Here is a 115,343-nt window from a genome sequence, read left to right on the forward strand (position 1 = left end):
GGATAAAGATCATCTCGCGGGTCACGTTGCCGGTCAGGCCGCCGATGGCCAGGGACAAGGCAATCAGCGCCTGTAACGTCTGGCAAATGGCGGCGACCCTGCGTCGCTCATAGCGATCGGCTACATGCCCGGTGTGCAGCATGAACAGCACGCGCGGTACGAATTCCACCAGGCCAACCAGCCCCAGGTCCAGCACGTTGCCGGTCAGTTGGTAGAGGTTCCAGCCGATCGCCACGGTGAGCATCTGGAAACCGCTGGCGGTAAAGATCCGCGCCAGCCAGAACGCGATGAAAGGGCGGTGGTGACGTAACAGCAACGCGGGTTCACTGGGCATCGGCAATCAGGTCGGCAACGGGGGAATGGCGAGATTAGCATCAAGCTGTAACAAATAGTTGCAAGAACAGGGCTGAGGCAAGCTGTCACGCGGCAAAAGACCACACAGTCCTACAGCAAAAATGGGACTACTCTTTCAACGATGCTTGATCCAGATCAAAACCTGCCCCGGAATTGCTCTGGCGGCCGCAAGGCCAGAATCCCCACGAGATGGGTAAAAAAAGAAACGAATTGAAATTCGCCACACTCCATATCCGTGGGGGCAGTGGGTGCAGGCTCCCAGCCAGCAGCCGGTATTACCTGACAGAGGAAGACTTATGTTCGGTTTGGAGGCGCTAGATCTCGCCCGAATTCAATTCGCGTTCACCATCTCGTTTCACATCCTGTTCCCGGCGATCACCATCGGCCTGGCCAGTTACCTTGCGGTGCTGGAGGGCTTGTGGCTCAAGACTCATAACGATACCTACCGTGACCTCTACCATTTCTGGTCGAAGATCTTTGCCGTCAACTTCGGCATGGGTGTGGTCTCCGGCTTGGTCATGGCCTATCAGTTCGGCACCAACTGGAGCCGTTTCTCCGACTTCGCCGGTGCTGTCACCGGGCCATTGCTGACGTACGAAGTGCTCACGGCCTTCTTCCTTGAGGCCGGTTTCCTCGGTGTGATGCTGTTCGGCTGGAACAAGGTGGGGCGCAAGCTGCACTTTTTCTCCACGGTGATGGTGGCCGTGGGGACGTTGATCTCCACGTTCTGGATTCTTGCCTCCAACAGCTGGATGCAAACGCCACAGGGCTTTGAAATCATTGATGGCCGGGTGATTCCCACCGATTGGCTGGCGGTGATCTTCAACCCTTCGTTCCCCTATCGCCTGATGCACATGGCCACGGCTGCATTTGTTGCCACGGCATTCTTCGTCGGCTCGTCGGCGGCCTGGCATTTGCTGCGCGGCAAGGACAACCCGGCGATCCGCAAAATGCTCTCCATGGCGATGTGGATGGCGCTGATTGTCGCGCCCATCCAGGCGGTGATCGGTGACTTCCATGGCCTCAATACCCTCAAGCATCAACCGGCAAAAATCGCCGCGATTGAAGGCCACTGGGAAAACATCGGCAACGAGCCGACGCCGTTGATCCTGTTCGGCTGGCCGGACATGAAAGCCGAGAAGACCAAATACGCGGTCGAGATCCCGTACCTGGGCAGTCTGATCCTGACCCACTCCCTGGACAAGCAGGTGCCGGCCCTCAAGGAGTTCCCGCCTGAGGACCGCCCCAACTCGACCATCGTGTTCTGGTCGTTCCGGGTCATGGTTGGCTTGGGTTTCCTGATGATCTTCACCGGTCTGTTCAGCCTGTGGCTGCGCCGTGGCGACAAGATGTACACATCCAAGCCGTTCCTGTACCTGGCGCTGTGGATGGGCCCGTCGGGCTTGATTGCGATTCTTGCTGGTTGGTTCACCACTGAAATCGGCCGCCAGCCTTGGGTGGTCTACGGGCTGATGCGCACCGCAGATGCCTCGTCCGGGCATAGCCTGGCGCAGATGACCATTACCCTGGTGTTGTTCGTGGTGGTGTACTTCGCGCTGTTCGGTGCCGGTTTGGGTTACATGATGCGCCTGGTGCGCAAGGGCCCTGTGACTCACGACAGTACCGAACCGGCCCATGGTGGCCCTGGTCAGAAACGCACCCCGGCGCGTCCGTTGTCTGCCGCCGACGATGGCAGCGATAACGACCACGACCACATCCAGCACAAGGGGAATTGAGATGGGTATTGATCTTCCGCTGATCTGGGCCGTGATTATCATCTTCGGCATCATGATGTATGTGGTCATGGACGGCTTCGACCTGGGTATCGGCATCCTCTTTCCGTTTATCCCCGGCAAAGTCGACCGTGACGTGATGATGAACACCGTGGCCCCTGTATGGGACGGCAACGAAACCTGGCTGGTACTCGGCGGCGCGGCGTTGTTTGGCGCGTTCCCGCTGGCGTATTCGGTGGTGTTGTCGGCGTTGTATCTGCCGCTGATCCTGATGCTGATCGGGCTGATCTTCCGCGGCGTGGCCTTTGAGTTCCGTTTCAAGGCCAAGGACCACAAGCGTCACCTGTGGGACAAGGCGTTTATCGGTGGCTCGCTGGCAGCAACCTTCTTCCAGGGCGTGGCGTTGGGCGCCTTTATCGATGGCATCCCGGTGGTGGACCGCCAGTTTGCCGGTGGTTCACTGGACTGGCTCACACCGTTCACGATGTTCTGCGGCGTGGCGCTGATCGTGGCCTATGCCTTGCTCGGCTGCACCTGGCTGATCATGAAAACCGAGGGCAAGTTGCAGGAGCAGATGCATAACCTGGCGCGGCCGTTGGCTTTCGTGGTGTTGGCGGTGATCGGTATCGTCAGTATCTGGACGCCGCTGACCCACCCGGAAATCGCTTCGCGCTGGTTCACCTTGCCGAACCTGTTCTGGTTCCTGCCGGTGCCGGTTCTGGTATTGGTCACGATGTACGGACTGTTCCGCGCCGTGGCCCGTCATGCGCACTACACGCCGTTCCTGCTGACGCTGGTGTTGATTTTCCTTGGCTACAGCGGCCTGGGCATCAGCCTGTGGCCCAATATCATCCCGCCGTCCGTGTCGATCTGGGACGCTGCGGCACCGCCGCAAAGCCAGGGCTTCATGCTGGTGGGCACGTTGTTCATCATCCCGTTCATCCTGGGTTATACCTTCTGGAGCTACTACGTGTTCCGCGGCAAGGTCACCCACGAAGACGGCTACCACTAGGAGGGTTGAAACATGTCCGGTAAACCTTCACTGCACGAGATTGAACAGGCCGAGAAGCAGCCATTGTGGCGGCGCCTGGGATGGCTGGCGGGGATCTGGGTGGGCAGCGTGCTGGCCCTGTTCGTGGTGGCCAGCCTGATGCGCATGTTCATGAATGCGGCGGGCCTGACCACGCACTGACATACCGAACCGGCCTGCCAGCGTGAGAGGCAAGCCCTGCTCTTCTATTGGAAGGGCAGGGCTTTTTTATTTGCGCGCTTTGAGGATGACGAACTTTGGTGTGGCCGCCACTTGTTCGACGCCACGGAACAATCGCGCCAACTTGCTGTGGTAGCCCAGGTGGCGATTACCCACGATATACAACGCGCCGCCCACTACCAGGGCTTCGCGTGCCTGCTGGAACATGCGCCAGGCGAGGAAGTCACCCACCACTTGTTGTTGATGAAACGGTGGGTTGCACAGCACCACGTCCAACGATTGCGCCTCCTGACCGGCCAGGCCGTCATCGGCACGTACAATAACGTCGCGATTGCCCAGAGCGGCTTGCCAGTTTTCAGCCGCCGATTGCACGGCCATATAGGACTCATCCACCAACGTGTACTGCGCGTCGGGGTTTTGCAGAGCGCTGGCAATCGCCAATACGCCATTGCCGCAGCCCAGGTCTGCCACGCGGGCGCTGCCAAGGTTTTTCGGCAGGTGCGGCAGGAAGGCGCGGGTGCCGATGTCCAGGCCCTCGCGGCAGAAAACGTTGGCGTGGTTGAGCAACTCGATCGCTGGCGCGTCCAGCCTGTAGCGGGTGGGATAGGGCGAGACGGCGACAGGACGATCTGCCACGGTGGCGATCAGCAATCGCGCCTTTTTGACCGCAAGCGTCGCGTGCATCGGCCCGATGTAACGCTCCAGCAGTTCACCGGCGGCGCGGGGCAAGTGCTTGACCATCGCCCCGGCGATCACCTCGGCGCCCGGCGCCAATTGCCCTTGCAGGCGGATCAACTGTTCTTCCAGCAGCGCCAGGGTTTTTGGCACACGGATCAGCACCCGATCGAAGGGCCCCACCGGCGCGGTACTGGCGGGTACGAATGGCACGGCATCAAACGCCTTGCCGTTGCGCACCAGGTTTTTCTCCAGGGCTTGGGCGGCGAGGAACGAGTCGCCGCTGGAGGTCACCAACATCTGGCCCGCAAGGCTGGCCGCGAGGGCACCGAAGCTGTCATTGAGTACCAGCACGCGGGTCAGCGCATTGGGTTGCTGTGCGCCAAGGTGGTTGAGCAGGTACTCGTCGGCGGCATCGAAGGCTTGCAGCGGATCATTGTGTTGCTCTGGCTGACGAATCAGATCGAGCTGGGCGAAGGGGCTGTCAAGCAGGGGCATGGGGGAAGAATGCTCTGGGTAATCGACGGAACCGTCTGAGTGAACGGCGACGCGACCCACTGAAGGGGGCGGCATCAACACTCAGAGTTGGCCGTAAATGTTACGTTTTTTTTTACGCAATGACATGGGGTGTTTAATTGACGATTACAGCATTCCGGCTTTGGCGAGGCAGAGCACAGCTTGGATCTTACTGGTGACCTTCAATTTGCTGAGTACTCTGCCGACATGAAAACCCACCGTGCGCTCGGACAGGCACAGAATGCGAGCGATCTCCGCGGCAGTCTTGCCCATGGCGCACCATCTGAGAATCTCCGTTTCGCGGGCCGTTAACTTGAATGGCGCCTCGTCGATGGGCTCGCCGGTGTATTGAAGCGCGACGACCGCATGCATCGCATGGCAGAGCCACAATACTTGACCGGCTTTTTCGTAAAGCTCTTCAGGGCTGACCTCACCCTTGTCACGCACCAGGGTCAGCATACTGAATACACCCTTGAAATCATGCACCGCCTGGGACCAGCCCCTATGCACCCCAAATGACTGAGCCAAGTCCCACAATTCAGGTGCGTTACTGAAGGCTTGCTTCTCCCAGAGGATGGGCAGTACAGAGTGCTTGCAGTGAACTACAGCCGGATCTTTGTCGAAGAAACCTGCTTGTTGATAGATTTTGTTCCATTCATTTGGGTAGTTGTTGCAGTTGAAAGGCTTTGCTTGGGTATTTTCGGATTGAGTACTCATTGTGAACGAGCAATATTTGAACCCCATTTCCTGAGTGCGGTTGATCACCATTTCATACACGGTGGTGATTTCGCTCTCGCCTTCCAGCTTGGGCAGCCGTGAATTGTGCCAATTGACCATCGGTAACTCTCCATGGGTTTCTTTGTGACTTGGGTACTTCCTGATCCCCAATCCAACACGAAAACAAGTGTAGGACACGTCGTACAAGCTAGTCTGAAAAAAAATTCATCAAGTGGTTGGTCTTCGGGTTTCAGATATGTACAAGCGTTATTGGTTTGTATGAAAAAACCGATGGGACATTTTTTTTGCACTGGTTTTAATGACTTGCAGGTGATATCAAAATGACGTCTTCGGACGGCGTAGTTTCATCTTGTGGCGCATTCCGGTTGGGTTAATAGCCAAATGATTAGTATGAGTGTGCGGCGCGTTGTTTGCTGCGGATTGCGGGTGAACCGCTGGCTCACTTGCGTCACTGACAGGCGGTGCGCGATGGGTAAATGCAATGCCAGTACAAATCAACGGTGTTTGCGTCATCTGCTTTGAGAGACACTAGCGGCCTGTGCAAAACGGAGCCTCCCATGACGGCCAGTGCTGAGAAATTTACCCGCCAGACCTTGCTCGACGTGCAATCGCTGACCCCCAGCCTCTTCACCCTGCGCACCACTCGCGACCCAGGCTTTCGCTTTACCGCCGGCCAGTTCGTGCGCCTGGGTGTGACCAAGGCCGATGGCAGCACCGTGTGGCGTGCCTATTCTGTGGTGTCATCGCCTTTTGATGAGCATCTCGACTTTTTTTCCATCGTTGTCCCTGGCGGGGAGTTCACCAGCGAACTCAGCCGGCTGCGGGTTGGCGACACCTTGTTGGTAGAGCGCCAGGCCACCGGCTTCCTGACCCTTAATCGCTTTGTCGACGGGCGCGACCTGTGGCTGCTGGGCACCGGCACAGGGGTTGCGCCGTTCCTGTCGATCCTGCAGGACTTTGAGGTCTGGGAAAAATTCGAACGCATCATTCTGGTGTACAGCGCGCGGGAAGCGAAAGAGCTGGCTTACCAGGCGCTGATCAAGGAACTGGGGGAGCGCGAGTACTTGTCCGAGTACGCGCATAAACTCACCTACATCCCCATCGTCACTCGCGAGCAATATCCGGGTGCGCTCAACGGGCGCATTACCACGCTGATAGAAAATGGCGAACTGGAGCGTGCGGCCGGCCTTGAGTTAACGCCGGAACACTCCCGCGTATTGATTTGCGGTAATCCGCAGATGGTCGATGACACCCGCCAGCTACTCAAGCAACGGGACATGCAACTGAGCCTGAGTCGACGCCCTGGTCAGGTTGCAGTAGAAAATTACTGGTAGAAAAAAGGCGCCTCACGAGGCGCCTTTTTGCAACCGCTGATTAAAGCGGTTTGTTGTTATTTTGAGCCTTGAGCAGATCGCGGATCTCGCCCAGCAGCACTTCTTCCTTGGTCGGCGTCGGTGGCAAGCTAGGGGCTACGGCCTCTTCTCGCTTCAGGCGGTTGATGGCCTTCACACCCATGAAGATCGCAAAAGCAACGATCACGAAGTCGATGATGCTCTGGATGAACTTGCCATAAGCCAGCACCACCGCCGGTACGTCACCCTGCGCGGCCTTGAGCGTTATCGCCAGGTCGGCAAAGTCCACACCCCCGATCAGCAGACCGATAGGCGGCATAATCACGTCGCCTACAAACGAGGAAACAATTTTGCCGAAGGCGGCGCCGATGATGATACCGACGGCCATGTCGACCACATTACCTTTGACCGCGAAGGCCTTGAACTCACTGATCACGCCCATAGGTTATTCCTTGTTACAGTTGAGAAGGGTGGAGGTCAGTGTAATTCAGTCGTACAAGGCTTGCTCGACACAACTGTTAACACTGTCGATTTTTATCGACACATTAAAACGCAAATAGTTTGCAAAGTGCCACCAGTCGCGCGCGAATTACCCGTCATTTCAGCCAGTTACCAGATTATTTTATTAATCGGGCCTGTGGCGTTTTTCTATTTATCTTCTGACTCGCAGGTCTCTAGCCTCTGACAAGCACAACAGAATGTGCGCTAAAAAAACCAGAGGAAACCTCGATGAACACTCCAATCCGCCGCAGGCCCGTGTCCGCGCGTCACGCGTTGGCACTGGTGACCGCCAGCCTGCTGTCCCTCTCCGTGCAAGCCGCCAACCTGACCCGCGATAACGGGGCCAACGTCGGTGATAACCAGAACTCGCAAACGGCCGGAGCGAACGGCCCGGTATTGTTGCAGGACGTTCAGCTGATCCAGAAGTTGCAGCGCTTTGACCGCGAACGCATCCCCGAGCGTGTGGTACATGCCCGCGGTACTGGCGCCCATGGCACCTTCACGGTGACCGACAACCTCAGCGACCTGACCAAGGCCAAGGTGTTCGCCGCCGGTGAAACCACGCCAGTGTTCGTACGCTTTTCGGCGGTCGTCCACGGTAACCATTCCCCTGAAACCCTGCGTGACCCAAGGGGTTTTGCCACCAAGTTCTACACCGCCGAAGGTAACTGGGACCTGGTTGGCAATAACTTCCCGACCTTCTTTATCCGCGATGCCATCAAGTTCCCGGATATGGTCCATGCCTTTAAACCCGACCCACGCACTAACCTGGATGACGACTCGCGCCGTTTCGACTTCTTCTCCCATGTTCCCGAAGCCACGCGTACTTTGACCGAGTTGTACTCGGACTCCGGTACCCCGGCCAGTTACCGCGAGATGGACGGTAATGGCGTACATGCCTACAAGTTGATCAACGCCAAGGGCGAAGTGCACTACGTCAAGTTCCACTGGAAGAGCCTGCAAGGCATCAAGAACCTGGATCCCAAGCAAGTCACCGAAGTACAGGGTCGTGACTACAGTCATATGACCAACGACTTGGTCACCCATATCAACAAGGGCGACTTCCCCAAGTGGGACTTGTATGTGCAAGTGCTCAAGCCCGAGGACTTGGCCAAGTTTGATTTCGACCCCCTGGATGCCACCAAGATCTGGCCGGATGTACCGGAGCGTAAAGTCGGGCAGATGGTGCTCAATCGCAACCCGGCCAATGTCTTCCAGGAAACCGAGCAAGTAGCGATGGCGCCTGCCAACCTGGTGCCGGGCATCGAGCCGTCGGAAGACCGTCTGCTGCAAGGCCGGGTGTTCTCCTATGCCGATACGCAAATGTACCGCCTGGGTGCGAACGCCCTGCAACTGCCGATCAACGCTCCACGGGTCACCGTCAACAACGGTAACCAGGACGGTGCGATGAACTTCGGCAAGACCACCACCGGCGTGAACTACCAGCCAAGCCGGCTGTTGCCACGCGAAGAGCCGCAAACCGCGCGCTACAGCCAGTCGCCGCTGTCGGGCAGCACCCAGCAGGCGAAGATCCAGCGCGAGCAGAACTTCAAACAGGCCGGTGACCTGTACCGCTCCTACACCAAGAAAGAGCGTCAGGACTTGATCGACAATTTCGGCGGCTCGCTGGCCACCACCGATGACGAGAGCAAGCACATCATCCTGTCGTTCCTTTACAAGGCTGATCCGGAATACGGCACCGGCGTGACCAAGGTGGCCAAAGGTGATCTGGCTCGCGTGAAGGCGCTGGCGGAAAAACTGACTGACTGATTCGTTGGTTGCGGTCGGCGCCTCTACGGGCGTCGACCTTTGGCAGGAGAAGCCCCTATGCGTATCTCTATCGGTTTACTGATGGCCATGCTGGCCTTTGTCGCCCATGCGAAGTCTCCCGACCCAGTGGCGCTCAAGGCCCAGTTGCAGGATTACTACTTCGACGCCGCTCGCCGTGGCGACCTCGACATGCTCAATACCTTTATCGACTCCGGCTACAGCCTCAACATCCAGGATGACAAAGGCTACACGGCACTGATTCTCGCCGCTTATCACGGCCAGGGCTCGTACGTGGAGCGTCTGCTCGACGCGGGTGCCAACGCCTGCGTACAGGACAAACGCGGCAACACGGCGCTGATGGGCGCGATCTTCAAGGGTGAGCTGAAAATCGCCCAGCGCCTGCTGGCCACCGACTGCAACCCGGACCAACGCAATGGCGCGGGACAGACTGCCGCCATGTACGCCGGGCTGTTCAAACGCGTCGAGTTGCTGGGTGAACTGCAAGCCAAAGGCGCAGACCTGAACGCCGAGGACCCCGTCGGTAACAGTGCTTCACGTTTGGCCAGTGGCGAAATCCGGACCCCGGCGTCGCGCTGAGCTATCATCGCGGTTTTTCGGTTGGAGGTTCTCACATGGCAAAGGCCAAGCGCATGTACGGCTGCACGGAGTGCGGCGCGACCTTTCCCAAATGGGCGGGCCAGTGCTCCGAATGCGGTGCGTGGAACACCCTGACTGAAACCATGATTGAAAGCGGTGGTGCCGCAGCCCCTACCGGCCGCGCCGGCTGGACCGGGCAACAGGCACAGATCAAGACACTGGCCGAGGTCAGCGTCGAAGAGATCCCGCGTTTCTCCACCGCGTCCGGCGAACTGGACCGCGTACTTGGCGGTGGCCTGGTCGATGGTTCGGTGGTGCTGATCGGCGGTGACCCGGGCATCGGCAAGTCGACCATCCTCTTGCAAACCCTGTGCAGCATCGCCAGCCGTATGCCGGCGCTGTACGTCACCGGTGAAGAATCCCAACAGCAAGTGGCCATGCGCGCCCGCCGTTTGGGCCTGCCCCAGGACCAGCTGCGGGTCATGACTGAAACCTGCATCGAAAGCATCATCGCCACGGCGCGGATTGAAAAGCCCAAGGTCATGGTGATTGACTCGATCCAGACGATTTTCACCGAGCAACTGCAATCGGCGCCGGGCGGCGTGTCCCAGGTGCGCGAAAGTGCGGCGCTGTTGGTGCGCTACGCCAAGCAGAGCGGCACGGCGATCTTCCTGGTCGGCCACGTGACCAAGGAAGGCGCGCTGGCCGGGCCACGGGTGTTGGAGCACATGGTGGATACCGTGCTGTATTTCGAAGGTGAGTCCGATGGCCGCCTGCGTTTGCTGCGGGCGGTAAAAAACCGCTTTGGCGCCGTGAACGAGCTGGGTGTGTTCGCCATGACTGACCGTGGGCTGAAAGAAGTCTCCAACCCCTCGGCGATTTTTCTCACTCGCGCCCAGGAAGAAGTCCCGGGCAGTGTGGTGATGGCGACGTGGGAGGGTACCCGGCCCATGCTGGTGGAAGTCCAGGCGCTGGTGGATGACAGCCATTTGGCCAACCCGCGGCGGGTCACGCTTGGCCTGGACCAGAACCGTCTGGCGATGTTGCTGGCGGTATTGCACCGTCACGGCGGCATTCCGACCCATGACCAGGATGTTTTCCTTAACGTAGTGGGCGGCGTCAAGGTGCTGGAGACCGCCTCCGACCTGGCTCTGATGGCGGCGGTGATGTCCAGCCTGCGCAATCGGCCGCTGCCCCATGATCTGCTGGTGTTTGGTGAGGTCGGCCTGTCGGGTGAAGTCCGCCCGGTGCCCAGTGGGCAGGAGCGGTTGAAGGAGGCGGCCAAGCATGGGTTCAAGCGGGCGATCGTGCCCAAGGGCAATGCGCCGAAGGAAATGCCGGCAGGTTTGCAGGTGATTGGGGTGACACGCCTGGAGCAGGCGCTGGATGCACTGTTCGAATAATCACCAGCATTGCAAATCCAATGTGGGAGGGGGCTTGCTCCCGATTGCGGTGAATCAGTAACAGATAGGCTGACTGACCCACCGCAATCGGGAGCAAGTCGAATCGTCGCACCGCCCCTCCCACATTTGAGTTGTGTTGGCTTCTAGATTTCCAGCAATGCCGCCAGCTCTCTGTGTAGCTCTTCCTCATCCCCCAGGTTCAACTCAATCAGTCGCCGCAAATGGCTGATCGAATCCAGATCGATATGTTGGCACACGAAGCCCAACTGCTCCTGATCCTCGTGGCTCAGCTTCACTTGCATCTTTATATGCGCTTTCGGATCCAGGCGTATGTCTACGTCGAACGGCAGCGCCTTGTTCCCCTTCCAGTCTTCGGGGCGCTCGACCAGTAGACCCTTTAGCGAGAGATCCACCAGTTTCACCGGAAAATCCCATCCGTTTTGCCGAATTTCGGTTTTGGCATCAAAAGCAATCCGGCGAAAACGGCGGCGATCAGACGGTTGCTCAGTCATGGTGAAGCCCTCGGTGGATAGGAGGATTGTAGCCTTGCGCCATCATTTGGCATTTATTTCGTTTTTTTGCCGCATAGAAGGCTCTAGACCAACGTAGGGGGCTGGTCTTTGAGGCCAACAGCGCTAAACTCGGGCTGGCTGTCCTTTCTGTCCACCCTGGCTGGAATACAAAAATGAAAAATAATAATAGCCTGCTACGCCACCTACCCTGGCTGGTGCTGGCAATCGTAGGAGCGTGCGCCCTGGGCGTAGTGGCCTTGCGCCGCGGCGAGGCGATCAACGCCTTGTGGATTGTGGTCGCTGCTGTGGCCATCTATCTGGTTGCGTACCGTTACTACAGTCTGTTCATCGCCAATAACGTGATGCAACTCGACCCTCGGCGGGCCACCCCCGCAGTGGTCAATAACGACGGTCTGGACTACGTGCCGACCAACAAACATATCCTTTTCGGTCACCACTTTGCGGCGATTGCCGGTGCAGGCCCGTTGGTCGGTCCGGTGCTGGCGGCGCAGATGGGCTACCTGCCCGGCACCCTGTGGCTGATTGCCGGTGTGGTGCTGGCGGGTGCGGTGCAGGACTTCATGATCCTGTTCCTGTCCACTCGTCGCAACGGGCGTTCCCTGGGTGACATGGTTCGCGAAGAGATGGGCCGCATTCCCGGGACCATTGCGCTGTTCGGCTGCTTTTTGATCATGATCATCATCCTCGCGGTGCTGGCACTGATCGTGGTCAAGGCCCTGGCCGAGAGCCCGTGGGGCATCTTTACGGTGATGGCGACCATCCCGATTGCGATGTTCATGGGCATCTACATGCGCTACATCCGCCCGGGCCGCATTGGTGAAATTTCGATCATCGGCGTGCTGTTGCTGCTGGGTTCGATCTGGCTGGGCGGGCAGATTGCCGCTGACCCGGTCTGGGCCAAAGCCTTCACCTTCACCGGGATCCAGATCACCTGGATGCTGATCGGCTACGGCTTCGTTGCCGCTGTTCTGCCGGTATGGCTGATCCTGGCGCCGCGTGACTACCTGTCGACGTTCCTGAAAATCGGCACCATCATCGCTCTGGCGATCGGCATCCTGGTCACCATGCCTGACCTGAAAATGCCGGCACTGACCCAGTTCATCGACGGCACTGGCCCGGTATGGAAGGGCGGCCTGTTCCCGTTCCTGTTCATCACCATTGCCTGTGGCGCGGTCTCGGGCTTCCACGCGCTGATCTCTTCGGGCACCACGCCCAAGTTGCTCGCCAGTGAAAGCCACGCCCGTTACATCGGATACGGCGGCATGTTGATGGAGTCGTTTGTGGCCATCATGGCAATGGTTGCCGCTTCGGTGATCGAGCCAGGCGTGTACTTCGCCATGAACAGCCCGGCGGCGATTGTCGGTACTGACGTGGTCACCGTGGCGCAAACCGTCAGCAGCTGGGGTTTTGCAATTACCCCTGAAGCGCTGTCGGCTGTTGCCCACGATATCGGTGAAACCACCATCCTGGCGCGTGCCGGCGGTGCGCCGACGCTGGCGGTCGGTATCGCACAGATCCTGCACAGTGTGCTGCCAGGTGAAAACACCATGGCGTTCTGGTACCACTTTGCAATCCTGTTCGAAGCGTTGTTCATCCTCACGGCGGTCGATGCCGGTACCCGTGCCGGTCGCTTCATGCTGCAGGACCTGCTGGGTTCGTTCGTGCCTGCGCTCAAACGCACCGAGTCCTGGACCGCCAACCTGATCGCGACGGCCGGTTGCGTGGCGATGTGGGGTTACCTGTTGTACCAGGGCGTGATCGACCCACTGGGAGGCATCAACACCTTGTGGCCGCTGTTCGGTATCTCCAACCAGATGCTGGCGGGTATCGCGCTGATGCTGGCGACCGTTGTGCTGATCAAGATGAAGCGCCAGCGCTACATCTGGGTGACCATGTTGCCGGCCGTCTGGCTGCTGATCTGCACCACCACCGCAGGCTTCATCAAGCTGTTCGACGCCAACCCGGCGATCGGCTTCCTGTCGCTGGCCAAGAAATACAGCGATGCCCTGGCCAACGGTCAGATCCTCGCCCCGGCCAAGAGCATCGACCAGATGCAGCATGTGATCTGGAACGCCTACACCAACGCAACGCTGACGGCGCTGTTCCTGTTCGTGGTATTCAGCATCCTGTTCTATGCGCTCAAAGTCGGCGTAGCCGCCTGGGGTAACAAAGAGCGTACGGATAAAGAAGCGCCATTCCAGGCCGTACCGGACGCATAAGCGAGGATTGCCACTATGTTCAATGACATCAGTCGCCTCGGTAAATACCTCGGTCAGGCCGCGCGCCTGATGGTCGGCATGCCCGACTACGACACCTACGTCGAGCATATGCAAACCAAACACCCGGACAAGCCGGTGATGGACTACAAGGCGTTCTTCCGCGAACGCCAGGAGGCCCGTTACGGCGGCAAGGGTGGGCCCAAGTGCTGTTGACCCGGTAACGCGGGCCAATGCGATACCCCTGTGGGAGCAGGGCTTTCTGTGGGAGCTGGCTTGCCTGCGATAGCATCACCTCGGTCTGACTGAAGCACCGAGTTGTCTGCATCGCAGGCAAGCCAGCTCCCACAGGGGCCTTTGCTCCCACATTTGTTTTGTGTTTATTCAGTTATCAGGAGAATAGTTTTGTCCTCTCCCATCCCCGTCACCATCCTCAGCGGCTTCCTCGGTGCCGGCAAGACCACCTTGCTGCGCCATCTGCTCAAGGCCGAGCACGGCTTGAAAATCGCCGTGATCGAAAACGAATTCAGTGACGCCGGCATCGACACCCAGCTCTTGGGCGACGAGCCGGTACAAGTCATGACCCTGTCCAACGGCTGCGTGTGCTGCACCATCCACACCGACCTGACCAAGGCCCTGTACCTGCTGCTTGAGCGTCTGGACAGTGGCGAAATCGCCTTCGACCGCCTGGTGATCGAATGCACCGGCCTTGCCGACCCGGCACCAGTGGCCCAGACTTTTTTCATCGACGAAGAACTGCGCGAGCGCTACATCCTCGACGGCATCATTACCCTGGTGGACGCCGCCCACGCCGAGCATCACCTGACCCAGACCATCGCCCAGGCCCAGATCGGCTTTGCCGACCGCCTGCTGGTGAGCAAGCGCGACCTGGTGGACAACGCCACCTTCGACGCCCTCAGTCAGCGCCTGACCCGTATCAACCGGCGTGCGCCGATCCGTGTGGTGGATCACGGCAAGATCGACTTGGCTGAGTTGCTGGATGTGCGCGGCTTCAACCTCAATGCCGGCATGAGCCTGCGCCCGGTCAGCGCTGCGCCATCGGTCGACCGTATTTCCAGCCTGGTGCTGCGCACCGACCAGCCGCTGGATATCGACCGCCTCAGTGAGTTCATGAACGAACTGCTGGAAGATCACGGCAAGCAGCTGCTGCGCTACAAGGGCGTGCTGAATATTGCCGGGGAGGATCGACGCATGGTGTTCCAGGGCGTACTGAAACTCTATGGTTTTGACTGGGACACCGAATGGGCCGAGGACGAGGCGCGCGAAAGTGTAATCGTGTTTATTGCCGATGAGTTGCCGGAGGACAAGATCCGCGAAGGTTTTGCCAAGGTCTACCAATCCTGACTTGAAATGCGATCAACTGTGGGAGGGGGCTTGCTCCCGATTGCGGTGGGTCAGTAAACATATAAGTGACTGACACACTGCTATCGGGAGCAAGCCCCCTCCCACAATTGAATGCATTTCAAATTGAAATAAAAAAGCCCGGCTCAAGAGCCGGGCTTTTCATTCAAGCAACTGCAATCAAGCGCCGTAAACCGGCAGCTTCTTGCAGATGGCCTTGACCTTCTCACGTACCGCGTCGATCACGGCTTCGTTGTTCAGGTCAGCCAGGATGTCGCAGATCCAGCCGGCCAGTTCCTTGCACTCTGCTTCCTTGAAGCCACGGGTGGTCACAGCCGGGGTGCCGAAGCGCAGGCCGGAGGTGACGAACGGCGAACGTGGATCGTTCGGCACGGAGTTCTTGTTCACGGTGATGAAGGCTTTGCCCAGGGCGGCGTCAGCGTCTTTACCGGAAATGTCCTGTTTGATCAGCGACAGCAGGAACAGGTGGTTTTCAGTACCGCCGGACACCACGTCAAAACCGCGCTCGATGAACACAGATGCCATGGCCTGGGCGTTCTTCACCACTTGTTGCTGGTAGGTCTTGAACTCAGGCTGCAGTGCTTCCTTGAAGCAGATCGCCTTGGCGGCAATCACGTGCTCCAGCGGGCCACCCTGGGCGCCCGGGAATACCGCGGAGTTGAGCTTCTTCTCGATCTCGGCGTTGGCGCGAGCCAGGATCAGGCCGCCACGTGGACCGCGCAGGGTCTTGTGGGTAGTGGTGGTCACCACGTCAGCGTAAGGCACTGGGTTCGGGTACACGCCCGCTGCCACCAGACCGGCCACGTGGGCCATGTCGACGAACAGGTAGGCACCGACCTTGTCGGCGATTTCACGGAAGCGTGGGAAATCCAGGATCTGCGAGTAGGCAGAGAACCCAGCCACGATCATTTTTGGCTTGTGCTCGACCGCCAGGCGCTCGACTTCGTCGTAGTCGATCAGGCCGTTGGCATCGATACCGTACTGGACGGCGTTGTACAGCTTGCCGGAGGAAGAAACGCTGGCGCCGTGGGTCAGGTGACCGCCGTGGGCCAGGCTCATGCCCAGGATAGTGTCGCCGCCTTGCAGCAGGGCCAGGTACACGGCGCTGTTGGCCTGGGAGCCGGCGTGTGGCTGGACGTTGGCGTAATCGGCGCCGAACAGCTCCTTGGCACGGTCGATGGCCAACTGCTCAACCACGTCGACGTACTCGCAACCACCGTAGTAGCGCTTGCCCGGGTAGCCTTCGGCGTACTTGTTGGTCAAAACCGAACCTTGAGCCTCCATCACCGCAGGGCTGGTGTAGTTTTCCGAAGCGATCAGCTCAATGTGCTCTTCCTGGCGCACGGCTTCTTGCTCCATGGCGGCGAAGAGATCGGCGTCGTACTTGGCAATAGTCAAATCACGGCTGAACATGGCGGTCCTCAAGGATCGGGGGCAGAAAAGGAGGGCATTCTAACCCAATGGGTTTTAGATGGCATATGAAAGGACATCATGTCGCGGACAAGTGGGGCTCATCTGGGGATGGGCGGTGTCGGCACTGGCCCCATCGCAGGCAAGCCAGCTCCCACACTTGATCGGGCTCACACAGTCAAATGTGGGAGCTGGCTTGCCTGCGATGAGGCCATAAGCTCCACTGCAGCACTTCAGTCGAACATGAAGAGGGCATCATTGCTGAACTGCGCCTCGAACCGATTCGCCGGCATCGGCCGCCCGAACAGGTAACCCTGGACCTCATCACAGCCATGCTCGCGCAAAAAGTCCAATTGCTCGTGGGTTTCCACCCCTTCGGCAATCACCGCCAGGTTCAGGCTGTGGGCCATGGCAATGATCGCCCGGGCGATCTGTGCGTCCTGCTCACCGGAGGGCAGGCCATCGACGAAGGTGCGGTCGATCTTCAACACGTCGATGGGGAATTGCTTGAGGTAGTTGAGCGATGAATAGCCAGTGCCAAAGTCGTCTACCGCGATGCTCAGGCCCAGGTTCTTCAAGCTGGCGAGGATTTGCAGCGCTTCGTTGACTTCGCGCATCAGGATACTTTCGGTCAGTTCCAGCTCCAGGCACGCTGGCGGCAGGCCAGTGTCCTTGAGGATGGTGGCGATGCGCGTGCCCAGCTGGCCGTCGGAGAACTGTCGCGCCGAGATGTTCACCGAGACTTTGGGCACCCGCACCTTGTTCTGGTGCCAGGTCTTGAGCTGGCGACAGGCTTCGCTGATCACCCAATCGCCCACGTCCACCACCAGCCCGAGTTCTTCCAATACCGGAATGAAATCCCCCGGCGGCACCAGCCCGCGACGCGGGTGGCGCCAGCGCAGCAGGGCCTCGGCACCGGTCAGGCGTTTGCCGTCGCCGCTGAATTGCGGTTGGTAATACAGCACGAATTCGTTCTGGTCCAGGGCGTGGCGCAGGTCGCTCTCCAACTCCAGACGCTCCAGGGCGCTGGCGTTCATGTCGGCCTGGTAGAACTGGAAGTTGTTCTTGCCGCGTTCTTTGGCGTGGTACATCGCCGTATCCGCGTTTTTCATCAGTTGGCTCAGCTCGTTGCCGTCTTGGGGGCTGAGGGCGATGCCGATACTGGCGGTCACGAAAAACTCGCGGCCTTCGAGCACGAATGGCTTCACCAGGCTGGCCAGAATCTGCTCGGCCACATGAATCGCGCGGTTCAGCGCCATTTCGCGGCTGACCCGTGGTTGCAACAGCAGGGTGAACTCGTCGCCGCCCATGCGCGCCACGGTGTCGTCTTCGGCCACGCAACCGAGCAGGCGCGTCGCCATTTCCTTGAGCATACGGTCGCCGGCGGCGTGGCCGAGGGAGTCGTTGATCGGCTTGAAGCGGTCGAGGTCGAGGAACATCAACACCACCCACGACTTCTGCCGTTCTGCCGATTGCAACGCCGTGTGCAGACGGTCCTGGAACAGCGTGCGGTTGGGCAGGTGGGTCAGGGCGTCGTAGTAGGCCAGGCGGTGGATGCGCTGTTCGCTGGCCTTGCGCTCGCTGATATCGCTGAAGAAGCACACATAGCTGGCCAGGTCGCCTTCATCGTCGAACACCGCCGTAATGCCGACCCAGGCCGGGTAATGCTCGCCGTTGCGGCGCTTGAGCCACACTTCGCCTTCCCAGGTACTGTGCTGGTGCAGTTGCTTGAGCACATAACGCAGGTGGGCTTCCTGCTGCTCGTCGACGGTGAGCATGTTCGGCAATTGGTCGAGCACGTCCGCCACTTCATACCCGCTGACCCGGCTGAACGCCTCGTTGGCTTGCACGATATAGCCGGCCGGATCGGTGATCAGGATCGCCGAGGTGGAGTGCTCGAAGACCGTGGCCGCCATGCGCAGGTCTTTTTCGGCGCGGCGTTGCTGGCTGATATCGCGGCCCACGCCGAGGATGCCCTCAAAGGCGCCATGTTCATCCCACACCAGCACCAGGCGCAGTTCGATCGGTACTTTGCGCCCGTCAGCGCGCAGGCAGTCGAACAGAAACAGTTGGGTCTGGACTTCATCGCGCAAGGTGTTCAACGCCTCGGGGTTGCCGAGGGCGCGACTGACCTGTTCCATCAGGCTATAAATGCCGGTCAACTGTTGCGGGTTGGCAACGATCGACTGCCAGCCATGCTTGAACACCCAATCCACGTCATAGCCCAGCACGGTGTTGACCGATGGGCTGATGTAATTCAGAGCCAGTTGGCTGTCGGTAGAGCAGATCACGTCGCTGATGCTTTCAGCCAACATGCGGTAGCGCTGCTCGCTGTCGCGCAGGGATTCGCTGGCTTCGATCTGGTCGGTAATGTCCTTGGCCACACCGATGATCCGAGTGACCACCGTGGACGTATCCCGGGCCAGGGCCTGTTCGCGAATATCGAAGCGGCGCCATTGGTTATTGCGGTGGCGAAAGCGCAGTTGGCAGTGCAACTGGGTCGTGTAAGCGGCCTGGCGTTGCTGCTCACGCGAGTCGTGGTAGTGCTCGGCGTCTTCGGGGTGCAGCAGGATTTCCCAGAAGTACTCACCCATTTGCTGCAGTTCGGCTTTGTTGTAGCCCAGGGTGTGGCCCAGATGATGGTTGCTGAAAATCATGCGCTGGCTGATCACGTCCTGCACATACAGGTGATCGGGCACCGTACGCACCACATCCGACCAGAAGCTCTCGCGCTCCACCAGCGACAACTCGATCAGCTTGCGGCTGGTGATGTCGCTGATGCTGAGGATTACGGCCTTGACGTCATCCTGCTGCTCCGGCAAACGCATCACCAGCCACAGGTACTGTTCGTTGCCGGCCACGTCGTTGAGCTGGATTTCCAGCTCCAGCTGTTTTTGCCGGGTCAGTACAGCTTCCAGCACCTGATAGCCGATGGACGTGGCATTGCTCGGGCAATCATCGATCAGGCGTTCCCATGCCTGCTCGCAGGACGCGACGTTGAGCAGGCGCACGGCCATCTGGTTGACCTCGGTGACGCGCAACTCCTTGAGCAGTTGCTTGCGCTCGGCGGGGTTGGCCTGCAACCAGGCGTGCAACTGTTCGCGGCTTTGTACCTGGGTCTTGTTGCAAAACGCCTTGAGCCCCGCCAGGTCAAGCACGCACAAGGCCACGCCTGTGCCTTCGAAGATGTCCTGATAGCGTCGCCGGCCTTCATGCACCTGGCGTTGGCGGCGGCGCATGTTGAGCAGCACGATCACCGGGACAAGCGAAAATGCCAGGCCCAGCAGGCACTTGCCGATAAAGGCAGGCAGCAGTTGTTCCAGCACCGCGCTGCGGTCAAACAGGCCGCGCAGTTGCCAGTCGCTTTTGCTCAAGGGCGTGACCAGCACACTGCGGTTCAATTCTTCCGGCGTCAGGGCGCTGGGCCACTGCGCGGGCATCCCGCTGTCACGGCTGACCACACGATGGTTCAGGCTGTTCTCGATCGCCCACATCGGGCGCTGGCCCTGAATGTCCTGCCGTGTGAGGTTGGCCAGGTAATTGGGGGCCAGGCGCAAGGCCCAGTACACCTTGGAGCCACCGCTGGGTTGGTGCAGCAACAGATAGATGACCGTGCCGTCATTGTCGTTGCTCAGGTAGTAAGACTGGGCGTGACTGCGCTTGACCAGGTCTTCGAGCAGGGCATTGTCTTGGCTGCCTTCGGCAGTGTCGCTGATCAGTGCGCCGTTGGGGGTGAGCAGGGCGAAGCTGCGTAGGTCCGGCAACGAGCGCTGCAACGTGCGCATCAAGGCCTGCTGCTGTTCGGCATTGCGCGGCGGCTCGACAATGGGCAGCAGGTTCAGGGCGATCTGCGCGCTCAGTGCCATGCTCTGGCTGATCTGCTCGGCCAAGTCAGCACTGTAGTCGATGGTGTATTGCTGCTGGTTTTTCTGGTTTTGCTGCAACTGGTCAAGCAGTTGCCAGAACAATAACGCGAGCAACATCAGCACAAGCGTCGCCAATGCGCCCTTCAAGGTACCGTGCAGGGGCGCTCCCGGCGCAATATGAGCGGCGCGCAAGGGAGTGGGCGGCGTGACTTTGGACAAGCTGTGATCCTGCGGTTGGCTGGACTGGCGCGCGACGTGCACTATAAGCCGGACGCCCGGAGGGCGGCTAGCATGCCTTGAGTTGTGGCAAAGTGCCAGTCCTCCCTGGCTGGACTGCCCCAGCGCATTCAGGTAGCTTTGCCGGTTACGCGGGGGCGTTCCAGCCCCAGACATTCAGGCTTTTTCCCCACGCAGGCATTGATGATAGTCAAAGGCCCGCGCGGCGCATGGCCTGGCACGGGCTTCGTCCGCTTAATTCATCAGTCACTGACGCTAGGTTCACCATGGCTCAATACGTCTTCACCATGCATCGGCTGGGAAAAGTTGTTCCGCCGAAGCGGGAAATCCTGAAAAACATATCGTTGTCCTTCTTCCCAGGCGCCAAGATCGGCGTGCTCGGCCTCAACGGCTCGGGTAAATCCACGCTGCTGAAAATCATGGCCGGCGTCGATACCGAGTTCGAAGGCGAAGCCCGCCCGATGCCGGACCTGAATATCGGTTACCTGCCGCAAGAGCCGATCCTGGATCCGACCAAGACCGTGCGCGAAGTGGTTGAAGAGGCCGTCAGCGTGATCAAGGACGCCCAAGCGCGCCTCGACGAGGTGTATGCCGCCTACGCCGAACCGGATGCCGACTTCGACAAGCTGGCCGCCGAGCAGGCCAAGCTCGAAGCCATCCTGCAGGCTGGCGACGGTCACAATCTGGAGCGCCAACTGGAAGTCGCCGCCGATGCGCTGCGCCTGCCGGCGTGGGACGCCAAGGTCGAGCACCTGTCTGGTGGTGAAAAACGTCGTGTGGCCCTGTGCCGCCTGCTGCTGTCGGCTCCCGATATGCTGCTGCTCGACGAACCGACCAACCACCTGGACGCCGATTCCGTCGCCTGGCTGGAGCACTTCCTGCACGATTTCCCGGGCACCGTGGTTGCGATCACGCACGACCGGTATTTCCTGGACAACGTTGCCGGCTGGATCCTCGAGCTCGACCGCGGCGCCGGTATCCCTTACGAGGGCAACTACTCCGGTTGGCTGGAAGCCAAGTCCGACCGTCTGGCCGCCGAATCCAAGCAGCAATCGGCCCACGAAAAAGCCATGAAGGAAGAGCTGGAGTGGGTGCGCAAAGGCGCCAAGGCCCGCCAGTCCAAATCCAAGGCCCGTCTGCAACGCTTTGAAGAAATGCAGTCGCAGGAATTCCAGAAGCGCAGCGAAACCAACGAGATCTACATCCCGGCCGGTCCGCGCCTGGGTGACAAGGTCATCGAGTTCAAGAACGTATCCAAGGGCTATGGCGACCGCGTGCTGATCGACAACCTGTCGTTCTCCATGCCAAAAGGCGCGATCGTCGGCGTCATTGGTGGTAACGGTGCGGGTAAGTCCACGCTGTTCCGCATGTTGATGGGCAAGGAAACTCCGGATTCCGGCAGCATCGAGATCGGCGACACCGTGCAACTGGCCTGTGTAGACCAGAGCCGCGACGACCTCGACGGCAGCAAGACCGTGTTCCAGCAGATCTCCGACGGCTCCGACCAGATCCGCATCGGCAACTATGAAATCCCGTCGCGCACCTATGTCGGCCGTTTCAACTTCAAGGGCGGCGATCAGCAGAAGTTCGTCAAGGACCTGTCCGGCGGTGAGCGTGGTCGCTTGCACCTGGCCCTGACCTTGAAAGAGGGCGGCAACGTGTTGCTGCTCGACGAACCGTCCAACGACCTCGACGTTGAAACCCTGCGTTCCCTGGAAGAAGCCCTGCTGGACTTCCCGGGCGCCGCCATTGTGATCTCTCACGATCGGTGGTTCCTTGACCGCGTCGCGACCCACATCCTGGCGTACGAAGATGACTCCCAGGCGGTGTTCTTCGAAGGTAACTACACCGAGTACGAAGCAGACCGTAAAAAGCGCTTGGGCGAAGCAGCTGCCCAGCCGCACCGTGTGCGTCACAAAAAACTGGCCTGATTCGGGCTGGTTTGAAAAAAGCGGAGCCTTCGGGCTCCGTTTTTTTTGGGGCGCTGTTCAGGTGGACCGAGGCGACTTCATCGCAGGCAAGCCAGCTCCCACATTAGATCGAGTACCTCTGCTACGACACGGTCCAATGTGGGAGCTGGCTTGCCTGCGATAGCGGTTTAACTATTGGTGCATATCTCGCGTTGAAATCCCTGTTAGAGGGCAAAAATCCTGATTATTTATATCCAATGCACCATTTAAATTCACAAAAGCGACATTTTGCCCTGTCACGGTGCGAAATGAATTGATAAAGTCCGGCTCATTCTCTGTTTAACAACAATCAATTTGCCGAGACTTTTCATGATCGAATCCGTCGAATCCTTCCTGGCCCGCCTCAAGAAACGCGACCCCGACCAGCCGGAATTCCACCAGGCTGTAGAAGAAGTCCTGCGCAGCCTGTGGCCCTTTCTTGAAGCCAACCCCCACTACCTGACCTCGGGCATTCTGGAGCGCATTTGCGAACCGGAACGCGCCATCACCTTCCGGGTATCGTGGGTGGATGATCACGGCAAGGTTCAGGTCAATCGCGGTTTCCGTATCCAGATGAACAGCGCCATCGGCCCGTACAAAGGTGGCTTGCGCTTTCACCCTTCGGTCAACCTGGGCGTGCTGAAATTCCTCGCCTTCGAGCAGACCTTCAAAAACTCCCTGACCTCGCTGCCCATGGGCGGCGGTAAAGGCGGCTCGGACTTCGACCCCAAGGGCAAGAGCGATGCCGAAGTGATGCGCTTCTGCCAGGCGTTCATGAGCGAGTTGTACCGCCACATCGGTGCGGACGTCGACGTGCCGGCCGGCGATATCGGTGTGGGCGCACGGGAAATCGGCTTTCTGTTCGGCCAGTACAAGCGCCTGAGCAATCAATTCACTTCAGTGCTGACCGGCAAAGGCATGACTTATGGCGGCAGCCTGATTCGTCCGGAAGCCACCGGTTTCGGCTGTGTGTATTTCGCCGAGGAAATGCTCAAGCGCCAAGGTCAGCGGGTCGAAGGCAAGCGGGTGGCGGTGTCCGGCTCCGGCAACGTGGCGCAATACGCGGCGCGCAAGGTCATGGACTTGGGGGGCAAGGTGGTTTCCCTGTCGGACTCCGAAGGCACCCTGTACGCCGAAAGTGGTTTGACCGAAGAACAATGGTCGGCCCTGCTGGAGCTGAAAAACGTACAACGCGGGCGTATCAGTGAATTGGCTGAACGTTTCGGCCTGGAATTCCGCAAAGGCCAAACCCCTTGGGAGCTGGCGTGCGATATCGCGCTGCCATGCGCCACCCAGAACGAACTCGACGCCCAAGCCGCACGCACGCTGTTGCGCAACGGCTGCATCTGCGTGGCCGAAGGCGCCAACATGCCGACCACCCTGGAGGCTGTGGATATCTTCATCGACGCGGGCATCCTGTTTGCGCCTGGCAAGGCGTCCAACGCCGGCGGTGTGGCAGTGAGCGGCCTGGAAATGTCGCAGAACGCCATGCGCCTGCTGTGGACCGCCGGGGAAGTGGACAGCAAACTGCACAACATCATGCAGTCGATCCACCATGCCTGCGTGCATTACGGTGAGGAAAACGGCCGGGTCAACTACGTCAAGGGCGCCAACATCGCAGGCTTCGTGAAAGTGGCTGACGCGATGCTGGCCCAGGGCATCGTCTAAACCTCGGGTTCGATGCTCAGCACTTCGATCAACTGATCGCCGACGGGGCGCTTCCACAGCACCTCGTCGCCCACCTGGGCCCCCAACAAGGCGCGGCCCAGAGGCGAGCCCCAGTTGATCAAACCGGCGTTGGCGTCGGCTTGATCCTCACCTACCAATTGAATGCGCTGTTGCTCGTCCTGCTCATTGGCGAACGTGACCCAGCTGCCGATCTGCACCTTGTCGGTGGCTGTCGCCGGCGCGACCACCTGAGCGCTTTGCACCCGCTGGTTGAAGTAACGCAGGTCCCGCTCAAGATCCGCCTGGCGCTGCTTATCGGCCTGCTCACCTTTGGCGGACTCGGCGCTGTACTCAAGCTGCAATTGCGCCACCTTGGCTTGCAACTGCGCCAACCCTTGCGCGGTCAGGCGGTTGGGCTGTTCGCTGACCTGACGCTCCACCGGCTGGTCGGCCTGGGCGGCGGCGTTGTCTTCATTTACAAAAGCTCGGCTCATGGTGTTCTCCCTCTATGGCATTTGGGCCATGTTCGCCGTGCTTTAGTTTCGATGGATGTCTGCAAACGACCTATTGCGAGCGATACGCCTTGGCCGCATCGCGGTCTTTTTCCTGCTGCCACTCGCGCTCGCGGTCGTTGTTGCGGTTTTCCTGGTAGTCGCGCAGCTCTTCGTTCTCACGCATGGCTTTGCACTGGCGAAACCCGTCTTCCCAGCCTTCGGCGTATTGCCGGTCTTTCAAATAGCGTGGAACGTTCTTGCGAAACTCCCCGGTAATCACCCCAGCGGCCTGGCGACCGCTGCTGCAACCGTCGTCAAAGCCATCGGCAAAGGCGGGTGGATAACCCTTGGCCAGCAACTCTTGGTGAGTGGATTGGCAGCCTGACAAACACACCATTGCACACAGCATTACCGCATACCGCCACATGGCGTACTCCCTGGCCGATTCACGGCTGATAAGGGGAGTCTAGTCAGTGATTTGTGGGGGCGGTGTGAAAGGGCGGTGAGAAATGTGTTGGGTTAAAAGGCCTCGTTGACCGTCAGAGCGGCATGTTCAGCCAACTCCTGCTGGATAAACGCCGCAATCATCGCGCGATACACCTGCTCAGTTACCTCTGGGTTAGCGCCTACTACCTCGGACAACCCCCGCACCTTGGCGATCACCTGTTCAACTCGTTGCGGCGCCTTGACGCTATCCGAATCTTTTTTGAAGCGCGCTGCTTGAGATACGTAGTGGCCTCGCTCGGCGAGCAGGGTGACGATTTGTTGGTCAAGGTGGTCGATGTTTTCGCGGACTTCTTCGAGGGTGGTGCAATTAACGGCCATGTTGATAGAGCTCCTATTGGACAGGCAACGCGATGGTTTTGAAAGCATGCGGTCAAGTGTGGGAGCGGGCTTGCCCGCGATAGCGTTGTTTCAGCCTCGTATTCGGTGACTGACACTCTGCCATCGGGAGCAAGCCCCCTCCCACATTTTGATCTTCGCCAGGCCTATGTCAGTAGTGGTACCACTTCACTTCAAGCATCACTTCATTCACGGGCGTGGATAAGTGGCTGTATTCACGCTGCGCACTCAGGCGCAGGCCCAGGTTGCGCGACAGTTCCCACTGCTGGTTGAGGCTGATGCTGCGCCGCACTTCACCATTGGTAAAGAAATCCCCCTTGGCTTCCAGGCTCAGGTTGCCCAGTGGGTTTTTCCACAGCACGCCGGTGTTGAAGCCGGCGGCGGGCGAGATGGCTTCGCTGAAATCGTTGTTGTGTTCCACGCGCACGGTGCCAAGGGCGAAGCCGAGCATGTCGTCGCTCAGTTGCCAGGTGCCGCCGGCGCCGCCGTTGACGTGGGCGACCAGGGTTTCGTCGTCGTGCTTGCCCGATACCCGTTCCAGGCCGCCAGTCACTTGCCATGACCAGGGTTGCAGCAGCGCGTTACGCGGCGTCAGCGAGCGGATGGTGGCCAGGTCCAGTTGCTGCAACTGCCAGTGATTGCCTTCGTACTGGCGCAGTTTCATTTGCAGGATTTCGATTTGGGCGCCGAGGGGGAAGCCTTCGGCGTTGTCGTTAAGGTCGTGATAGGCCATGCGCAGGCCATATTCACCAAAGGCTTTGTCGCCACGGGTGCCGATGCCGGCTTGCCAGGTGCGTGACTGGTGGCCGTTTTCCGGCAAACCAGGCGGCGTGATCTTGAGGTCTGGCGCAGGGTTCTGGTTGATCGCCCGCAGCAGTTCGAAGCTACGTTGGGAGCGTGCGGTGTCACGCTCCAGGCCGTTGGCGCGGTAGCGGCCAAGGCGGTAGGCAGCGTCGATGATCAGCGCCTGGCGCTCGCGAGGCAGGGCCTTGAATGCGGGCTCTTGCAGTTGCTTCTGGTCATCGCTGACTTTCAACACCCACTGTTGCTCATCGCTGTCCAGCGGCTTGGCGCGTTCGAGCAGTTCGCGTTCACGCGAGGGGCGATAGTCGATCTTCTCCACCAAGCCCGCTTCCTTGACGGCCTTGACCGTGTCGGTAGGGATCGCAGTGAGGGGGAATTGCTCGGTCAGGCGCAGGCCGGGGCGGGCCACTTGCAGCAGTTCCAGCAGGCGATAGGAGCAGTTTTCGTCGAAGAAGAAATAGTCGAACTGGATCTGCTTGAGCTCCCACACGTGCTCGACCATGCGCTTGGTCTCGACCTCGGTGAGGTTCAGGCGGTATTCCCATAGGTCGCGGTTTTCCAGGCTGCGGTATTCGGAGAGTTTCTCCTGATAGGGCACCAGGGCGAACAGGCCGGGGTAGCCGCCCATCAGGCCCTTCCAGGCATACAGGATGCTGTTGTCGGAGCCTTCGATATAGGCGCCGAAGTTGATCGCGTAGCTGAGCAGCGCAGTGTTGTTGCTTTGCACATCTGCCTGGTCGATCCGCAGCAAAGTGTGGCCGAACATCGACGACGGGCTGTTGAGATAGGCCGCGGGGAAGATCATCACCGCGCTATGGGGCGCGACGTCCTTGAACCATTGGGTGAATTCCTTGCAGTCCAGGGCGGGCAGGTCAGTCAGGTGCAACTGATCCTTGAGCCAGCGGGTACGTGCGGGGTACACACACTGGGCGTGCTTCTCACCCAGGCTGGCCGGTGCATACAGCGCTTGCACGGTGGCCTTGAGTTCGGCGTCCGGGTGATGGGCGCCGTCGGCGGCGAGGAAGAATTTCTTGTCGCTGACATAGCTGCGCCAGCCACTGATCTTGCCGGCTTCGTAATGCCCCAGCGACAGCCAGAACGGATCATTGGCCAGTTGCTGCAAACGTTGATCGTCGAGGTGCGGTGCCGCATGCAGCGGGGCGCAGGCGAAGAGAGCCAGGCAAGCGAGGCGTTTGAGCATGGGGGCTACTTAAGTCGGACTGAAAAAAAGACCCAAGGGGGGCAGGTCGAAAAAATAAAACCCGCGCCTCGAAAGACGCGGGCGGGTCGAGCTTAAGCCTGGGTAGCGTATTTCGCCAGACGGGCATCGCTTTTCAGTACAGCAATGGTGTTGTTGTGCACGTCGTCAGCGGTCACGTCAGCCTTGCTGAAGATCTGCTGGAAGTGCTCGTGGGTCACGGCCGCGAAGTGATCGCGATCTTCCGGGGCAACACCCAGTACCACGGCATAGGTGGTCAGTGCTTCGCCGTTGCCTTTGGCCATGTCTTCGGACAGCTCGTTCATCATGCCATTCATGGCAATCCAGGACTTGCCGCCGTAGGTCAGGGCGCTGTTGGTGCTGCAACCGTTGGTGCCCGAGGTCATGCCGAAGGTGGCGTTACCCGAGGTGCCGTTGGTGGTGGAAGCGAGGAAGTGAGCCGGAGTACCGCGCTGGCCTTCGAACAACATGTTGCCCCAACCGCAGTTCGGGCCACCTGGTGCTTCTGCCATTGCATTGAGGGAGACGACGGTGAAGAGAGTACCAAGAAGGATCCGTTTCATAGCTTTGTTCTCTTTGTGTGCAAACCAATGGACAAGGGTTCAGGTGCTTCTCAGCACCCTAGGGGCCAGTTATTAGTCCAACCCGCGCAGTTTGGAGTTTAGGCACGTTCCTAGGGTTCCGTGTTTTTTTATAAACATTAAGTCTCAGGCGATTTTTTTGTAGGACGCGTGCGGTGGCTATGCTTTCCCGAAAGCGCGCCTTGCCAGAGCGCTCAACCCGGAGCCAGAATGCCCCCATCTGCCCCGCCTGATGTAAGGAAGCCCGATGCCTGATCCTGTTGCTGCCAGCTTGCGTCTAGCGCCCGAAGCGCTGACTCGCCCTTTCTCCGCTGAACAGTTCAGCTTCTCGACCACCAATGATTTGGAGCCCTTTCGCGGTGTGCTTGGCCAGGAACGTGCGGTTGAAGCCTTGCAGTTCGGCGTGGCCATGCCACGCCCCGGTTACAACGTGTTTGTGATGGGCGAGCCCGGCACCGGCCGCTTTTCGTTCGTCAAACGCTACCTCAAAGCCGAAGGCAAACGCCTGCAGACCCCGGCGGACTGGGTCTATGTGAATAATTTCGATGAGCCACGCGAGCCCCGCGCCCTGGAATTGCCGGGGGGCGGCGCCGCGGCGTTTATCGCCGATATCAACGGGTTGGTTGACAACCTGGTGGCCACCTTCCCGGCAGTGTTTGAACACCCCACTTATCAACAGCGCAAAAGCGCCATCGACCGGGCCTTCAACCAGCGCTACGACAAGGCGCTGGATGTGATCGAACGCCTGGCGCTGGAAAAAGACGTGGCGCTGTACCGCGACAGCTCCAACATCGCCTTTACGCCGATGCTCGACGGCAAGGCGCTGGACGAAGCCGAGTTTTCGCAATTGCCGGAAGCCGATCGCGAGCGTTTCCATAACGATATTTCCGAGCTGGAAGAGCGCCTCAACGAAGAGTTGGCCAGCCTGCCGCAGTGGAAGCGCGAGTCCAACAACCAGCTGCGCCAGTTCAACGAAGAAACCATCACCCTGGCCCTGCAGCCGTTGCTGGCACCGTTGTCGGAAAAGTATGCAGAAAACGCCGGCGTTTGCGGCTATCTGCAAGCGATGCAGGTGTACCTGCTTAAAACCGTGGTCGAGCAACTGGTGGACGACGCCAAGACCGACGCCCAGGCGCGCAAGCTGCTTGAAGAGCAGTACTGCCCGAGCCTGGTGGTGGGGCACCCGGTCAACGGTGGTGCGCCAGTGGTGTTTGAACCGCACCCGACCTACGACAACCTGTTCGGCCGTATCGAATACAGCACCGACCAGGGCGCGCTTTACACCACCTATCGTCAGCTGCGTCCCGGCGCCTTGCACCGCGCCAATGGCGGGTTTTTGATTCTGGAAGCCGAAAAAATGCTCAGCGAGCCGTTTGTATGGGATGCGCTCAAGCGTTCCCTGCAATCGCGCAAGCTGAAGATGGAGTCGCCCCTGGGCGAACTGGGCCGCCTGGCCACCGTGACCCTCAACCCGCAAATGATCCCCTTGCAGGTGAAGGTGATCATCATCGGCTCGCGCCAGTTGTATTACGCGCTGCAAGACGCCGACCCGGACTTCCAGGAGATGTTCCGCGTACTGGTGGACTTCGACGAAGACATCCCGATGGTCGACGAGAGCCTGGAGCAGTTCGCCCAGTTGCTCAAAACTCGTACTTCGGAAGAAGGCATGGCGCCGCTGACCTCGGATGCGGTCGCGCGCCTGGCGACTTACAGCGCACGCCTGGCCGAACATCAGGGCCGCTTGTCGGCGCGTATTGGCGACCTGTTCCAGTTGGTCAGCGAGGCGGACTTCATTCGCCACCTGGCCGGCGACGAAATGACCGATGCCGGGCATATCGAGCGCGCCCTCAAGGCCAAAGCCACACGCACCGGTCGCGTGTCGGCGCGGATTCTCGACGACATGCTTGCCGGCGTCATCCTGATCGACACCGCCGGCGCCGCTGTGGGCAAGTGCAACGGGTTGACGGTGCTGGAGGTCGGCGACTCGGCATTCGGCGTACCGGCGCGGATTTCCGCCACGGTGTACCCAGGGGGCAGCGGCATTGTCGACATCGAGCGTGAAGTCAACCTCGGCCAGCCGATTCACTCCAAGGGCGTGATGATCCTCACCGGTTACCTGGGCAGCCGTTATGCCCAGGAATTCCCGCTGGCGATCTCCGCAAGTATCGCCCTGGAGCAGTCCTACGGTTATGTGGACGGCGACAGTGCGTCCCTGGGCGAGGCGTGCACCTTGATTTCGGCCTTGTCGAAGACGCCACTCAAGCAGTGCTTTGCCATCACCGGCTCGATCAACCAGTTTGGTGAAGTGCAGGCGGTGGGCGGGGTCAACGAGAAGATCGAAGGCTTCTTCCGCCTCTGCGAAGCACGCGGGCTGACCGGTGAGCAGGGTGCGATCATCCCTCAGGCCAACGTTGCTACGTTGATGCTCGACGAGAAGGTGCTGCAGGCCGTGCGCGCCGGGCAATTCCACATCTATGCGGTACGCCAGGCCGATGAGGCGCTGAGCCTGTTGGTGGGCGAGGACGCCGGTGAACCGGACGCCGAGGGGCAATTTCCGGAAGGCACCGTGAATGCGCGGGTGGTGGAGCGTTTGCGGGCGATTGCCGAGATGATCAGCGAAGAAGATCTGAAGGAGGCGGAGAAAGAGCTGGCGCAGCAGGCGTTGGCAGAAGCCAAGCCAAGCTGATTGCTGTCATCACTCGGTTAAGGTGGGAGCTGGCTTGCCTGCGATAGCGGTGTATCAGCCAACTGGGAGGTTGGCTATGAGTCCGTCATCGCAGGCAAGCCAGCTCCCACACTGGTCCGTGATGTCTTTAGGGACGTTTAGCGTGCCACAAAATTGACTCCATTCTCGGGGACCGACGTCCGTTGGTCCCTACAACCTTGGTTTGTGGTGTTTTTCTTCTATTCTCAGAGTCAGGGATATCCACAGGAGTCGCAGGATAGAAACAGCCTCGCCTTGCGCTGGGGCTGAACACCGATCTACCGAGGGGCGCCGCCATGTCGCGCAACCTTTGCCTTACCCGCCAGTGCCTGGGCCTGGTCACCCGTATTGAATGCTCCATTCGCCCCCTCGCCGGGGATAACGGCATGTGGACGCTATTGTTTGCCGCCGGGATGTCGGGCGAGCAGCCTTCCACCATCAAATCCCAAGGGCCGTTCCATGGTCCCTTCGTGGCCGAAAGAATGCTGGGCACCATCGTTGATAGCCTGACCTTGCATGGCTACGAGCAAATGGACGAGCCGCAGATCTGGTGCCTGCACCTGCAAGCCCATCTGCGCCAACTCAATGGCGGCCAGGAGCAGTTGGCCCTTTAGCGCCGGCTATTTGCTCTCTGGTTTGTCCAGCTTGACCTCGAAGCCGTACTGCACGGTGCTCAGGTCGGTGCGCTGGTAACTCTCCAGCGTAGTCGGCTGGCCGTAGAAGTAATGCACGTCGAACAGCGCGGTGCCGTACTCCTCGGCGCGGTGGCTGACATTGAGGATTTCCTTGAGGTAATTGCCGCTGGCGTCCTTGGCGTAGAAGCGCCAGCTGTCGGAGGGGAAGTCCTTTTGATCGACGATCAGCGCGTTGTCCTTCAGCGACAGGCCCTTGGGCAGCTTGGCGACATCAATCACGGCTTTCTCGATAGTTGCCAGGAACAGCGGCACCGAGCCCACCACAAACGCCGGGGTCTCCGGGAACAGATTAAGGTCGTAAGTCAGTGTGCCGTTTACTGCGTTCAGCTCGAAAGCCTCGGTCGGCAGCTCGATGGGCTCGCCGCGCTCGCCCTTGTCATCGGCGGTGAAGAAGGTGATAGGCGCATCACTGTTGTTACGCTCGGCGCCGACCAGGTCGTCGTTGAAGGTGAAAGGGTGGTCAAAGATGATTTTCGCGGCGCTGGCGTCTTCGGTCGATTGGCTGATGGTCACGCTGCTTTTGAGTTGGTCCTCGGTCATCGAGGCATCTTTGAGCCAGCTGGCGGCGTCGTCGTCATACACCGTGACCGGCATCGGCAGGGCCTGCACCGTGGTTTGCAGGCTGTTCCTGTCGAAGCGTAATACCGGCAGATCCAGGTCTTTGTGGGTAACCGTGGCCTGGGAGAAATCCAGGACATTGACCTGCAGGTTGTCGATCAGCCCGTTGAAATACACCTTGGCGTAATGGCTGGTTTGCTTGTGTTCGAAGGCTTTTTGCTCATCGGTGAGCTGTTTCTCGAAGGCGTCGGACCAGGCTTTTTGCTTGTGCATTTCAGCCAGTTGCTTCTCGTAGAACGCCACTTGCGCGGCACTCTCGTTGATCGAGCCCGAGCGGGTCAGAAATTGCCCGGTAGTGTCCCGCGCTTGCACCAGCAAAGGGTTCGGTGATTCGTCGCCCACGTCTGCGGCCAGGGGGGCGCTGTTGGTCAGTTCGATCTCGGCGTAGTTCTTTTCCAGCGTCAGCAGGTTGAGGGTGATGTTGCCGTCGGTGCGTTTATGGCCCACGTCTTGTTTCGTCAGGTTGAAGGTCAGCACCTTGCCCGGTGTGATCACTTCAACTGCGCCCTTGAGGCTGACGGGCTGCGGCTGGCTCTTGTTTTCGGTCTCGATGCCTTCGATAAACGGGTAGGTCACCGTCAGGTCATCGGGGTTGGTGAGGTTGGAGCTGCTGGGGCTCAATTGGATGCCCGGGTCGGTTTCCGACCATTCCGGCTGGAAGGGAATGACTTTGTTGTTGCTCAGGGTCACCGACTGCCATTCCAGGCCATGGGGGAAGGGGAACTGGTCAGGGGCGTTGAAATTGAACGGGAAGACCGGCTGCAAATCCGTCAGGTAGTCCGAATGAGAGCTTTTGCGCAGCACGAACAGGCCATTGATATAGGTGTCCACCAAGGCCTGGGGCGTGGGGTAGTGCTTGAGCAAGGCCAGGGTGTCTTCGCCGTACTCGGCCTCGATGGGCTTGGTGGCGAGCTTGAGGCGCGCACGTTCCAGTAACAGCAGCGAGCCGCCCAGATCCGCGATGGCATCGCGCAGCTTGGGGTCCTGGATGGTGTCCAGGGACTGTTCGAACTTCGCGGTTTTCTCTTCGAGGGTCGCCTGCTTCTGCTCTTCTTTGGGGGAGCAGCCGCTGGCCATCAGCAACGCCGCACACAGGCCGAGAGTGGCCAAAGGGGATCGCACATCCATCATCTGAGTTTTCCTGTCCGACATCATCGAGCCGAGTTAATGGCCTCGACACTAGCAGAAAAATTCTCTTACAGATGCCACTTGGGTCAGTTTTCTCGCGGTGACAGGGGCCGGGTGGCGGCTGGTATACTCGGCGCCATTTTTAGCCAAGCTGTGTGAGATTCAATGGAACGCTTTATCGAAAATACGATGTACGCCTCGCGTTGGCTGCTGGCGCCGATCTATCTGGGGCTGTCCCTGGGCTTGCTGATCCTGGCGCTGAAGTTCTTCCAGGAAATCATTCACGTGATTCCCAACATCTTCACCATGTTGGAAGCTGAAGTGATCCTGTTGCTGCTGTCGTTGATCGACATGGCCCTGGTCGGCGGCTTGCTGGTGATGGTGATGATTTCCGGCTACGAGAACTTCGTCTCGCAACTGGATATCGATGAAAACAAGGAAAAGCTCAACTGGCTGGGCACCATGGACTCTTCGTCGCTGAAGATGAAAGTGGCGGCTTCCATCGTGGCGATTTCCTCCATCCACCTGCTGCGCATCTTCATGGACGCCAAGAACGTCGATCCGCAACACCTGATGTGGTACGTGATCATCCACATGACCTTCGTGGTCTCGGCGTTTGCCATGGGCTACCTGGACAAGCTCACCAAGCACTGATGCCCCGCGCCGGCCTTACTGCTCGACGAAGTAGTAAGGCTGGCGGTTGATCGCCATTTGCTTGATCACCGTGACCGGCTCTTTCAGTCGGTCGGTGTGGTCCGTCAGCGCAACGTTACCGGGCTTGGCGGTGAGGAAGGCGCGCAACTCGGGTTCGGTCTTGAGGATCGGCAGGTAGGCTTGCAGGTAGAACACGCTGGCGCCGGCGATCCGCTCGTTGGGCTGAAACATCGCCACCGTTCGGCCTTCGTCTTGCAGGGTCTGGACCTGGCTGATCACCGGCACGAATGATTGGCGCACATCGGCTTTTGGTGCAAACCAGAACGCTGCGCTCAGGTAGCAGGCGATGGCCAGGGTGAAAACCCCGCCGATGATCTGGCGGTGGTAGCGGTACAGCGCCGGCTTGCGGTCTTTGGCCCACTCCAGCAGCACCCGCGCATATTCGGCGGCCAACACCGCCGCGGCTGGCGTCAGCGCCATCAAATACACCGTGCGTTTGCTGGAAGCCAGGGTCAGCAGGGTGAACTGCGCCACCAGCCACACGCTGAAAAACAGGCGGTAGCGGTTGCGCACCAGGCTTTTGCGGAAATGCCACAGGCCCAGGTACACCAGGATATTCCAGGGCAGGAAGGCCTCGGGCAGTTTCGCGAGGTAATAGTAGAACGGTTCGTAATGCCCGGCTTCGACAAACGAACCGCTGAAGCGCCCGACGCTATTGGTCCACAACACCTCGCCCACCGCCTGCATCCCACCGCGCTGAAACAGAAACCCCAGCCAGATCAGCAACGGCACCAAGGCCAGCAGCGTGAACAGTGCCGGCTTGAGCCAGTCGCCGATGCGCAGGCGTTTATCCATCAGACTGGTACTGAGCAGGTACACAAAGATCACGATCCCCGGCAGCGCCAGGCCCAACACCCCCTTGCTCAGCGTGGCGATGACCATGCCAGCGGTAAACAACGCCCACGCCCACACACTGGAGCCATCGCGCTCGGGCCGCACAGCCTGGTAGAACCCCAGCAATGCCATGGTCACACCAAGGCTGAGCAACGAATCCTCACCCACCCCCCGCACATTGCCCCAGTAACTGGCCATGGTCGCCAGAATCAGTGCGGCACTGAACGCCAGCGTCTGCGGCCGCCCGAAGCGACGCAGCATCCCGTACAACAGCATCACGCTGAACAACCCGGCAAACGCCGACGCCAGACGCACCGCCCCGGTGCTGGCGCCGAACAAACGAATCGCACCGGCATCCAGCCACAGGCTCAGGGGCGGTTTCTCCAGGAAGGGCTCGCGAAACAGGCGCGGCACCACCCAGTCATTGTCCAAGTGCATTGCCATGGCGATCCCGGACACCCGGGCCTCGGTGGAGCCTTGCAGCTCGTGGTTGCCAAGGGCGAAGAAGAACAACAGACCAGCAAGCAGGAGCAGCAGGGGAGCGGGACGCGTCATGGAATCTGGCTACCGGGGCATGAGACCGATCGGACGATCGGTCATGGGTAGTCAGGGAGTATACGAGCGCGATTCTTAACCTTTGGTGAACGGCCGTGGGGTTTTTCTCCGGCGGATCAAGGCAGTTTCAAGCTGGGCACTGCCGCTTTGCCTTGTGCGGTCAGCACCGGCTCCAACTGCTCCCAGGTAAAGCTCAAGTCGTTGTCGCAGCCGTCACCATTGGCAGGTGTCGAGAGTTGCAGGCCCTGGGTGTTGAAGCTGAGGTGAAAGTTGGAGTAATCGGTGATCGCGGGGCAGCCCTCGTCGGTGGTGGTTTGCTTGGCCAGCCAGGTACTGAAGGCGGCCGGCAGCTTCAAGTGGCCGGAATAGGCGTCATACCATTGCTGATGGCCGCCGAGCCAGGTCCATGGGTCAACCGATTCACCGGTTTGCAGGTTCCAGGAGTGCAGGCCCCAACTGATGCCCATGGCGCCTTGGCCTGCGGCCCAGCGGTAGAACCGCACGGTGAGAAATTGCGATGACCAATAGGCGGGCTCAACCTCGATCTCACTGGTATAGACCGAGCCGTTTCGACCCAGGTATTCACGCCGTTCATAAAAATAGTCGGTTAGATCTTCGTCATTGACGGCCAGAGCGGCGAGTTGCTGGTTGATCTTCTGCACCGCCGGGCTGTCTCCCTCCAGCTTGAGCGTGACGCGGGGGCCTTGGGTCTTGAGTTGGTAGGTGTGGTTGTGGAAAGTCTTCTTCTCGGTCTTGATCGGCAGCGGCGCGGCTTCCATGGGCGCGTTATAGGCATCGCTGCCGCAGCCGTCCGTGCCAATGCGGCGTAAAGCCAGTGGCAGCGGCGTGCCGCCATCGGTTTTGCTCCAGGCACCCGAAAGGGTATCGGCCTGAGGTTTTTGCAGGGCCCAGAAACCGGTGTTTCCTTCCTCTACCCAAGGCGCGTTGTCGTTGGCCTGGGTCAACTGAATCGGGGTACGGATGCGCTGGTAGTAATAACTGCCATGCTCCCCGTCGGCGCCGTTGAAACAGACGGTGATAGCGGACTTGCCCAAGGTGCCTTGCCAGACCCCATCCAGCTCGGCAGCGGTGGCGAATGAAGGGATGAAGGCGAGGGCGATGACGGCGAAAGGCTTGAGCACGGGTATCTGACTTCCGATTGTCTGATAAAGGCCGTCAGGGTAATGGGAAGTATGAGGGGATGCCAGCGGGCGAGGTGGGCGTTGAGGCTTCTCGCCCTTTTTATAGGGTGGCGACCGTACGCGGGTTAGCAGACCAGGAATCAAGGAGCCCGGCGCACCCGAAAGTGCCCCACGCACAGCCGCCATGATACGAACCAGCGGATGCTGAAAGCATCGCTCGAACGGATGGTGGCTTTGCAGGCCTTGATATCAACCGAGCTGCTAAACCCGGTCGCTGATTTTGCAGCGACAGGGGAAGGCTAGGCTTGTTGGTTGGGGGGCGCCAGTTCACCGACAGCGCGGCATCTTGCAGGAAAGTTCCGAAGCCCGGCCCTGTTGACCTCCCCGTCGTCAGGCTCTGTTAAAAGCTCCAGTCCTCAGCCTGAACCAACTGGCAGAACGGCCCATTGAGCGTGGCATTGTGATGAGCCACGATGGCCTCGGCTTTCATCAAGGGCGTATCAGAACAGGTATGACCGTCGGCGATAAGCACCGCATCGAAGCCAAGATCACGCGCGGCACGGCAGGTGCTGTCGACGCAGTATTGCGTTTTCATCCCAGTGACTACCACGCCGGTGGCGCCGCTGGAGCGCAGATGGTCAGCCAGGTCAGTCATTGCAAAAGCGTTAGGCCGGCGCTTTTCGAACACCACTTCTTCACCCTGCAACTTCAGTTCCTCTGCAATAAGCGTAAGCGGGCTGCCTGGTTCGATTGGCGAGCCAACGGGGCCGATGTGGCGAGCGAGAAAAATCGGTGCGCCTGCGCTGCGAGCCTTGTCCATCAGGGCATTCAGCGTCTCCAACAGATCGTCGCAGCGCCAGGGTTTTTCCGGGCCGTGGATGAGTCCGACTTGGATATCCAGTATCAACAGGGCGTACATAGGTGCATCTCCTTGCGTTTGAACCAGCGACACAAGGGCATAAAAAAAGGCCCTGTCCATCGCTGGCGGGCCTTTGAAGTTCGTTGGCTATTGGCTCACGACACCTCGCACGCTCCGCTTGAAGCGGTCGTGGTGGTGGTTGTCGAGGTGAGGCAAGAGGCAGTCATGCATCGACACTAGCAATATCGCCGCGGGCTGACAAGGCAGAAACCTGGGCGGGGCGCCGGGGTAATCTGAATAGGCACAGCCGTGTGCGATCAGGCACCTCGCGGCGGTTCGTCATGACTTTCGCTCAATCAACATCCTTTCCAGCGTGTTGTCCTTCATCCAATAGTGATGGAACAGCCCCGCTGCCGCATGCAAACCAATCAACCAATAGCCCGTAGTGCCTATCAGCTCATGCCAATACTTGAGCTGTTTGGCGAAGTCCGGGTCGACGGCTACCGGTGCCGGCACGTGAAAGCCGAAGTACGGGAACGGTTTGTCGCCAGCGGCGAGCATCAGCCAGGCGAGAATAGGCGTGGCAATCATCAGCCCGTAGAGCGCAAGGTGTGTCAGATGCGCGAGAGCGGTCTGCCAGGCCGGTGGTTTTGGGGTGATCGGTGGCCGTGGGCTCAGGCGCCCGAGCAGGCGAACCCAGACCAGGGCGAAAATGCTTGTACCAAACAAGCCGTGAAACCCCATAAGCAAACCCCGCGCTTCGCTGCCTTTGGGCAGATAACCCTTGATTTCGACACAGGCATAAACGCCGATGAACAGCGCCAGCATCAGCCAGTGCAGGGTTATTGAAAGCTTTCCATATCGGGTGACGACGGTGTCGCGGGTCATAAAAAGCGCCTCTTGATTATTGTGATGGACGGTCGATCCGGTTGCCTTGAACCGGCCACGTCACCCTGCTCGTGCTGTCTTAAGAGAGTCTGAAGATCGACTCTCAGGTTGACCTTCTTTCACCTTCAGACTTCGTTAAGAAATGGCTTGGATACTTCGCTCAAACCCATTGAGGGAGGCGTTCGGCCCATGCCCGATTTTGACTGGAACATACCCCTGCCGTTGCATTTCGGCCAAGCTGAAACGCCGCCGTTGACCCTGACGGGTGCGTTGCCGGACGACGCTTTGCGAGCGAAGTTCGAAGCCTTTATCCAGCAGCGTTTCCGCAAGGCCCACGGCGCCGACATCCGCCACTTCATGCCCGAGCTGTTCGGTATGCATAACGGTGAAGGCCAGTTGTGCGCAGTGGCCGGCGTGCGTCGCGCGCACCTTGAGCCGCTGTTTCTGGAGCGGTATCTGGACGAACCGATCGAGCCATTGATCAGCGCGGCGGCTGATCACGCGGTAGACCGAAATGCCATTGTCGAGGTTGGCAACCTGGCGGCCAGCGATACCGGCAGCGCGCGCCTGAGCATCATCGCCATCACCTATCTACTGGCCATGGGTGGCCTGGAATGGGTGACGTTCACCGGCAACATCGGGCTGGTCAACAGCTTCCGTCGTCTCGGCCTGAAACCGGTGACATTGTGCGCCGCTGATCCGGATCGACTGGGTGACGAGCGTCAACATTGGGGCAGTTATTACGAGAGCAAACCCTGGGTGCACGTCGGCGACATCCGCGCCGGGTTCGTCCACCTGCGCAATATCGGCCTGTTCAGCCGCCTGGGTTTGCCGATCCCGATTGAAGGAGCCAGCCATGTCGCTTGAACTGCAACGCTTTCAGGAAACCTTGCGCGAACATGCCCGGCGCAATGACAACGCGACCGCGCTGTGGGGCGATACGCTGAAACTCGATTACGCCACCCTGTATGCAGAAGTGCTGTATCGCCAGGAGCGCCTGCGCGATGAGCAGGTGCAAGTCGTCGCCCTGGCGCTGGACAACGGCGTCGACGCAATGCTCTGGGATCTGGCGGTATTGTTCGAAGGGTTGACCTGCGTAACGCTGCCGCCGTTTTTCAGCGCGGCACAACGCGCCCATTGTCTGGAGCAGAGTCAGGCCGAACGCGTGATTGCCGAACCGGAGCTGGAGCCCGAACTGCGCGCTGCCGGCTATGAGCAACGCGGCGAGTTCTGGTGCCGCGCCTTCAGTGGCCAAAGACGCATACCGATGGGCACCGCCAAGCTGACCTTCACGTCTGGCACCACCGGCACGCCGAAAGGTGTTTGCCTGAGTGCCGACAGCCTGTTACGGGTCGCACGTGAGTTGGATCAGGCGAGCGAAACCAGCAGCCCGCAACATCACCTGGCACTGCTGCCATTGGCCATTCTATTGGAGAACCTGGGCTGTTATGCCGCGCTGTATGCCGGTGCAATGCTCAGTTTGCCGAGCCAGAAAACCCTCGGCATCCAGGGCGCCAGTGGCGTCGATGTCCCGCACCTGCTGGGTTATCTCGCCGAGCGTGCACCGCAGAGCCTTATTCTGGTGCCACAGCTGTTATTGATGCTGGTCAGCGCCGCCGAACAGCAAGCCTTTGCCCCGCAAACCCTGCGTTTTGCGGCGGTCGGTGGTGCACGTGTGTCCGAAGACTTGCTGCACCGTGCACAACAGGTCGGCTTACCGGTTTTTGAAGGTTACGGTTTGTCTGAATGCGCCTCGGTGGTGTGCCTCAATCGCCCCGGCGCGCACCGCCCCGGCAGCGTCGGTCGGCCACTGCCCCATGTCGAAGTGCGGTTGGCAGAGGACGGTGAAGTGCTGATCAAGGGCTCGATGCTGCTCGGTTATCTAGGGGAAGCACCGTACGCCGATGAGTGGTGGCCGAGCGGCGACCTGGGCGAGTTCGACCCGCAGGGTTTTCTTTATCTCAAGGGCCGCAAGAAGCATCAGTTCGTCACCAGTTACGGGCGCAACGTCAACCCGGAATGGGTCGAGTCCGAGCTGACCCAGCGCCGCCACATCGCCCAGGCGTTCGTTTACGGCGAGTCTATGCCGCGCAATCACGCCTTGCTCTGGCCGCATCGCCCGGATTGCACCGATGCCGAACTAGCCGCTGCCGTCGCCGAAGCCAACGAGGCGTTGCCCGATTACGCCCAGGTGCATCAGTGGACGCGCCTGCCGCACCCCTTCACCGCAGCCAATGGCTTTCTAACCGCCAATGGCCGCCCACGCCGCGACGCCATCGTCGCGCAGTACCACGCCCAATTGACCGAATCCGTTGTCCGGGAGGAATCCGCATCATGAGTTTTTTCGACACCCTGCAAGAAGCCACACAGCATGAACGCCACGAGCTGTTTAACCTGCCGATCATCCTCGATGCGCTGCACGGTAAGGTCAGCCTCGACAGCTATCGGGCTTTTCTCGCACAGGCCTACTATCACGTGCGCCACACCGTGCCGTTGATGATGGCGTGCGGCGCACGTTTACCGACACGTCTGGAATGGCTGCGCAAAGCGGTGTGCGAGTACATCGAAGACGAATACGGCCATGAACAGTGGGTGCTCAACGACATTGCAGCCTGCGGAGGTGATCGCAAGGCCGTGCATGATGGCCAACCTTCGCTGCCGATTGAGCTGATGGTGAGCTACCTTTATGACTTGATCGCCCGAGGCAACCCGGTGGGGCTGTTCGGCATGGTCAATGTGCTCGAAGGCACCAGCATTGCCCTGGCCACACACGCGGCAGGGAGCATTCGGGAGCATCTGTCGTTGCCGGAAACCGCCTTCAGTTACCTGAGTTCTCACGGTTCGCTCGACATCGAACACATGCAAACCTACCGCCGCCTGATGAACCAGTTGGACGATCCTCTGGATCAAGCGGCAGTGATTCATGCATCAAAAGTCGTGTACCGACTGTACACCGACATGTTTCGTGGCCTGCCGCGTGGCGCGGAGGCTGAACATGCAGCTGCGTAACGCGCGCGTGGTGTTGACCGGTGCCAGTGGCGGTATCGGCATGGCTATCGCTGAAGCCCTGTGCGCCGCGGGTGCGCGAGTATTGGCCGTGGCGCGGCATCAGGAAGCCTTGGCTGCGCTGCTCAAACTCTACCCCGACACCCTGTGCTGGGTCGCGGCTGACCTGACGTTTCTCAGCGACCGACGCAAAGTACTCGCTGCCGCCGAAGCGGTTGGCGGAGTCAATCTGTTGATCAACGCCGCCGGGGTGAATCACTTCGCCATGCTCGAACAGCTCGACGACAGTGACGTCAATACGATGCTCGCAGTGAACATCAGCGCGCCGATCTGCCTGACCAAGCTATTGCTGCCGCTACTCAAGCAGGCCGACAGCGCCATGGTAGTCAACGTTGGCTCGACCTACGGCTCGATCGGTTATGCCGGTTACGCCAGCTATTGCGCGACCAAGTTTGCCCTGCGCGGGTTTTCCGAAGTGTTGCGCCGAGAGCTGGCCGACACCCGGGTCAGCGTGCTCTACGTCGCACCGCGGGCCACCCGCACGTCGATGAACAGCGCGGCGGCGCAAGCCCTCAACGATGCGCTCAAGGCCAACGTCGATGATCCGCAAACCGTGGCCGCGGCGGTGATGCACGCAATTGCCGGCGACCGCCGCGACCTGTATCTGGGCTGGCCCGAACGCTTCTTTGTGCGCCTCAACCATCTACTGCCGCATCTGGTCGATCGAGGTTTGCGAAAGCAGTTGCCCCTGATCCGGCGCCTTAGCGAAAAAACTGACAACGAGACCCTCAAGCCATGAAAAAAATCTTCGCGTGCCTGTTGATCGCCACCCTCAGCCAAAGCGTCTGGGCGCTGGAGGCCGCTGACCAGCAACGCCTGAGCAGCATTCAACAAAGCTGGGCGCATATCCAATATGAAGTGGCGGAAAAACAGCGCGCCGCCGCGTTCGAGCAGTTGTCCAGCGAAACCCAGTCGTTCACTGCGCAGCGTCCATTGGTGGCCGAAGCCTGGATCTGGAAAGGCATTGTCACCAGCAGTTGGGCCGGTGCCCAAGGAGGGCTCGGAGCGCTGGGCAAAGCCAAGGAAGCCAAGGCCGACCTGGAGAAGTCCCTGACCCTCGACCCCAAGGCTCTGCAAGGCTCGGCCTATACCAGCCTGGCGGCGCTGTATGATCGTGTGCCCGGCTGGCCCATCGGTTTCGGCGACAGCGACAAAGCTGAACAACTGCTCAAGCAGGCGCTGCAACTCAACCCCGATGGCATTGACAGCCTGTACTTCTGGGGCGATCACCTCTACCGTCAGAAACACTACGCTGAAGCTAAGGCAGCGCTGCAAAAAGCCCTGCAAGCGGCGCCGCGTCCCGGCCGTGAAACGGCAGATGCGGGACGTCGCAAAGAGATCGCCACTCTGCTGGTGGACGTCAACAAGAAACTCGACTGACAGGAGTCCGCGTGCGTTTATTACTGATTGAGGATGATGTGGCGCTAGGTGAAGGCATTCATCAAGCGCTGGGGCGCGAAGGCTACACCGTCGATTGGCTCAAGGACGGCAGCAGCGCGCTGCATGCCCTGCTCAGCGAAACGTTCGATGTTGCTGTGCTGGATCTCGGTTTGCCACGCATGGACGGTCTCGAAGTACTGCGGCGCCTGCGCGACAGCGGCTCGAACCTGCCGGTGTTGATTCTCACCGCCCGCGATGCAACCGAAGATCGCATCGCGGGCCTGGATGCCGGTGCCGACGACTACCTGATCAAACCGTTCGACCTGGCCGAACTCAAGGCGCGATTGCGAGCGTTATTGCGGCGCAGTGCCGGACGCGCGCAAGCGCTGATCGAACATGCCGGCATCATCCTCAACCCCGGCACCCAGCAGGTCAGCTACCAGGGCCATCCCGTAGCACTGACGCCCAAGGAGTATCAGTTGCTGCATGAACTGCTCTCACCTCCGGGCCGGGTGATGACTCGAGACCAACTGATTCAACTGCTCTATGGCTGGAATGAAGAAGCGGAAAGTAACACTCTGGAAGTGCACATCTACCACCTGCGCAAAAAGTTCTCTACTGAGCTGATCCGTACCATTCGAGGTGTGGGCTATCTGGTGGAGGAGCGCTGATGACTTCGATCCGCCGCCGTACATTAACGCTGATCATTGGTTTGCTGCTGGCCGGTCTGGCGGTGCTGAGCGTCTTTAACCTGCACGATAGCAATCATGAAATCGCCGAGGTTTACGATGCTCAACTGGCGCAGAACGCGCGCTTATTGCAAGGCGTGATGCGCATGCCAATGGCGAGCAAGCAGCACGCCGAACTGTACCGGGCCTTCAATACCGCACTGGGCGAAGCGGTGCCGCGCGGCGATGGTCATCCATACGAACGAAAAATTGCTTTTCAGGTGTGGAGCCCCGGCGGGGAGGTGTTGGTGCACACCGCCAGCGCACCCGCCTTCAGTTCACCGCCGACGCAACCGGGTTTCAGTGATGTGGTGGATTTGAACCATCGACATTGGCGCGCCTTCCTCCTTGAGGACCCACAAAACGGCATGCGCATCTGGGTTGGCGAGCGCGATGATGTGCGCGCAGATCTGGTCGACCGCATCGTGCGTCATACGCTCTGGCCGAACATCGTCGGCAGTTTACTGCTCGCGGCGATGGTCTGGCTCGCTATAGGCTGGGGCTTAAAGCCCTTGGCAAACATGGCCGAGACCCTGCGTGCCCGCCACAGCGGTTCACTGGAGCCATTGCAACTGGCACCGTTGCCCAGCGAACTTGAGCCCATGCAAGCGGCGCTCAACCGCATGCTCGCGCAGATTCAAGAAGTGCTTGGCCGCGAACGACGCTTCATCGCCGACGCAGCCCACGAAATGCGTACACCACTCGCCGTGCTGCGAGTACACGCGCAAAACCTGCTGGAGGCAGGCACAGAACAGGAGCGTCGAGAATCGCTGGAATTCCTTATCTCAGGCGTTGATCGCACCAGCCGACTGGTCAACCAGTTACTGACCATGGCGCGACTGGAACCCAAATCCAATCCGCCACCGCTACAGCGCATCGACCTCAGCGAAACCGTGCGCAACAGCCTCGTGCAACTGTCACCGTGGTTATTGAGCAAAAACCTTGAACTGATATTCGACGTCAGCGACCAGCCCTTTCACGTATTCGCCAACCCCGCCGCCATCGACATAGCGCTGAACAACCTGATCACCAACGCAGCCAATTTCTCTCCCGAACACGGCGCAATCACTGTGCAACTGAGCCAGGCGGATGGCTTCTGTCATTTGACCGTCGACGACCAAGGGCCGGGAATTGACGAGTCATCTAGAGAGCGATTGTTTGAGCGTTTCTACAGCCGTGGCACGGCGCAGGGAGCCGGGTTAGGACTAACCATCGTCAACACCATCGCCACGCGTTTGAATGGACGTATCGAACTGGCAAACCGGGCAGAAGGGGGGTTGAGGGCGACGTTATCAATTCCAGCTACGGAATAATTGCAAAGCATCCAGCCGATTATTTTTGTTTTGTATAGGCGGTGAAACATGTTGCGGGGCGGGGGGGGCAGGTTGGGGTGGCGCTTGGGATAACGACGCGGCTGGGATGCGGGACGGTTTCAAAGTTTATCGTAGCTGTGAAATTCTTTTGGGGACTGGGTTTTAGGGATGGAAAAAGACGTCTGGGGACGTCTTTTTTGTTGAGTTGGTGGGCCGGGGGAAGTTGAATTGAGTTTGTAAGTTTCTGATTTGTGTGGCTAAAGGCGATTTTTGTTTTTTCGTGGAATACCGATTGGAATACAACATTCCAAGTGATCACTTGTTTGCATTCAATCTGAACAGAGCGCTTTGTAATCTTTGTTGGCAGTGAAGTCGCCTATGGCTAGCTTTCAGCACTGGCAAAACCGCTCAAAAGTGGGCCATGGGTCGGCGGCAGTCACAACCTAACCCGCACGCTCCGGATGGGCACACTCAGGTGTTAGACTTGCGTTTTTTGCCTGTACTCCAAGGAGTTATTGCGTGAACACGGAAAATCATTCCCAGACGGCCGCGTTTCTATGGTCCATTGCCGATCTGCTGCGCGGTGACTTTAAGCAATCGCAATATGGCCGCATCATTCTGCCGTTCACCCTGTTGCGGCGCATGGAGTGTGTTCTGGCGCCAAACAAAGACGCTGTGGTTCGCGAGTTCTATGCTCAAGAAGGCCGCCCGGACACCGTGCGTGATATGTATATGATGCGGGCCGCAGGTGGACAGCAGTTCTTCAACGCTTCGCCACTAACCCTCGCCACTCTGTCAGCCACACAGACAGCCGATGATCTGATACGCTACATACAGGCGTTCAGCAAAGACGCTCGTGAGATATTCGAGCACTTCCACTTCGAGGATTTTGTTCAGCAGTTGGAAACCGCCAACCTGCTATATCAGGTGGTGCAGCGTTTCGCCGCCACGGATCTGAGCCCCGAGTACATCAGCAATTTTGGCATGGGTATCATTTTCGAAGAGCTGATTCGCAAGTTTGCAGAAAGCTCCAACGAAACCGCCGGTGAGCACTTCACCCCGCGCGATATCGTGCACCTCACCACATCCTTGCTGATTACCAATCAGCACCACAAGCTCGCGCCCAACAGCATCGTCACCATCTATGACCCAACCGCTGGCACGGGCGGTTTTCTGTCGGAGGGTGATGAGTACATCCAGTCCATCAGCGAAAAGGTCAGCGTGTCGCTGCACGGCCAGGAGCTCAACCCCGAGTCCTACGCCATCTGCAAGGCGGACATGCTGATTAAAGGGCAGAAGGTCGAGAACATTAAACTCGGCAACACCCTGTCCAACGATCAACTGGCCGGCCCAGAACATCACTTCGACTTTATGCTCAGCAACCCGCCGTTCGGCGTGGAATGGAAGAAGGTGCAAAAGCAGATCACCGACGAACACAGCCACAAGGGCTTCGACGGTCGCTTCGGCCCGGGCCTGCCGCGTGTGTCCGACGGCTCGCTGCTGTTCCTCTTGCACCTGGTCAGCAAGATGCGTGACCCACGCGACGGTGGCTCGCGCATTGGCATCATCCTTAATGGCTCGCCGCTGTTTACCGGCGGAGCGGGTTCGGGTGAGTCGGAGATTCGCCGCTACCTGCTGCAGAACGATCTGGTCGAAGCTATCGTCGCGTTGCCGACCGATATGTTCTACAACACCGGCATCGCCACCTATGTGTGGATACTTAGTAACCACAAGGCTGTTGCGCGCCAAGGCAAAGTGCAGTTGATCGATGGCAGCCAGTACTACGCCAAAATGCGCAAGTCGCTGGGCAGCAAACGCCAGTTCATCACCGAGGATCAAATCAGTGAGCTGGTGCGCCTGTATGGCAGCTTCGAGCAAACCGCGCATAGCAAAATCTTCCCCATCGACGCCTTTGGCTACCGGCGTATCACCGTCGAGCGCCCGCTGCGCCTGAACTTCCAAACCAGCGCCGAGCGCATCGCTAAAGTGCTGGAAGAAAAAGCCCTGCAGAAGCTCGACAGCGCCGCCCAGCAACAGTTGCTGGCTGCCCTGCAATCCATCGATGCCAGCCAACTGCACCGCAACCGCGAGCAGTTCAGCAAACTGCTGAAAAAAGCCCTCACCGCGCACAGCGTCAGCCTTAGCACGCCGGAGCTAAAAGCCCTGATGAGCGCCCTAAGCGAGCGCGACCCCGAGGCGGATATCTGCACCAGCAAAGGCCAGCCGGAAGCGGACGCCGGCCTGCGCGATAACGAGAACGTTCCGCTGGGCGAATCGGTGTACGAGTACTTTGCGCGCGAAGTCATCCCCCATGTGCCGGATGCCTGGATCGACGAAAGCAAGACCGATGCCCAGGACGGCGAGGTTGGCATCGTCGGCTTCGAGATTCCCTTTAACCGCCACTTCTACGTGTTCCAGCCGCCGCGCCCACTGGCCGAGATCGATAGCGACCTGAAAGCCTGCACCGACCGCATCAAACAGATGATCGAGGGGCTGTCGGCATGAGCTTGCTTGCATATCAGCAGATGAAGCCGTCAGGTATCGAGTATTCAGACGAAATCCCAAGTGACTGGTCATTAAAACGACTTGGCGATCTTGTTGCTTTTGCTCAGGGCAAGGCGCACGAGCCATATATTGATGATGATGGCGACTATATCTGCGTTAACTCTAGGTTCGTTTCTACCTCGGGGAAAACCATTAAGAGGTGCAGTGTCAATCTAACACCTGCTTCGTTAAACGACATATTGATGGTGATGAGCGACCTTCCCAACGGACGAGCACTTGCTCGAGCGTATTACGTTGATGATCACGGCAAGTACGCTGTGAATCAACGAGTGTGTCGAATCACGGCCGAAAAGGCGCATTCTCGCTTCTTGTTTTACTTATTAGATCGTCACCCTGGGCTTATGCAGAATGACGATGGCGTGCATCAAACTCATCTTTCAAATTCTGACTTTCAAAAGCTTAAACTCTATCTGCCATCAGTTTCAGAACAAAACCAGATCGCCCGCTTCCTTGATCACGAAACTGCCCGCATCGACGCGCTGATCGAAGAGCAGCAACGCCTGATCGAACTACTCAAGGAAAAGCGCCAGGCCGTGATCTCCCACGCCGTCACCAAAGGCCTCGACCCCACCGCGCCGATGAAAGACTCCGGCGTGGAGTGGTTAGGCGAGGTGCCGGCGCATTGGGGGTTTGGGAAGATTCGGTATTTTGCAAAGATTGAGTCTGGGCATACGCCTAGCCGGAGCAAGCCGGAGTACTGGGAAAACTGCACAATTCCTTGGTTTTCACTGGCTGACGTATGGCAAATCAGAAGAGGTGAGGTGATTGAGCTCTTTGAAACAAAAGAACTGGTTAGTGAATTTGGTCTTGCTAATTCGTCTGCTCGGCTATTACCTAAAGGTACGGTAGTTCTTTCGCGAACAGCCTCTGTGGGTTACTCGGCAATTATGGGTTGTGATATGGCTACGACTCAGGACTTTGCTAACTGGGTATGTGGTAGCAAACTGGATAATACGTATTTGCTTTTTTGTTTTCGGGCAATGAAGTCGGAATTTGACCGGCTGATGGTGGGCTCTACTCATAAAACTATTTATATGCCGGATATTGCTGGGCTTGTGTGTTCAGTTCCCCCGCGGGATGAGCAAGGAGAAATTGCGGCGCACATTAAAATAAGTAACTCAAAATTCGGAGATATGATCGATGAGGCTGAGCGAATGAAGAAATTATTAAGCGAGCGCCGCTCCGCCCTAATTTCCGCCGCCGTCACCGGCAAAATCGACGTGCGCGGCTGGAAGCCACCGGCCAGCCTGCCATCCCCCGAATTAGTACAAGAGGCCATGTAATGACGGACAGCAAGGAAGCGCAATTTCAACAGGATATTATCGACGCCCTGGCCGCTCAGGGCTGGCTGGTCGGCACCGCCAGCGGCTACGACCGCCGCACGGCGCTGTATACCGAGGATGTGCTGGGTTACTTCAAAGACGCCTGGCCGGAGCGTTGGGACAAGTTCGCCAGGGCCAACCCGAATAACCCGAATGATGTGCTGGTGCAGAAGCTCGTGCGCGAGCTGGAGCAGAGCGGCACCCTCGATGTGCTGCGCCATGGCTTTAAACTGCCGGCGGTGAAGGTGGAGTTGTGCAGCTTCCAGCCCGACCACGGCATGAACCCGGATACCTTAAAGCGCTACCAGTGCAACCGACTGCGCGTGGTGCCTGAGGTGTCCTATTCGCCGCATGCGCGTGAGGCTGGCAGCGGTGGACAGAGCTACAACCCACGGTTGGACTTGGTGCTGTTCGTCAACGGCATCCCCACCGCCACACTAGAGCTGAAAAGCGAGTTCAAGCAGTCGGTGGAAAACGCCAAGCGCCAGTACCGCAATGACCGCCCAGTAAAAGACCCGCTAACGCGCAAACCTGAGCCGCTGCTGACCTTCAAACGCGGTGCGCTAGTGCACTTTGCTGTTGGCCAGAACGAAGTGGCGATGACCACCAAACTTGCGGGTAAAGATACCTTCTTCCTGCCGTTTAACCTCGGCAGCGCGGAAGGTGGTGCGGGTAACCCGATGCCTGAGGACGATAGTCAATACGCCACGAGCTACCTCTGGCAACGCCTGTTGCAGCCAGATGCGTGGCTCAAAGTGCTGGGGCGCTTTCTGCACTTGGACAAGAAAACCAGTGAAGGCTTCGACAGCACGCTGGTGACCAAGGAGACGATGATCTTCCCGCGTTTCCACCAATGGGAAGTGGTCAATAAGCTGATCGATACCACCCGCACCGAAGGGCCGGGCAAGCGATATTTGATTCAGCACAGCGCAGGCTCGGGCAAGTCCAACTCCATCGCCTGGACTGCACATCAATTGGCTTCGCTGTACGACGAAGCCGGTCAGCGCCTTTTCAATTCGGTGATCGTGGTCACCGACCGCACGGTGCTCGACAGTCAGTTGCAAAACACCATTTATCAGTTCGAGCACGCCCAGGGAGTCGTCAAACCGATCAGCCGGGATATCGGAAACCAAAGTAAGTCCGAGCAACTGGCCGAGGCGCTGGCTGAGCAGACGCGCATCATCATCGTCACCATCCAGACCTTCCCGGCGCTGTTTGATGCGCTGGATAAGTACCCCAAACTTGCCAGCGGGCGTTATGCAGTGATCGCCGACGAGGCGCATTCCTCGCAAACCGGCTCTTCGGCCAGCAAGCTGAAACAGATTCTAGGCAGCGATGTTCTGGAGGCGGAGGAAGTGAGCGCCGAAGAACTGCTGGATGCTGCCGTACAAGCTCGCCAACCTAATGAACGCATCAGCTACTACGCTTTTACCGCTACCCCAAAAGCTAAAACCCTGGAGTTGTTCGGTCGTCCGGCCGATCCCACGCTGCCAGCGAGCACCAGCAATAAGCCTGAGGCGTTTCACCTGTATTCCATGCGTCAGGCCATCGAGGAAGGTTTTATCCTCGACGTGCTGCGCAACTACACCACCTACAGTACCGCCTGGAAGATCGCCCACCCGGACGGCGAAGACGATGAGGTGGACAGCAAAAAGGCGCGCATCAAGCTGGCACGCTGGGTGCGGTTGCACCCGTATAACATCAGTCAGAAGGTCGAGGTAATCGTCGAGCATTTCCGCGCCAATATCCGCAGTCTGCTCAATGGTCAAGCCAAGGCCATGGTAGTGACCAGTAGTCGTCAAGAAGCTGTTCGTTATCAGTTGGCATTAAAAGCTTATGTGCAGCAGATGGGTTACAGCGATGTGCATCCGCTGGTGGCGTTCTCCGGCAGCGTATTACCGGACGAGGAAATCCCCGAAGAGGTGACGGAAAATAGCCGCCTGCTCAACGCGGGCCTGAATGGTCGCGACCTGGCGGATGCTTTCGACACCCAAGACTTCAACGTGATGATCGCCGCCAATAAGTATCAGACGGGCTTCGATCAGCCCAAATTGTGCGCCATGTACGTGGACAAGAAACTGCAAGGTGTGGACTGTGTGCAGACCTTATCGCGATTGAACCGCACCTTTGGTGACAACAAGCAAACCTTTATCCTCGACTTCTTTAACGAGCCGCAGGATATTCTCGACGCCTTCTTACCGTATTACACCAAGGCCGAGCTGACCGACGTGACAGACCCGCAGATCATCTATGACCTGCAGAAGAAGCTAGATGCCGAGGGCATTTATCACTGGCAAGAGGTCGAAGCATTTGCCTTGGCCTTCTTCGACCCCAAGGCGCAAGCCAGCAAACTCAGCTATTACTGTGCGCCAGCCAAGGAGCGTTTTGCTAAGCGTTATGCCTTCTCGCTGGAATCGCGCCAGCAGGCACTGGATTACAAACGCACTGCTGAAGCCAATGGCGACAGCGCCGGTCTGAAAAAAGCCGAGCACGCATTGAAAGAAGCTGGCGAGCAGGTTGATCAGCTCGACCTGTTCCGCAAGAATCTGCAAAGCTTTGTGCGCCTATACGAGTTTCTATCACAGATCGTGCCTTACGAGGATCATGAACTAGAGCAGCTGTGCGTGTACGCGAAGCATCTGCACCCGCTGCTGCGCGTAGATCGCCTGCTAGAAGACGACGTGGATGTGGGTGAGCTGCAACTGAGCCACTACCGCTTAAGTAAGCGCGCTGAACACGTGCTGCGTCTGAACGAGGAAACGGGCAAATACACCGTCAAACCCGGCAGTGACGTGGGGAGCGGTAAGCCGCATGATCCCGAGAAGAAGCGCTTATCCGAAATCATTGAGGCGCTGAACGATATCTTTGGCGCCGAAGTGAGCGACGATGACCAACTCCAGTTTCTAACCGGCATCGCCCAGCGCATCAGCCGTCAGGAAGATGTGATGGCCCAGGTGAACAGTCATTCGGTTGATCAAGTGATGCACGGCCTGTTTCCCAAGCGCGTCCTCGACACCGTTCTGGATGCCATGACCGACCACGAAAAGCTGTCACTGGAAGTGCTGGATAATGAAACGAAGAGCCGCGCGTTTGCGCTGGTGATTTTGAAGATGCTCAAGACTGCGGCTTCCTTCGATGAGACCCGCGTCGGCGGCGCCTAAAGCAGCCGGTAAGATTAAGGAGTAATAGTGGCAATTCCGGACTTTCAAAGTGTGATGCGCCCGGTGCTGAGCACCGTGCAGAACGGTGCGCCGCTGCCGCTAAATGAGTTGCGCGAGCGGGTGACCGATCAGTTTCAACTGACCGAGGATGAACGCAAAGAGCGCCTACCTTCTGGTCATCAGACGGTGATCAACAATCGAGTGGGCTGGGCTCGCACCTATTTGAATAAGGCTGGCCTGCTGTGCATTCCAACCAAGGGCATGGTGCAAATTACCCCGCGTGGCCTCGATGCTTTGAGCAATGGTCCGCAGCGCATCACGGTGAGCTGGTTGAAGCAGTTCCCCGAGTTTGCAGACTTCCACACGGCCAAACCGCAACCAGTTGACGCTCCCTCCCTACTGAACGTTGGTATTGCTGAAACCACGCCAGACGAGCAGTTGGCCGATGCCCATCAAGCCCTGATGCAGTCCCTGGCAGATGAGCTGCTGACGCAAGTCCGGCTAGGTACTCCCAGCTTCTTTGAGCAGTTGGTAGTCGATCTCATGATTGCTATGGGTTACGGCGGCTCGCGTAAAGAGGCTGGTAAGGCGACCCAAGCGACCAATGATGACGGTATCGACGGCATCATCAAAGAAGACAAGCTCGGCCTCGACGTGATCTATCTACAGGCCAAGCGCTGGGCCAATACGGTACATCGTCCAGAGATCGACAAGTTCATCGGCGCACTGACTCGCCAGCGTGCACGTAAGGGTGTGTTTATCACAACCTCAGAGTTCTCCGAGGGTGCCCGCACTGCAGCGCTGGGGTTGGATATCAAAGTGGTATTGATCGACGGTGTTGAGCTAGCGCGATTGATGGTAGAGCACAACCTGGGCGTGAGCGTTAAGCAGGTTTATGAGGTGAAGCAAATCGATAGTGATTACTTCGCCGGCGAGTGACTTGCACTAGTCTGGCAAGGTGAGTAGGGGTCAGGTTGTTGAAGTGCGGGCAGTTGAGCCTATTGATCTCACTGAATTTCAGACACAAAAAAAGACGTCCAAAGACGTCTTTTTTCGTTCATTTGGTGGAGCCGGGGGGATTTGAACCCCCGTCCGCCAGTACTCCGCTGTCGGTACTACATGCGTAGCCGTTTCTATTAAGTTAACCCTCAGCGACCCGAAGGGCAGGGTGCTTTGGGCGAGTTGTGTAAGTTTTAGCCGCTTCGTCCACAACGTACTGCACGGCGATTCTGTTCTATATGACAATCACTTTGGGTTTACAGACATCCCCTGGTGATTGCTGGACCCGAAGGTACCAGAAGCTCAGGGCTAAGGCTGCTTACGCAGCGAGAGCGAATTCCTGGCCGTAGTTTTCGTCATTGGCAACTATAAGAAGTTGCAACAGTGGATTTACGAGTTCTGTTACCAACTCGGCATGCACCTAAAGTTTCGCGACCGGCGTCGAATCCTAAACGGCCCCGTGCTTGTAACTCGTTGTTTCTTAGTGAGTGACAAGCCTGTGCAGTGTACGCCAAAAGCTCAGCGAAGGCCAACCCGAAGGTTGGCCCTATCGCTTACTGACCGCCTTTCTCGCTGTTCTGCAGGTCTTGCAGGGCCTTGGAGGTGATTTCGATGCACTTCTTCTCATCACCTGCGTCGTGGGCGGCCTTGGCCTGGGAGACGGCGGTGTCTATTTCGCCACTTTTGCCACTGGTATCGGTGGACAGCAGGGCTTTGCCGTTGTTGATTTTGTCCAGGTTGATCTGGCACAGGTCTTTGTCACCGGCAGCGAAAGCGGGAGAGGCGAGCATCGCAGCGGTCATGAACAAGCCAGCAAGAGCGGAACGCTTCATAGGGTGTCTCCTTGCGCAAAAGGGCTCGACGCTGCTGGCGTGCAACCGCTGCCAGCGACATCACTGATGGGCCTCGTTTGTCGAGGCCTATGCAGATGACTGCGCTGGTGCGCCAGGGTTCGGTTTTTTTGCGGGGTCAGTGGGCGCGGGCGCGGGTGACGCGGTCCACCAGGTAGACCAGGCCGTGATAGTCGATGCCGCCATGCTGGCTCAGGCCGATCTCGCAGGTGCGGCTGGTGGAGATGCCTTCGCTGCAATGTCGCACGGCGTCCTTGAGCGAGCGCAGGGCGTGGGCGTTGAGTTGCGGGGTGGTGAAGCCTTTGTCGCCGGCAAATCCACAGCAGTGAATGCCTTCGGGGATGACGACGGTTTTTGCACAGCGCCGGGCCAGTTCGATCAGGGCCTGGCTTTCGCCCAAGTGCTGGGTGCTGCACGTGACGTGTACGGCGATGGGGGCTTCCTGCGGCGTGAAGTCGAGGCGGTCCATTAGGTGGGTGCGGATAAAGCGTACCGGGTCGTAGAGGTCCAGGCGGGTTTCGCCGAGGTCTTGTACCAGGCGCAGGGTGCAGGGGCTGGTGTCGCAATAGATCGGGTCGAGGCCGCCTCGGCTGGCGTGGAGCAGGGCGCCGATCAGTTCCTGGCGCTTGTGTTCGGCCTGCTCGGCATAGCCTTTGGAGGCGAAGGGCTGGCCGCAGCACAGGTTGTCTTGATTGTCGGGGAATACGACTTGGTAACCGGCTTTTTCCAGGAGGTTGCGGGTTTTGTCGTACAGCGACATCTGTTCTTTATCGCCGGCTGCCGGGCCCATGGCGCGTGAGACACAGGCGGCCAGGTAGACCACCCGCGGGCGCTCATCCATTACAGGCGGGCTGAAGCGAATGGCTTTTTCCGGTTGTGGCACGGCATTGGTCCACTGCGGGATTTGCCCTTTGGACAGTCTGTTCACGGTGGCTGACCACTTCTTCAGGCGCGGGGCACCCAATAACATGCGTGCACCATTGGCGACGTGCAGGGTGAAGCGCGCACCTTGCAGTGCGGTGGCGAAATGGCTGGCGAGCCATTCGGCGGTTTTCGTACGGTCTGCTTCGCGGCTGCGCAGCTTTTTCACCAGGTCGCCGGTATTGATGCCTACAGGGCAGCGTTGGGCGCATAGCCCGGTGGCGGCGCAGGTGTCGATGCCTTGATATTGGTAGGCCGCTTCCAGTTCGGTGGTGTCTACGCCTGCGCGGCGTTTGGCCTGGATGTCGCGCCAGATCACAATGCGCTGGCGCGGGCTCAGAGTCAGGCCTTTTGAGGGGCACACGGGTTCACAGAAGCCACACTCGATGCACTTGTCCACAAGCTCATCGGCGGCGGGCAGGGGCTTGAGGTGTTTGAGGTGGATTTGTGGGTCTTCGCTGAGCACCACATCCGGGTTGAGGATGCCGTTGGGGTCGAGCAGGCGCTTGAGTTGCCACATCAATTGATAGGCGTCGCTGCCCCATTCCAGTTCAACGAACGGCGCCATATTGCGACCGGTGCCGTGTTCGGCCTTCAGCGAGCCACCGAACTCCACCGCCACCAGTTGTGCGACGTCGTCCATGAACGCTTGATAGCGTGTGACTTCTTCGCTGCTGTTGAAGCCTTGGGTGAATACAAAGTGCAGATTGCCTTCCAGGGCGTGTCCGAAAAGGATGGCTTCGTCGTAGTGATGTTTGTCGAACAGTTCGATCAGGCGGTTTACGCCGATCGCCAGTTGTTCGACGGGGAAGGTGACGTCTTCGATGATCACGGTGGTGCCGGTTTTGCGTACGGCGCCTACGGCGGGGAAGGTGTCTTTGCGGATTGCCCACAGGCGGGCGTTTTCCACGGGGTCTTCGGTGAAGTCGACCTGTTTTTCTACGGGAAACGCCGCCAGAGAGGCCATGATCAGCGTTAGTTGTTCGTGCAGTAATGACGGCGAGGCCGCGCGGGATTCGATCAGCAGTGCGCAGGCATTTTCCGATAAGTGTTGTACGAATGCGGGCATACCCGGTTTGTCTTGCACCGAGCGCATACTGCGTCGGTCCAGCAGTTCAACGGCGGAAACCGGCTGGGTTTTCAGCACCGTTACTGCGTTGCAGCATGTCTCGACATCCGGGAACACGATCAGCGCCGAGGCTTTGTTCGGGTGATCGATTACCGTGTCGTAGGTGACCGCACTGATAAACCCCAGGGTGCCCTCGGAGCCGACCAGCAGGTGGCTGAGGATATCCAGCGGGTCGTCGAAATCCACCAAGGCGTTGAGTGACAGGCCGGTGGTGTTTTTCAGACGGTATTTGTGGCGAATCTTCGCAGCCAGTTCAGCGTTTGCGCGTGTCTCGCGGCCCAACGTGGCCAGGCGCTCAAGCAGTGCACTGTGGGTTTGGCGGAAGGCTTGCACGCTGGCGGCATCTTCGGTGTCCAGGCGGCTGCCATCGGCCAGTACCAGACGAATGCCCGCCAGGGTGTGATAGGTGTTTTGTGCCGTACCGCAGCACATGCCGCTGGCATTGTTGGCAACGATGCCGCCAATTTTGCAGGCGTTGATCGACGCCGGGTCCGGGCCGATCTTGCGCCCGAACGGCGCGAGCCAGGCGTTGGCCTGGGCGCCGATGACGCCGGGTTGCAGGCGGATCTGTGTGCCTTGCCCACGAATTTCGCGGTGGTTCCAATTGTCGCCGAGCACGATCAGCACCGAGTCGCTGATCGCCTGCCCGGACAGGCTGGTGCCCGCGGCCCGGAAGGTCACCGGCACGTGATCGCGCTGGGCCAGTTGCAGCAGTGCGACGACTTCGTCTTCTGACTCCACGCGGATCACCAGCTGTGGGATCAATCGGTAGAAGCTGGCGTCGGTGCCGAAGGCGAGGGTGGAAAGTGGGTCGTCGAAGCGGCGATCTTGCGGGATCAGTTGTGCGACGTCGCTGAGAAAAGCAGCAGGCAGGCTCATCGGTCCTCCAGAAATAGCAGACGCCGGCATCGTTGTCCGGCGTCGATTCTTACCCTATTACGTGCAGGTCTCAGTGCACCAGCATACCGGTGAACCAGTACGCCTGCGCCAGGGTGATCAGCCCGACGATGGTGGCAAAGAACAGACTGTGCTTGAGGGTAAAGCGGAACAGATCGGACTCCTTGCCCACCAGGCCCGTGGCTGCGCAGGCCACGGCGATCGATTGCGGCGAGATCATTTTGCCGGTCACGCCGCCGCTGGTGTTGGCGGCTACCAGCAAGGTGTCGTTGACGCCAATCTGGTGGGCGGTGGTGGCTTGCAGCGAGCTGAACAGGGCGTTGGATGAGGTGTCCGAGCCGGTCAGGAAAACCCCCAGCCAGCCGAGGAAGGGCGAGAAGAACGGGAAGGCGGCGCCGGTGCCAGCCAGTACCAGGGCCATGGTCGAGGACATGCCGGAGTAGTTGGTGACGAAGGCGAACGCCAGCACCATGCCGATGGACAGGATCGGCCAGCGCAGCTCAAAGAAGGTCTCTTTTAAAGTGGTAAGACCAGTCTTGATATCAATTTTCAGCACCAGCATCGAGACCAGTGCGGAGAAGAAGATCGCGGTGCCGGTGGCCGAAATCGGGTCCAGCTTGAAGACGGCGGGGATGGCGGTGGGGTTGGTGACGATGGGTGCGACTTTGATCACCAGTTGGTCCAGGTGGGGGATCGCGAAGTTGAACACCCAGCTGTACATCGAACCTCCGGCCGCGAACATGGCCTTGAAGGGTTTGAGGGTCCAGATGGTGACCAGTACGGTCAGGATCAGAAACGGCGACCAGGCCTTGAAAATTTGCCCCAGGCTGTAGGGTGAAACCACTGTGCTGCGTGGCAAACCGAAACCGCCGGCGCTGGAGGTGACCGCTACGCTGGAGGTGGCACCGGCAATCTGCGCGCCTGCGGTGCGCTTGGGTTGCCAGATTTTCAGGAACAGTGTCAGGGAGATCAGGCTGGCGAGGGCCGAGGTGATGTCCGGCAGTTCCGGGCCAATGAAGTTGGAGGTGAAGTACTGGGTGACGGCAAAGCTCAAGCCGGCCACCAATGCCGCCGGCCAGGTTTCACGCACGCCGCGCAGGCCGTCCATCATGAACACCAGCCAGAAGGGCACGAACAGCGACAGCAGCGGCAGTTGGCGGCCGGTCATGGCGCCGATCTTGAACGCATCAATGCCAGTGACCTGGCCTGCGACGATGATCGGAATGCCCAGTGCGCCGAACGCCACCGGCGCGGTATTGGCAATCAGGCACAGGCCCGCGGCGTACAGGGGGTTGAAGCCCAAGCCCACCAGCAACGCGGCGGTGATTGCCACGGGTGCGCCGAACCCGGCCGCGCCTTCCAGGAAGGCGCCAAAGCAGAAGCCGATCAGCAGCACCTGCAAGCGCTGGTCATCGGTGATCGACAAGACGGAGCTGCGGATGATCTCGAACTGCCCGCTCTTGACCGTCAGCTTGTAGAGGAACACCGCCGCCACGATGATCCAGGCGATCGGCCACAAGCCATAGGCAAAACCGTAACCGGCCGCTGCCAGGGCCATGTCGACCGGCATCTGGAAGGCGAAGATGGCGACCAGGATCGACAGCGCCAGGGTGATGCTGCCGGCCACATGGCCTTTGAGGCGGAATACGGCCAGGGCCAGGAAGAAGAACACGATTGGAATAACGGCGGCCAGTGCGGACAGGCCGAGGCTGCCGAGAGGGCTGTAGAGCTGTTGCCAGGTTTGCATATGGGGTGGCCCCTGATTGTTGTTGTTTGGTCAGCTTGGATAATTGGTAATACCAATTTACAATCGCTGTGGGCTAGATTAAGAGCTTGGCAGGGGTGTGTCAATTTGCCGCTCGTCAAACTTTGGTCTGAGAGTGGCTGTCGAGTGTTCTGATCGGGTAAATCGAAGGTGTTCTGATAGGTGCTGCCAGCGCGGCGATAGGCCAGAATAGGGGCCCCGGCGAGTGGTCGGGATGGTGGAGAGTGAGTTATGGGGTTTGATCAGGTGCGTCAGCGCCGTTTGTCTGACGATATTGTCGAGCAGCTTGAGGGCATGATCCTTGAGGGCACGTTGAAGTCGGGCGAGCGCTTGCCGGCCGAACGCGCTTTGGCTGAACAATTTGGTGTGTCACGCCCTTCATTGCGTGAGGCGATCCAGAAATTGGCGGCCAAGGGGTTGCTGGTCAGTCGGCAGGGCGGCGGCAACTATGTGGTGGATTCCCTGGGTTCGACCTTCAGTGATCCGCTGCTGCATCTGCTGGAAAACAATCCCGAGGCGCAGCGCGACCTTCTGGAGTTTCGTCAGACTCTGGAGGCTTCGTGTGCTTATTACGCGGCATTGCGTGCTACCGAGGTCGACCGTGAGCGACTGACGGCGGCGTTCGAAGCGCTGCAGGACTGCTATGCGCGAGCCGACGAGGTGAGCCGAGTGGAGGAGGGCGCTGCGGATGCAAGGTTTCACTTGGCGATCGCCGAGGCCAGTCATAACGCAGTGCTGCTGCACACCATTCGCGGGTTGTTCGACCTGCTCAAGCGTAACGTGGTGACCAATATTGGCGGTATGTATCAGCAGCGCACCGAGACCCGCGACATGCTGATCAGTCAGCACCGGGACTTGTACCTGGCGATTATCGAGGGGCGGGCCGAGCAGGCGCGCGACGTTTCAACACGTCACCTGTTGTACGTGCAGGAAGTGTTGGAGGAAGTGCGGCAGGAGGTTCAGCGAGTAGCGCGGGCGGAGCGACGTAAGGGCATGTAGCCACGGGGGTTGCCCGCGGCTACATCATTACAAGGGTTAGTCTTCCTTGCCCTTGTTGCGCACGGCGCGATGCAGTTCGCGATTGGAGTCGCGCTCGCGTTCGGTGTCGCGCTTGTCGTATTCCTTCTTGCCCTTGCCCAGTGCGATTTCGCACTTGACCAGGTGCTTGCTCCAGTACCACGACAGGCAGACGCACGCGTAGCCTTTTTGCTGCACGGCCGCGGCGAGCTTTTCGAGTTCGCGGGCATTGAGCAACAACTTGCGCGTGCGCACCGGGTCGGCAATCACGTGGGTGCTCGCGGTGGTCAGCGGGGTAATATGACTGCCGAGCAGCCACGCCTCGCCATCCTTGAGCAGCACATAGCTGTCGACCAGCTGCAGTTTGCTGGCACGCAGACTTTTTACTTCCCAGCCGGCCAGGACCAGACCAGCCTCGAACCGATGTTCGATGAAGTAATCGTGTCGCGCCTTTTTATTTTGCGCGATGGTCCCTGTGGGGTGTTTCTTTTGTTTAGCCATAGGGGCGGCATTATAGGGAGTTGCGAGCGTGTCGGCTACGGTCAACCTGCGTGCTTGAGCGTGTTGGACGAATCCCGGACAATACGGGCAGTTCTTTGGTTTTTTTCTCTCGCGGATCGGGCTGTACTTTCGCGACGTTTGCCTTAAGCAGTGGAAGTAACGCTCACATGACGACGCATATTCAACGTTCGGCCCTGCTGCCCTATCCGGCACAGGCGCTCTATGACCTGGTCAACGACGTGGCGCGTTACCCGGAATTCCTGCCTTGGTGCTCGACTGCCGAGGTTTTGGAGAGCAGTGATGAGCACATGGTCGCCAGTGTTGGTGTGGCCAAGGGCGGCCTCAGCCAGCATTTTGTTACGCGCAATGTGCTGGTGCCGGGCAAATCCATTGAAATGAATTTGCAGGAAGGGCCGTTCACCCAGCTGCACGGCGTGTGGGTGTTCAAGGCGCTGACAGATAAGGCCTGCAAGATCAGTCTGGATCTTTCATTTGATTACGCCGGCCCCATTGTGCGGGCGACTTTGGGGCCACTGTTCAATCAGGCGGCAAATACTTTGGTGGACGCTTTCTGTCAGCGAGCCAAGCAATTGCATGGTTGATATTGAAGTGGTGTATGCCGACGTGGATCGCCAGGTTCTGCTGGCGGTGGCGATACCGGTGGGCACAAGCCTGAGGGCGGCAGTGCTGGCGTCGGGCATTGCAGAGCATTTTCCGCAGTTGGCGTTGGCGGACTGCCCGTTGGGTATCTTCGGTAAGGTGGTGCCGGACGCTGATGTGCGTGCCGTGCAGGCGGGAGATCGGATCGAGATCTACCGGCCATTGCTGGCAGACCCCAAGGAAATACGCAGGCTGCGTGCGGCCAAGGCGGCGATGCTCAAGCGACAGAACGCCTAGGCTTGCCAACCGGCAGGCAACAAAAAGCCCGGCATGCCGGGCTTTTTATCGAGCGTCGCAAAATTATTGCGGGCTGGTGTCCAGAGGCTGTGGTGTCGGGACGGGTACAGTTTCGACACCGTCGACGTCTTTCTGGATCTGGTCCAGCAAGGAGCCTGGCTTGGCCGGCACCTCGGATTTCGGCTTTTCGGCTTCCTGCGCAGGTGCGGTCACGTTGGTGCCGCTGTCCTTGCCCAGCAAGGCTTCATCGCGGCTTACGCCGGGCATGAAGTCACCGGACAGGCTCACGAGCTGGTCATTGCCATTGAAGATGACACTGACGCGCTCCTGTTGGCGTTCACCGCCACCAGGCTGCAGGCTGTAGAGATAATCCCAGCGATCGGCATGGAATGTGTCGGTCAGCAGGGGGTTACCCATGATAAACCGTACTTGCCGTCGGGTCATTCCCGGGCGTAACTGGTCTATCATGTCCTGCGTGACGACATTGCCCTGCTGGATGTCGATTTTGTAAACCCCGGGGAATGAACAACCGGCGAGTGCGAGCAGTCCCACAAAGGTGAAACTGGTTAGCAAGAGCTTGGTGTTTTGCATCGGTGGGCGACTTCCACTATCTTGGCTGGGACAACGTAAACGCCGATCATACCCGTATTAAGAGAAGCTGCGAAGCAGCATCCGCGAGAAAGCTAACCATGGTTGAAAATAGCGAACTACGCAAAGCCGGTCTCAAAGTGACTCTGCCACGAGTCAAGATTCTACAAATGCTCGATTCTGCTGAGCAACGCCACATGAGTGCCGAGGATGTTTACAAGGCGCTGATGGAGTCTAACGAGGACGTCGGCCTGGCCACGGTTTACCGTGTACTGACCCAGTTTGAAGCCGCAGGGCTGGTGGTTCGCCATAATTTCGACGGCGGTCATGCAGTATTCGAACTGGCTGACGGTGGTCACCATGACCACATGGTTGATCTGGATACCAATGAGGTTATCGAGTTCACCAGCCCTGAAATCGAAGCGCTGCAGCATAAGATTGCTGAGGAGCACGGTTTCGATTTGGTTGACCATAATCTGGTGCTGTACATCCGTAAGAAAAAGTAAAAATCGACGCAGTTTTGCTCTGCGAAACGATTGAAGGCGACCCTAGGGTCGCCTTCGTGCTTTCTATAAAGAGGAAAAGTACCCGTTCAAGCCTTCGCGGCCACGACCATTTTTTTCGCGTGAGCCAGCGACTCCTTGGTCAGGTCGATACCGCCGAGCATCCGCGCAACTTCTTCTACCCGTTCGGACTTGTTCAGCTTGGAGACGGCCGTGTGCGTCGCGTCGCTGCCGCGCACCTTGTGCACAAATAGATGTTGATGGCCCTGAGCGGCCACTTGCGGCAAGTGAGTCACCGTGAGTACCTGGCCGCGATCTCCCAGGCGACGCAACAACTGGCCAACAATCTCTGCGGTTGGCCCGCCGATGCCAACGTCTACTTCATCGAATACCAGCGTTGGTACCCGCGAGGTCTGGGCGGTGATCACCTGGATCGCCAGGCTGATCCGCGACAGCTCGCCGCCTGAGGCCACTTTGGCCAGGGCCTTGAGTGGCTGACCCGGGTTGGCGCTGACCAGCAGTTCTACCTGCTCCAGCCCATGGGGCTGCAGTTCGTGGCTGGCGTTGGCGCGCAGTTCGATGGTGAAGCGCCCGCCCGGCATACCCAGGCGCTGGATTTCCTGCTCGACGGCGCTGGCCAGGCTGGTGGCGGCCTGTTGGCGCAGGTCGCTCAGCTCCTGGGCCTTTTCCTGATAATGGCGGGCAAACGAAGCGAGTTCCTCGCCCAGTCGCTCGATGGACTCGTCGTTGGCGTTCAGTGTGTCGATTTCATCCAGCAGCTTCTGTTGCATGGCAGCCAGTTCAGTGGGCTGGATTCGATGCTTGCGCGCCAGGGTATAGATGGTGTCCAGGCGCTCTTCTATTTCCTGCAGGCGTGCCGGATCGGCATCGAAGTGGTCCAGGAAGCGGTTGAGTTCACCGACGGCTTCTTCAACCTGGATCTGTGCGCTGGTGAGCAGGGTAGTGGCCTCATTCAACGAGCCGGAAGCATTGTTCACGCTGGACAGGCGATTGAGGCTGGCTGTCAGTGCGTTGAGCACATTGCCCGAGTCGCTCTCGCTGCATTGCTCGACGACCTGGCGGCAGATACCCAGCAAGGTCTCTGCATTGGTCAGGTTCTTGTGTTCCTGCTCAAGCTGCTCCAGTTCGGTCTCGCCCAGGCCCAGGCTTTCAAGCTCTTCGAGTTGATAGCTGAGCAGTTGGTGGCGGGCGCGTTGTTCATCGCCGGAGTTGGAGAGGCGCTCCAGTTCCTGGCGTGTCTGGCGCCAGCGTTGGGCGGCCAGTTGAACCTGGCGGGCAAGGTCGGTGGCGCCGGCGTATTCGTCGAGCAGTCGGCGGTGAGTATCGGTTTTGAGCAGGGACTGGTGTTCATGCTGGCTGTGGATATCGATCAGCAGCTCACCCAGGGCTTTCAAGTCGCCAAGTGGGCACGGCGTGCCGTTGATATAGCCGCGGGAGCGACCTTCGGCAGTGATCACCCGGCGCAGAATGCACGGGCCTTCATTGTTCAGGTCGCGCTCGACCAGCCATGCTTCGGCCTCGGGAATGTCGGCCAGGTCAAAGGTGGCCAGGATATCGGCTTTGTCGGAGCCTGGGCGTACCACGCCACTGTCGGCGCGGTCGCCGAGGGTCAGGCCGAGGGCGTCGAGCATGATCGACTTGCCGGCGCCGGTTTCGCCTGTGATTACGCTCATCCCGCGATCCAGTTCGAGATCCAGATGTTCAACGATTGCGTAGTTATGTACAGACAGGTGCACGAGCATGACGGCCGCTCCCAGGCTTGAGGTATGGTTATTTATACAGTGTTTTGTTTGTGGCTGACAATCCTGGCGCTTAGCTCGATTTGCTTGATCAATAGCTTTTTTTAGCGCGATGAGGAATGTAGGGGCAGGAAATGATCCGAGTCATGCGAAAGACTTTTGGTAACGCCCGCGCCCTTGAACCTGGAAATTGTGGCCCCATATACAGGAACAGAAGCGCGAGTCGAGATCGCGCATGATTTTGAAAGGAGAAATCTATGGCTGACGAACAGACGCAGGATACGCAAACTCCAGACGCCAATGCGGCTGCCGGTGATGAGCTGGCCACCCGCGTGCAAGTGCTCGAAGAGCAATTGTCCGCTGCGCAGGATCAATCGTTGCGTGTTGCCGCCGATCTGCAGAACGTCCGCCGCCGTGCCGAGCAGGACGTAGAAAAGGCTCACAAATTCGCGCTGGAAAAATTCGCTGGCGATCTGCTGCCGATCATCGACAGTCTTGAACGTGGTCTTGAGTTGTCTGACCCGGCCGACGAAAACATCCGCCCAATGCGTGAAGGTATCGAGCTGACGCTGAAAATGTTCCAGGACACCCTGAAGCGTTATCAGCTGGAAGCGATCGATCCGCAAGGCGGCGAGCCGTTCAATGCTGAGCATCACCAGGCCATGGCCATGCAGGAAAGCCACGATCTGGAGCCTAACAGCGTGATGAAGGTGTTCCAGAAGGGTTACCAGCTCAATGGTCGCTTGATGCGCCCGGCAATGGTGGTGGTGAGCAAGGCTCCTGCACCCGCTGCGCCTTCTATTGATGAGCAGGCTTGAAATCCGCCGCAAGGCCCCCATCTATAAGTCAAGCGTTTAAGTGCTACCGCAGTTAGCCACAACTGCTGCGGCAACCAAATTCAAAGTTCGGGAGAGTAAATCATGGGCAAAATTATCGGTATTGACCTGGGGACCACCAACTCCTGCGTCTCCGTGCTGGAAAACGGCGTTGCAAAAGTTATCGAAAACGCCGAAGGCGCACGTACCACTCCGTCGATCATCGCTTACGCCAACGACGGTGAAATCCTCGTCGGTCAGTCGGCCAAGCGTCAGGCTGTGACCAACCCGCATAACACCCTGTATGCGGTAAAGCGTTTGATCGGTCGTAAGTTCGACGAAGAAGTCGTACAGAAAGACATCAAGATGGTCCCTTACAAAATCGCCAAGGCCGACAACGGTGACGCCTGGGTTGAAGTAAACGGCCAGAAAATGTCGCCGCCGCAAATTTCGGCTGAAATCTTGAAAAAGATGAAGAAAACCGCCGAAGACTACCTCGGTGAAGCAGTGACTGAAGCGGTGATCACCGTTCCGGCCTACTTCAACGACAGCCAGCGCCAGGCAACCAAAGACGCCGGCCGCATCGCGGGTCTGGACGTAAAACGTATCATCAACGAGCCAACCGCAGCCGCTCTGGCTTACGGCATGGACAAGGCCAAGGGCGACCACACTGTGATCGTCTACGACCTGGGTGGCGGTACTTTTGACGTGTCCGTGATCGAGATCGCAGAAGTTGACGGCGAGCACCAGTTCGAAGTGTTGGCCACCAACGGCGACACCTTCCTGGGTGGTGAAGACTTTGACATCCGTCTGATCGACTACCTGGTAGACGAATTCAAGAAAGAAAGCGGCATGAACCTCAAGGGTGACCCGCTGGCCATGCAGCGCCTGAAAGAAGCCGCTGAAAAAGCCAAGATCGAGCTGTCTTCCGCTCAGTCGACCGACGTCAACCTGCCGTACATCACTGCAGACGCTACCGGTCCTAAGCACTTGAACGTGAAAATCTCGCGCTCCAAGCTCGAAGCTCTGGTTGAAGACCTGGTTCAGCGCACCATCGAGCCTTGCCGTATCGCACTGAAAGACTCCGGTATCGACGTTGGCTCGATCAACGACGTGATCCTGGTCGGCGGTCAGACCCGTATGCCGCTGGTGCAGAAGCTGGTAACCGAGTTCTTCGGCAAAGAAGCACGTAAAGACGTGAACCCGGACGAAGCTGTTGCCATGGGTGCTGCCATCCAGGGTGCGGTATTGGCCGGTGACGTAAAAGACGTATTGCTGCTGGACGTGAGCCCGCTGACCCTGGGTATCGAAACCATGGGTGGCGTGATGACTGCGCTGATCGAGAAAAACACCACGATTCCTACCAAGAAATCCCAGGTGTTCTCGACTGCCGATGACAACCAGGGCGCCGTGACCATTCACGTGCTGCAAGGTGAGCGCAAGCAAGCCGCGCAGAACAAGTCCCTGGGCAAGTTCGACCTGGCTGAGATTCCACCAGCACCACGTGGCGTGCCACAAATCGAAGTGACCTTCGACATCGACGCCAACGGCATCCTGCACGTCGGCGCGAAAGACAAGGCAACCGGCAAAGAGCAGAAGATCACCATCAAGGCCAACTCCGGTCTGTCTGATGAAGAAATTCAACAGATGATTCGTGATGCAGAAGCCAACGCTGATGCGGATGCCAAGTTTGCTGAACTGGCTGGCGCCCGTAACCAGGGTGATGCGCTGGTTCACTCGACTCGCAAGATGATCGCTGATGCTGGCGACAAAGTGACCGAAGAAGAGAAAACCGCAATCGAAGCGGCCTTGGTTGCCCTGGAAGCCGCCATCAAAGGTGACGACAAGGCTGCCATCGAAGCCAAGATCGAGGAGCTGTCGAAAGTCTCCGCACCGGTCGCTCAGAAAATGTACGCCGAACAAGGCCAGCCGGCTGACGGTGCTGCGCAGCAGGCAGAGCCAGAAGCCAAGCACGACGATGTTGTCGATGCCGAGTTCGAAGAAGTCAAAGAAGACCAGAAGAAGTAACTTGGTCGCCCGGTTGACCGCTCACAAGCGGTGACTGGTAGGATGTCGCCGCGCGGGAGCTTGCTCCCGCGTTGGCGTGTCTGGGGTATGCGAATTTTTACAGCATGCGACAACGCTCGGATGCTGGCGGTGTGATCGGGAATGCTCCTGCTTTCCGAATGGCATTCACCGCGTTTTTGGCCGGGGGCCTGGCTGAAAGCAGTAATGACCAGGATCGTTGAATTGACGTGAGTTGGGTCCGGGCCTGTATTGGGGCTCAACGAGTTTGGCAGGGTTCAGGAGGGCCAGGCCGAACGTCCTTAAGAGTGCAAAGACTTATGGCAAAGCGTGACTATTACGAAGTATTGGGTGTGGAGCGCGGGGCCAGCGAGGCGGACCTGAAGAAGGCCTACCGTCGCTTGGCGATGAAGCACCACCCCGACCGTAATCCGGATAACAAAGAATCCGAAGAGATGTTCAAAGAGGCCAATGAGGCCTACGAATGCCTGTGTGATCCCAATAAGCGTGCTGCCTACGACCAGTACGGTCATGCCGGCGTCGACCCGAGCATGGGTGGCGGCGGCGCCGGTTTCGGCGGTCAGAACTTCTCCGATATTTTCGGCGACGTGTTCAGCGATTTCTTCGGCGGTGGCCGTGGCGGTCAACGTGGCGGCGCGCAGCGTGGCAGTGACTTGCGCTACACGCTGGAGTTGAATCTGGAAGAAGCCGTGCGCGGCACCAGCGTCAATATTCGCGTGCCGACGCTGGTCAACTGCAAGCCGTGCGATGGTTCAGGTGCCAAGAAAGGCTCCTCGCCGATCACGTGCCCGACCTGTGGTGGCATTGGTCAGGTGCGCATGCAGCAGGGCTTCTTCTCGGTGCAGCAAACCTGCCCGCGTTGCCATGGCCAGGGCAAGATCATTTCCGACCCGTGCGATTCCTGCCACGGCGAAGGTCGTGTTGAAGAGTACAAGACCCTCTCGGTGAAAGTGCCGGCGGGTGTGGATACCGGTGATCGTATCCGCTTGTCGGGCGAAGGCGAGGCGGGGACCCAGGGCGGTCCGACTGGCGACCTGTACGTGGTGATCAATGTGCGTGAGCACTCGATCTTCCAGCGCGATGGCAAACACCTGTTCTGCGAAGTGCCGATCAGCTTTGTCGATGCGGCCCTGGGCGGTGAGTTGGAGATTCCGACCCTTGATGGTCGAGTCAAACTCAAGATTCCCGAGGGGACACAGACTGGCAAGCAGTTCCGCATCCGTGGCAAAGGCGTTGCGCCGGTGCGCGGTGGCGGTGCGGGTGACCTGATGTGTCGTGTGGCGGTGGAAACCCCGGTCAACCTGGGCCGTCGTCAGCGCGAACTGCTCGAAGAGTTCCGCAGCTCGCTGGAAGGCGATGACTCCCATTCGCCGAAAACCACTGGCTTCTTCGATGGCGTGAAACGCTTCTTCGGCGACCTGTAAGGACGTGAATATGCGACGTATAGCCGTAATGGGCGCTGCCGGGCGCATGGGCAAGACGCTGGTCGAGGCGGTGCAGCAACGCTCGCCGGCCTCCGGGCTGACAGCGGCGATTGTTCGCCCGGGCAGCACGTTGATCGGTGCGGATGCCGGTGAGTTGGCGTCGTTGGGCCGCATCGGTGTCTCGTTGACGGGCAGCCTTGAGCAGGTGGCTGACGAGTTTGACGTGCTCATCGATTTCACCTTGCCTGACGTGATGCTGAAAAACCTGGCCTTCTGCCGCAAGGCAGGCAAGGCCATGGTGATCGGTACGACTGGTTTGAGTGCTGAGCAGAAGCAGTTGCTGGTGGAGGCGGGCAAGGATATTCCGATCGTCTTTGCTGCGAACTTCAGCGTTGGCGTGAACCTGTCGCTGAAATTGTTGGATCTGGCAGCGCGTGTGCTGGGTGACGAAGCCGATATCGAGATTATCGAGACTCATCACCGCCACAAGATCGATGCGCCGTCGGGCACTGCGTTGCGCATGGGTGAAGCTATCGCTGATGCGCTGGGCCGCGATCTATCGAAAGTGGCGGTATACGGGCGTGAAGGCCATACCGGTGAGCGCGCGCGCGACACCATCGGCTTTGCAACCGTGCGCGGTGGTGATGTGGTTGGCGATCACACGGTGCTGTTCGCCACCGAAGGCGAGCGCCTGGAGATCACGCACAAGGCTTCAAGCCGCATGACGTTCGCCAAGGGTGCAGTGCGAGCTGCGCTCTGGTTGGAAGGCCGCGAGCCGGGCCTGTATGACATGCGCGACGTGTTGGATCTGCACTAATCAGTAGCTTAAATGGGGCCTCGGGATTATCCTGAGGCCCCGTTTTTACCCGCTAAGCGACGTCCTGTCGCATTCTCCTGCCTTTAAGGCTCATTAGCGGTGGACCCAAAAAGCCTTTTTCTGTAAGCTACAGCTTTAGTGTGTCCACTAAAAGCGCGCAGAATAATTCGATGAAGAAGCGGGGTGACGTGTCCATACGTCACTCCGCTTTTTTACAACCTGCGATCGCCCTTTCAGGCTTTATTTACGGGAGGTCTTCTTGACTAAGCCAGCCATACTCGCCCTTGCTGATGGCAGCATTTTTCGCGGCGAAGCCATTGGAGCCGACGGTCAAACCGTTGGAGAGGTGGTGTTCAACACCGCCATGACCGGCTATCAGGAAATCCTTACCGATCCTTCCTACGCCCAACAGATCGTTACCCTGACCTATCCGCACATCGGCAACACCGGCACTACACCGGAAGATGTCGAGTCTGATCGTGTCTGGTCGGCCGGTCTGGTGATTCGTGACCTGCCACTGGTTGCGAGCAACTGGCGTAACACGATGTCGCTGTCCGATTACCTGAAAGCCAACAATGTTGTGGCGATCGCCGGTATCGATACGCGCCGCCTCACGCGCATCCTGCGTGAAAAAGGCTCGCAGAATGGCTGCATCATGGTCGGTGACAATATTTCCGACGAGGCGGCGATTGCCGCAGCACAAGGCTTCCCTGGCCTGAAAGGCATGGACCTGGCGAAAGTCGTCAGCGTCAAAGAGAAGTACGAGTGGCGTTCCACTGTGTGGGATCTGAAGACCGACAGCCACGCGACTATCGAGGCTGCCGATCTGCCTTACCACGTGGTCGCCTATGACTACGGCGTCAAGTACAACATCCTGCGCATGTTGGTCGAGCGTGGCTGCCGCGTGACCGTGGTGCCCGCGCAAACACCTGCCAGCGATGTGCTCGCGATGCAGCCGGACGGCGTGTTCCTGTCCAACGGCCCGGGTGACCCCGAGCCATGCGACTACGCTATCCAGGCCATCAAGGACGTGCTGGAAACCGACATTCCGGTGTTCGGTATCTGCCTTGGTCACCAGTTGCTGGCTTTGGCCTCCGGCGCCAAGACCCTGAAAATGGGCCACGGCCACCACGGTGCCAACCACCCGGTACAAGACCTGGACACCGGCGTTGTGATGATCACCAGCCAGAACCACGGTTTTGCGGTGGATGAAGCCAGCTTGCCGAGTAATGTGCGCGCCATTCACAAGTCGCTGTTTGACGGTTCCCTGCAGGGCATCGAGCGCACCGACAAGAGCGCGTTCAGCTTCCAGGGCCACCCTGAAGCCAGCCCGGGCCCGAACGACGTAGCGCCGCTGTTCGACCGTTTCATCAATGAGATGGCCAAGCGACGCTGACTGAGTGCTCTGCGGGCGGCCCCGAACCACGGTGGCCCCCGCAGGCTCTTCAAGGATTGTTCTAGACGGCTTGCCGACTGACCTGCGGATTTGAGTGACAAACCCATGCCAAAACGTACAGACATAAAAAGCATCCTGATTCTCGGCGCTGGCCCGATCGTGATCGGCCAGGCCTGCGAATTCGACTACTCCGGCGCCCAGGCCTGTAAGGCCCTGCGTGAGGAGGGCTACCGCGTCATCCTGGTGAACTCCAACCCGGCCACCATCATGACCGACCCGGCCATGGCCGACGCGACGTACATCGAGCCGATCAAATGGCAGACCGTTGCCAAGATCATCGAGAAAGAGCGTCCGGACGCGCTGCTGCCAACTATGGGCGGCCAGACTGCATTGAACTGCGCCCTGGACCTGGAGCGCGAAGGCGTCCTGGAAAAGTTCGGCGTAGAGATGATCGGCGCCAATGCCGACACCATCGACAAGGCTGAAGACCGTTCGCGTTTCGACAAGGCCATGAAGTCCATCGGCCTGGCGTGCCCGCGTTCCGGTATCGCCCACAGCATGGAAGAAGCCAATGCGGTCCTTGAGACCCTGGGCTTCCCGTGCATTATCCGTCCGTCCTTCACTATGGGTGGCACCGGTGGCGGCATTGCCTACAACCGTGAAGAGTTCGAAGAAATCTGCGCGCGTGGCCTGGACCTGTCGCCGACCAAAGAGCTGCTGATCGACGAATCGCTGATCGGTTGGAAAGAATACGAGATGGAGGTGGTCCGCGATAAAAAGGACAACTGCATCATCGTCTGCTCCATCGAAAACTTCGATCCGATGGGCGTGCACACTGGTGACTCGATCACCGTGGCTCCGGCGCAGACCCTGACCGACAAGGAATACCAGATCCTGCGTAACGCCTCCCTGGCGGTACTGCGCGAGATCGGCGTTGAAACCGGCGGTTCCAACGTTCAGTTCGGTATCTGCCCGGACACCGGCCGCATGGTCGTGATCGAGATGAACCCACGTGTATCGCGTTCTTCGGCGCTGGCCTCGAAAGCTACCGGCTTCCCGATTGCGCGTATCGCTGCCAAGTTGGCTATCGGCTACACCTTGGACGAACTGCAAAACGAAATCACCGGCGGCGCTATGCCGGCGTCTTTCGAGCCGTCTATCGACTACGTTGTGACCAAGCTGCCACGCTTTGCCTTCGAGAAGTTCGCCAAGGCTGATGCACGCCTGACCACCCAGATGAAGTCGGTCGGCGAAGTCATGGCGATCGGCCGCACGTTCCAGGAATCCCTGCAGAAAGCCCTGCGCGGCCTGGAAGTCGGTGTTTGCGGCCTGGACGAGAAGCTCGACCTGAGCAATCCGGAAAGCATGAGCATCCTCAAGCGCGAGCTGACCGTGCCGGGTGCCGAGCGTATCTGGTACGTGGCTGACGCCTTCCGTGCCGGCCTGAGCGTCGAAGATATCTTCGGCATGAACATGATCGATCCGTGGTTCCTGGTGCAGATCGAAGATCTGATCAAGGAAGAAGAGAAGGTCAAGACTCTGGGCCTGTCGTCTATCGACCGCGACCTGATGTTCCGCCTCAAGCGCAAAGGCTTCTCCGACCAGCGTCTGGCCAAGCTGCTGGGTGTGACCGAGAAGAACCTGCGTACTCATCGCCACAAGTTGGATATCTTTCCGGTCTACAAGCGCGTTGACACCTGTGCCGCAGAGTTCGCCACCGACACTGCCTACATGTACTCCACCTATGAGGAAGAGTGCGAAGCCGCGCCGTCGGATCGCGACAAGATCATCATCCTGGGCGGCGGTCCGAACCGTATCGGCCAGGGTATCGAGTTCGACTATTGCTGCGTACACGCCGCCCTCGCCCTGCGCGAAGACGGGTACGAGACCATCATGGTCAACTGCAACCCGGAAACCGTTTCCACCGACTACGACACTTCCGACCGTCTGTACTTCGAGCCGGTAACGCTGGAAGATGTATTGGAAATCTGCCGCGTCGAGAAGCCTAAGGGCGTGATCGTCCAATACGGCGGCCAGACCCCGCTGAAACTGGCGCGTGCCCTGGAAGCTGCCGGCGTGCCGATCATCGGTACCAGCCCGGACGCTATCGACCGTGCCGAAGACCGTGAGCGCTTCCAGCAGATGGTTGAGCGCCTGAACCTGCGTCAGCCGCCAAACGCTACCGTGCGCAGCGAAGACGAAGCCATCCGTGCAGCCAGCAAGATCGGCTACCCGCTGGTGGTGCGCCCGTCCTACGTACTGGGCGGTCGCGCGATGGAAATCGTCTACGAAGAAGACGAACTCAAGCGCTACCTGCGTGATGCGGTGAAAGTGTCCAACGACAGCCCGGTGCTGCTGGACCACTTCCTCAACTGCGCCATCGAAATGGACGTGGATGCGGTATGCGACGGTACTGACGTAGTGATCGGCGCGATCATGCAGCACATCGAGCAGGCCGGCGTTCACTCCGGTGACTCCGCGTGCTCGCTGCCGCCGTACTCGCTGCCGGCGCACATCCAGGACGAGATGCGCGAACAGGTCAAGAAAATGGCCCTGGAACTGGGTGTGGTCGGCCTGATGAACGTTCAGTTGGCGCTGCAAGGCGAAGACATTTACGTCATTGAAGTCAACCCGCGTGCCTCGCGTACCGTGCCGTTTGTATCCAAGTGCATCGGTGTGTCCCTGGCCATGATCGCTGCCCGTGTGATGGCCGGTAAGACCTTGAAGGAAATCGGCTTTACCAAGGAAATCATTCCCAACTTCTACAGCGTGAAAGAGGCGGTGTTCCCATTCGCCAAATTCCCTGGTGTGGACCCGATCCTGGGCCCAGAGATGAAGTCCACCGGTGAAGTGATGGGCGTGGGCGATACTTTCGGTGAAGCGTTCGCCAAGGCCCAGATGGGTGCCAGCGAAGTGTTGCCGACCGGCGGTACTGCGTTTATCAGCGTGCGTGATGACGACAAGCCACTGGTTGCGGGCGTGGCCCGTGATCTGATCAACTTGGGCTTTGAAGTTGTCGCGACTGCCGGGACCGCCAAGCTGATCGAGGCTGCGGGCCTGAAAGTACGTCGCGTGAACAAGGTGACGGAAGGCCGTCCGCATGTGGTCGACATGATCAAGAATGACGAAGTCACGCTGATCATCAACACCACCGAAGGTCGTCAGTCGATCGCGGATTCCTACTCCATTCGTCGTAATGCCTTGCAGCACAAGATCTACTGCACCACCACCATTGCTGCTGGCGAAGCTATCTGCGAAGCGCTCAAGTTCGGTCCGGAAAAGACCGTGCGTCGCTTGCAGGATCTACACGCAGGATTGAAGGCATGATCAAATACCCAATGACCGTCCAGGGCGCCAAGGCCCTGGAAGAGGAGCACGCCCATCTGACCAAGGTTGTACGTCCGAAGCTGAGCCAGGACATCGGTACGGCCCGCGAGCTGGGTGACTTGAAGGAAAACGCCGAATACCACGCTGCTCGCGAGCAGCAGGGTATGGTCGAGGCGCGGATTCGTGATATCGAGGGCCGTATGCAGAATGCGGTGATTATTGATGTCACGACCATCCCGCATACCGGCAAGGTGATTTTCGGCACGACCGTGGAAATCGCCAACGTCGAGACTGACGAAAGCGTGACTTACCAGATCGTGGGTGAGGATGAGGCTGATTTCAAGCAAGGCAAGATCTCTGTCGGCTCGCCGATCGCTCGCGCCTTGATTGCCAAGGAAGAGGGTGACGTCGTTGCCGTGAAAACGCCGAGCGGCGTCATTGAGTACGAGATTGTCGAAGTCCGCCACATCTGAAAGACGGCGTCCGCTACGTGTGGGCGCCATGCTTTGGCAGCTCTCTCAGATGCTTTGGGTGGGCGGCCTGTGGCTGTTGCATATGGGTGTATTACCGGTGCTGGGCCTTATTGGTCTGGCACCGTTACTGATCGATGAGATCGACAAATTGCTGAGCGCGCTGCTGGTGGGTTTTGCGGCGGCGTGTGTGTTGCTCCAGGCGTTAGTGCTGGTCAAGGCTGAGGGCTTTGAGAGTTTGTGGCGGGACATTCGCGGGCAACTGCTGTTGATGGCGCTGTATGCGTGCGCGATGTTTTGCGTGGTGTATATTTGGCTGCCGCAAGCGTTGCGCTGGCAGTTATTCAGCTATCTTGTGCTAGGGTTTTCCGGTTTGGTGCTGGTCATGCAGCCGGCGCCGGGGTGGAGTGGCAGGGCGCGCGAAGCACGCCCGTGACCCTTTTCATCATTTGAAGCGATGAACGTTCGACAGTTGCTTGTTGACGCTGAAGTTCTTGCGATACAGCAGCGCCATCTTGCCGATGACCTGAACCAGGTCCGCTTTGCCCACCTTGCACAGTTCTGCAACGGCGGCCAAACGCGCTTCGCGATCAAGGATATTGACCTTGATCTTGATCAGTTCGTGATCGTTCAGTGCGCGTTCAAATTCGGCTAAAACACCTTCAGTCAACCCGTTGTCTGCCACAATCAGAACTGGTTTCAGATGGTGGCCAATGGATTTGTACTGTTTCTTCTGCTCTTGAGTGAGCGGCATAATCTGACCCCTGCGTCTGATCTTGTAAAAAGCGGCGGCCAGTTTACCCGAGCGAGTCCGGGACCGCCCAGTTAATCACGACCCGTTTTATTTTTCGAGGTGGCCCGTGGCCCGTTCCAAAACCAGCCTTAAGTGGCTACAAGAACATTTCAATGATCCTTACGTCAAAAAGGCGCAAAAGGACGGCTACCGTTCCCGGGCCAGCTACAAGCTGCTGGAGATCCAGGACAAGGATAAACTGATCCGTCCGGGCATGAGCGTTATCGATCTCGGCGCGGCCCCCGGTGGCTGGTCCCAGGTGACCAGTCGTCTGATTGGTGGGCAAGGCCGATTGATCGCCTCCGACATCCTCGAGATGGACAGCATCCCGGACGTGACCTTTGTTCACGGCGACTTTACCGAAGACAAGGTATTGGCCGAGATCCTGGAGGCTGTGGGAAATTCGCAGGTAGACCTTGTGATTTCCGACATGGCCCCCAATATGAGTGGATTACCGGCTGTTGATATGCCGCGTGCCATGTTCCTGTGTGAGCTGGCGCTGGATTTGGCAGGTCGGGTATTGCGTCCGGGTGGCGATTTCCTGGTGAAGGTCTTCCAGGGCGAAGGTTTCGACGAGTACCACAAGAACATTCGCAAGTTGTTCGACAAGGTGCAGACCCGTAAACCGGACTCTTCCCGTGACCGGTCCAGGGAGCAGTATCTGCTGTGCCGTGGCTACCGCGGTGTGGAAGGCGCAGCGAGCGAAGAGCGTTTTTGAGAAATTCGAGGAGGGCGATAGGTTTTTTTATATCGCTTTCGTCACGAAGCTTTACGAATATTGTGTAGTCAAAGTTTCACAAAGGGTTACAGACGGCGCCTGCCAGAGTTGTAGGTAATGTAGTAAGTTAGGCCGGTGAATATCATGCGAAGCGCGCGCCAGTAGCGGAGCTTGCTTCAGAGGGTAGTTAATTGAACGATATGGCAAAGAATCTGATCCTGTGGTTGATCATCGCGGCTGTCCTGGTGACGGTGATGAACAACTTCTCCAGCCCTAACGAGCCGCAGACCCTCAACTATTCCGACTTCATCCAGCAAGTTAAGGATGGCAAGGTCGAGCGCGTAGCGGTTGATGGCTACGTGATTACCGGTAAGCGCAACGACGGCGACAGCTTCAAGACCATTCGTCCGGCAATCCAGGACAACGGTCTGATCGGTGACCTGGTGGATAACCACGTGGTTGTCGAAGGCAAGCAGCCTGAACAGCAAAGCATCTGGACTCAGCTCCTGGTGGCAAGCTTCCCGATCCTGGTGATTATCGCCGTGTTCATGTTCTTCATGCGCCAGATGCAAGGTGGTGCGGGAGGCAAGGGCGGGCCGATGAGCTTTGGCAAGAGCAAGGCACGTCTGCTCTCCGAGGACCAGGTCAAGACTACCTTGGCTGACGTTGCAGGTTGCGACGAAGCCAAGGAAGAAGTGGGTGAGTTGGTCGAGTTCCTGCGTGATCCGGGCAAGTTCCAGCGCCTGGGTGGTCGTATTCCTCGCGGCGTGTTGATGGTAGGTCCACCAGGTACCGGTAAAACCTTGCTGGCCAAGGCGATTGCCGGCGAAGCCAAGGTGCCTTTCTTCACTATTTCCGGTTCTGACTTCGTCGAGATGTTCGTCGGTGTGGGCGCCAGCCGTGTTCGCGATATGTTCGAACAGGCCAAGAAGCATGCGCCGTGCATCATCTTCATCGATGAGATCGATGCCGTTGGTCGCCATCGTGGCGCTGGCATGGGTGGTGGTCATGATGAACGTGAGCAGACCCTCAACCAGTTGCTGGTAGAGATGGATGGTTTCGAGATGAATGACGGCATTATCGTCATCGCCGCGACCAACCGTCCGGACGTACTGGACCCGGCGTTGCTGCGCCCGGGCCGTTTCGACCGTCAGGTCGTGGTTGGCCTGCCGGATATCCGCGGTCGTGAACAGATTTTGAAAGTACACATGCGCAAGGTGCCAATGGGTGACGACGTGGCTCCGGCTGTGATTGCCCGTGGTACGCCTGGCTTCTCCGGTGCCGACCTGGCCAACCTGGTCAACGAGGCTTCGTTGTTTGCTGCCCGTACCGGCAAGCGCATTGTTGAAATGAAAGAGTTCGAATTGGCAAAAGACAAGATCATGATGGGCGCTGAACGCAAATCCATGGTCATGTCCGAGAAAGAGAAGCAGAACACGGCTTATCACGAAGCCGGTCACGCCATTGTTGGTCGCGTTGTGCCTGAGCATGACCCGGTCTACAAGGTGTCGATCATTCCTCGTGGCCGTGCGCTGGGTGTGACGATGTTCCTGCCGGAAGAGGATCGCTACAGCCTCTCCAAGCGTGCATTGATCAGCCAGATCTGTTCGCTGTATGGCGGGCGGATTGCCGAGGAGATGACCCTGGGCTTCGATGGCGTCACCACAGGTGCTTCCAATGACATCATGCGTGCCAGCCAGATTGCACGAAATATGGTGACCAAGTGGGGCTTGTCGGAAAAACTCGGTCCTTTGATGTATGCAGAGGAAGAGGGTGAGGTGTTCCTCGGTCGTGGTGGTGGCGGTCAAAGTGCCAGCTTCTCCGGTGAGACTGCCAAGCTGATCGACTCCGAAGTTCGCAGCATCATTGACCAGTGTTATGGCACGGCCAAGCAGATCCTCACCGATAACCGCGACAAGCTTGATGCCATGGCTGATGCGCTGATGAAGTACGAGACCATTGATGCCGATCAGATCGATGACATCATGGCTGGTCGTACACCGCGTGAGCCTCGCGATTGGGAAGGTGGTTCAGGTACTTCGGGTACCCCACCCGTCGTTCAGAACGAACGCCCTGAGACCCCGATCGGCGGCCCGGCAGCTGACCACTAAGGTTTGAAATGACTTCTGCTTTGTCCTCTACCCGGTTGCCTTGCGGCAACCGGGTTCTTGATTTGGCCCATACGCATGTCATGGGTATTCTCAATGTAACTCCTGATTCCTTTTCCGATGGTGGCCGTTTCAGCCAGCTGGATGCCGCGTTGCGTCATGCCGAGGCGATGGTGGCTGCCGGCGCGACCTTGATTGATGTGGGCGGCGAGTCCACTCGGCCTGGGGCTCGTGTGGTATCCCCGTTGGAAGAGCTTGAGCGGGTAGCGCCAATTGTCGAGCGTATCGCCCGTGAGCTGGATGTGATCATTTCTGTGGACACTTCAACTCCCGCGGTAATGCGTGAAACCGCGCGTCTGGGGGCGGGGCTCATCAATGATGTGCGTTCGTTGCGGCGTGACGGTGCTCTCGATGCAGCTGCAGCGACCGGCCTGCCGGTGTGCCTGATGCACATGCTGGGTGAGCCCGGTAACATGCAGGACAGTCCTCACTACGACAACCTGGTCGGTGAGGTCACTGGGTTCCTGGCAGACAGGATCGCTCAGTGTGTCGAGGTGGGCATCGCGTGCGAAAAGATCATCCTTGACCCGGGGTTTGGCTTCGCCAAGACCCTGCAACATAATTTAAGCCTGTTCAAGCATATGGAGGCGCTGCATGCCCTTGGTCGGCCGCTGCTGGTCGGTGTGTCGCGCAAGAGCATGATAGGGCTGGCCTTGAATCGCCCGGTGGGTGAGCGCTTGTACGGCGGCCTCGCCCTTGCAGCGCTTGCCGTGACCAAGGGCGCTCGTATTTTGCGTGTGCATGATGTCGCCGAGACGGTGGATGTGGTGCGCATGATTGCCGCTGTAGAATCAGCCGAATAAGAATGATGGAGCACTTATGACTAAAAAATACTTTGGCACCGACGGCATCCGTGGTCGGGTCGGCGAGTTTCCGATTACCCCTGATTTCATGCTCAAGTTGGGTTGGGCGGCAGGCATGGCGTTCCGCAGCATGGGGGCGTGCCGGATCCTGGTTGGCAAGGACACCCGTATTTCGGGTTATATGTTTGAATCCGCGCTTGAGGCAGGCTTATCTGCTGCCGGCGCCGACGTAATGCTGTTGGGGCCCATGCCGACGCCAGCGATCGCTTACCTGACGCGTACCTTTCACGCTGAAGCCGGTATTGTGATCAGTGCGTCGCACAACCCGCATGACGACAATGGCATCAAGTTCTTCTCGGGGCAGGGCACCAAGTTGCCTGACGAGATCGAGTTGATGATCGAAGAGCTGCTGGATGCGCCGATGACGGTGGTCGAATCCAGCAAGCTGGGCAAGGTGTCGCGTATCAATGATGCGTCCGGCCGTTATATCGAATTCTGCAAAAGCAGCGTGCCGAGCAGTACCAATTTTGCCGGGCTGAAGATCGTTGTCGATTGTGCCCATGGTGCGACCTACAAGGTAGCGCCAAGTGTTTTCAAGGAGCTGGGAGCGCAGGTCACTGTACTATCGGCTCAGCCTAACGGCTTGAACATCAACGACAACTGCGGCTCCACGCATATGGAGCAACTGCAGGCGGCGGTTCTGGCCGAACATGCGGACCTGGGTATCGCGTTCGATGGCGACGGCGATCGTGTGCTGATGGTGGATCACACCGGCATGATTGTGGATGGTGATGATTTGCTGTTCATCATTGCCCGTGATCTGCATGAGCGTAACAAGCTGCAGGGCGGCGTCGTGGGTACCCTCATGAGCAACCTGGGGCTTGAGTTGGCATTGGCGGAGTTGGGTATTCCGTTTATCCGCGCCAATGTCGGCGACCGTTATGTGATCGCCGAGCTTCTGGAGCGTAACTGGCTGGTAGGCGGCGAGAACTCGGGACACGTCGTATGCTTCCAGCATACGACTACGGGCGACGCCATCATCGCTGCGCTGCAGGTGCTTCTGGCCTTGCGTCGTCGTGACGAGAGCCTGGCGCAGGCGCGTCAGGCCCTGCGCAAGTGTCCGCAGGTGCTGCTCAATGTGCGTTTTGCCGGTGGTGAAAATCCGATCGAGCACCCTGCCGTCAAAGAGGCTTGTGAGCGTGTTACCCAGGCAATGGCTGGGCGTGGGCGTGTGTTGTTGCGCAAGTCGGGCACTGAGCCTCTGGTGCGTGTCATGGTCGAAGGCGAGGACGAAACTCAGGTTCGCGGCCATGCCGAAGACCTGGCAAAACTGGTAACTGAAGTTTGCGCCTGAATTCGGCTTGCCAGTGATGGTGTGGTTGGGTAACATCTGCGCCCACTTTGACCGACGGGGTACAGCATGCGTCGCACTATGGTAGCTGGTAACTGGAAGATGCACGGTACCCGCGCCAGTGTCGCTGAGCTGATCAATGGCCTTCGTCACTTGGCCTTGCCTAGCGGTGTTGATGTCGCGGTTTTCCCACCTTGCTTGCATATCAACCAAGTGGTTGATGGCTTGAAGGGCAAGTCGATCCAGGTCGGCGCGCAGAATTCTGCGGTGGAGCCCATGCAAGGCGCATTGACCGGTGAGATTTCGCCGAGTCAGTTGGTTGATGCGGGTTGTGCCTATGTACTCGTTGGGCACTCCGAGCGCCGTCAGATGATGGGCGAGCGGGATGCGACGCTCAATCGCAAGTTCGCCGCGGCACAGGCTTGTGGCTTGGTTCCGGTGTTGTGCATAGGGGAGACCCTTGAGCAGCGCGAATCGGGCAAGACTCTTGAGGTTGTCTCGCGTCAGCTGGGCAGCATCATCGAGGAGTTGGGTGTTGGTGCGTTTGCAAAGGCGGTTATTGCTTACGAGCCGGTCTGGGCCATTGGCACCGGACTGACTGCTACACCGCAACAGGCGCAGGATGTGCACGCAGCCATCCGCGCGCAGTTGGCGGCAGAGAATTCTGAAGTCGCGCAAGGTGTGCGGCTTCTATACGGCGGCAGCGTGAAGGCGGCCAATGCGGTCGAACTGTTCGGCATGCCGGATATCGATGGGGGGCTCATTGGTGGAGCTTCCCTGAATGCAGATGAGTTCGGTGCGATCTGTCGCGCCGCGGGAAACTGAAAAAATGCTGGAAACAGTCGTAGTCGTTTTTCATCTGTTGGCTGCCCTGAGCGTAGTTGCTCTGGTTTTGTTGCAACAGGGTAAAGGTGCGGATGCTGGTGCGTCTTTCGGTGCAGGTGCTTCAAATACTGTGTTCGGAAGCCAAGGTTCCTCTACCTTTCTTAGTAAGTTTACTGCTATACTTGCCGCAGGTTTCTTCATAACCAGCTTAGGGTTAGGTTACTTTGCTAAAGAGAAAGCTCATGTGCTGACTCAGGTAGGTTTGCCAAACCCAGCAGTGTTGGAAGTTCCAAAAGCAAAACCGGCTTCTGATGATGTCCCGGTGCTTCAAGAGCAAAAGTCGGCTACTCCAGCGACTGACGTACCTCCAGCTCAAGAGCAGAAGTAAGAAGGGTTGTAAGCGCTGTATTGCCGAGGTGGTGGAATTGGTAGACACGCAACCTTGAGGTGGTTGTGCCCATAGGGTGTAGGGGTTCGAGTCCCCTTCTCGGTACCAATTATCAGGAGAGCCCGCTGTTGCGGGCTTTCTTGTAGGTGGAAGGTTACATTGACCCTGTAAGGGATCGGTCGTATACTTCCGCCCCAGCTTTGTCGCGGGGTGGAGCAGTCTGGTAGCTCGTCGGGCTCATAACCCGAAGGTCGTCGGTTCAAATCCGGCCCCCGCAACCAGTTTTAGCGGAGCCCCTTTTAAGGGGCTTTTTGTTAGCTGGACACTTTCAACGCCGCTGTTCGACGGCGTTTCAAGGATGGGCGTTTCGCCCATTTTTTTATTTTGCACAGCATGCACATACATGCACGAGGGGGTTCAGGTGTCGAGCAAGCTAGAAGAGTTGCAGGCCTTGCTGGCCCCGGTGGTCGTGGCCCTAGGCTATGAATGCTGGGGTATTGAGTTTTCGGCTCAAGGTCGCCACTCAATGTTGCGCGTTTATATCGATAAAGAGGGCGGCGTGCTGGTGGACGATTGTGCCATTGTCAGCCGTCAGATCAGCGGTGTGCTGGATGTTGAAGATCCGATTTCCGTTGAGTACACCCTTGAAGTTTCCTCGCCAGGCATGGAACGCCCACTGTTCACTATTGATCAGTTTGCAAAATTTGCCGGTGAACAAGTGAAGATCAAGCTGCGTTCGCCCTTCGAAGGGCGACGCAACTTTCAGGGCCTTCTGCGCGGTGTAGAAGAACAGGATGTCGTGGTGCAGGTAGAAGACCATGAGTTCCTGTTGCCGATCGATATGATCGACAAGGCCAACATTATTCCCAGTTTTGACTGAGACGCGGATCCCGCGGATCCAATGGCTTGCGAAAGGCGAGGCGTACGATGAGCAAAGAAGTACTGCTGGTTGTTGAGTCGGTATCCAATGAAAAGGGCGTACCGGCAAACGTGATTTTTGAAGCGCTGGAGCTGGCCCTGGCCACTGCTACCAAAAAGCGTTTTGAAGACGAAGTTGATCTGCGTGTGGAAATCAACCGCCACACCGGTGCCTATGAGACTTTCCGTCGCTGGACGGTCGTCGAAGAAGCCGATCTTGATGATCCGGCCATCGAAACCTGGCCGAGCAAGGTTGCGCAAACGCACCCGGGCGCCCAGGTCGGTGATGTCGTCGAAGAAAAGATCGAATCGATCGAATTCGGCCGTATTGCTGCACAGACCGCCAAGCAGGTCATCGTGCAGAAGGTTCGTGAAGCCGAGCGAGCTCAAGTCGTTGACGCTTATCGCGAGCGCCTGGGGGAAATCATCTCCGGCACCGTGAAAAAAGTTACCCGCGACAATGTGATCGTCGACCTGGGCAACAACGCCGAAGCGTTGCTGGCCCGCGAAGACATCATCTCTCGCGAAACCTTCCGTGTCGGCGTGCGTCTGCGTGCGCTGCTCAAGGAAATCCGCACCGAGAACCGCGGTCCTCAGCTGATCCTGTCGCGTACCGCGCCGGAAATGCTGATCGAGCTGTTCCGCATCGAAGTGCCGGAAATTGCCGAAGGTCTGATCGAAGTCATGGCTGCGTCCCGCGATCCGGGTTCGCGTGCCAAGATCGCGGTTCGCTCCAAGGACAAACGCATCGACCCGCAAGGCGCTTGCATCGGTATGCGCGGTTCGCGCGTCCAGGCAGTGTCGGGCGAATTGGGCGGTGAGCGTGTGGATATCGTCCTGTGGGACGATAACCCGGCGCAGTTCGTGATCAACGCCATGTCGCCGGCTGAAGTGGCGGCAATTATCGTTGACGAAGATGCCCATGCAATGGACATCGCCGTTGGCGCAGACAATCTGGCTCAGGCCATTGGTCGTGGTGGTCAGAACGTGCGTCTGGCCAGCCAACTGACCGGCTGGACCCTGAACGTGATGACCGAATCGGACATCCAGGCTAAGCAGCAAGCTGAAACCGGTGACATCCTGCGCAACTTCATCGAAGAGTTGGAAGTCGATGAAGACCTGGCACAGGTACTGGTAGATGAAGGCTTCACCAGCCTGGAAGAGATTGCCTACGTACCGTTGGAAGAAATGCTCAACATCGACGGCTTTGACGAAGACACCGTCAACGAGCTTCGCGCTCGGGCCAAGGATCGTTTGTTGACTAAAGCCATCGCTACTGAGGAAAAGCTGGCAGACGCCCATCCGGCCGAAGACCTGCTCTCGCTTGAGGGTATGGACAAGGATTTGGCGATGGAACTGGCGGTGCGCGGCGTAATTACCCGCGAAGACCTGGCCGAGCAGTCTATTGACGATCTGCTCGACATCGACGGCATTGACGAAGATCGTGCCGGCAAGTTGATCATGGCCGCCCGAGCCCATTGGTTCGAGTAATTAGGCGCGGCCTGAGGAGAGAAGTGCATGACGCAAGTCACGGTGAAACAACTGGCCGATGAGGTCAAAACACCGGTAGAGCGCCTGTTGCAGCAGATGCGTGAGGCAGGTCTGCCGCACACCGCCGCCGATGAAGGTGTGAGCGATAGTGAGAAGCAGTCTTTGCTGACTCACTTGAAGAGCAGCCACAAGGCGAAAGTGGAAGAACCGCGCAAGATTACATTGCAGCGCAAAACCACCAGCACCCTGCGTGTTGCGGGTAGCAAGAGCATCAGCGTAGAAGTACGCAAGAAGAAAGTCTTCGTACAGCGCAGCCCGGAAGAAATCGAAGCCGAGCGCAAACGCGAGCTGGATGAACGTCGCGCAGTAGAAAATGCTGCTCGCCAGAAGGCTGAAGAAGAAGCCAAGCGTCGCGCCGAAGAAGAAGCGCGTCGCCAGCCTGCTGCTGCGCAACCTGCCAACACTGAAGCGGTTGCCGCTCCTGTTGAAGCTGTGCGTGAGGCCGCCCCGGTTGCTGCTGCGCCTGCTCCTGCAGCTGACGCCCGCAAGCGCGACGAACCTCGTCGTCCGGACAAACCACGTGCCGACGATAACAATCGTCGCGGTGGTGGTGGCGATGGCGAGCGCAAAAACGCTCCGCATCGTGCCTCGGTCAAAGAGAAAGCGCCTGCTCCACGCGTTGCCCCACGTACTACCGACGAAGAAAGCGATGGCTTCCGTCGCGGTGGTCGCGGCAAGGCCAAGCTGAAAAAACGCAACGCCCACGGTTTCCAGAGCCCAACCGGCCCTGTCGTGCGTGAAGTGAAGATCGGCGAGACCATCACTGTGGGCGATCTGGCCCAGCAGATGTCGGTCAAGGCTGCTGAAATCATCAAGTTCATGTTCAAGCTGGGCACCCCGGCCACCATCAACCAGGTACTGGATCAGGAAACTGCCCAGTTGGTTGCTGAAGAGCTGGGCCACAAAGTGACCCTGGTCAGCGACACCGCCCTGGAAGATTCCCTGGCCGAGTCCCTGAAGTTTGAAGGCGAGGCAGTTTCCCGTGCACCGGTTGTGACCGTAATGGGCCACGTTGACCACGGTAAAACTTCCCTGCTCGACTACATCCGTCGTGCCAAGGTTGCCGCAGGCGAAGCCGGTGGTATTACCCAGCACATCGGTGCATACCACGTTGAAACCGAACGCGGCATGGTCACCTTCCTCGACACTCCAGGTCACGCCGCGTTTACCGCAATGCGTGCCCGTGGTGCCAAGGCGACCGACATCGTGATCCTGGTGGTTGCAGCGGACGACGGCGTAATGCCGCAGACCATTGAAGCTGTCCAGCACGCCAAGGCTGCCGGTGTTCCTCTGGTTGTAGCCGTGAACAAAATCGACAAGCCCGGCGCCGATCTCGATCGCATCCGTAGCGAACTGTCGGTTCACGGCGTGACATCCGAGGAATGGGGTGGCGAGACGCCATTCGTATCGGTCTCGGCGAAAATGGGTACCGGCGTTGACGAACTGCTCGAAGCGGTCCTGTTGCAAGCTGAAGTCCTGGAATTGACTGCTACGCCTTCGGCTCCTGGCCGTGGTGTGGTAGTTGAATCGCGCCTCGACAAGGGCCGTGGCCCGGTCGCGACCGTGCTGGTTCAAGACGGTACCCTGCGCCAAGGCGACATGGTGCTGGTCGGTTCGAACTACGGCCGTGTACGTGCCATGCTCGACGAGAACGGCAAGCCAATCAAGGAAGCAGGTCCTGCTATCCCGGTCGAGATCCTCGGCCTGGACGGTACGCCGGACGCTGGCGACGAGATGAGCGTAGTTGCCGACGAGAAGAAAGCCCGTGAAGTGGCTCTGTTCCGTCAAGGCAAGTTCCGCGAAGTCAAGCTGGCCCGTGCTCACGCCGGCAAGCTGGAAAACATCTTCGAGAACATGGGCCAGGAAGAGAAGAAGACGCTTAACATCGTCCTCAAATCCGACGTCCGTGGTTCCCTCGAAGCGTTGAACGGCGCCTTGAACGGCCTGGGTAACGACGAAGTGCAAGTGCGTGTTGTCGGTGGCGGTGTCGGTGGTATCACCGAGTCCGACGCCAACCTGGCACTGGCTTCCAACGCTGTACTGTTCGGCTTCAACGTGCGTGCCGATGCTGGCGCTCGCAAGATCGTCGAGCAGGAAGGTCTGGACATGCGTTACTACAACGTCATCTACGACATCATCGAAGACGTCAAGAAAGCCCTTACCGGTATGCTTGGCAGCGATGTCCGGGAGAACATCCTGGGTATCGCCGAGGTGCGTGACGTGTTCCGCTCGCCGAAATTCGGCGCGATCGCCGGTTGCATGGTTGTCGAAGGCACCGTGTACCGTAACCGTCCGATCCGTGTACTGCGTGAAGACATCGTTATCTTCGAAGGCGAGCTGGAATCCCTGCGCCGCTTCAAGGATGACGCTGCCGAAGTACGTGCCGGCATGGAATGCGGTATCGGCGTCAAGAGCTACAACGACGTCAAGGTTGGCGACAAGATCGAAGTCTTCGAGAAGGTTCAGGTTGCTCGCAGCCTCTAACTCGCGCACTTCAGGAGCCACACAGCGCGTGGGCATGTATTTGCCCCGCGCCGTGTCCGGACTCTAAACGCAACGCCCGGTCTGGCTTTTGTCAGGCCGGGCGTTTGCCGCTTTCAGACCCCACGGGTTTCACCGTGTGGCAGTAACAGGTAACAAGACATGGCAAAAGAATACAGCCGTACCCAGCGTATCGGCGATCAGATGCAGCGTGAGCTGGCTCAACTGATCCGTCGCGAAGTCAAAGACCCCCGCGTTGGCCTGGTCACCATCACCGCCGTTGAAGTGAGCCGTGACGTGGGTCATGCCAAAATCTTCATCACCGTGATGGGGCAGGACAACAGCGAAGAAATCGCGCAAAGCATCAAGGTGCTCAACTCCGCCGCAGGTTTCCTGCGGATGCAGTTGGCCCGCGAAATGAAGCTGCGCAGCGTTCCGCAGTTGCACTTCCATTACGACGAAAGCGTCGTGCGTGGCGCGCACCTCTCGGCCTTGATCGAGCGCGCCGTGGCTGAAGACAGTCAGCATCCGTCCACACCTGAAGACGCCAAGGAGTAAGCGGTGGCTCAGGTCAAACGTATCCGTCGCAACGTCAGTGGCATCATTCTGCTCGACAAGCCCATTGGTTTTACCTCCAATGCGGCGCTGCAGAAGGTCCGCTGGCTGCTTAACGCCGAGAAGGCGGGACACACCGGCAGCCTGGATCCACTGGCCACCGGCGTTCTGCCGTTGTGCTTTGGTGAGGCCACCAAGTTCTCGCAGTACCTGCTTGATTCGGACAAGGGTTATGAAACCCTCATGCAACTGGGCAAGACAACCACCACGGCAGACGCCGAAGGTGATGTTTTGCAGGTTCGCGACGTGACCGTTGGTCGTGCGGATATCGAAGCTGCATTACCTGCTTTTCGTGGGCAAATCAGTCAGATACCGCCGATGTACTCGGCGCTCAAGCGGGATGGGCAACCTCTTTATAAGCTGGCACGTGCGGGCGAAGTGGTGGAGCGCGAACCGCGTTCTGTTACTATTGCCCGGCTGGAACTGCTCGCCTGTGAAGGTGACACTGCTCGATTGGCGGTGGACTGCAGCAAAGGCACCTATATCCGTACCCTCGTGGAAGATATTGGTGAGAAGCTGGGCTGCGGTGCTTATGTAGCTGAACTGCGACGTACCCAGGCAGGCCCTTTCACCCTGGCCCAGACGGTCACGCTGGAAGAGCTGGAAGCGGTGCACGCCGAAGGCGGCAACGAAGCGGTTGATCGCTTCCTGATGCCCTCGGACAGCGGTTTGCTGGATTGGCCATTGCTGCACTTCTCGGAGCACAGCGCGTTCTACTGGCTCAACGGCCAGCCGGTACGCGCCCCGGATGCCCCGAAGTTCGGCATGGTGCGAGTACAGGATCATAACGGTCGCTTTATCGGTATCGGTGAAGTGAGCGAAGACGGGCGCATCGCGCCGCGTCGACTGATTCGGTCAGAATGACCGAACGAGGGTGGCTGTTAATAGGCATGGTCACTTCTCATTTATAGATACGGGGGTATGCCCTCGGCCTATTGGATCACCCCTTGGGTGGTTTCCTGAAAAAAGGATTGCCTCATGGCTCTCGACGTTCAAGAAAAAGCACAAATCGTAGCTGACTATCAGCAAGCTGTTGGTGACACTGGTTCGCCAGAAGTGCAAGTTGCACTGCTGACCCACAACATCAACAAACTGCAAGGTCACTTCAAGGCCAACGGTAAAGACCACCACTCCCGTCGTGGTCTGATCCGCATGGTAAACCAGCGCCGTAAGCTGCTGGACTACCTGAAAGGCAAGGATCTGGGTCGTTATCAGACTCTGATCGGTCGCCTGGGTCTGCGTCGCTAATCAGCGATTGCGCTAGAGGTTGGTTGTCTGCCGTGTGCCAGTGGGATTCCCGCTGGCCCATGGTAGGCTCCCAGCCTCAAGTTTTATCTGGATGCACGTTTTACCCTGGACGAGGGTCGGGCCGATTCCCGACATTGCCCAAGAATTTCGCAAGAAGACAAGTTCCCCCAAGAGCCACAAAGAAGGTAGGACACCGTGAACCCGGTTATCAAAAAATTCCAGTTCGGTCAGTCGACCGTTACCCTCGAGACAGGCCGTATCGCCCGTCAAGCCTCCGGCGCAGTGCTGGTTACCGTTGACGACGACGTTACCGTACTGGTGACCGTGGTTGGCGCCAAGACCGCTGACCCGAGCAAGGGCTTCTTCCCTCTGTCCGTTCACTACCAGGAAAAGACTTACGCTGCCGGTAAGATCCCTGGCGGTTTCTTCAAGCGCGAAGGCCGTCCTTCCGAGAAAGAAACCCTGACATCCCGACTGATCGACCGTCCGATCCGTCCGCTGTTCCCAGAAGGCTTCATGAACGAAGTGCAGGTTGTCTGCACCGTCGTTTCCACCAGCAAAAAGACCGATCCGGACATCGCTGCGATGATCGGTACTTCGGCTGCGCTGGCGATCTCGGGCATTCCGTTCGATGGTCCTATCGGTGCCGCTCGCGTTGCTTTCCATGAAAGCACCGGTTACCTGCTGAACCCATCTTACGAGCAGCAGAAAGCTTCGAGCCTGGACATGGTCGTTGCCGGTACCTCCGAAGCCGTATTGATGGTTGAGTCGGAAGCCAAAGAGCTGACCGAAGACCAGATGCTGGGCGCCGTACTGTTTGCTCACGACGAGTTCCAGGTGGTAATCAACGCGGTCAAGGAATTGGCTGCCGAAGCTGCCAAGCCAACCTGGACCTGGGCTGCTGCCCCGGAAGCCACCGACCTGCTGGGCGCTATCCGCTCCGAGTTCGGCGCTGCCATCTCCGACGCCTACACCATCACCGTCAAGGCCGACCGTTACGCTCGCCTGGGCGAGTTGAAGGACCAGGTTGTCGCCAAGTTGTCCGGTGAAGAAGGCCAGCCTTCTGCCAGCGACGTCAAGGCTGCATTCGGCGAAATCGAATACCGCACCGTTCGCGAAAACATCGTTAACGGCAAGCCACGTATCGACGGTCGCGACACTCGCACCGTGCGCCCGCTGAACATCGAAGTCGGCGTGCTGCCCAAGACTCACGGTTCGGCGCTGTTCACCCGTGGTGAAACCCAGGCCCTGGTAGTCGCGACTCTGGGTACTGCCCGTGACGCACAGCTGCTGGACACCCTGGAAGGCGAGAAAAAAGACCCGTTCATGCTGCACTACAACTTCCCTCCGTTCTCGGTGGGCGAGTGTGGCCGCATGGGTGGTGCTGGTCGTCGTGAAATCGGTCACGGCCGTCTGGCCCGTCGTTCGATTGCAGCGATGCTGCCGGCTGCCGATGTGTTCCCGTACACCATCCGTGTCGTATCGGAAATCACTGAGTCCAACGGTTCCAGCTCGATGGCTTCCGTTTGCGGTGCTTCCCTGGCGCTGATGGACGCTGGTGTGCCGATGAAGGCGCCGGTTGCCGGTATCGCCATGGGCCTGGTTAAAGAAGGCGAGAAGTTCGCCATCCTGACCGACATCCTGGGCGACGAAGACCACCTGGGCGACATGGACTTCAAAGTAGCCGGTACCGCTAAAGGCGTAACCGCGCTGCAGATGGACATCAAGATCAAGGGCATCACCGAAGAGATCATGGAAATCGCTCTGGGCCAAGCCCTGGAAGCGCGCCTGAACATCCTCGGCCAGATGAACCAGATCATTGGCCAGTCGCGTACCGAACTGTCGGAAAACGCTCCGACCATGATCGCGATGAAAATCGACACCGACAAAATCCGTGATGTTATCGGTAAAGGCGGCGCTACCATCCGTGCGATCTGTGAAGAAACCAAGGCTTCGATCGACATCGAAGACGACGGCTCGATCAAGATCTTCGGCGAAACCAAGGAAGCGGCTGAAGCTGCACGCCAACGCGTCCTGGGCATCACCGCTGAGGCCGAGATCGGCAAGATCTACGTCGGCAAGGTTGAGCGCATCGTCGACTTCGGCGCATTCGTCAACATCCTGCCGGGCAAAGATGGTCTGGTTCACATCTCCATGCTGAGCGACGCTCGTGTTGAGAAAGTGACCGACATTCTCAAAGAAGGCCAGGAAGTGGAAGTGCTGGTACTGGACGTGGACAACCGCGGCCGTATCAAGCTGTCCATCAAGGACGTAGCAGCAGCCAAGGCTTCGGGCGTTTAATCACCCCGCGTTCTAGCTGAAAAAAAGGGACTCTTCGGAGTCCCTTTTTTGTGGGAGAAGGAAATCCCCCTAAAATCAGTTGTTTAGTCGCCTGCAAAAAACCGCAACTTGCACGCAGGCACGACCTGCTTCATGCAACTTGCACGATTTCGAAAAGCACGCTGTTTTTTAACTTGTTGTTTTGTAAGGTTTTTTTCTGTTGTCCCACTTGGCACGCCGCCTGCACTATCCCTGTTAGCGCTGCAGCATCAAGGTTTACGTCTGCAGACTTTTAATAAAACAGGAGTTATTCGTATGAAGAAGTTCGCTCTCGCTACTGCTACCGCTCTGACCCTGGCCATGGGTGCTAACGTAGCCTTTGCTCAGACTTCCCAAGCCCCTATGACTTTGGCGGCCGGTGAAGCGACCAAGGCTAAGGAAAGCGTTTCGGATACTTGGATCACCACTAAAGTCAAAGCCGACCTGCTGACCGAAAAAGGCATTCCGGGTTCGGACATCAAGGTTGAGACCAACAAAGGTGTGGTTTCCCTGTCCTCCGACGTAGCAGTCTCGGATTCGCAGAAAGCCACTGCTGTAGCCATCACCAAGAAAATCAAAGGTGTGAATGCTGTTTCGGCTGACGGTCTGCTGGCTGGCGGCGCTGTCAAAGCTGACGGCATCGACAAAACCAAAGGTGCGGCACACGACGCTAAAGAAACCACCAGCGACACTTGGATCACTACCAAAGTGAAGGCTGACCTGGTTACCGAGAAGGGCATTCCTGGCACTGACATCAAGGTTGAGACCAACAAGGGCGTAGTGTCCCTGTCGTCTCCGACTGCCGTGACTGCATCGCAGAAAGAAACTGCGGTTGCCATCACCAAGAAAATCAAAGGCGTTAAAGCTGTATCGGCCGACGGCCTGAAAGCAGAGTAACGTTAAAGGTTTCGTTTGAACGATATAGCGGCGGCTTAGGGTGAGCTAGTTATCCACCCGATGCACCTCTGGAGTTCATGCGACCGACCACACGGATGTGGTCATTACAGGCCCCGGCACTTGTGTCGGGGCCTGTTCTATTTTGGGGTTGAAACAAAACTGCCAGCCAACCCCCCAAAAAAAATGTGGGAGCTGGCTTGCCAGCGATGTTGGCACCTCAGTCATTCGGTTGCACCGAGGTGATGCTATCGCAGGCAAGCCAGCTCCCACATTAGGATAGGCGTTGCTCAGAAGTTACTCGGCATCCAGATGCATTGGGGTGATGACCCGACCATCTTTCTCCGCCTGCCCCAGTTGCGCATCAATGAAGTACACCCGCTCATCTTCCAACTGGCCCTTGTCCACCAAGTAATCCTTGATGGTACTGGCGCGCTCCTGGCCCAGTTGGCGCAGCAGCACATCACTGCCGCTCCAGAACTTGATCACACCCTCTTTGAGCTTCGCCGAGCGCTCATCGCTGCCAAGGTTTTTCCATTCGGCGGGAGGTTGCTGTTTAAGACGGGTGCGGTAGATACCTTCCAGCAACGGTGCTTTTTCTTTCTCGGGCACTTCAAGCAACGAAGCTTGGGCCGGGACTTTGTCGCCACGGCGCTGGAGGATCTTGTAGTAGTTGTACTGGTATTCACGTTCCAGCCGCTGCGCCGCCAGGAACGGCCCATCGCTGCTGGCAGCAGCCGTGCCTTCGATTTCCAGGCGCAGGGTAGGGCGCTCTTTCAGTGCCTTGGCCAAGGTGTTCAGCGCGCCCTCGGCATCTTTGTTCAGCTCACTGGAGCCGGCGGCGAACGAAACATTACCCAGGTCTTCAGAGCCGCCACCCGTCACCAGCCCGCCAATAAACTTGAAGGGCGCGGTCGCTGCGCGGACGACGAGGTTACGCAGGGTCTGCCACACAATCGGCATCACGCTGAATTGCGGGTTGTTCAGGTCGCCACTGACCGGCAGTTCGATCGAGATCTTGCCGTCGCTGTCCTTGAGCAGGGCGATGGCCAGGCGAATCGGCAAGTCCACCGCATCGGAGCTGTCGACTTTCTCACCCAGTTGCAACTGTTCGACCACCACTTTGTTTTCGGCCTTCAACTGGCCCTTGGTGATCACGTAGTGCAAGTCGAGATTCAGCCGGCCCTTGCGGATACGGAAGCCTGCGAACTTGCCCGAGTAAGGTGTCAAGTTGGTCAACTCGACACGTTTGAAGCTGGTCGCGATATCCAGGGCTGCCATCGGATCAAACGGGTTCACGCTGCCCTTGATGGTCACTGGGGCGTAACGGTCTACCTTACCCTTGATATCGACGCTGGCCGGTTTGGCCTGGCGACTATCGATGGTGCCAATCTGGCCGTTGAGCTGTTGAATCGCGGTGGCGAAGTTGGGCGTGAGGCTGAAGTCGGCAAAGTTGGCCGAACCATCGTTAATTGCGATCTGCCCGATGTGGATGCCCAAGGGCTTGTCTTTGCTGGCCGCCGGCTTGGCGGCTGATTTGGCACCACTGTCGGCAGGCTGGGGAATCAGCAAGTCATCGATGTTGGTGGTGCGATCGTCGTTGATCATGAAGCGCGCATACGGCTGCAGCAGGTTGACCTTGTCGATCGACAGGCTCTGACCGTGCTGATAGTTCACACCCTCCAGTACCAGGCGCTGCCACTTGAGGAAGTCGCGGGTCTTGAGGGTGTCCAGGGTATGCAACTGATCGACCTGAGCGCGGCCGGTGATTTGCAGGGCCAACGGCTCGGTGCTCTTGAGGTTCACATCCAGGTTGCCGCCCAACATGCCGCTGCGCAGTTCCAGGCGAATAAACGGGCTGATATACGACTGGGCCACCCGCAGGTCGATGTCCTGGGTATTCACTTTCAGCTTGGCGCTGACCGGGTTGAGGTTAACCTCGCCGGTTGCCTGGATCTTGCCTTGCTTGCCCACGCCACTATCGACCTTCAAGGTGAAGGGGCTTTGGTTGAGGCTGTCGAAGTTCTGCATGTCGACATTCAACGGGCCCAGTTCCAGCGCCACCGCAGGTTTGGCCTGGCGGTCGGCCAGGTGTACCTGATAGTTACGCAGTTGCACATCCTTGAGCATCACTTGCCAGGGTTTGCTTGGCGCTGCCGGTTGGGCTTCAGGCGTGTCGGCGTTGGCCGGTGCCGGTGCCGGTGCCGGTGTTGGCTTGCTTGGCTGGCTGGCGAACAGTTTCTGCCAGTCGAGTTGGCCATCGGCTTCAAGAGCGGCCCAGGTTTCCAGCTTGTTGCTGCGGATTTTGCCGACGACTACCTGCTGCTTGGCCAGGTCTACCGTAGTTTCGCTGACATCCAGGCGTTCCAGGCGTACCAATGGCCGGCCATCCGGCGCCTTGATCGCGAAGGGCGCAATGCTGGCGGCGGTGTTGGTCAGGTTCAGCTCGGTCTCTTTGGCCAGGCTGAACTTATAGTCGGTGCTGAAGTTAAGCACGCCGTCTTCCAGCACCAGTGGCAAGGCGTCACGTACATACGGCCACCAGGCTTTCATCTTGCCGTCGGTGACCTTCAAGGTACCTTCGGAGGTGATCGGTACCAGGCTGACATTACCTTTCCAGTCAATCTGCCCGCCGTCAGGGCCAGCGGCCACCAGGGTCATGTCGGCGTTGTCTTCGGGCAAGGTGCTGAGGTTTTTCAGCTCGAAGTCGAGTTTGTCGTAGAGGAATTCGATAGGTTCGCTGGGGCGCAGATCTCGGAAATGCAGATTGCCGCCCGCCAGTTTGATGCTGTCGATACGCAGCGGGAACGGTTTGGCATCGGGATCTGCGGGAGTCGGTTCGCTCGGCGGCAGTTTGAACAACTGCGCCAGGTTCAACTGGCCGGATTTGTCGAACAGCAGTTCGGTCTTGGGCTGGTCCAGTTGCACATCAGCCAGGTGCAGGGCGCGGGTCCAGAGACTGTCGGCCTGCAGGTTGGCGTAGAAGCGCTGGAAGCCCACTTGTTCTTTGCCCGGCTCACCGATCTTCAGGCCCCACAGCGTGAGTTCCAGGCTGAACGGGTTGAGCTCGATGCGCTCGATTCGCGCCGGCACCGTGGCGTAATTCGCCAACTGTTGGTTGGCAATGCGAAGAGCGATGCCGGGTAAAATCAGAAAGCCCAGCAAGCTGTACAAAGCAAGGGCGGTCAACAAGGCGCCTGCGGCGCGGATCAATCCTTTGGGCATGGGTGACGCCATCTGTGTCGAACGAGAGTGCCTTGGAGTATGGCACGGTAATTCGGTTCCGAAGAACAGTGGCTGCTGGGAAACTTCCTACAAATGCAGGATCAAGGTCTTTAACGGAGGCTGCTGATCCGTGGAAGGAAAGTCTGCCCCAGGTGTCATGACCTGCCAGTCGCGCACTGGGCGGCCGGCTTTTTCTGCGCAACGCAGCACCTGTTCACGCCAGTCATCCATGCTGACTTTCGCCAGGTTGTTACAACAGATCAGTACCCCATTGTCAGCGGTGGTCAGCAGCGCGGGCTTGAGCAAGCTCTGATAGTCGCGCAGCAGGTCGACGGTGCCGAACGCGCTTTTGGCCCAGGCGGGCGGATCAAGCAGGACCAGGTCGTACTGGCGCTGCTCCAGGCGCGGATAGCTCGGCAGCTTTTGGCCGCGACGCTGGGTGATCGGCAGGCCCGCCAGTTGGCGAATGGCCGGGAAGTAATCGGACTGTATGAACTCCATGCTCGGCAATTGTGGATTGAGCAGGCCATTTTCACGCCCCACCGCCAGGTTGCCCTCGGCAAAATCCAGGTTGCACACTTCGCGTGCGCCGCCGGCGGCCGCGCTCAAGCCCACGCCGCAGGTGTAGGCGAACAGGTTCAGCACGCTTTTGCCGGCGCTGTGATCCTTCACCCAACCACGGGTGTTACGCAGGTCGAGGAACAGTAACGGGTCCTGCCCGGCATGGCGCCCCCGCACACGGTAGCTGAGGCCCCACTCGTGGCCGACCAGGTCTTCGAGCGCCGCAGGCTCTGCGCGGTATACCGTGTCTTCACGATCGATACGCGAGTTGCCTCGGGCACGGTCGTTGTACACCAGCAGCAATTCCAGGCCCATGTATTGGTTGATCAGTTGATGCAGGTCCAGAAGGTCTGCGCTGTCCAGCGACTGATGGAAGCTCTGCACCAGCAATTGCGGGCCGTAGCGGTCGATGGTCAAGCCGCCGGCGCCTTCCTGGCTGCCGTGGAACAGCCGGTAGCAGTCTGTACCCTGGGCGTGCAGTTCGTTGATCAGGTCTTGGCGGTGATCGAGGGCGGCGCGCAGCGCCTGATTCAGGGGGGTCATGAAGCGCGCCTTGCTTGCAGAAAAATAAGAAAATCGGGGCGCGGAGTTTAACAGTTAACCCCGGCCTGCACAGGCCGGGGATTATCCTGAGCGCTATCGGTTCAGGCGTTTGTCGATCAACCCGTCTACGACGCTTGGGTCAGCCAGGGTTGAGGTATCGCCCAGGCTGTCCAGTTCGTTGCAGGCGATCTTGCGCAAGATGCGCCGCATGATCTTTCCGGAGCGGGTTTTCGGCAAGGCAGGCGCCCACTGGATCAGTTCCGGTTTGGCAAAGCTGCCAATTTCCTTGCTGACCAGGTCCAGCAAGTGCTTTTTCAGCGTATCGCTGGGCTCGACGCCGTTCATTGGCGTTACAAAGGCATAGATGCCCTGGCCCTTGACGTCATGGGGATAGCCGACCACAGCGGCTTCAGCGACCTGGTCATGCAGCACTAGGGCGCTTTCGACCTCGGCGGTGCCGATGCGATGGCCGGACACGTTGATCACATCATCGATGCGGCCGGTGATCCAGTAGTCGCCGTCTTCATCGCGGCGCGCGCCGTCGCCGGTGAAGTAGTAGCCGGGATAGGGCTTGAAGTAAGTGTCGATCATACGCTGCGGGTCGCCGTAGACGCTGCGAATCTGCCCCGGCCAGCTTGATTTGATAGCGAGGACGCCGCTGCCGGCGCCGCTGATTTCCTTGCCCTGCTCATCGAGCAGCACCGGTTGTACGCCGAACATCGGCTGTGTCGCGCAGCCCGGCTTGATGCGCTGGGCGCTGACCAGCGGGCTGAGCATGATGCCGCCGGTTTCGGTTTGCCACCAGGTATCGACGATGGGGCAGCGCTGCTCGCCCACCGCATTGAAGTACCAGTCCCAGGCCTCCGAGTTGATCGGCTCACCGACACTGCCCAGCAGGCGCAGGCTGGCGCGGGAGGTGCTCTCCAATGGGCCGTGGCCTTCACGCATCAGGGCGCGCAAAGCGGTGGGCGCGGTGTAGAAAATATTCACCTGATGTTTATCGATCACCTGCCAGAAGCGCGAGCTGTCCGGATAACTCGGCACGCCCTCGAACATCAGCGAAGTGGCGCCATTGGCCAGCGGACCGTAGACGATGTAGCTATGCCCGGTAACCCAGCCCACATCGGCGGTGCACCAGAACACTTCGCCCTCTTGGTAGTCGAGTACGTACTTGAAGGTCATCGCCGCTTGCAGCAGGTAGCCGCCAGTGGTGTGCAGCACGCCCTTGGGTTTGCCGGTGCTGCCGGAGGTGTAGAGGATGAACAGCGGATCCTCGGCGTCCATCGGCTCGGGTGGGCAGTTGTCGCTGGCGGCGTCCAGGGCCGCTTGATACTTGAGGTCGCAGCCCTCGTTCCAGTTCACGCTGGCTCCGGTGCGCTCGACCACCAGCACCGTGCTGACGTTCGGGCAACTGGCCAGGGCTTTATCGACATTCTGTTTCAGCGCCACGGGCTTGCCCCCGCGCACACCTTCGTCGGCGGTGATCACGGTGCGGCAATCGGCATCGAGAATACGGTCACGCAGGGCGTCAGGCGAAAACCCGCCAAACACCACCGAGTGCACCGCGCCAATTCGCGTGCAGGCCAGCATGGCGTAGGCCGCTTCCGGGATCATCGGCATGTAGATGCACACGCGGTCGCCTTTTTTCACGCCACGGTTTTTCAGCACATTGGCCAGGCGGCTGACGTTTTGATGCAGTTGGCGGTAAGTGATCGTGGAGGATTTTGACGGATCGTCGCCCTCCCAGATGAAGGCCGGCTGATCGGCGCGTTGCGCCAGGTGACGGTCAATGCAGTTGTAGCTGACGTTCAGTTGGCCGCCGGCAAACCATTGGGCGGCACCGGTATTGATGTCTGACTGCTGGACGGTGTGCCACGGTGTTATCCCGTCCAGAAAGCCCTTGGCCTGTTCGGCCCAGAAGGTCTCTGGCTGCTCGATGGATTGGCGATAGAGGCGCTGATAGTCTTCTTGACTGAGTTGCGCAGCCCGGCGGACGGCATCGGCGGTGGGAAACGTGCTGATATCGAACATGAGCGATCCTTATTCTTGTTTTTGCGACAAGTGATAAAGATGCACCCTGTGGTGGGAGGGTTCAAGGCCAACGTCCAAACAGACGTTGGCCTTGAGTGATCAGCATCAGCCGCGGTGACGACCGCGGAAGTAGTTGATCAGGCCCTGGGTCGAAGCGTCCTCGGCTGAGGTTTCTTCGGCGCCCGTCAGGCGGTTGTAAACGCCTTTGCCCAGTTCCTTGCCCAGTTCAACGCCCCATTGGTCAAAAGCGTTGATGCCCCAGACCACGCTCTGCACGAACACCTTGTGCTCATACATCGCCACCAGCGCGCCGAGGCGACGAGGGCTGATGCGTTCGACCACGATGGTGTTGCTCGGACGGTTGCCCGGGATCACCTTGTGCGGTGCCAGCTTCTGCACTTCCGCTTCCGGCAGGCCCTTCTCACGCAGCTCGGCTTCGGCCTCACTACGGGTCTTGCCGAGCATCAGTGCCTGGCTCTGGGACAGGCAGTTGGCGTATAGCCACTGGTGGTGATCGGAGACCGGGTTGAAGCTGACGATCGGCACGATGAAGTCGGCCGGGATCAGTTGCGTCCCTTGGTGCAGCAACTGGTGGTAAGCGTGCTGCCCGTTGCAGCCTACGCCACCCCAGATCACCGGGCCGGTATCAGTGGACACTGGCGTGCCGTCCTGGCGGACGCTCTTGCCGTTGGATTCCATGTCCAGCTGTTGTAAATGCTTGGTGATATTACGCAGGTAATGGTCGTACGGCAGGATCGCGTGGCTCTGCGCGCCCCAGAAGTTGCCGTACCACACGCCCAGCAAACCCAGCAGTACGGGCATGTTGGCTTCGAACGGCGCGTTCAGGAAGTGCTGGTCCATGGTGTAGGCACCCGACAGCAGTTCCTTGAAGTTGGACATGCCGATGGCCAGGGCGATTGGCAAGCCAATCGCCGACCACAGCGAGTAACGCCCGCCTACCCAATCCCACATCGGGAAGATGTTCTCTTCGCGAATACCAAAGGCTACGGCCGCTGCGTTGTTGCTCGAAACGGCGATGAAGTGGCGATACAGCTCAGCTTCCGAACCACCCTGGGCCAGGTACCAGGCGCGGGCGGCCTGGGCGTTCTTCAGGGTTTCAAGGGTGTTGAAGGATTTGGACGAAACAATGAACAGCGTGGTCTCGGCGCGCAGCTTCATGGTCAGCTCGTGGAACTCGCTGCCGTCGATATTCGCCAGGTAGTGGCAACGCACGCCTTTGTGGGCGTAGGACAACAGCGCTTCGGAGACCAGTTCCGGACCGAGGAACGAACCACCGATGCCGATGTTCACCACGTCGGTGATCGGCTTTTCGGTGTAGCCACGCCACAGGCCGTCGTGGATGCGACCGACCAGGTCAGTGATCTGGTTCAGCACCTTGTGCACGTCCGGCATGATGTTCACGCCGTTGACCGACAGCTTGTCACCCACCGGGCGGCGCAGGGCGGTATGCAGCGCCGGGCGGCCTTCGGAAGAGTTGACGGGCTCGCCGGCGTACAGCGCATCAATCGCGCCTTTAAGGTTCACTTCCTTGGCCAGGTCCACCAGCAGGTCGCGGGTTTCGCTGGTGATCAGGTTTTTCGAATAATCGAGGAAAAGTCCGCAGCTGCTCAAGGTAAATTGGGAAAAGCGCTGAGGGTCGGCATTGAACGCTTCGCGCATGCTGAAATCCTGCATGGCTTGGCGATGTTGAACAAGCGCTTGCCAGGCGGGCAGAGCGGTAACGTCATGAGGGGTGCGGTAGTACGCCATCGCTGCGGGTTTCCTTTTATTACAGGGACTGCCTTTAGGACACTTAAAAGCCCGGAACATCCATTCTTGTCTCAACGACTGGGTTCCAGACAGCGCTAACCATAGCGCAGGGCGATTACATTAAACCTAGCGTGTGGATATGTCTTGGCTTTGTCTGCGCTGTGGCCGGTACTTTTTTATACCGGCACAGCCGTCGGGGCAACAGGTGGAGGGTAAAGTGGGGTCAGGCGAGGTTCAGGTGCAGGTTATCGATCAGGCGTGTGGCGCCCAGATAAGCGGCGACCAGGATCACCACATCCCGATCTTCAGCCGTGGCCGGGCGCAGATGTACGCCTTGGCGCACTTCCAGGTAGTCCATGCGTAGCCCTGCGGCTTCAATCTGCCGGATTTGCTCGGCGCGAAGCTTGGCGAAATCATGATCACCGTCTTGGATGGCCGTGGCGATCTGGCTGAGGGCGCGGTACAGCACCGGCGCGACCGCACGTTGCTCCTCGGTGAGGTAACCGTTGCGTGATGACAGCGCGAGGCCGTCCGCTGCACGCACGGTGGGTTCGCCGATGATCTGGATCGGCATGTTCAGATCGCGGACCATGGCGCGAATGACCGCCAACTGCTGGTAGTCCTTCTGGCCAAATACGGCCATGTCGGGCTGGACCATGTTGAACAACTTGCTGACCACCGTGGCCACGCCTTCGAAATGCCCTGGGCGGCTGGCGCCGCACAAGCCTTCGGACAGTTGTGGCACGCTGACGCGGGTCTGGCCGTTCATGCCATCGGGGTACATTTCCTCGACAGTGGGCGCAAACAGCAGGTTGCAGCCCGCCTGCAGGAGTTTTTCCTGGTCGGCGGCCAATGTGCGCGGGTATTTATCCAGATCTTCGCCGGCACCGAATTGCAGTGGGTTGACGAAAATGCTCGCCACCACGAAATCTGCCTGCTGCGCGGCCTTGGTCACCAGGGTGGCATGGCCGCTATGCAGGTTGCCCATGGTAGGCACAAAGCCGATGCGTTTGCCGGCGCTGCGGGCGTGGGTCACGGCAGCCCGCAGTTCGCGGACGGTTTTAACGGTGTTCATGCCGAGAATCCGTGTTCAACGCCTGGGAAAGTCACATTCTTGACTTCGCTGACGTAAGCGCTCAGGGCTGCGTGAATGCTGTCCTGGCCGGCCATGAAGTTCTTCACGAACTTGGGTACGTGACCGCTAATCGACAGGCCGAGCATGTCGTGTAGGACCAGCACCTGACCATCGGTGGCGGAGCCGGCGCCAATGCCGATTACCGGCACTTTGACGGCCTGGGTGATTTCTGCGGCCAGTTCGCTGGGGACGCACTCCAGCACAATCATCGCGGCACCGGCTTGTTCCAGGGCGATGGCATCGGCGCGCATCTGGCGCGCCTGGGCTTCATTGCGACCCTGTACCTTGTAGCCGCCGAGGATGTTCACCGACTGCGGGGTCAGGCCCATGTGTGCACATACCGGTACACCGCGTTCAGCCAGCAGCCTGATCGACTCGGCCAGCCACACGGCGCCTTCGACTTTGACCATATGGGCGCCGGCCTGCATCAGCTTGCCGGCGTTCTGGAAGGTTTGCTCAAGCGTGGCGTACCCCATGAACGGCAGGTCGGCGATGATCAAGGCGCCGTCGTTGCCACGCTTGACGCTGGCGGTGTGGTAGGCCAGTTCATCCGTGGTCACGGGCAGGGTGCTGTCATTCCCTTGAAGAACCATGCCCAGGGAGTCGCCCACTAACAACACTTCAACCCCGGCCTGGCAACAGGCGTTGGCGAAGGTGGCGTCATAGCAGGTCAGCATGGTGATTTTTTCACCCTTGAGCTTGAGGCTCTGCAAGGTGGTCAGGGTAATGTCTGGCATGAAAAGGGTCCTCGTTCAGGCGCTTGGAAACAGCGAGTAACGCGCGTGAGTCTTCGTTTATACAGGCGCACTGTCTTGAAAGCAGTGCTTATAAGGCCTGGATTGCGCCCTGTAGCGCCGGGTTGGCGGCAGCGGGACGCCTATAGTCGTGAGGAGGACACGGGAAGTCAATTGGATGTGTTACCGCATTGTTACGATGGCGGTGTTACCGCTGTTACTGACGCGATTGCGCAACTTGTGCGCGGTTTACGGCAGCGCAGATCAAATGTGGGAGCTGGCTTGCCTGCGATGGCATCCACGCGGTGTGGCTGATACACCGAGTCGCTTGTATCGCAGGCAAGCCAGCTCCCACATTGACCGAGTCATTCTTGCGGTAAGCGTTCCAGGCCGACGAATGGGCAGGCTGTGAGCAGGGTGCTCAAGCGTTGGCCGTCAGGCAGTTGCAGGTCGGTTGACGCCAATTCAGCCAGCGGATACAGCACAAAGGCGCGCAGATGCATCTGGTAGTGCGGCACCTTGAGGCGCGGTTCGTCGATCAGGCGATCACCGAACAGCAAGATATCCAGATCCAGTGTGCGTGGGCCCCAGCGCTCAAGACGTTTGCGGCCCTGGTCATTCTCGATGGCTTGCAGTGCGTCGAGCAGGTCCAGCGGCGCCAGGCTGCTGTCCAGTGCCGCAACCGCGTTGGTGTAGCGCGGTTGGCCCGGGAGCAGGGAGTCACTTTGATAGAAGGCGGACACACCAGCGAGGTGGGTGCCAGGCAGTTGCGCCAGCGCCTCGATCGCGCTGCGCAATTGCTGTTGCGGGGCAGCCAGGTTGCTGCCCATGCCGATGTAGATACGTTCCACGTTTATTCGCCCGCGGCGCCCGAGGCATCGGCACTGCTGCGTTTACGCTTGCTGCCGCTGCGGCGACGCTTTTTCGGCCCTTCACCGGCACCATCGCCTTTGCTGCCAAGCTCACGAATCATTTCGCGACGCTGGCTGTCATTGGCGTCCTGATAGTCAGTCCACCATTCGCCCAGGCCATCGGTCTGCTCACCGGCGCTTTCGCGCAGCAGCAGGAAGTCGTAGCCGGCACGGAAGCGTGGGTTGTCCAGCAGCAGGTCAGCACGCTTACCGCTGCGACGCGGCAAACGTTCCTGCATGTCCCAGATTTCGCGGATCGGCATGGTGAAGCGTTTCGGGATGGCGATGCGTTGGCACTGCTCGGCGATCAGTTCGTGAGCGGCTTCCTGCATGGCCGGGATCGGCGGCATGCCACGGTCCTGCAGGCGCAGTACGCGCTTGGGCAGCGCTGGCCACAGCAGGGCGGCAAACAGGAATGCCGGGGTTACCGGTTTGTTCTGCTTGATGCGCAGGTCGGTGTTGACCAACGCTTCGCTGATCAGCGTGTGGGTGTACGTGGGGTTATATTCCAGCGCCTCGGCACTGGCCGGGAACAGCGGGTCGAACAACTGCAGGTCGACGAGCATTTCGAAGGTGTCGGCGGCATACCCCGAGAGGAACAACTTGAGCACCTCTTCGAACAGGCGTGCCGAGGGGATTTCCCGCAGCATGGGCGCCAGCTCGCGAATCGGCGCGGCAGTGTGCTTCTCGATACCGAAGTTGAGTTTGGCCGCGAACCGCACGGCGCGCAGCATACGCACCGGATCTTCCTGATAGCGCTGGGTCGGGTCACCGATCAGGCGGATCAGGTTATTGCGAATGTCGTGTACGCCATTGGCGTAATCGAGGATGCGCTCGCTGACCGGATCGTAATAAAGGGCATTGATGGTGAAGTCGCGACGTTGCGCGTCCTCTTCCAGGGTGCCGTAGACGTTATCACGCAGGATGCGCCCGCTCTCGTTGCGGGAAGACTGATTGGTGTCTTCCTCTTCATCGTTTTGCGGGTGGCCGGCGCGGAAGGTCGCAACCTCGATGATTTCGCGACCAAAATGGATATGCACCAGCTTGAAGCGCCGGCCGATGATTCGTGCGTTACGAAACTCGGCGCGCACTTGTTCAGGCGTGGCGCTGGTGGCGACGTCGAAATCCTTGGGCGTGATATTGAGCAGCATGTCGCGTACGCAACCACCCACCAGGTAAGCCTGGTAGCCGGCGTTCTGCAAACGTTCGACGATGTTCACTGCATAACGGCTGAATTGAGCGCGCTGCAACGAATGCTGGCTGCTGTTGAGCACTTCAGGCGTGCTGCGTTTGTGTTGCGTACGACGCAAGGGAGAACGGAATGACTGGAACAACTTCTTCAGCATGGGATGCACTGTTTGAAGGAATGTTCGGCCATAACGAAGAATGACCGCATGATGGGCGGGGATTCTAGCATTTAGTCAGGGGATGGTGTAGGAACAAGCTACAGGCATTGCGCCTTAAGCGTTTTGGAGTCAAATCCCGGAAACTACAAGGGGAGCCGAAGCTCCCCCAGAAGTAGTTGCGTGCTCTATTTTTATTATTGATTTCGGGCTTCTTGTTTTTGTTGATCGCCCTCGCCATGAAGCTTCACCTTCATGACACTCCCAATCGAGAGTCAAGAGCAAACGGATTGCTTTGGTCGCTGTGTTGCTGATCTACGATCCAACCAGTTCAGGCTCTGCCTTAGGGCAGTTTTTGTTGTTCTCGGCCTGGTTGCGGGGCAAGCCCCAAATGCAACGCCTCTCCAAAAGAATCAGTTAGCTGCGCCTCCGCCATGTTGTTTTTGTTATGCGTGAGTCGATTCGTCTTATTTTTATTGTCTTGTACATAGCTTGTTATTGTTTTTGTACTAAGCATATAGCAGGGTGCGTGCCAACTTTTGTACCGGCCAGCAAAATCAGGGGGGTGAGGTGGTTTTGCAGTTTTCGAGGGCAAAAAAAGCCGGGGCTTCGTTACCGTAAGCCCCGGCTTTTGTTACGTGAAAAGTCAGCGGTAACAGTTTTTTCACATCAACAGGTGTTACCCATGGGGGCGCACCCTCAGCTCTCGCTGGCAACCCCGGTCTTGCGCCGCGGAATGCCCAGGCGCTGGCGCCGCTCCCACAGGCACTTGCGACTCACGCCCAGTTTGCGGGCCAGTTCGGTCTCGGTCATATGGTCCTGATGTTCCAGGACGAAATGCTGGAAGTAGTCTTCCAGTGACAAATCCTCCGTCGGCTCATGACTGGTATTGCTACTGCCGCCCTGTTGTGGGGCCAGGCCGATGAAGTCATCGTCTTCCAGGTCACTGAGCTCGATATCGATGCCCAAAAGCTCGGCGGAAATCTCCGGGCTTTCCGACAGGATCACCGCGCGCTCCACGGCGTTCTCCAATTCCCGCACGTTACCCGGCCACGAGTAATGCCGGATTGCCTGCTCGGCGTCCGCGGCAAACTTCAGGTCGGTACGGTTGATGCGTGCGCTCTGGCGTAACAGGAACGCACTGGCGATCTCGTTGACGTCGGCGCCGCGCTCGCGCAGGGCCGGCAATTTGAGGGCGATCACGTGCAGGCGGTAATACAAGTCTTCACGGAACTGGCCGATCTTGGCCAGGCTCTTGAGGTCACGGTGCGTCGCTGCAATAAGCCGCACATCAACCTTTTGCGATTGCACCGAACCGACGCGGCGAATCTCGCCTTCCTGCAACACCCGCAACAAGCGCGCCTGGGCTTCCAGTGGCAGCTCGCCGATTTCATCGAGGAACAAGGTGCCGCCGTCCGCCGCTTCAACCAGGCCAGCACGCCCGGCGCTGGCGCCGGTGAACGCGCCTTTCTCGTGACCGAACAGTTCGGACTCGATCAGCGATTCAGGGATTGCCGCGCAGTTCACCGAGATCATCGGTGCCTTGGCGCGCTTGGACAGGTTGTGCAGGGCGCGGGCAACCAGCTCCTTGCCAGTGCCCGACTCGCCCTGGATCAATACATTGGAATCGGTCGGCGCCACTTTGCGGATCTTGCTGTACAGATCCTGCATCGGCGGGCAGGAGCCGATGATGCCGATCTCGCCATTGCTGTTGTCCACACCGGGCTTGTCGGCGCCGTTGGTCGCTTTGCCGACTGGACGCTGTTCGGCAGGCGCGCTGCTGGCCGACTGACGGTCACGCAGGATGCGGGCCACGGCTTGGAGCATCTCATCGTGATCGAAAGGCTTGGCGATATAGTCCACCGCGCCCATCTTCATCGAGTCGACCGCCGAGCGCAGGCTGGCGTAGCTGGTCATGATCAGCACCGGGGTGCCTTGGCCCAGCTTGATCAGCTCGGTGCCCGGAGCTCCAGGCAGGCGCAGGTCGCTGACAATCAGGTCGAACGTGGGGATGCTGAACCGCTCCTGGGCTTCCTGCACCGAGCCGGCTTCGCTGACCTGGTACTGATTTCGTTCAAGCAGGCGACGCAAGGCAGAGCGGATAATGGTTTCGTCTTCGACGATCAAAATGTGCGGCATTGATTCAATTCTCTCGACGGTCTCAGTTCACAGCGGACGTCGCTTCGACATGACGCGGCAAGGTCACCCGGATACGGGTGCCGCGTTGGCTTTCGGTGTCAGCCGGGCTGTCGATGGTGATTTGTCCATAATGCTCTTCAACGATGGAATAGACCAGTGCAAGGCCCAGACCGGTACCTTCACCGGGGTCCTTGGTGGTGAAGAAGGGTTCGAACAATCGGTCCATGATGTTCTGTGGGATGCCGCTGCCTTCGTCCTCCACGATCAGGTCGACCGTGTGCTCGAAAGCCTCGCTCTTGACGCGCACTGCGCTGCCGGCCGGCGATGCATCGCGTGCGTTGGACAGCAGGTTGATCAGCACTTGGGCCAGGCGTTGCGAGTCGCCATCGACCCAATGTTCCGGATCACACAGATTAAAGAACTGTACTTCGAAATTGCGCCGATTCAAGGCCAGAAGCCCAATGGCGTCCTGCGCGACCTCGGCCAGGCACACCGCTTCGTCCTGGTTTTGATGCGCGCCGGAGTGGGCGAAGCTCATCAGCGACTGCACGATGCGCGAAACGCGCTTGGTCTGTTCAAGGATCTGCCCGCTGATTTCAGTGATTTCACCGTCTTCCTCGCGCTCTTCGCGCAGGTTCTGCGCCAGGCAGGCGATACCGGTGATCGGGTTGCCGATTTCGTGGGCCACGCCGGCTGCGAGACGACCAATACTGGCCAGGCGCTCGGAATGCACCAGCTTGTCTTCGAGCATCTGCGTGTCGGTGAGGTCTTCCACCAGCAAAACCAGGCCGCTGTTACCGGGGGCCAGGGGCTCATCAATGGCGGCTTTGTGCAGGTTGAGCCAGCGGGTCTGGCCATCGAGGGCCAGGTGCTGCTTGTGCAAGTGCTCGTCGGGCAGGTTGATAAACCCCTGAAGCAGTTCTTTCCACGGATCGGCCAGGGTATTGAGGCGCGAGCCCACTACCCGCTGGGCGGCGATGCCGGTGAGTTCTTCCATGGCCTTGTTCCACATCAGGATTTCCTGGTCCTTGGCCAGGGAACAGACACCCATCGGCAGTTCCTGCAAGGTCTGGCGGTGGTAACGGCGCAAGGCATCGAGTTCGGCGGCCAGGCCGGTGAGGCGTGAGTGGTAATCCTCCAGCCGGCTTTCGATGAAATGGATGTCTTCGGTCACGTAGTTTTCGCCGCCCGCCTTGTAGGGCAGGAAGGTTTCGACCATGTCCTGGGACACGCTGGGGCCCATCAGGCCGGAGAGGTTGGCCTCGATACGGTCACGCAGACGGCGCAGGGCATAGGGGCGACGCTCGTCGAACGGCAGGTAGAGGTCACGCAGCGCTTGCTCGACCTCCTTTTGCGCCGCCTTGGCGCCCAGAGGCTTGGCCAGTTGCGTGGCAAACTCCTGGGGCGAGGCTGCGTGCAGTTCGCGGCGTTGCGGGCGACGCACGTTGTCCACTGCGCAGGCTTCGGCGGCGCTGGTTTCTTCGGCACTGGCGTTGGTGAACAATGAGATCAGGGTAAACATCAGTACGTTGGCGGCCAGCGAGGCAATGGCCGCCATGTGCCAACTGGTGTCGTCGAGCACGTAAATCATGTTCAGCAACGGGATGTAGAAGCCCTGCAAGTTGCCGACCAGTGGTAGCAACATGGTGACGATCCACACCAGGATCCCCGCCAGCAGCCCTGCGATAAAACCACGGCGGTTGGCGGTCGGCCAGTACAGCACCGACAACACCCCCGGCAGGAACTGCAAGGTGGCGACAAACGCGACAATGCCAAGGTTGGCCAGGTCTTGCCCGGCGCCGAGCAGCAGGTAGAACCCGTAGCCGGCGGTAATGATCGCAACGATCAGCGCGCGGCGGGTCCATTTCAACCAGCGGTAGATATTGCCCTCAGCCGGCGGCTGGTACAGCGGCAGCACCAAGTGGTTGAGTGCCATGCCCGATAGCGCCAGCGTGGTGACAATGATCAATCCACTGGCCGCCGACAAACCGCCGACATACGCCAGCAGTGCCAACGCCGGGCTGTTGGCGGCAATGCCGATGCCCAGGGTGAAATACTCAGGGTTGGTGGTGGCCCCCAGTTTCAGGCCGGCCCACAGGATCAACGGCACCGCCAGGCTCATCAGTAACAGGAACAGCGGCAAACCCCAGCTCGCACTCACCAGTGAGCGTGGGTTGAGGTTTTCGGTGAAGGTCATGTGGTACATGTGCGGCATTACGATCGCCGAGGCGAAGAACACCAACAGCAGCGTGCGCCATGGGCCTTCCTGCAAGGGTGTGTGCAGCGCGGCGAGGGCAGTCTGGTTTTGCAGCAGCCACAGCTCCAGCTGTTGCGGGCCGTCGAACACGCCGTAGAGCGCATACAGGCCGACGCCGCCAATGGCGATCAGCTTGATGACCGACTCAAAGGCAATTGCGAACACCAAACCTTCGTGTTTCTCGCGGGTAGCAATATGGCGCGAGCCGAAGAAAATTGTGAACAGGCTGATCAGTGCACAGAAAGCCAGGGCAACACGGTGTTGCACGGGTTCGCGGGTCAGGATGCTGATGGAGTCTGCCACTGCTTGAATCTGCAGGGCCAGCAACGGCAGTACGCCGATCAGCATGAAAATCGTGGTCAGCGCACCGGCCCAGGTACTGCGAAAGCGGAAGGCAAACAGGTCCGCCAGGGATGATAACTGGTAGGTACGAGTGATTTTCAGGATCGGGTACAGCAACACCGGCGCCAGCAGGAACGCACCGGACACCCCCAGGTAACTGGACAGAAAGCCGTAGCCGTACTGATAGGCCAGGCCCACCGTACCGTAGAACGCCCAGGCGCTGGCGTACACGCCCAGGGACAAGGTGTAGGTCAGCGGATGGCGAATGATCGCCCGCGGAATCATTCCGCGCTCACTGATCCAGGCCACGCCGAACAACGCAGCCAGGTAGGCGGCGCTGATCAGCAGCATCTGGGTGAGGCTAAAGCTCATCGGCATCTTTTTGGCTCTGCAGGATGAAGGTCACGACGATCAGGATCAGCCATAGCAGATAAGGGCGATACCAGGCGCCCGTGGCGTCGATCCACCAATCCATGATGGCGGGGGAGAACAGGTAGATCCCGACGACCAGCAACAGGACCAATCGATAGATGTACATATTGGCCTCTGATTAAAAATCTGCGGCGATGGTAACGGATGGCGGGCAACCTGCAAGCGCCTTCAACTCAATTGCGCTTCGGCCAGCGTGAGTGTGCGCGGGATCTGCGTCGCGTCCCAGTGCGTAATGCCCCAATCCAGCAGTTCCCGTGGGCTTGCGTAAAGCAGTTCGTTACCGGCTGGCTGGCCGAGGGCGCGCAGTGCGCGAAGCAGCAAGGGCGTGGCCTGGTCGGCGGTCAACGGTGGAGAGCGGTAGGATTTTCCCAGTTTGTTGCCGTCCGGCTGCACAATCAGTGGTACATGCAGGTAACGTGGCTGGCGCAGGCCGAGCAGCTCTTGCAAGTAAAGCTGGCGCGGCGTGGAGTCCAGCAGGTCGGCGCCGCGCACGATATCGGTAACCCCTTGCCAGGCATCGTCGAGGACCACGGCCAACTGATAGGCGTAGAGGCCGTCGCGGCGCCGGATGATGAAGTCGCCGGCGTCGCGGCCCAGATGCTGTCGGAACTCGCCCTGCACGCGGTCGGTAAAGTGGTATTCCAGTTCAGGCACACGCAGACGGATGGCGGCATCCTGCTGGTCGTGGCCGGCATTGCGGCACAAGCCTGGGTAAATCCCGTTGTAGGGTTCCAGTTGCTTGCGCGAGCATGTGCAGGCATAGGCCAGGCCATGGTTGAACAGGTCATTCAGCACTTTGGCGTAGGCGTCATGCCGCTCGCTCTGTCGAACCAGCTCGCCATCCCATTCAAAGCCGTAGCTTTGCAGGGCATGCAGGATCGCCGCCTGGGCGCCGGGCTCTTCACGGGGAGGGTCAAGGTCTTCCATGCGCATCAACCAGCGGCCATGTTGGGCGCGTGCGTCGAGGTAGGAGGCGAGGGCAGCAACCAGGGAGCCGAAGTGCAAATGGCCGCTGGGCGTGGGGGCGAAACGCCCGATATAGGTAGAGGCTGTCATGGGCGGATACTACTGCAAAACCGGTAAACGCCAGAAACAAAAATGGGGCGTTTGCACGCCCCATTCGTTCAGCTCGACAGGGTTACTTGCCGACCTGTTTTTCCTTGATTTCAGCCAAGGTCTTGCAGTCTACGCACAGGTCCGCAGTCGGGCGGGCTTCGAGGCGGCGAATACCGATCTCGACGCCGCAGGATTCGCACCAGCCATACTCTTCGTCTTCGATCAATTGCAGGGTCTTGTCGATCTTCTTGATCAACTTGCGTTCGCGATCACGAGCGCGCAGTTCAAGGGCGAATTCCTCTTCCTGGCTGGCACGGTCTGCCGGGTCCGGGAAGTTGGCTGCTTCGTCCTTCATATGGTCAACCGTGCGGTCGACTTCCTGCATCAAGTCCTGCTTCCACTGCTTCAGGATTTTGGAGAAGTGCTCGCGCATGGGCTTGCCCATGTATTCCTCGCCCTTGGATTCAACGTAGGGCTGGAAACCGCTGATGCTCTGTTGCTTTGCTTGGGTGGACATGAATAGACCGCCTCTCACTCTTCTAATCCATTGCGCAGGATTGCAACGTCACCGACACCTGCCGGCCCTGCGGCTGCAAGCGGGCGAACTTACCAGATAGATTCAGGGTGCGCTACTCCCGGTTGTCGAGCTCCAGGGCAAAGGGGTTGCAAACTGCAGCAGCCCGCCATGACTGGGTATGTATCGCCTCGAATGTTGATTTTAGCTGTTTTACGAGCGTGCGCAGGGTGCACTTGCAGCCCCAATCAGGCAATAGAGCATGTTTTACCGCGAGGGTTCGGTAGAATCCTGATTTTGTCCTCACCGTTAAGGAAGGCTAATGGCTCAGCCCTACAGTGCGCGCAGTCGCGCCATCGAACCTTTTCATGTCATGGCGTTGCTGGCACGCGCCAATGAGCTGCAGGCTGCCGGCCACGACGTGATCCATCTGGAAATCGGCGAACCGGACTTTACCACCGCCGAGCCGATCATCCAGGCCGGCCAGGCTGCGCTGGCCAACGGCAAGACGCGCTACACGGCGGCCCGTGGGGTGCCCGAGTTGCGCGAGGCCATCAGCGGGTTTTACCAGCAGCGCTACGGCTTGAGTGTCGATCCCGAGCGTATCTTGATTACGCCCGGTGGCTCCGGCGCGTTGCTGTTGGCCAGCAGCTTGCTGGTCGACCCTGGCAAGCACTGGCTGCTGGCTGATCCAGGCTACCCCTGCAATCGACACTTTCTGCGGCTGGTAGAGGGCGCGGCGCAATTGGTGCCGGTGGGGCCTGAGGTCCGCTATCAGTTGACCGCCGATCTGGTCGCCAGGCATTGGGACCAGGACAGCGTGGGCGCGCTGGTTGCGTCACCGGCCAACCCTACCGGCACAGTCCTCACGAGGGACGAACTGGCAGGCTTGTCGAGTGCAGTCAAAGCGCGTAACGGCCACTTGGTAGTGGACGAGATCTACCACGGCCTCACCTACGGCACCGATGCCGCCAGCGTGCTGGAAGTCGACGATGACGCCTTCGTCTTGAATAGTTTTTCGAAGTATTTCGGCATGACCGGATGGCGCCTCGGTTGGCTGATAGCGCCTCCTGCTGCGATCAGCGAATTGGAAAAACTGGCGCAGAACCTCTACATCAGTGCGCCGAGCATGGCCCAGTACGCTGCCTTGGCCTGTTTTACCCCGCAGACCCTGAGCATTCTTGAAGAGCGCCGCGCCGAATTCGGCCGGCGTCGTGACTTTCTGCTGCCGGCGCTGCGCGAGCTTGGATTCAGTATCGCCGTGGAGCCGGAAGGGGCGTTTTATTTGTATGCCGATATCAGCGCGTTCGGCGGCGATGCCTTCGCGTTCTGCCGTCACTTTCTGGAGACCGAGCACGTGGCTTTTACACCCGGGCTGGATTTCGGTCGTTATCAAGCGGGCCACCATGTGCGTTTTGCCTACACGCAAAATATTGACCGGCTGCAAGAAGCGGTGGAGCGCATCGCTCGTGGCCTGCGGAGCTGGCAAGGCTGATGCGCTTTTATCCTCCTCTTGAAGAAGGGCGGCTGATCCGCCGCTACAAGCGTTTTCTCACCGATATCGAAACCGTTACCGGCGAGTTGCTCACCATCCATTGCCCGAACACCGGCTCGATGCTCAATTGCATGGTCGAAGGTGGCCAGGTCTGGTTCAGCCGGGCCTCGGACCCCAAGCGCAAGTTGCCAGGCACCTGGGAAATTGCCGAAACGCCTCAGGGCCGGCTGGCGTGCGTCAACACCGCGCGAGCCAATCAGCTGGTTGAAGAGGCGCTGCTGGCTGGCGTGATCACTGAACTCAATGGCTTTACGGCGCTAAAGCGTGAAGTGCCTTACGGTCAGGAGAAGAGCCGCATTGACTTCCGCCTGGATTACCCACAGGGCGCCGCCTTCGTGGAGGTCAAAAGCGTCACCCTGGGTTTTGACGCAACCTCGGTGGCGGCTTTTCCTGATGCAGTGACGCAGCGCGGCGCCAAGCACTTGCGCGAACTGGCTCACCTGGCGCGTGAAGGTGTGCGGGCGGTGCAGTTGTATTGCGTGAATTTGTCGGGCATCGATGCGGTTCGCCCAGCGGTGGAAATTGACGCCGGTTACGCTGCGGCGTTACGCGAGGCCAAGGCCGCGGGTGTGGAGGTGCTGGCGTACGGCGTGCGGGTTACGCCGCAAGAGATGTATGTCGAGCGTCGACTGAAGGTGTTGTTGGGCGACTAGAGTTCTACCCACAAGCCTTGTTCATCCTCATGGCCGGGCAGGGCGGTGAGACTCTGGCCTGCGCACGGGCCGGCGATGCACTCGCCGCTCTCGATCAGGAATAGGGCGCCATGGGTGGCGCATTGGATCAGGCTGGCGCTGGCGTCGAGGAAGCGGTCGGGCTGCCATTCCAGCGGGACGCCGCGATGGGGGCAGCGGTTGCGATAAAAGTAGGCAATGCCGTCTCGGCGCACGGCCAGCAGTTTATGGCCATCGATATCAAAACCGCGGCTGCTGTTGGGTGCGAGGTCGCTTGAGGGGCAGAGAAACTTCATTTCAATCCTTAAGTGCCTTGACGTTCAAATGCAAACAATTATCAAATGGCCGCTTCGCCCGTCAGCTGACTGGGTGCTTAATACGATGTCCGGCAGCAATGTTCTGTCACATTGATGAGTGCCTGAATGGCCCTGCTCTAGGAAGGAAACCCTGTTATGCGCCTGAGTACCAGCGCTATTGCGCTTGTTGCCTCATTACTGGTCAACCACGGGGCACACGCCTCTGAACTGCCACAACGCTGGGTCAGTGCTGGAGGGGCGCTATCGGAATGGGTGACGGCTTTAGGCGGCGAATCGAAATTGGTCGGGGTCGACACCACCAGCCAGCATCCGCAGTCGCTCAAGGCGTTGCCGAGCATTGGCTACCAGCGGCAGCTGTCGGCTGAAGGCATTCTCAGCCTGCGCCCGCAAATCCTTGTGGGCACTGAGGAAATGGGGCCGCCGCCGGTACTGGCGCAGATTCGCAATGCCGGCGTGCAGGTCGAGATGTTTTCGGCCCAGCCGGATTTGCCGACATTGAAGGGCAACCTTGAACACTTGGGAAAACTGCTGGGCAGTGAGACCCGGGCAGACGCACTGTTTGCCAAATACGGGCAGGCGCTGGAGCAGCAAAAAAGCTGGGTGACCAAGGCCCAGGCGGCGCAAAAGGCTCCGGGCGTGCTGTTGTTGCTGGGCCATGCCGGTGGCAAGCCGCTGATCGCGGGCAAGGACACGGCCGCCGATTGGATATTGCAGCAGGCGGGCGGACGTAACCTGGCCACGCACTCGGGCTATAAGCCCTTTTCAGTCGAGTCTTTGGCGGGGTTGAGTCCTGATGTGCTGGTGTTTGCCGATCGCGCGCTGACCGGTGATGCGGCGCGCGCTGCCTTGTTCAAGGAAAACCCGATTCTCGCGTCGACACCGGCAGCCAAGCGTGGGCGAGTGTTTGAACTGGATCCGACCTTGCTGGTGGGTGGCCTGGGGCCGCGATTGCCAGAAAACCTGGTGAAACTGTCCGCTGGTTTTTATCCGTCCCAGGCTAAATCGGCTCCATGACCACTCTGCTTAAGCCCAAGACACTGTTTATTGGCCTGTCGCTGCTGTGTGTGTTGGCGATCTGGCTTTCATTGGCCCTCGGACCGGTCAGCTTGCCGTTGATTGATACGCTCAGAGCCGCGTTAAGGCTATTGGGCGTGCCGATTGAGGCGGCGGGGTTGGAGCAGGCTGAATTGATTCTGGGGCAGATTCGCCTGCCGCGGACCCTCTTGGGGCTGGCCGTCGGCGGTGTCCTTGCGTTGTCGGGCGTGGCGATGCAGGGGTTGTTTCGCAACCCGCTGGCCGATCCTGGGTTGGTGGGTGTGTCCAGCGGTGCGGCGTTGGGGGCAGCGGTGGCGATTGTCGGCGGTTCGTTCTTCGGTGGGCTGCCGGATGCGTTCGGTCCCTATTTGTTGTCGCTGTGCGCATTTCTGGGGGGGCTGGGCGTTACCGCACTGGTCTACCGGTTGGGGCGTCGCAATGGCCAGACCAATGTCGCGACGATGCTGCTTGCCGGTATCGCGCTGACGGCACTAGCCAGCTCAACGGTGGGGCTGTTTACCTATCTGGCCGACGATGCCACCTTGCGCACCCTGACGTTCTGGAACCTGGGCAGCCTCAATGGCGCGAGCTATTCGCGGTTGTGGCCCTTGCTGTTGGTAAGCGCGGGCGTGGCGCTGTGGTTGCCGCGCCGGGCGAAAGCGCTGAACGCATTGCTGCTGGGTGAGTCGGAGGCCAATCATCTGGGCATTGATGTTGAGGGGCTCAAGCGCGAGTTGGTGTTCTGCACGGCCCTGGGCGTTGGCGCAGCCGTGGCGGCTGCGGGCATGATTGGTTTTGTCGGTTTGGTGGTGCCACATCTGGTGCGGCTGCTGGCGGGGCCGGATCATCGGGTGCTGTTGCCGGCGTCAGTGCTGGCGGGCGCGAGCCTGCTGTTGTTTGCCGACCTGGTGGCGCGCTTGGCGTTGGCGCCGGCGGAACTGCCGATCGGTATTGTCACTGCATTTATCGGTGCGCCATTTTTCCTCTATTTATTGTTACGAGGGCGCGCCTGATGCTGCGGGTAGAAGCGTTGCAGATTCGGCGCGGTGGTAAAACCGTGTTGTCCGATGTCACCTTGGACCTGCTGCCGGGCGAAGTGCTGGGCGTGCTGGGGCCCAATGGTGCGGGCAAAAGTACCTTGCTCGGAGCGCTGTGCGGGGAGTTGTCGCCTGATGAGGGCAAGATCTGGTTGGACCAGCAAGAATTGAAGAGTCTGGGAGGGGCGCAACGTGCCCAGCGTCTGGCGGTGTTGCCACAGACGTCCACCCTGGACTTCGCCTTTCGTGTCGAAGAGGTGGTGGGCATGGGGCGCTTGCCTCATCAGGCCGGGCGAGTGCGCGACGATCAAATCATCCGCGCGGCGCTGCACGCGGCCGACGTGGGCCACCTGAGTGGCCGCAGCTACCTGGCCTTGTCGGGCGGCGAGCGACAAAGGGTGCACTTGGCGCGGGTGTTGGCGCAGTTATGGCCAGGTGAGGCGGGGCAAACGTTGTTGTTGGACGAGCCAACGTCGATGCTTGATCCCCTGCACCAGCACACCACCTTGCAGGCGATTCGCAGCTTTGCCGACAAGGGGGCTGCGGTGCTGGTGATCCTGCATGACTTGAACCTCGCGGCGCGTTACTGCGACCGGATCCTGCTGCTGGAAGGCGGGCGCCCCCATGCTCTGGATAGGCCCGCAACAGTCCTGCAACCTGAGCCACTCAAGGCTGTATTTGGTCTGGATGTGCTGGTACAACCGCATCCGGAGCGGGGGCATCCGCTGATCATTGCGCGCTGAAGTCAGTAATTTGCAGGCAAAAAAAGACCCGGCAAGAGCCGGGTCAAATAACCGTGATTAGCCTGATGAGGAG

Annotated in this window: 95 protein-coding genes, 2 tRNA genes and 1 other RNA gene (1 of these 98 only partly in view); 59 read left to right on the forward strand and 39 right to left on the reverse strand. The window is 59.0% G+C overall.

Annotated features, from left to right (window positions below; all coding sequences use genetic code 11):
• Positions 1-334, reverse strand: the 5' end (the start) of a protein-coding gene (locus J1G33_RS13715; RefSeq protein ID WP_005791631.1) for an MFS transporter. The gene continues 905 nt to the left of window position 1, outside the view; the window shows 334 of its 1,239 coding nt (coding positions 1-334); the start codon lies at positions 332-334; its stop codon lies beyond the left edge, outside the window.
• 316 nt (positions 335-650) lie between these two features.
• Here J1G33_RS13715 and J1G33_RS13720 point away from each other — a divergent pair, with 316 nt between their 5' ends.
• Genes J1G33_RS13720 through J1G33_RS13730 form a run of 3 tightly spaced genes read left to right on the forward strand, consistent with a single transcriptional unit; the run spans position 651 to position 3,279 of the window.
• Entirely contained in the window at positions 651-2,090 is a 1,440-nt protein-coding gene (locus J1G33_RS13720) for a cytochrome ubiquinol oxidase subunit I (protein ID WP_005791629.1), read from the forward strand.
• Position 2,091: 1 nt separating this feature from the next.
• Positions 2,092-3,099 (forward strand): cytochrome d ubiquinol oxidase subunit II, encoded by a 1,008-nt coding sequence (gene cydB / locus J1G33_RS13725; RefSeq protein ID WP_005791627.1) that lies wholly within the window; start codon positions 2,092-2,094, stop codon positions 3,097-3,099.
• A 12-nt stretch (positions 3,100-3,111) separates the two neighbouring features.
• On the forward strand, positions 3,112-3,279 hold the full coding sequence (locus J1G33_RS13730) for a DUF2474 domain-containing protein (RefSeq protein WP_078822377.1): 168 nt from the start codon (positions 3,112-3,114) through the stop codon (positions 3,277-3,279).
• A gap of 66 nt (positions 3,280-3,345) precedes the next feature.
• On the opposite strand, the gene J1G33_RS13735 is transcribed toward J1G33_RS13730, so the two are convergent.
• Entirely contained in the window at positions 3,346-4,470 is a 1,125-nt protein-coding gene (locus J1G33_RS13735) for a class I SAM-dependent methyltransferase (protein WP_078822376.1), read from the reverse strand.
• 144 nt (positions 4,471-4,614) lie between these two features.
• Positions 4,615-5,325, reverse strand: a complete 711-nt coding sequence (locus tag J1G33_RS13740; RefSeq protein WP_032879393.1) for a LuxR family transcriptional regulator — start codon at positions 5,323-5,325, stop codon at positions 4,615-4,617.
• Between the two features lie 458 nt (positions 5,326-5,783).
• Here J1G33_RS13740 and J1G33_RS13745 point away from each other — a divergent pair, with 458 nt between their 5' ends.
• A complete protein-coding gene (locus tag J1G33_RS13745; RefSeq protein ID WP_223018222.1) occupies positions 5,784-6,560 on the forward strand; it encodes a ferredoxin--NADP reductase in 777 nt (258 codons plus the stop codon).
• Positions 6,561-6,600: 40 nt separating this feature from the next.
• Here the strand turns inward: J1G33_RS13745 and mscL are convergent, their stop codons facing one another.
• A complete protein-coding gene (gene mscL, locus J1G33_RS13750) occupies positions 6,601-7,020 on the reverse strand; it encodes a large-conductance mechanosensitive channel protein MscL (RefSeq protein ID WP_005791618.1) in 420 nt (139 codons plus the stop codon).
• A 287-nt stretch (positions 7,021-7,307) separates the two neighbouring features.
• On the opposite strand from mscL, the gene katB reads away from it, so the two are divergent.
• From katB to radA, 3 genes are read left to right on the forward strand one after another with little or no spacing between them, the layout of a single operon-like run.
• Positions 7,308-8,849 (forward strand): catalase KatB, encoded by a 1,542-nt coding sequence (gene katB, locus J1G33_RS13755; RefSeq protein WP_005791616.1) that lies wholly within the window; start codon positions 7,308-7,310, stop codon positions 8,847-8,849.
• Between the two features lie 57 nt (positions 8,850-8,906).
• Positions 8,907-9,446: an ankyrin repeat domain-containing protein gene (locus tag J1G33_RS13760; RefSeq protein ID WP_223018223.1), complete on the forward strand. Its 540-nt coding sequence runs from the start codon at positions 8,907-8,909 to the stop codon at positions 9,444-9,446.
• Positions 9,447-9,481: 35 nt separating this feature from the next.
• Positions 9,482-10,849: a DNA repair protein RadA gene (gene radA, locus J1G33_RS13765; protein WP_005791613.1), complete on the forward strand. Its 1,368-nt coding sequence runs from the start codon at positions 9,482-9,484 to the stop codon at positions 10,847-10,849.
• A 143-nt stretch (positions 10,850-10,992) separates the two neighbouring features.
• On the opposite strand, the gene J1G33_RS13770 is transcribed toward radA, so the two are convergent.
• Complete coding sequence (locus J1G33_RS13770) at positions 10,993-11,361, reverse strand: PilZ domain-containing protein (protein WP_148854045.1); 369 nt, start codon at positions 11,359-11,361, stop codon at positions 10,993-10,995.
• Between the two features lie 173 nt (positions 11,362-11,534).
• Between J1G33_RS13770 and J1G33_RS13775 the strand changes: the two genes are divergently transcribed.
• From J1G33_RS13775 to yjiA, 3 genes are all read left to right on the forward strand, one after another.
• The gene (locus J1G33_RS13775) at positions 11,535-13,601 is read left to right on the forward strand and encodes a carbon starvation CstA family protein (protein WP_005791609.1); all 2,067 of its coding nucleotides are present in this window, start codon (positions 11,535-11,537) and stop codon (positions 13,599-13,601) included.
• 15 nt (positions 13,602-13,616) lie between these two features.
• A complete protein-coding gene (locus J1G33_RS13780; RefSeq protein WP_003194308.1) occupies positions 13,617-13,814 on the forward strand; it encodes a YbdD/YjiX family protein in 198 nt (65 codons plus the stop codon).
• Between the two features lie 189 nt (positions 13,815-14,003).
• Complete coding sequence (gene yjiA / locus J1G33_RS13785; protein ID WP_223018224.1) at positions 14,004-14,963, forward strand: GTPase; 960 nt, start codon at positions 14,004-14,006, stop codon at positions 14,961-14,963.
• A 177-nt stretch (positions 14,964-15,140) separates the two neighbouring features.
• On the opposite strand, the gene glyA is transcribed toward yjiA, so the two are convergent.
• Together glyA and J1G33_RS13795 are read right to left on the reverse strand one after the other, a co-directional pair.
• The gene (glyA, locus tag J1G33_RS13790) at positions 15,141-16,394 is read right to left on the reverse strand and encodes a serine hydroxymethyltransferase (protein ID WP_078822372.1); all 1,254 of its coding nucleotides are present in this window, start codon (positions 16,392-16,394) and stop codon (positions 15,141-15,143) included.
• A 230-nt stretch (positions 16,395-16,624) separates the two neighbouring features.
• Complete coding sequence (locus J1G33_RS13795; protein WP_032881208.1) at positions 16,625-20,476, reverse strand: bifunctional diguanylate cyclase/phosphodiesterase; 3,852 nt, start codon at positions 20,474-20,476, stop codon at positions 16,625-16,627.
• Between the two features lie 284 nt (positions 20,477-20,760).
• Between J1G33_RS13795 and ettA the strand changes: the two genes are divergently transcribed.
• Complete coding sequence (gene ettA, locus J1G33_RS13800) at positions 20,761-22,425, forward strand: energy-dependent translational throttle protein EttA (protein ID WP_005791601.1); 1,665 nt, start codon at positions 20,761-20,763, stop codon at positions 22,423-22,425.
• 348 nt (positions 22,426-22,773) lie between these two features.
• Entirely contained in the window at positions 22,774-24,111 is a 1,338-nt protein-coding gene (gene gdhA / locus J1G33_RS13805) for an NADP-specific glutamate dehydrogenase (RefSeq protein WP_032879406.1), read from the forward strand.
• On the opposite strand, the gene J1G33_RS13810 is transcribed toward gdhA, so the two are convergent.
• The 5 genes from J1G33_RS13810 to J1G33_RS13830 form a co-directional block, all read right to left on the reverse strand.
• Positions 24,108-24,605, reverse strand: a complete 498-nt coding sequence (locus J1G33_RS13810; protein WP_032879409.1) for a GreA/GreB family elongation factor — start codon at positions 24,603-24,605, stop codon at positions 24,108-24,110. The two genes, gdhA and J1G33_RS13810, sit on opposite strands and share 4 nt — an antisense overlap.
• A 70-nt stretch (positions 24,606-24,675) precedes the next feature.
• Entirely contained in the window at positions 24,676-25,032 is a 357-nt protein-coding gene (locus tag J1G33_RS13815) for a hypothetical protein (protein ID WP_032879410.1), read from the reverse strand.
• Between the two features lie 92 nt (positions 25,033-25,124).
• Positions 25,125-25,430: a chorismate mutase gene (locus J1G33_RS13820; RefSeq protein WP_032879411.1), complete on the reverse strand. Its 306-nt coding sequence runs from the start codon at positions 25,428-25,430 to the stop codon at positions 25,125-25,127.
• 169 nt (positions 25,431-25,599) lie between these two features.
• The gene (locus J1G33_RS13825) at positions 25,600-27,453 is read right to left on the reverse strand and encodes a DUF4105 domain-containing protein (RefSeq protein ID WP_223018225.1); all 1,854 of its coding nucleotides are present in this window, start codon (positions 27,451-27,453) and stop codon (positions 25,600-25,602) included.
• Between the two features lie 92 nt (positions 27,454-27,545).
• The gene (locus J1G33_RS13830) at positions 27,546-28,034 is read right to left on the reverse strand and encodes a DUF3015 domain-containing protein (RefSeq protein ID WP_003194274.1); all 489 of its coding nucleotides are present in this window, start codon (positions 28,032-28,034) and stop codon (positions 27,546-27,548) included.
• Between the two features lie 265 nt (positions 28,035-28,299).
• On the opposite strand from J1G33_RS13830, the gene J1G33_RS13835 reads away from it, so the two are divergent.
• Both J1G33_RS13835 and J1G33_RS13840 read left to right on the forward strand, forming a co-directional pair.
• On the forward strand, positions 28,300-30,738 hold the full coding sequence (locus tag J1G33_RS13835) for an ATP-binding protein (RefSeq protein ID WP_032879413.1): 2,439 nt from the start codon (positions 28,300-28,302) through the stop codon (positions 30,736-30,738).
• 314 nt (positions 30,739-31,052) lie between these two features.
• Complete coding sequence (locus J1G33_RS13840; protein ID WP_005791586.1) at positions 31,053-31,370, forward strand: hypothetical protein; 318 nt, start codon at positions 31,053-31,055, stop codon at positions 31,368-31,370.
• Between the two features lie 6 nt (positions 31,371-31,376).
• Here J1G33_RS13840 and J1G33_RS13845 read toward each other — a convergent pair whose 3' ends face one another.
• Positions 31,377-33,200 (reverse strand): hypothetical protein, encoded by a 1,824-nt coding sequence (locus J1G33_RS13845; protein ID WP_081883321.1) that lies wholly within the window; start codon positions 33,198-33,200, stop codon positions 31,377-31,379.
• A gap of 162 nt (positions 33,201-33,362) precedes the next feature.
• On the opposite strand from J1G33_RS13845, the gene J1G33_RS13850 reads away from it, so the two are divergent.
• Positions 33,363-33,851, forward strand: a complete 489-nt coding sequence (locus J1G33_RS13850; RefSeq protein WP_005791582.1) for a TIGR00645 family protein — start codon at positions 33,363-33,365, stop codon at positions 33,849-33,851.
• 15 nt (positions 33,852-33,866) lie between these two features.
• Here the strand turns inward: J1G33_RS13850 and J1G33_RS13855 are convergent, their stop codons facing one another.
• The 4 genes from J1G33_RS13855 to J1G33_RS13870 form a co-directional block, all read right to left on the reverse strand.
• On the reverse strand, positions 33,867-35,300 hold the full coding sequence (locus J1G33_RS13855) for a glycosyltransferase family 39 protein (protein WP_223018226.1): 1,434 nt from the start codon (positions 35,298-35,300) through the stop codon (positions 33,867-33,869).
• A gap of 116 nt (positions 35,301-35,416) precedes the next feature.
• A complete protein-coding gene (locus J1G33_RS13860; RefSeq protein WP_223018227.1) occupies positions 35,417-36,442 on the reverse strand; it encodes a hypothetical protein in 1,026 nt (341 codons plus the stop codon).
• Positions 36,443-36,842: 400 nt separating this feature from the next.
• Entirely contained in the window at positions 36,843-37,361 is a 519-nt protein-coding gene (locus tag J1G33_RS13865) for a cysteine hydrolase family protein (RefSeq protein WP_223018228.1), read from the reverse strand.
• Between the two features lie 279 nt (positions 37,362-37,640).
• Positions 37,641-38,189 carry a cytochrome b gene (locus J1G33_RS13870; RefSeq protein WP_078822364.1) on the reverse strand — a complete coding sequence of 183 codons (549 nt, stop codon included), beginning with the start codon at positions 38,187-38,189 and terminating at the stop codon, positions 37,641-37,643.
• 189 nt (positions 38,190-38,378) lie between these two features.
• Here J1G33_RS13870 and J1G33_RS13875 point away from each other — a divergent pair, with 189 nt between their 5' ends.
• The 11 genes from J1G33_RS13875 to J1G33_RS13925 all read left to right on the forward strand — a co-directional run bounded on the left by J1G33_RS13875 (position 38,379) and on the right by J1G33_RS13925 (position 52,663).
• On the forward strand, positions 38,379-39,056 hold the full coding sequence (locus J1G33_RS13875) for a thermostable hemolysin (protein ID WP_223018229.1): 678 nt from the start codon (positions 38,379-38,381) through the stop codon (positions 39,054-39,056).
• Positions 39,046-40,527 carry an AMP-binding protein gene (locus J1G33_RS13880; protein WP_223018230.1) on the forward strand — a complete coding sequence of 494 codons (1,482 nt, stop codon included), beginning with the start codon at positions 39,046-39,048 and terminating at the stop codon, positions 40,525-40,527. Before J1G33_RS13875 ends, J1G33_RS13880 begins: the two co-directional genes overlap by 11 nt.
• Positions 40,524-41,198, forward strand: coding sequence for an iron-containing redox enzyme family protein (locus tag J1G33_RS13885; RefSeq protein ID WP_078822361.1), 675 nt, complete (start codon positions 40,524-40,526; stop codon positions 41,196-41,198). Before J1G33_RS13880 ends, J1G33_RS13885 begins: the two co-directional genes overlap by 4 nt.
• The gene (locus J1G33_RS13890; RefSeq protein ID WP_223018231.1) at positions 41,185-41,994 is read left to right on the forward strand and encodes an SDR family oxidoreductase; all 810 of its coding nucleotides are present in this window, start codon (positions 41,185-41,187) and stop codon (positions 41,992-41,994) included. Before J1G33_RS13885 ends, J1G33_RS13890 begins: the two co-directional genes overlap by 14 nt.
• On the forward strand, positions 41,991-42,635 hold the full coding sequence (locus tag J1G33_RS13895; protein WP_078822359.1) for a tetratricopeptide repeat protein: 645 nt from the start codon (positions 41,991-41,993) through the stop codon (positions 42,633-42,635). The genes J1G33_RS13890 and J1G33_RS13895 overlap by 4 nt, the downstream gene beginning before the upstream one ends.
• 11 nt (positions 42,636-42,646) lie before the next feature.
• Positions 42,647-43,306 carry a response regulator gene (locus tag J1G33_RS13900; protein ID WP_078822358.1) on the forward strand — a complete coding sequence of 220 codons (660 nt, stop codon included), beginning with the start codon at positions 42,647-42,649 and terminating at the stop codon, positions 43,304-43,306.
• Entirely contained in the window at positions 43,306-44,676 is a 1,371-nt protein-coding gene (locus J1G33_RS13905) for an ATP-binding protein (RefSeq protein ID WP_223018232.1), read from the forward strand. The genes J1G33_RS13900 and J1G33_RS13905 overlap by 1 nt, the downstream gene beginning before the upstream one ends.
• A 519-nt stretch (positions 44,677-45,195) precedes the next feature.
• On the forward strand, positions 45,196-47,181 hold the full coding sequence (locus tag J1G33_RS13910; RefSeq protein ID WP_223018233.1) for a class I SAM-dependent DNA methyltransferase: 1,986 nt from the start codon (positions 45,196-45,198) through the stop codon (positions 47,179-47,181).
• Positions 47,178-48,524 carry a restriction endonuclease subunit S gene (locus J1G33_RS13915; RefSeq protein ID WP_223018234.1) on the forward strand — a complete coding sequence of 449 codons (1,347 nt, stop codon included), beginning with the start codon at positions 47,178-47,180 and terminating at the stop codon, positions 48,522-48,524. The genes J1G33_RS13910 and J1G33_RS13915 overlap by 4 nt, the downstream gene beginning before the upstream one ends.
• Positions 48,524-51,724, forward strand: a complete 3,201-nt coding sequence (locus J1G33_RS13920) for a DEAD/DEAH box helicase family protein (RefSeq protein WP_223018235.1) — start codon at positions 48,524-48,526, stop codon at positions 51,722-51,724. Before J1G33_RS13915 ends, J1G33_RS13920 begins: the two co-directional genes overlap by 1 nt.
• A gap of 27 nt (positions 51,725-51,751) precedes the next feature.
• Positions 51,752-52,663, forward strand: a complete 912-nt coding sequence (locus J1G33_RS13925; RefSeq protein WP_083535090.1) for a restriction endonuclease — start codon at positions 51,752-51,754, stop codon at positions 52,661-52,663.
• A 123-nt stretch (positions 52,664-52,786) separates the two neighbouring features.
• Here J1G33_RS13925 and ssrA read toward each other — a convergent pair.
• From ssrA to J1G33_RS13945, 4 genes are all read right to left on the reverse strand, one after another.
• Positions 52,787-53,183, reverse strand: a transfer-messenger RNA (tmRNA) gene (gene ssrA / locus J1G33_RS13930).
• A 94-nt stretch (positions 53,184-53,277) separates the two neighbouring features.
• Positions 53,278-53,556, reverse strand: coding sequence for a hypothetical protein (locus J1G33_RS13935; protein ID WP_223018236.1), 279 nt, complete (start codon positions 53,554-53,556; stop codon positions 53,278-53,280).
• 136 nt (positions 53,557-53,692) lie between these two features.
• On the reverse strand, positions 53,693-56,503 hold the full coding sequence (locus J1G33_RS13940) for an FAD-binding and (Fe-S)-binding domain-containing protein (RefSeq protein WP_223018237.1): 2,811 nt from the start codon (positions 56,501-56,503) through the stop codon (positions 53,693-53,695).
• Positions 56,504-56,573: 70 nt separating this feature from the next.
• Positions 56,574-58,268, reverse strand: a complete 1,695-nt coding sequence (locus J1G33_RS13945; RefSeq protein WP_032879436.1) for a lactate permease LctP family transporter — start codon at positions 58,266-58,268, stop codon at positions 56,574-56,576.
• 249 nt (positions 58,269-58,517) lie between these two features.
• Here J1G33_RS13945 and J1G33_RS13950 point away from each other — a divergent pair, with 249 nt between their 5' ends.
• On the forward strand, positions 58,518-59,285 hold the full coding sequence (locus J1G33_RS13950) for a GntR family transcriptional regulator (RefSeq protein WP_005791515.1): 768 nt from the start codon (positions 58,518-58,520) through the stop codon (positions 59,283-59,285).
• Between the two features lie 36 nt (positions 59,286-59,321).
• On the opposite strand, the gene smpB is transcribed toward J1G33_RS13950, so the two are convergent.
• Complete coding sequence (smpB, locus tag J1G33_RS13955) at positions 59,322-59,804, reverse strand: SsrA-binding protein SmpB (RefSeq protein WP_005791513.1); 483 nt, start codon at positions 59,802-59,804, stop codon at positions 59,322-59,324.
• A gap of 167 nt (positions 59,805-59,971) precedes the next feature.
• On the opposite strand from smpB, the gene J1G33_RS13960 reads away from it, so the two are divergent.
• Positions 59,972-60,406, forward strand: coding sequence for a type II toxin-antitoxin system RatA family toxin (locus J1G33_RS13960; RefSeq protein ID WP_005791512.1), 435 nt, complete (start codon positions 59,972-59,974; stop codon positions 60,404-60,406).
• Positions 60,399-60,701: an RnfH family protein gene (locus J1G33_RS13965; protein ID WP_078822325.1), complete on the forward strand. Its 303-nt coding sequence runs from the start codon at positions 60,399-60,401 to the stop codon at positions 60,699-60,701. Before J1G33_RS13960 ends, J1G33_RS13965 begins: the two co-directional genes overlap by 8 nt.
• A gap of 63 nt (positions 60,702-60,764) precedes the next feature.
• On the opposite strand, the gene J1G33_RS13970 is transcribed toward J1G33_RS13965, so the two are convergent.
• Positions 60,765-61,292, reverse strand: a complete 528-nt coding sequence (locus J1G33_RS13970) for an outer membrane protein assembly factor BamE (RefSeq protein WP_005791510.1) — start codon at positions 61,290-61,292, stop codon at positions 60,765-60,767.
• 98 nt (positions 61,293-61,390) lie between these two features.
• Here J1G33_RS13970 and fur point away from each other — a divergent pair, with 98 nt between their 5' ends.
• Positions 61,391-61,795 (forward strand): ferric iron uptake transcriptional regulator, encoded by a 405-nt coding sequence (gene fur / locus J1G33_RS13975; protein ID WP_003194220.1) that lies wholly within the window; start codon positions 61,391-61,393, stop codon positions 61,793-61,795.
• An 86-nt stretch (positions 61,796-61,881) separates the two neighbouring features.
• Here fur and recN read toward each other — a convergent pair whose 3' ends face one another.
• Positions 61,882-63,555: a DNA repair protein RecN gene (gene recN, locus J1G33_RS13980; RefSeq protein WP_032879439.1), complete on the reverse strand. Its 1,674-nt coding sequence runs from the start codon at positions 63,553-63,555 to the stop codon at positions 61,882-61,884.
• A gap of 254 nt (positions 63,556-63,809) precedes the next feature.
• Here recN and grpE point away from each other — a divergent pair, with 254 nt between their 5' ends.
• From grpE to J1G33_RS14020, 8 genes are all read left to right on the forward strand, one after another.
• Positions 63,810-64,370, forward strand: coding sequence for a nucleotide exchange factor GrpE (gene grpE, locus J1G33_RS13985; RefSeq protein WP_005791505.1), 561 nt, complete (start codon positions 63,810-63,812; stop codon positions 64,368-64,370).
• Between the two features lie 102 nt (positions 64,371-64,472).
• The gene (gene dnaK, locus J1G33_RS13990; RefSeq protein WP_005791503.1) at positions 64,473-66,395 is read left to right on the forward strand and encodes a molecular chaperone DnaK; all 1,923 of its coding nucleotides are present in this window, start codon (positions 64,473-64,475) and stop codon (positions 66,393-66,395) included.
• 317 nt (positions 66,396-66,712) lie between these two features.
• On the forward strand, positions 66,713-67,837 hold the full coding sequence (dnaJ, locus tag J1G33_RS13995; protein ID WP_005791501.1) for a molecular chaperone DnaJ: 1,125 nt from the start codon (positions 66,713-66,715) through the stop codon (positions 67,835-67,837).
• A gap of 10 nt (positions 67,838-67,847) precedes the next feature.
• Positions 67,848-68,654 (forward strand): 4-hydroxy-tetrahydrodipicolinate reductase, encoded by an 807-nt coding sequence (gene dapB, locus J1G33_RS14000; RefSeq protein ID WP_005791500.1) that lies wholly within the window; start codon positions 67,848-67,850, stop codon positions 68,652-68,654.
• A 259-nt stretch (positions 68,655-68,913) separates the two neighbouring features.
• Positions 68,914-70,050 carry a glutamine-hydrolyzing carbamoyl-phosphate synthase small subunit gene (gene carA / locus J1G33_RS14005; protein ID WP_005791498.1) on the forward strand — a complete coding sequence of 379 codons (1,137 nt, stop codon included), beginning with the start codon at positions 68,914-68,916 and terminating at the stop codon, positions 70,048-70,050.
• Positions 70,051-70,155: 105 nt separating this feature from the next.
• Positions 70,156-73,377 carry a carbamoyl-phosphate synthase large subunit gene (gene carB, locus J1G33_RS14010; protein ID WP_005791497.1) on the forward strand — a complete coding sequence of 1,074 codons (3,222 nt, stop codon included), beginning with the start codon at positions 70,156-70,158 and terminating at the stop codon, positions 73,375-73,377.
• A complete protein-coding gene (gene greA, locus J1G33_RS14015) occupies positions 73,374-73,850 on the forward strand; it encodes a transcription elongation factor GreA (protein ID WP_005791494.1) in 477 nt (158 codons plus the stop codon). The genes carB and greA overlap by 4 nt, the downstream gene beginning before the upstream one ends.
• Positions 73,851-73,878: 28 nt before the next feature.
• On the forward strand, positions 73,879-74,283 hold the full coding sequence (locus J1G33_RS14020; protein ID WP_032879441.1) for a hypothetical protein: 405 nt from the start codon (positions 73,879-73,881) through the stop codon (positions 74,281-74,283).
• A gap of 9 nt (positions 74,284-74,292) precedes the next feature.
• Here J1G33_RS14020 and J1G33_RS14025 read toward each other — a convergent pair whose 3' ends face one another.
• The gene (locus tag J1G33_RS14025; RefSeq protein WP_003176146.1) at positions 74,293-74,601 is read right to left on the reverse strand and encodes a YhbY family RNA-binding protein; all 309 of its coding nucleotides are present in this window, start codon (positions 74,599-74,601) and stop codon (positions 74,293-74,295) included.
• 106 nt (positions 74,602-74,707) lie between these two features.
• Between J1G33_RS14025 and rlmE the strand changes: the two genes are divergently transcribed.
• From rlmE to J1G33_RS14105, 16 genes are all read left to right on the forward strand, one after another.
• On the forward strand, positions 74,708-75,358 hold the full coding sequence (rlmE, locus tag J1G33_RS14030) for a 23S rRNA (uridine(2552)-2'-O)-methyltransferase RlmE (protein WP_003194199.1): 651 nt from the start codon (positions 74,708-74,710) through the stop codon (positions 75,356-75,358).
• Between the two features lie 200 nt (positions 75,359-75,558).
• Entirely contained in the window at positions 75,559-77,469 is a 1,911-nt protein-coding gene (gene ftsH, locus J1G33_RS14035) for an ATP-dependent zinc metalloprotease FtsH (RefSeq protein ID WP_032803717.1), read from the forward strand.
• Between the two features lie 8 nt (positions 77,470-77,477).
• Complete coding sequence (gene folP / locus J1G33_RS14040; RefSeq protein ID WP_032879443.1) at positions 77,478-78,329, forward strand: dihydropteroate synthase; 852 nt, start codon at positions 77,478-77,480, stop codon at positions 78,327-78,329.
• A gap of 16 nt (positions 78,330-78,345) precedes the next feature.
• The gene (gene glmM / locus J1G33_RS14045) at positions 78,346-79,683 is read left to right on the forward strand and encodes a phosphoglucosamine mutase (protein WP_005791485.1); all 1,338 of its coding nucleotides are present in this window, start codon (positions 78,346-78,348) and stop codon (positions 79,681-79,683) included.
• Between the two features lie 66 nt (positions 79,684-79,749).
• Positions 79,750-80,505, forward strand: coding sequence for a triose-phosphate isomerase (gene tpiA, locus J1G33_RS14050; protein ID WP_005791483.1), 756 nt, complete (start codon positions 79,750-79,752; stop codon positions 80,503-80,505).
• A gap of 4 nt (positions 80,506-80,509) precedes the next feature.
• Positions 80,510-80,893 (forward strand): preprotein translocase subunit SecG, encoded by a 384-nt coding sequence (gene secG / locus J1G33_RS14055; RefSeq protein WP_003194191.1) that lies wholly within the window; start codon positions 80,510-80,512, stop codon positions 80,891-80,893.
• Positions 80,894-80,915: 22 nt separating this feature from the next.
• Positions 80,916-81,001 (forward strand) — tRNA-Leu (locus tag J1G33_RS14060).
• A 96-nt stretch (positions 81,002-81,097) separates the two neighbouring features.
• Positions 81,098-81,174: transfer RNA gene (locus J1G33_RS14065), tRNA-Met, on the forward strand.
• A gap of 140 nt (positions 81,175-81,314) precedes the next feature.
• A complete protein-coding gene (gene rimP / locus J1G33_RS14070; RefSeq protein ID WP_003235029.1) occupies positions 81,315-81,773 on the forward strand; it encodes a ribosome maturation factor RimP in 459 nt (152 codons plus the stop codon).
• A 47-nt stretch (positions 81,774-81,820) separates the two neighbouring features.
• Complete coding sequence (gene nusA, locus J1G33_RS14075) at positions 81,821-83,302, forward strand: transcription termination factor NusA (protein ID WP_005791481.1); 1,482 nt, start codon at positions 81,821-81,823, stop codon at positions 83,300-83,302.
• 27 nt (positions 83,303-83,329) lie between these two features.
• Positions 83,330-85,846, forward strand: coding sequence for a translation initiation factor IF-2 (gene infB, locus J1G33_RS14080; RefSeq protein WP_005791478.1), 2,517 nt, complete (start codon positions 83,330-83,332; stop codon positions 85,844-85,846).
• A 159-nt stretch (positions 85,847-86,005) separates the two neighbouring features.
• Positions 86,006-86,401, forward strand: coding sequence for a 30S ribosome-binding factor RbfA (gene rbfA / locus J1G33_RS14085; RefSeq protein WP_003176137.1), 396 nt, complete (start codon positions 86,006-86,008; stop codon positions 86,399-86,401).
• Between the two features lie 3 nt (positions 86,402-86,404).
• Positions 86,405-87,322, forward strand: coding sequence for a tRNA pseudouridine(55) synthase TruB (truB, locus tag J1G33_RS14090; protein WP_005791476.1), 918 nt, complete (start codon positions 86,405-86,407; stop codon positions 87,320-87,322).
• Between the two features lie 114 nt (positions 87,323-87,436).
• Positions 87,437-87,706 carry a 30S ribosomal protein S15 gene (gene rpsO, locus J1G33_RS14095; protein WP_003177875.1) on the forward strand — a complete coding sequence of 90 codons (270 nt, stop codon included), beginning with the start codon at positions 87,437-87,439 and terminating at the stop codon, positions 87,704-87,706.
• Positions 87,707-87,901: 195 nt separating this feature from the next.
• Complete coding sequence (pnp, locus tag J1G33_RS14100; RefSeq protein WP_005791474.1) at positions 87,902-90,007, forward strand: polyribonucleotide nucleotidyltransferase; 2,106 nt, start codon at positions 87,902-87,904, stop codon at positions 90,005-90,007.
• Between the two features lie 294 nt (positions 90,008-90,301).
• Positions 90,302-90,922, forward strand: coding sequence for a BON domain-containing protein (locus tag J1G33_RS14105; protein WP_032879445.1), 621 nt, complete (start codon positions 90,302-90,304; stop codon positions 90,920-90,922).
• Between the two features lie 294 nt (positions 90,923-91,216).
• Here J1G33_RS14105 and J1G33_RS14110 read toward each other — a convergent pair whose 3' ends face one another.
• The 13 genes from J1G33_RS14110 to dksA form a co-directional block, all read right to left on the reverse strand.
• Positions 91,217-94,144, reverse strand: coding sequence for a DUF748 domain-containing protein (locus J1G33_RS14110; protein WP_223018238.1), 2,928 nt, complete (start codon positions 94,142-94,144; stop codon positions 91,217-91,219).
• An 87-nt stretch (positions 94,145-94,231) separates the two neighbouring features.
• Positions 94,232-95,248: a class I SAM-dependent methyltransferase gene (locus J1G33_RS14115; protein ID WP_223018239.1), complete on the reverse strand. Its 1,017-nt coding sequence runs from the start codon at positions 95,246-95,248 to the stop codon at positions 94,232-94,234.
• Between the two features lie 93 nt (positions 95,249-95,341).
• Positions 95,342-97,279 (reverse strand): acetate--CoA ligase, encoded by a 1,938-nt coding sequence (gene acs / locus J1G33_RS14120; RefSeq protein ID WP_223018240.1) that lies wholly within the window; start codon positions 97,277-97,279, stop codon positions 95,342-95,344.
• A gap of 105 nt (positions 97,280-97,384) precedes the next feature.
• Complete coding sequence (gene pgi / locus J1G33_RS14125) at positions 97,385-99,049, reverse strand: glucose-6-phosphate isomerase (protein WP_103734797.1); 1,665 nt, start codon at positions 99,047-99,049, stop codon at positions 97,385-97,387.
• Between the two features lie 223 nt (positions 99,050-99,272).
• Positions 99,273-100,124 (reverse strand): pantoate--beta-alanine ligase, encoded by an 852-nt coding sequence (panC, locus tag J1G33_RS14130; protein ID WP_032879451.1) that lies wholly within the window; start codon positions 100,122-100,124, stop codon positions 99,273-99,275.
• On the reverse strand, positions 100,121-100,921 hold the full coding sequence (panB, locus tag J1G33_RS14135) for a 3-methyl-2-oxobutanoate hydroxymethyltransferase (RefSeq protein ID WP_005791461.1): 801 nt from the start codon (positions 100,919-100,921) through the stop codon (positions 100,121-100,123). The genes panC and panB overlap by 4 nt, the downstream gene beginning before the upstream one ends.
• A gap of 362 nt (positions 100,922-101,283) precedes the next feature.
• Positions 101,284-101,769 carry a 2-amino-4-hydroxy-6-hydroxymethyldihydropteridine diphosphokinase gene (folK, locus tag J1G33_RS14140; RefSeq protein WP_223018241.1) on the reverse strand — a complete coding sequence of 162 codons (486 nt, stop codon included), beginning with the start codon at positions 101,767-101,769 and terminating at the stop codon, positions 101,284-101,286.
• Between the two features lie 2 nt (positions 101,770-101,771).
• Positions 101,772-103,175 carry a polynucleotide adenylyltransferase PcnB gene (locus J1G33_RS14145; protein ID WP_032879455.1) on the reverse strand — a complete coding sequence of 468 codons (1,404 nt, stop codon included), beginning with the start codon at positions 103,173-103,175 and terminating at the stop codon, positions 101,772-101,774.
• 696 nt (positions 103,176-103,871) lie between these two features.
• Complete coding sequence (locus tag J1G33_RS14150; protein WP_223018242.1) at positions 103,872-105,311, reverse strand: sigma-54 dependent transcriptional regulator; 1,440 nt, start codon at positions 105,309-105,311, stop codon at positions 103,872-103,874.
• A 22-nt stretch (positions 105,312-105,333) separates the two neighbouring features.
• Entirely contained in the window at positions 105,334-108,288 is a 2,955-nt protein-coding gene (locus tag J1G33_RS14155; protein WP_005791453.1) for a sensor histidine kinase, read from the reverse strand.
• Entirely contained in the window at positions 108,272-108,448 is a 177-nt protein-coding gene (locus tag J1G33_RS14160; RefSeq protein ID WP_003176118.1) for a hypothetical protein, read from the reverse strand. The genes J1G33_RS14155 and J1G33_RS14160 overlap by 17 nt, the downstream gene beginning before the upstream one ends.
• 62 nt (positions 108,449-108,510) lie before the next feature.
• Positions 108,511-109,398 carry a tRNA glutamyl-Q(34) synthetase GluQRS gene (gluQRS, locus tag J1G33_RS14165; RefSeq protein ID WP_032879458.1) on the reverse strand — a complete coding sequence of 296 codons (888 nt, stop codon included), beginning with the start codon at positions 109,396-109,398 and terminating at the stop codon, positions 108,511-108,513.
• An 82-nt stretch (positions 109,399-109,480) separates the two neighbouring features.
• Positions 109,481-109,915: an RNA polymerase-binding protein DksA gene (gene dksA, locus J1G33_RS14170; RefSeq protein WP_005791430.1), complete on the reverse strand. Its 435-nt coding sequence runs from the start codon at positions 109,913-109,915 to the stop codon at positions 109,481-109,483.
• A 319-nt stretch (positions 109,916-110,234) separates the two neighbouring features.
• On the opposite strand from dksA, the gene J1G33_RS14175 reads away from it, so the two are divergent.
• Entirely contained in the window at positions 110,235-111,407 is a 1,173-nt protein-coding gene (locus J1G33_RS14175) for a pyridoxal phosphate-dependent aminotransferase (protein ID WP_223018243.1), read from the forward strand.
• Entirely contained in the window at positions 111,407-112,120 is a 714-nt protein-coding gene (gene sfsA / locus J1G33_RS14180) for a DNA/RNA nuclease SfsA (RefSeq protein WP_223018244.1), read from the forward strand. Before J1G33_RS14175 ends, sfsA begins: the two co-directional genes overlap by 1 nt.
• Here sfsA and J1G33_RS14185 read toward each other — a convergent pair.
• Positions 112,117-112,434 carry a Rieske (2Fe-2S) protein gene (locus tag J1G33_RS14185; protein WP_223018245.1) on the reverse strand — a complete coding sequence of 106 codons (318 nt, stop codon included), beginning with the start codon at positions 112,432-112,434 and terminating at the stop codon, positions 112,117-112,119. The genes sfsA and J1G33_RS14185 overlap by 4 nt on opposite strands.
• Positions 112,435-112,590: 156 nt before the next feature.
• Between J1G33_RS14185 and J1G33_RS14190 the strand changes: the two genes are divergently transcribed.
• Genes J1G33_RS14190 through J1G33_RS14200 form a run of 3 tightly spaced genes read left to right on the forward strand, consistent with a single transcriptional unit; the run spans position 112,591 to position 115,270 of the window.
• Complete coding sequence (locus J1G33_RS14190; protein WP_103734794.1) at positions 112,591-113,469, forward strand: ABC transporter substrate-binding protein; 879 nt, start codon at positions 112,591-112,593, stop codon at positions 113,467-113,469.
• 50 nt (positions 113,470-113,519) lie between these two features.
• The gene (locus tag J1G33_RS14195; protein WP_177327434.1) at positions 113,520-114,503 is read left to right on the forward strand and encodes an iron ABC transporter permease; all 984 of its coding nucleotides are present in this window, start codon (positions 113,520-113,522) and stop codon (positions 114,501-114,503) included.
• Positions 114,503-115,270, forward strand: a complete 768-nt coding sequence (locus J1G33_RS14200) for a heme ABC transporter ATP-binding protein (RefSeq protein WP_032879465.1) — start codon at positions 114,503-114,505, stop codon at positions 115,268-115,270. The genes J1G33_RS14195 and J1G33_RS14200 overlap by 1 nt, the downstream gene beginning before the upstream one ends.
• Positions 115,271-115,343: the final 73 nt, after the last annotated feature.

Origin of the sequence: Pseudomonas sp. P867 (assembly GCF_019891455.1) — a bacterium.
In the GTDB taxonomy this organism is placed as follows: Bacteria; Pseudomonadota; Gammaproteobacteria; order Pseudomonadales; family Pseudomonadaceae; genus Aquipseudomonas; species Aquipseudomonas synxantha_A.

Bases quoted from the DNA above. Each gene is read 5' to 3' on its own strand.
- J1G33_RS13720 (WP_005791629.1), top strand. From the start codon at position 651: ATGTTCGGTTTGGAGGCGCTAGATCTCGCCCGAATTCAATTCGCGTTC.
- cydB (WP_005791627.1), top strand. From the start codon at position 2,092: ATGGGTATTGATCTTCCGCTGATCTGGGCCGTGATTATCATCTTCGGC.
- J1G33_RS13730 (WP_078822377.1), top strand. From the start codon at position 3,112: ATGTCCGGTAAACCTTCACTGCACGAGATTGAACAGGCCGAGAAGCAG.
- J1G33_RS13735 (WP_078822376.1), bottom strand. From the start codon at position 4,470: ATGCCCCTGCTTGACAGCCCCTTCGCCCAGCTCGATCTGATTCGTCAG.
- J1G33_RS13740 (WP_032879393.1), bottom strand. From the start codon at position 5,325: ATGGTCAATTGGCACAATTCACGGCTGCCCAAGCTGGAAGGCGAGAGC.
- J1G33_RS13745 (WP_223018222.1), top strand. From the start codon at position 5,784: ATGACGGCCAGTGCTGAGAAATTTACCCGCCAGACCTTGCTCGACGTG.
- mscL (WP_005791618.1), bottom strand. From the start codon at position 7,020: ATGGGCGTGATCAGTGAGTTCAAGGCCTTCGCGGTCAAAGGTAATGTG.
- katB (WP_005791616.1), top strand. From the start codon at position 7,308: ATGAACACTCCAATCCGCCGCAGGCCCGTGTCCGCGCGTCACGCGTTG.
- J1G33_RS13760 (WP_223018223.1), top strand. From the start codon at position 8,907: ATGCGTATCTCTATCGGTTTACTGATGGCCATGCTGGCCTTTGTCGCC.
- radA (WP_005791613.1), top strand. From the start codon at position 9,482: ATGGCAAAGGCCAAGCGCATGTACGGCTGCACGGAGTGCGGCGCGACC.
- J1G33_RS13770 (WP_148854045.1), bottom strand. From the start codon at position 11,361: ATGACTGAGCAACCGTCTGATCGCCGCCGTTTTCGCCGGATTGCTTTT.
- J1G33_RS13775 (WP_005791609.1), top strand. From the start codon at position 11,535: ATGAAAAATAATAATAGCCTGCTACGCCACCTACCCTGGCTGGTGCTG.
- J1G33_RS13780 (WP_003194308.1), top strand. From the start codon at position 13,617: ATGTTCAATGACATCAGTCGCCTCGGTAAATACCTCGGTCAGGCCGCG.
- glyA (WP_078822372.1), bottom strand. From the start codon at position 16,394: ATGTTCAGCCGTGATTTGACTATTGCCAAGTACGACGCCGATCTCTTC.
- ettA (WP_005791601.1), top strand. From the start codon at position 20,761: ATGGCTCAATACGTCTTCACCATGCATCGGCTGGGAAAAGTTGTTCCG.
- gdhA (WP_032879406.1), top strand. From the start codon at position 22,774: ATGATCGAATCCGTCGAATCCTTCCTGGCCCGCCTCAAGAAACGCGAC.
- J1G33_RS13810 (WP_032879409.1), bottom strand. From the start codon at position 24,605: ATGAGCCGAGCTTTTGTAAATGAAGACAACGCCGCCGCCCAGGCCGAC.
- J1G33_RS13815 (WP_032879410.1), bottom strand. From the start codon at position 25,032: ATGTGGCGGTATGCGGTAATGCTGTGTGCAATGGTGTGTTTGTCAGGC.
- J1G33_RS13820 (WP_032879411.1), bottom strand. From the start codon at position 25,430: ATGGCCGTTAATTGCACCACCCTCGAAGAAGTCCGCGAAAACATCGAC.
- J1G33_RS13825 (WP_223018225.1), bottom strand. From the start codon at position 27,453: ATGCTCAAACGCCTCGCTTGCCTGGCTCTCTTCGCCTGCGCCCCGCTG.
- J1G33_RS13830 (WP_003194274.1), bottom strand. From the start codon at position 28,034: ATGAAACGGATCCTTCTTGGTACTCTCTTCACCGTCGTCTCCCTCAAT.
- J1G33_RS13835 (WP_032879413.1), top strand. From the start codon at position 28,300: ATGCCTGATCCTGTTGCTGCCAGCTTGCGTCTAGCGCCCGAAGCGCTG.
- J1G33_RS13840 (WP_005791586.1), top strand. From the start codon at position 31,053: ATGTCGCGCAACCTTTGCCTTACCCGCCAGTGCCTGGGCCTGGTCACC.
- J1G33_RS13845 (WP_081883321.1), bottom strand. From the start codon at position 33,200: ATGATGGATGTGCGATCCCCTTTGGCCACTCTCGGCCTGTGTGCGGCG.
- J1G33_RS13850 (WP_005791582.1), top strand. From the start codon at position 33,363: ATGGAACGCTTTATCGAAAATACGATGTACGCCTCGCGTTGGCTGCTG.
- J1G33_RS13855 (WP_223018226.1), bottom strand. From the start codon at position 35,300: ATGACGCGTCCCGCTCCCCTGCTGCTCCTGCTTGCTGGTCTGTTGTTC.
- J1G33_RS13865 (WP_223018228.1), bottom strand. From the start codon at position 37,361: ATGTACGCCCTGTTGATACTGGATATCCAAGTCGGACTCATCCACGGC.
- J1G33_RS13870 (WP_078822364.1), bottom strand. From the start codon at position 38,189: ATGACCCGCGACACCGTCGTCACCCGATATGGAAAGCTTTCAATAACC.
- J1G33_RS13875 (WP_223018229.1), top strand. From the start codon at position 38,379: ATGCCCGATTTTGACTGGAACATACCCCTGCCGTTGCATTTCGGCCAA.
- J1G33_RS13880 (WP_223018230.1), top strand. From the start codon at position 39,046: ATGTCGCTTGAACTGCAACGCTTTCAGGAAACCTTGCGCGAACATGCC.
- J1G33_RS13885 (WP_078822361.1), top strand. From the start codon at position 40,524: ATGAGTTTTTTCGACACCCTGCAAGAAGCCACACAGCATGAACGCCAC.
- J1G33_RS13890 (WP_223018231.1), top strand. From the start codon at position 41,185: ATGCAGCTGCGTAACGCGCGCGTGGTGTTGACCGGTGCCAGTGGCGGT.
- J1G33_RS13895 (WP_078822359.1), top strand. From the start codon at position 41,991: ATGAAAAAAATCTTCGCGTGCCTGTTGATCGCCACCCTCAGCCAAAGC.
- J1G33_RS13905 (WP_223018232.1), top strand. From the start codon at position 43,306: ATGACTTCGATCCGCCGCCGTACATTAACGCTGATCATTGGTTTGCTG.
- J1G33_RS13915 (WP_223018234.1), top strand. From the start codon at position 47,178: ATGAGCTTGCTTGCATATCAGCAGATGAAGCCGTCAGGTATCGAGTAT.
- J1G33_RS13920 (WP_223018235.1), top strand. From the start codon at position 48,524: ATGACGGACAGCAAGGAAGCGCAATTTCAACAGGATATTATCGACGCC.
- J1G33_RS13935 (WP_223018236.1), bottom strand. From the start codon at position 53,556: ATGAAGCGTTCCGCTCTTGCTGGCTTGTTCATGACCGCTGCGATGCTC.
- J1G33_RS13940 (WP_223018237.1), bottom strand. From the start codon at position 56,503: ATGAGCCTGCCTGCTGCTTTTCTCAGCGACGTCGCACAACTGATCCCG.
- J1G33_RS13945 (WP_032879436.1), bottom strand. From the start codon at position 58,268: ATGCAAACCTGGCAACAGCTCTACAGCCCTCTCGGCAGCCTCGGCCTG.
- J1G33_RS13950 (WP_005791515.1), top strand. From the start codon at position 58,518: ATGGGGTTTGATCAGGTGCGTCAGCGCCGTTTGTCTGACGATATTGTC.
- smpB (WP_005791513.1), bottom strand. From the start codon at position 59,804: ATGGCTAAACAAAAGAAACACCCCACAGGGACCATCGCGCAAAATAAA.
- J1G33_RS13960 (WP_005791512.1), top strand. From the start codon at position 59,972: ATGACGACGCATATTCAACGTTCGGCCCTGCTGCCCTATCCGGCACAG.
- J1G33_RS13965 (WP_078822325.1), top strand. From the start codon at position 60,399: ATGGTTGATATTGAAGTGGTGTATGCCGACGTGGATCGCCAGGTTCTG.
- J1G33_RS13970 (WP_005791510.1), bottom strand. From the start codon at position 61,292: ATGCAAAACACCAAGCTCTTGCTAACCAGTTTCACCTTTGTGGGACTG.
- fur (WP_003194220.1), top strand. From the start codon at position 61,391: ATGGTTGAAAATAGCGAACTACGCAAAGCCGGTCTCAAAGTGACTCTG.
- recN (WP_032879439.1), bottom strand. From the start codon at position 63,555: ATGCTCGTGCACCTGTCTGTACATAACTACGCAATCGTTGAACATCTG.
- grpE (WP_005791505.1), top strand. From the start codon at position 63,810: ATGGCTGACGAACAGACGCAGGATACGCAAACTCCAGACGCCAATGCG.
- dnaK (WP_005791503.1), top strand. From the start codon at position 64,473: ATGGGCAAAATTATCGGTATTGACCTGGGGACCACCAACTCCTGCGTC.
- dnaJ (WP_005791501.1), top strand. From the start codon at position 66,713: ATGGCAAAGCGTGACTATTACGAAGTATTGGGTGTGGAGCGCGGGGCC.
- dapB (WP_005791500.1), top strand. From the start codon at position 67,848: ATGCGACGTATAGCCGTAATGGGCGCTGCCGGGCGCATGGGCAAGACG.
- carB (WP_005791497.1), top strand. From the start codon at position 70,156: ATGCCAAAACGTACAGACATAAAAAGCATCCTGATTCTCGGCGCTGGC.
- greA (WP_005791494.1), top strand. From the start codon at position 73,374: ATGATCAAATACCCAATGACCGTCCAGGGCGCCAAGGCCCTGGAAGAG.
- J1G33_RS14020 (WP_032879441.1), top strand. From the start codon at position 73,879: ATGCTTTGGCAGCTCTCTCAGATGCTTTGGGTGGGCGGCCTGTGGCTG.
- J1G33_RS14025 (WP_003176146.1), bottom strand. From the start codon at position 74,601: ATGCCGCTCACTCAAGAGCAGAAGAAACAGTACAAATCCATTGGCCAC.
- ftsH (WP_032803717.1), top strand. From the start codon at position 75,559: ATGGCAAAGAATCTGATCCTGTGGTTGATCATCGCGGCTGTCCTGGTG.
- folP (WP_032879443.1), top strand. From the start codon at position 77,478: ATGACTTCTGCTTTGTCCTCTACCCGGTTGCCTTGCGGCAACCGGGTT.
- glmM (WP_005791485.1), top strand. From the start codon at position 78,346: ATGACTAAAAAATACTTTGGCACCGACGGCATCCGTGGTCGGGTCGGC.
- tpiA (WP_005791483.1), top strand. From the start codon at position 79,750: ATGCGTCGCACTATGGTAGCTGGTAACTGGAAGATGCACGGTACCCGC.
- secG (WP_003194191.1), top strand. From the start codon at position 80,510: ATGCTGGAAACAGTCGTAGTCGTTTTTCATCTGTTGGCTGCCCTGAGC.
- nusA (WP_005791481.1), top strand. From the start codon at position 81,821: ATGAGCAAAGAAGTACTGCTGGTTGTTGAGTCGGTATCCAATGAAAAG.
- infB (WP_005791478.1), top strand. From the start codon at position 83,330: ATGACGCAAGTCACGGTGAAACAACTGGCCGATGAGGTCAAAACACCG.
- rbfA (WP_003176137.1), top strand. From the start codon at position 86,006: ATGGCAAAAGAATACAGCCGTACCCAGCGTATCGGCGATCAGATGCAG.
- rpsO (WP_003177875.1), top strand. From the start codon at position 87,437: ATGGCTCTCGACGTTCAAGAAAAAGCACAAATCGTAGCTGACTATCAG.
- J1G33_RS14105 (WP_032879445.1), top strand. From the start codon at position 90,302: ATGAAGAAGTTCGCTCTCGCTACTGCTACCGCTCTGACCCTGGCCATG.
- J1G33_RS14110 (WP_223018238.1), bottom strand. From the start codon at position 94,144: ATGCCCAAAGGATTGATCCGCGCCGCAGGCGCCTTGTTGACCGCCCTT.
- J1G33_RS14115 (WP_223018239.1), bottom strand. From the start codon at position 95,248: ATGACCCCCCTGAATCAGGCGCTGCGCGCCGCCCTCGATCACCGCCAA.
- acs (WP_223018240.1), bottom strand. From the start codon at position 97,279: ATGTTCGATATCAGCACGTTTCCCACCGCCGATGCCGTCCGCCGGGCT.
- pgi (WP_103734797.1), bottom strand. From the start codon at position 99,049: ATGGCGTACTACCGCACCCCTCATGACGTTACCGCTCTGCCCGCCTGG.
- panC (WP_032879451.1), bottom strand. From the start codon at position 100,124: ATGAACACCGTTAAAACCGTCCGCGAACTGCGGGCTGCCGTGACCCAC.
- panB (WP_005791461.1), bottom strand. From the start codon at position 100,921: ATGCCAGACATTACCCTGACCACCTTGCAGAGCCTCAAGCTCAAGGGT.
- J1G33_RS14145 (WP_032879455.1), bottom strand. From the start codon at position 103,175: ATGCTGAAGAAGTTGTTCCAGTCATTCCGTTCTCCCTTGCGTCGTACG.
- J1G33_RS14150 (WP_223018242.1), bottom strand. From the start codon at position 105,311: ATGCCGCACATTTTGATCGTCGAAGACGAAACCATTATCCGCTCTGCC.
- J1G33_RS14155 (WP_005791453.1), bottom strand. From the start codon at position 108,288: ATGCCGATGAGCTTTAGCCTCACCCAGATGCTGCTGATCAGCGCCGCC.
- J1G33_RS14160 (WP_003176118.1), bottom strand. From the start codon at position 108,448: ATGTACATCTATCGATTGGTCCTGTTGCTGGTCGTCGGGATCTACCTG.
- gluQRS (WP_032879458.1), bottom strand. From the start codon at position 109,398: ATGACAGCCTCTACCTATATCGGGCGTTTCGCCCCCACGCCCAGCGGC.
- dksA (WP_005791430.1), bottom strand. From the start codon at position 109,915: ATGTCCACCCAAGCAAAGCAACAGAGCATCAGCGGTTTCCAGCCCTAC.
- J1G33_RS14175 (WP_223018243.1), top strand. From the start codon at position 110,235: ATGGCTCAGCCCTACAGTGCGCGCAGTCGCGCCATCGAACCTTTTCAT.
- sfsA (WP_223018244.1), top strand. From the start codon at position 111,407: ATGCGCTTTTATCCTCCTCTTGAAGAAGGGCGGCTGATCCGCCGCTAC.
- J1G33_RS14185 (WP_223018245.1), bottom strand. From the start codon at position 112,434: ATGAAGTTTCTCTGCCCCTCAAGCGACCTCGCACCCAACAGCAGCCGC.
- J1G33_RS14190 (WP_103734794.1), top strand. From the start codon at position 112,591: ATGCGCCTGAGTACCAGCGCTATTGCGCTTGTTGCCTCATTACTGGTC.
- J1G33_RS14200 (WP_032879465.1), top strand. From the start codon at position 114,503: ATGCTGCGGGTAGAAGCGTTGCAGATTCGGCGCGGTGGTAAAACCGTG.